Annotated in this window: 81 protein-coding genes and 1 riboswitch; of the genes, 32 read left to right on the forward strand and 49 right to left on the reverse strand. The window is 69.4% G+C overall.

Annotated features, from left to right (window positions below; translation table 11 throughout):
* Window positions 1-860: 860 nt before the first annotated feature.
* From PUT80_RS16845 to hppD, 6 genes are all read right to left on the reverse strand, one after another.
* Window positions 861-1,739, reverse strand: a complete 879-nt coding sequence (locus PUT80_RS16845; protein WP_275292767.1) for an immunity 49 family protein — start codon at window positions 1,737-1,739, stop codon at window positions 861-863.
* Window positions 1,736-2,293, reverse strand: a complete 558-nt coding sequence (locus tag PUT80_RS16850; protein ID WP_037816728.1) for a hypothetical protein — start codon at window positions 2,291-2,293, stop codon at window positions 1,736-1,738. Before PUT80_RS16850 ends, PUT80_RS16845 begins: the two co-directional genes overlap by 4 nt.
* Entirely contained in the window at window positions 2,293-6,312 is a 4,020-nt protein-coding gene (locus tag PUT80_RS16855; protein ID WP_275292769.1) for a hypothetical protein, read from the reverse strand. Before PUT80_RS16855 ends, PUT80_RS16850 begins: the two co-directional genes overlap by 1 nt.
* Entirely contained in the window at window positions 6,312-6,617 is a 306-nt protein-coding gene (locus PUT80_RS16860) for a type VII secretion target (RefSeq protein WP_037816726.1), read from the reverse strand. Before PUT80_RS16860 ends, PUT80_RS16855 begins: the two co-directional genes overlap by 1 nt.
* A 30-nt stretch (window positions 6,618-6,647) precedes the next feature.
* Window positions 6,648-7,211, reverse strand: coding sequence for a YbaB/EbfC family nucleoid-associated protein (locus PUT80_RS16865; protein WP_134667077.1), 564 nt, complete (start codon window positions 7,209-7,211; stop codon window positions 6,648-6,650).
* A gap of 199 nt (window positions 7,212-7,410) precedes the next feature.
* Window positions 7,411-8,610 (reverse strand): 4-hydroxyphenylpyruvate dioxygenase, encoded by a 1,200-nt coding sequence (hppD, locus tag PUT80_RS16870; protein ID WP_037816724.1) that lies wholly within the window; start codon window positions 8,608-8,610, stop codon window positions 7,411-7,413.
* Between the two features lie 121 nt (window positions 8,611-8,731).
* Between hppD and PUT80_RS16875 the strand changes: the two genes are divergently transcribed.
* On the forward strand, window positions 8,732-9,202 hold the full coding sequence (locus PUT80_RS16875; RefSeq protein ID WP_009083170.1) for an Lrp/AsnC family transcriptional regulator: 471 nt from the start codon (window positions 8,732-8,734) through the stop codon (window positions 9,200-9,202).
* Here the strand turns inward: PUT80_RS16875 and PUT80_RS16880 are convergent.
* The 3 genes from PUT80_RS16880 to PUT80_RS16890 all read right to left on the reverse strand — a co-directional run bounded on the left by PUT80_RS16880 (window position 9,186) and on the right by PUT80_RS16890 (window position 11,194).
* Window positions 9,186-9,989 (reverse strand): MBL fold metallo-hydrolase, encoded by an 804-nt coding sequence (locus tag PUT80_RS16880; protein ID WP_037816723.1) that lies wholly within the window; start codon window positions 9,987-9,989, stop codon window positions 9,186-9,188. The two genes, PUT80_RS16875 and PUT80_RS16880, sit on opposite strands and share 17 nt — an antisense overlap.
* 97 nt (window positions 9,990-10,086) lie before the next feature.
* On the reverse strand, window positions 10,087-10,587 hold the full coding sequence (gene greA, locus PUT80_RS16885) for a transcription elongation factor GreA (protein ID WP_037816721.1): 501 nt from the start codon (window positions 10,585-10,587) through the stop codon (window positions 10,087-10,089).
* Window positions 10,588-10,774: 187 nt separating this feature from the next.
* Entirely contained in the window at window positions 10,775-11,194 is a 420-nt protein-coding gene (locus tag PUT80_RS16890; RefSeq protein WP_275292774.1) for a DUF4307 domain-containing protein, read from the reverse strand.
* 216 nt (window positions 11,195-11,410) lie between these two features.
* On the opposite strand from PUT80_RS16890, the gene mca reads away from it, so the two are divergent.
* Both mca and PUT80_RS16900 read left to right on the forward strand, forming a co-directional pair.
* A complete protein-coding gene (gene mca / locus PUT80_RS16895; RefSeq protein WP_037816719.1) occupies window positions 11,411-12,325 on the forward strand; it encodes a mycothiol conjugate amidase Mca in 915 nt (304 codons plus the stop codon).
* Window positions 12,322-12,669 carry a hypothetical protein gene (locus PUT80_RS16900; RefSeq protein WP_275292775.1) on the forward strand — a complete coding sequence of 116 codons (348 nt, stop codon included), beginning with the start codon at window positions 12,322-12,324 and terminating at the stop codon, window positions 12,667-12,669. Before mca ends, PUT80_RS16900 begins: the two co-directional genes overlap by 4 nt.
* Before the next feature lie 20 nt (window positions 12,670-12,689).
* Here the strand turns inward: PUT80_RS16900 and PUT80_RS16905 are convergent, their stop codons facing one another.
* The 6 genes from PUT80_RS16905 to PUT80_RS16930 all read right to left on the reverse strand — a co-directional run bounded on the left by PUT80_RS16905 (window position 12,690) and on the right by PUT80_RS16930 (window position 18,390).
* The gene (locus PUT80_RS16905; protein ID WP_275292776.1) at window positions 12,690-13,400 is read right to left on the reverse strand and encodes an ESX secretion-associated protein EspG; all 711 of its coding nucleotides are present in this window, start codon (window positions 13,398-13,400) and stop codon (window positions 12,690-12,692) included.
* Window positions 13,401-13,421: 21 nt separating this feature from the next.
* Window positions 13,422-14,582: a hypothetical protein gene (locus PUT80_RS16910; RefSeq protein ID WP_275292777.1), complete on the reverse strand. Its 1,161-nt coding sequence runs from the start codon at window positions 14,580-14,582 to the stop codon at window positions 13,422-13,424.
* Window positions 14,582-15,307 (reverse strand): DUF3558 domain-containing protein, encoded by a 726-nt coding sequence (locus tag PUT80_RS16915; protein WP_275292778.1) that lies wholly within the window; start codon window positions 15,305-15,307, stop codon window positions 14,582-14,584. Before PUT80_RS16915 ends, PUT80_RS16910 begins: the two co-directional genes overlap by 1 nt.
* On the reverse strand, window positions 15,193-15,594 hold the full coding sequence (locus tag PUT80_RS16920; RefSeq protein WP_275292779.1) for a hypothetical protein: 402 nt from the start codon (window positions 15,592-15,594) through the stop codon (window positions 15,193-15,195). The genes PUT80_RS16915 and PUT80_RS16920 overlap by 115 nt, the downstream gene beginning before the upstream one ends.
* Window positions 15,595-15,834: 240 nt before the next feature.
* The gene (locus PUT80_RS16925; RefSeq protein WP_275292780.1) at window positions 15,835-17,382 is read right to left on the reverse strand and encodes a glycosyl hydrolase family 28-related protein; all 1,548 of its coding nucleotides are present in this window, start codon (window positions 17,380-17,382) and stop codon (window positions 15,835-15,837) included.
* Between the two features lie 87 nt (window positions 17,383-17,469).
* Window positions 17,470-18,390 carry an aminoglycoside phosphotransferase family protein gene (locus PUT80_RS16930; protein WP_275292781.1) on the reverse strand — a complete coding sequence of 307 codons (921 nt, stop codon included), beginning with the start codon at window positions 18,388-18,390 and terminating at the stop codon, window positions 17,470-17,472.
* 96 nt (window positions 18,391-18,486) lie between these two features.
* On the opposite strand from PUT80_RS16930, the gene PUT80_RS16935 reads away from it, so the two are divergent.
* From PUT80_RS16935 to PUT80_RS16945, 3 genes are all read left to right on the forward strand, one after another.
* The gene (locus PUT80_RS16935) at window positions 18,487-20,478 is read left to right on the forward strand and encodes a thioredoxin domain-containing protein (protein WP_275292782.1); all 1,992 of its coding nucleotides are present in this window, start codon (window positions 18,487-18,489) and stop codon (window positions 20,476-20,478) included.
* Window positions 20,479-20,572: 94 nt separating this feature from the next.
* Window positions 20,573-21,127 carry a hypothetical protein gene (locus tag PUT80_RS16940; RefSeq protein WP_134667059.1) on the forward strand — a complete coding sequence of 185 codons (555 nt, stop codon included), beginning with the start codon at window positions 20,573-20,575 and terminating at the stop codon, window positions 21,125-21,127.
* A 58-nt stretch (window positions 21,128-21,185) separates the two neighbouring features.
* A complete protein-coding gene (locus tag PUT80_RS16945; protein ID WP_275292783.1) occupies window positions 21,186-23,081 on the forward strand; it encodes an acyl-CoA dehydrogenase in 1,896 nt (631 codons plus the stop codon).
* Between the two features lie 28 nt (window positions 23,082-23,109).
* Here PUT80_RS16945 and PUT80_RS16950 read toward each other — a convergent pair whose 3' ends face one another.
* Window positions 23,110-23,658 (reverse strand): SHOCT domain-containing protein, encoded by a 549-nt coding sequence (locus PUT80_RS16950; protein WP_275292784.1) that lies wholly within the window; start codon window positions 23,656-23,658, stop codon window positions 23,110-23,112.
* Between the two features lie 129 nt (window positions 23,659-23,787).
* Window positions 23,788-24,456: a hemolysin III family protein gene (locus PUT80_RS16955; protein ID WP_182890248.1), complete on the reverse strand. Its 669-nt coding sequence runs from the start codon at window positions 24,454-24,456 to the stop codon at window positions 23,788-23,790.
* A gap of 111 nt (window positions 24,457-24,567) precedes the next feature.
* Here PUT80_RS16955 and PUT80_RS16960 point away from each other — a divergent pair, with 111 nt between their 5' ends.
* Window positions 24,568-25,326, forward strand: a complete 759-nt coding sequence (locus PUT80_RS16960; protein WP_037816707.1) for an isoprenyl transferase — start codon at window positions 24,568-24,570, stop codon at window positions 25,324-25,326.
* Between the two features lie 105 nt (window positions 25,327-25,431).
* Here the strand turns inward: PUT80_RS16960 and PUT80_RS16965 are convergent, their stop codons facing one another.
* Window positions 25,432-25,680 carry a hypothetical protein gene (locus PUT80_RS16965; RefSeq protein WP_037367894.1) on the reverse strand — a complete coding sequence of 83 codons (249 nt, stop codon included), beginning with the start codon at window positions 25,678-25,680 and terminating at the stop codon, window positions 25,432-25,434.
* 735 nt (window positions 25,681-26,415) lie between these two features.
* Here PUT80_RS16965 and PUT80_RS16970 point away from each other — a divergent pair.
* Entirely contained in the window at window positions 26,416-27,702 is a 1,287-nt protein-coding gene (locus PUT80_RS16970; RefSeq protein WP_107051135.1) for a PhoH family protein, read from the forward strand.
* Between the two features lie 57 nt (window positions 27,703-27,759).
* Here the strand turns inward: PUT80_RS16970 and PUT80_RS16975 are convergent, their stop codons facing one another.
* Window positions 27,760-29,199, reverse strand: coding sequence for a GuaB1 family IMP dehydrogenase-related protein (locus PUT80_RS16975; protein ID WP_037816703.1), 1,440 nt, complete (start codon window positions 29,197-29,199; stop codon window positions 27,760-27,762).
* A 67-nt stretch (window positions 29,200-29,266) separates the two neighbouring features.
* Here PUT80_RS16975 and PUT80_RS16980 point away from each other — a divergent pair, with 67 nt between their 5' ends.
* Window positions 29,267-29,734, forward strand: coding sequence for a DUF309 domain-containing protein (locus PUT80_RS16980; protein WP_037816701.1), 468 nt, complete (start codon window positions 29,267-29,269; stop codon window positions 29,732-29,734).
* A gap of 469 nt (window positions 29,735-30,203) precedes the next feature.
* Here PUT80_RS16980 and PUT80_RS16985 read toward each other — a convergent pair whose 3' ends face one another.
* Window positions 30,204-30,827, reverse strand: a complete 624-nt coding sequence (locus PUT80_RS16985; protein ID WP_275292785.1) for an MBL fold metallo-hydrolase — start codon at window positions 30,825-30,827, stop codon at window positions 30,204-30,206.
* 94 nt (window positions 30,828-30,921) lie between these two features.
* Here PUT80_RS16985 and PUT80_RS16990 point away from each other — a divergent pair, with 94 nt between their 5' ends.
* A complete protein-coding gene (locus PUT80_RS16990) occupies window positions 30,922-32,142 on the forward strand; it encodes an NADH:flavin oxidoreductase/NADH oxidase family protein (protein WP_275292786.1) in 1,221 nt (406 codons plus the stop codon).
* On the opposite strand, the gene PUT80_RS16995 is transcribed toward PUT80_RS16990, so the two are convergent.
* The 5 genes from PUT80_RS16995 to PUT80_RS17015 form a co-directional block, all read right to left on the reverse strand.
* Complete coding sequence (locus PUT80_RS16995; protein WP_134667047.1) at window positions 32,102-32,749, reverse strand: Pr6Pr family membrane protein; 648 nt, start codon at window positions 32,747-32,749, stop codon at window positions 32,102-32,104. The two genes, PUT80_RS16990 and PUT80_RS16995, sit on opposite strands and share 41 nt — an antisense overlap.
* Window positions 32,750-32,865: 116 nt before the next feature.
* Window positions 32,866-34,170 carry a S53 family peptidase gene (locus tag PUT80_RS17000; protein WP_275292787.1) on the reverse strand — a complete coding sequence of 435 codons (1,305 nt, stop codon included), beginning with the start codon at window positions 34,168-34,170 and terminating at the stop codon, window positions 32,866-32,868.
* Window positions 34,171-34,327: 157 nt separating this feature from the next.
* Entirely contained in the window at window positions 34,328-35,899 is a 1,572-nt protein-coding gene (locus PUT80_RS17005) for an ATP-dependent DNA ligase (RefSeq protein ID WP_275292788.1), read from the reverse strand.
* Between the two features lie 69 nt (window positions 35,900-35,968).
* Window positions 35,969-37,648, reverse strand: a complete 1,680-nt coding sequence (locus tag PUT80_RS17010; RefSeq protein ID WP_275292789.1) for a substrate-binding domain-containing protein — start codon at window positions 37,646-37,648, stop codon at window positions 35,969-35,971.
* Window positions 37,649-37,739: 91 nt separating this feature from the next.
* Window positions 37,740-39,101, reverse strand: coding sequence for a PLP-dependent aminotransferase family protein (locus PUT80_RS17015; RefSeq protein ID WP_275292790.1), 1,362 nt, complete (start codon window positions 39,099-39,101; stop codon window positions 37,740-37,742).
* Between the two features lie 88 nt (window positions 39,102-39,189).
* Here PUT80_RS17015 and PUT80_RS17020 point away from each other — a divergent pair, with 88 nt between their 5' ends.
* Complete coding sequence (locus PUT80_RS17020) at window positions 39,190-40,089, forward strand: DMT family transporter (protein ID WP_199817898.1); 900 nt, start codon at window positions 39,190-39,192, stop codon at window positions 40,087-40,089.
* A 3-nt stretch (window positions 40,090-40,092) separates the two neighbouring features.
* On the opposite strand, the gene PUT80_RS17025 is transcribed toward PUT80_RS17020, so the two are convergent.
* Window positions 40,093-41,490 (reverse strand): class II fumarate hydratase, encoded by a 1,398-nt coding sequence (locus PUT80_RS17025; RefSeq protein ID WP_134667039.1) that lies wholly within the window; start codon window positions 41,488-41,490, stop codon window positions 40,093-40,095.
* 165 nt (window positions 41,491-41,655) lie between these two features.
* On the opposite strand from PUT80_RS17025, the gene PUT80_RS17030 reads away from it, so the two are divergent.
* Complete coding sequence (locus PUT80_RS17030; protein ID WP_275292791.1) at window positions 41,656-42,627, forward strand: NAD(P)/FAD-dependent oxidoreductase; 972 nt, start codon at window positions 41,656-41,658, stop codon at window positions 42,625-42,627.
* A 1-nt stretch (window position 42,628) separates the two neighbouring features.
* Here the strand turns inward: PUT80_RS17030 and PUT80_RS17035 are convergent, their stop codons facing one another.
* From PUT80_RS17035 to PUT80_RS17060, 6 genes are all read right to left on the reverse strand, one after another.
* Window positions 42,629-43,381 (reverse strand): serine protease, encoded by a 753-nt coding sequence (locus PUT80_RS17035; RefSeq protein WP_275292792.1) that lies wholly within the window; start codon window positions 43,379-43,381, stop codon window positions 42,629-42,631.
* 19 nt (window positions 43,382-43,400) lie between these two features.
* Window positions 43,401-44,453: a class II fructose-bisphosphatase gene (gene glpX, locus PUT80_RS17040; protein WP_037816866.1), complete on the reverse strand. Its 1,053-nt coding sequence runs from the start codon at window positions 44,451-44,453 to the stop codon at window positions 43,401-43,403.
* Window positions 44,454-44,542: 89 nt separating this feature from the next.
* Complete coding sequence (locus PUT80_RS17045) at window positions 44,543-44,767, reverse strand: exodeoxyribonuclease VII small subunit (RefSeq protein ID WP_037367840.1); 225 nt, start codon at window positions 44,765-44,767, stop codon at window positions 44,543-44,545.
* Window positions 44,764-45,219, reverse strand: coding sequence for a hypothetical protein (locus PUT80_RS17050; protein ID WP_037816682.1), 456 nt, complete (start codon window positions 45,217-45,219; stop codon window positions 44,764-44,766). Before PUT80_RS17050 ends, PUT80_RS17045 begins: the two co-directional genes overlap by 4 nt.
* A complete protein-coding gene (gene xseA, locus PUT80_RS17055) occupies window positions 45,219-46,484 on the reverse strand; it encodes an exodeoxyribonuclease VII large subunit (RefSeq protein ID WP_275292793.1) in 1,266 nt (421 codons plus the stop codon). Before xseA ends, PUT80_RS17050 begins: the two co-directional genes overlap by 1 nt.
* Complete coding sequence (locus tag PUT80_RS17060; protein WP_275292794.1) at window positions 46,481-47,116, reverse strand: lipid droplet-associated protein; 636 nt, start codon at window positions 47,114-47,116, stop codon at window positions 46,481-46,483. Before PUT80_RS17060 ends, xseA begins: the two co-directional genes overlap by 4 nt.
* 150 nt (window positions 47,117-47,266) lie before the next feature.
* On the opposite strand from PUT80_RS17060, the gene PUT80_RS17065 reads away from it, so the two are divergent.
* Window positions 47,267-48,277, forward strand: a complete 1,011-nt coding sequence (locus PUT80_RS17065; protein ID WP_043828136.1) for a 4-hydroxy-3-methylbut-2-enyl diphosphate reductase — start codon at window positions 47,267-47,269, stop codon at window positions 48,275-48,277.
* Between the two features lie 568 nt (window positions 48,278-48,845).
* Here the strand turns inward: PUT80_RS17065 and PUT80_RS17070 are convergent.
* Both PUT80_RS17070 and rmuC read right to left on the reverse strand, forming a co-directional pair.
* The gene (locus PUT80_RS17070; protein WP_275292795.1) at window positions 48,846-49,745 is read right to left on the reverse strand and encodes a DUF6542 domain-containing protein; all 900 of its coding nucleotides are present in this window, start codon (window positions 49,743-49,745) and stop codon (window positions 48,846-48,848) included.
* 1,113 nt (window positions 49,746-50,858) lie between these two features.
* Entirely contained in the window at window positions 50,859-51,773 is a 915-nt protein-coding gene (rmuC, locus tag PUT80_RS17075; RefSeq protein WP_037816668.1) for a DNA recombination protein RmuC, read from the reverse strand.
* 229 nt (window positions 51,774-52,002) lie between these two features.
* On the opposite strand from rmuC, the gene PUT80_RS17080 reads away from it, so the two are divergent.
* Together PUT80_RS17080 and PUT80_RS17085 are read left to right on the forward strand one after the other, a co-directional pair.
* Window positions 52,003-53,157 (forward strand): exonuclease SbcCD subunit D, encoded by a 1,155-nt coding sequence (locus PUT80_RS17080; protein ID WP_275292796.1) that lies wholly within the window; start codon window positions 52,003-52,005, stop codon window positions 53,155-53,157.
* Complete coding sequence (locus tag PUT80_RS17085) at window positions 53,154-56,117, forward strand: SMC family ATPase (RefSeq protein WP_275292797.1); 2,964 nt, start codon at window positions 53,154-53,156, stop codon at window positions 56,115-56,117. Before PUT80_RS17080 ends, PUT80_RS17085 begins: the two co-directional genes overlap by 4 nt.
* 388 nt (window positions 56,118-56,505) lie before the next feature.
* Here the strand turns inward: PUT80_RS17085 and PUT80_RS17090 are convergent, their stop codons facing one another.
* Both PUT80_RS17090 and PUT80_RS17095 read right to left on the reverse strand, forming a co-directional pair.
* The gene (locus PUT80_RS17090; RefSeq protein WP_275292798.1) at window positions 56,506-57,009 is read right to left on the reverse strand and encodes a methylated-DNA--[protein]-cysteine S-methyltransferase; all 504 of its coding nucleotides are present in this window, start codon (window positions 57,007-57,009) and stop codon (window positions 56,506-56,508) included.
* A 13-nt stretch (window positions 57,010-57,022) separates the two neighbouring features.
* Window positions 57,023-58,432 carry an AlkA N-terminal domain-containing protein gene (locus tag PUT80_RS17095; protein WP_275292799.1) on the reverse strand — a complete coding sequence of 470 codons (1,410 nt, stop codon included), beginning with the start codon at window positions 58,430-58,432 and terminating at the stop codon, window positions 57,023-57,025.
* Between the two features lie 102 nt (window positions 58,433-58,534).
* On the opposite strand from PUT80_RS17095, the gene ychF reads away from it, so the two are divergent.
* Together ychF and PUT80_RS17105 are read left to right on the forward strand one after the other, a co-directional pair.
* Window positions 58,535-59,617: a redox-regulated ATPase YchF gene (gene ychF, locus PUT80_RS17100; protein ID WP_275292800.1), complete on the forward strand. Its 1,083-nt coding sequence runs from the start codon at window positions 58,535-58,537 to the stop codon at window positions 59,615-59,617.
* A gap of 59 nt (window positions 59,618-59,676) precedes the next feature.
* The gene (locus tag PUT80_RS17105) at window positions 59,677-60,249 is read left to right on the forward strand and encodes a hypothetical protein (protein WP_275292801.1); all 573 of its coding nucleotides are present in this window, start codon (window positions 59,677-59,679) and stop codon (window positions 60,247-60,249) included.
* Window positions 60,250-60,296: 47 nt separating this feature from the next.
* On the opposite strand, the gene PUT80_RS17110 is transcribed toward PUT80_RS17105, so the two are convergent.
* Window positions 60,297-60,887 carry a cysteine hydrolase family protein gene (locus PUT80_RS17110; protein ID WP_275292802.1) on the reverse strand — a complete coding sequence of 197 codons (591 nt, stop codon included), beginning with the start codon at window positions 60,885-60,887 and terminating at the stop codon, window positions 60,297-60,299.
* Window positions 60,888-60,988: 101 nt separating this feature from the next.
* On the opposite strand from PUT80_RS17110, the gene PUT80_RS17115 reads away from it, so the two are divergent.
* Window positions 60,989-61,975 (forward strand): GlxA family transcriptional regulator, encoded by a 987-nt coding sequence (locus PUT80_RS17115; RefSeq protein WP_275292803.1) that lies wholly within the window; start codon window positions 60,989-60,991, stop codon window positions 61,973-61,975.
* Between the two features lie 542 nt (window positions 61,976-62,517).
* Here PUT80_RS17115 and PUT80_RS17120 read toward each other — a convergent pair.
* Complete coding sequence (locus PUT80_RS17120; RefSeq protein WP_275292804.1) at window positions 62,518-62,808, reverse strand: 4a-hydroxytetrahydrobiopterin dehydratase; 291 nt, start codon at window positions 62,806-62,808, stop codon at window positions 62,518-62,520.
* Window positions 62,809-62,832: 24 nt separating this feature from the next.
* A riboswitch (TPP riboswitch) is annotated at window positions 62,833-62,944 on the forward strand.
* A gap of 31 nt (window positions 62,945-62,975) precedes the next feature.
* Between PUT80_RS17120 and PUT80_RS17125 the strand changes: the two genes are divergently transcribed.
* The 3 genes from PUT80_RS17125 to PUT80_RS17135 are packed head-to-tail and all read left to right on the forward strand — an operon-like array spanning window position 62,976 to window position 66,663.
* On the forward strand, window positions 62,976-64,043 hold the full coding sequence (locus PUT80_RS17125; RefSeq protein WP_238608247.1) for a thiamine ABC transporter substrate-binding protein: 1,068 nt from the start codon (window positions 62,976-62,978) through the stop codon (window positions 64,041-64,043).
* A complete protein-coding gene (locus PUT80_RS17130; RefSeq protein WP_275292805.1) occupies window positions 64,019-65,656 on the forward strand; it encodes an iron ABC transporter permease in 1,638 nt (545 codons plus the stop codon). The genes PUT80_RS17125 and PUT80_RS17130 overlap by 25 nt, the downstream gene beginning before the upstream one ends.
* The gene (locus PUT80_RS17135; protein ID WP_275292806.1) at window positions 65,656-66,663 is read left to right on the forward strand and encodes an ABC transporter ATP-binding protein; all 1,008 of its coding nucleotides are present in this window, start codon (window positions 65,656-65,658) and stop codon (window positions 66,661-66,663) included. Before PUT80_RS17130 ends, PUT80_RS17135 begins: the two co-directional genes overlap by 1 nt.
* A gap of 9 nt (window positions 66,664-66,672) precedes the next feature.
* Here PUT80_RS17135 and PUT80_RS17140 read toward each other — a convergent pair whose 3' ends face one another.
* Genes PUT80_RS17140 through PUT80_RS17150 form a run of 3 tightly spaced genes read right to left on the reverse strand, consistent with a single transcriptional unit; the run spans window position 66,673 to window position 69,637 of the window.
* Window positions 66,673-67,551 carry an ABC transporter permease subunit gene (locus PUT80_RS17140; protein ID WP_275292807.1) on the reverse strand — a complete coding sequence of 293 codons (879 nt, stop codon included), beginning with the start codon at window positions 67,549-67,551 and terminating at the stop codon, window positions 66,673-66,675.
* Window positions 67,548-68,552 (reverse strand): ABC transporter ATP-binding protein, encoded by a 1,005-nt coding sequence (locus PUT80_RS17145; protein WP_134667007.1) that lies wholly within the window; start codon window positions 68,550-68,552, stop codon window positions 67,548-67,550. The genes PUT80_RS17140 and PUT80_RS17145 overlap by 4 nt, the downstream gene beginning before the upstream one ends.
* Window positions 68,549-69,637: an outer membrane lipoprotein carrier protein LolA gene (locus PUT80_RS17150; protein WP_275292808.1), complete on the reverse strand. Its 1,089-nt coding sequence runs from the start codon at window positions 69,635-69,637 to the stop codon at window positions 68,549-68,551. Before PUT80_RS17150 ends, PUT80_RS17145 begins: the two co-directional genes overlap by 4 nt.
* 145 nt (window positions 69,638-69,782) lie before the next feature.
* Between PUT80_RS17150 and PUT80_RS17155 the strand changes: the two genes are divergently transcribed.
* The 3 genes from PUT80_RS17155 to PUT80_RS17165 are packed head-to-tail and all read left to right on the forward strand — an operon-like array spanning window position 69,783 to window position 72,240.
* On the forward strand, window positions 69,783-70,493 hold the full coding sequence (locus PUT80_RS17155; RefSeq protein WP_275292809.1) for a response regulator transcription factor: 711 nt from the start codon (window positions 69,783-69,785) through the stop codon (window positions 70,491-70,493).
* Window positions 70,490-71,815: a HAMP domain-containing sensor histidine kinase gene (locus PUT80_RS17160; RefSeq protein WP_275292810.1), complete on the forward strand. Its 1,326-nt coding sequence runs from the start codon at window positions 70,490-70,492 to the stop codon at window positions 71,813-71,815. The genes PUT80_RS17155 and PUT80_RS17160 overlap by 4 nt, the downstream gene beginning before the upstream one ends.
* A gap of 23 nt (window positions 71,816-71,838) precedes the next feature.
* Window positions 71,839-72,240 carry a (deoxy)nucleoside triphosphate pyrophosphohydrolase gene (locus PUT80_RS17165; RefSeq protein WP_037816638.1) on the forward strand — a complete coding sequence of 134 codons (402 nt, stop codon included), beginning with the start codon at window positions 71,839-71,841 and terminating at the stop codon, window positions 72,238-72,240.
* Between the two features lie 21 nt (window positions 72,241-72,261).
* Here PUT80_RS17165 and trpS read toward each other — a convergent pair whose 3' ends face one another.
* On the reverse strand, window positions 72,262-73,227 hold the full coding sequence (trpS, locus tag PUT80_RS17170; protein ID WP_037816636.1) for a tryptophan--tRNA ligase: 966 nt from the start codon (window positions 73,225-73,227) through the stop codon (window positions 72,262-72,264).
* 177 nt (window positions 73,228-73,404) lie between these two features.
* Here trpS and PUT80_RS17175 point away from each other — a divergent pair, with 177 nt between their 5' ends.
* Window positions 73,405-73,707, forward strand: a complete 303-nt coding sequence (locus tag PUT80_RS17175; RefSeq protein WP_043828161.1) for a YciI family protein — start codon at window positions 73,405-73,407, stop codon at window positions 73,705-73,707.
* A 530-nt stretch (window positions 73,708-74,237) separates the two neighbouring features.
* Here PUT80_RS17175 and PUT80_RS17180 read toward each other — a convergent pair.
* Window positions 74,238-74,432: a hypothetical protein gene (locus PUT80_RS17180; RefSeq protein ID WP_275292811.1), complete on the reverse strand. Its 195-nt coding sequence runs from the start codon at window positions 74,430-74,432 to the stop codon at window positions 74,238-74,240.
* Window positions 74,433-74,618: 186 nt separating this feature from the next.
* On the opposite strand from PUT80_RS17180, the gene typA reads away from it, so the two are divergent.
* Together typA and PUT80_RS17190 are read left to right on the forward strand one after the other, a co-directional pair.
* Window positions 74,619-76,550 (forward strand): translational GTPase TypA, encoded by a 1,932-nt coding sequence (typA, locus tag PUT80_RS17185; RefSeq protein WP_037816632.1) that lies wholly within the window; start codon window positions 74,619-74,621, stop codon window positions 76,548-76,550.
* Window positions 76,551-76,766: 216 nt separating this feature from the next.
* Window positions 76,767-78,497, forward strand: a complete 1,731-nt coding sequence (locus tag PUT80_RS17190) for an ABC transporter family substrate-binding protein (protein WP_275292812.1) — start codon at window positions 76,767-76,769, stop codon at window positions 78,495-78,497.
* A 249-nt stretch (window positions 78,498-78,746) separates the two neighbouring features.
* Here PUT80_RS17190 and PUT80_RS17195 read toward each other — a convergent pair whose 3' ends face one another.
* The 5 genes from PUT80_RS17195 to PUT80_RS17215 form a co-directional block, all read right to left on the reverse strand.
* On the reverse strand, window positions 78,747-79,778 hold the full coding sequence (locus PUT80_RS17195; RefSeq protein ID WP_037816630.1) for an oligopeptide/dipeptide ABC transporter ATP-binding protein: 1,032 nt from the start codon (window positions 79,776-79,778) through the stop codon (window positions 78,747-78,749).
* Window positions 79,775-80,872 carry an ABC transporter ATP-binding protein gene (locus PUT80_RS17200; protein WP_037816629.1) on the reverse strand — a complete coding sequence of 366 codons (1,098 nt, stop codon included), beginning with the start codon at window positions 80,870-80,872 and terminating at the stop codon, window positions 79,775-79,777. Before PUT80_RS17200 ends, PUT80_RS17195 begins: the two co-directional genes overlap by 4 nt.
* On the reverse strand, window positions 80,869-81,828 hold the full coding sequence (locus PUT80_RS17205; protein WP_037816628.1) for an ABC transporter permease: 960 nt from the start codon (window positions 81,826-81,828) through the stop codon (window positions 80,869-80,871). Before PUT80_RS17205 ends, PUT80_RS17200 begins: the two co-directional genes overlap by 4 nt.
* The gene (locus PUT80_RS17210) at window positions 81,821-82,801 is read right to left on the reverse strand and encodes an ABC transporter permease (protein ID WP_037816627.1); all 981 of its coding nucleotides are present in this window, start codon (window positions 82,799-82,801) and stop codon (window positions 81,821-81,823) included. The genes PUT80_RS17205 and PUT80_RS17210 overlap by 8 nt, the downstream gene beginning before the upstream one ends.
* Window positions 82,802-82,987: 186 nt before the next feature.
* Entirely contained in the window at window positions 82,988-84,736 is a 1,749-nt protein-coding gene (locus PUT80_RS17215; RefSeq protein ID WP_134728069.1) for an ABC transporter family substrate-binding protein, read from the reverse strand.
* Window positions 84,737-85,393: 657 nt separating this feature from the next.
* On the opposite strand from PUT80_RS17215, the gene mshB reads away from it, so the two are divergent.
* The 3 genes from mshB to PUT80_RS17230 are packed head-to-tail and all read left to right on the forward strand — an operon-like array spanning window position 85,394 to window position 87,403.
* Window positions 85,394-86,221 (forward strand): N-acetyl-1-D-myo-inositol-2-amino-2-deoxy-alpha-D-glucopyranoside deacetylase, encoded by an 828-nt coding sequence (mshB, locus tag PUT80_RS17220; protein WP_275292813.1) that lies wholly within the window; start codon window positions 85,394-85,396, stop codon window positions 86,219-86,221.
* Window positions 86,218-86,619 carry a hypothetical protein gene (locus PUT80_RS17225; RefSeq protein ID WP_037816862.1) on the forward strand — a complete coding sequence of 134 codons (402 nt, stop codon included), beginning with the start codon at window positions 86,218-86,220 and terminating at the stop codon, window positions 86,617-86,619. The genes mshB and PUT80_RS17225 overlap by 4 nt, the downstream gene beginning before the upstream one ends.
* Window positions 86,612-87,403, forward strand: a complete 792-nt coding sequence (locus PUT80_RS17230) for a hypothetical protein (RefSeq protein ID WP_275292814.1) — start codon at window positions 86,612-86,614, stop codon at window positions 87,401-87,403. Before PUT80_RS17225 ends, PUT80_RS17230 begins: the two co-directional genes overlap by 8 nt.
* A gap of 4 nt (window positions 87,404-87,407) precedes the next feature.
* Here the strand turns inward: PUT80_RS17230 and PUT80_RS17235 are convergent, their stop codons facing one another.
* Complete coding sequence (locus tag PUT80_RS17235) at window positions 87,408-88,166, reverse strand: site-2 protease family protein (RefSeq protein ID WP_037816623.1); 759 nt, start codon at window positions 88,164-88,166, stop codon at window positions 87,408-87,410.
* 223 nt (window positions 88,167-88,389) lie between these two features.
* Between PUT80_RS17235 and PUT80_RS17240 the strand changes: the two genes are divergently transcribed.
* Complete coding sequence (locus tag PUT80_RS17240) at window positions 88,390-88,713, forward strand: WhiB family transcriptional regulator (protein WP_037355639.1); 324 nt, start codon at window positions 88,390-88,392, stop codon at window positions 88,711-88,713.
* A 463-nt stretch (window positions 88,714-89,176) separates the two neighbouring features.
* Entirely contained in the window at window positions 89,177-92,479 is a 3,303-nt protein-coding gene (locus tag PUT80_RS17245) for a glycosyltransferase family 2 protein (protein WP_275292817.1), read from the forward strand.
* The last annotated feature ends 143 nt before the right edge of the window (window positions 92,480-92,622 follow it).

Genomic DNA, 92,622 nt, shown 5'->3' on the forward strand with positions numbered 1-92,622 from the left:
GAGTGGCAGGCGATGGCGGCGGTGAGCTGGGTTCGTCCACGGGGAGCCCGGGAACCGGTTGTTCAGTGGCTTGCGCCGGAGGAGCGGCGGGCGGGTTTTCGGTGTCCGGCAGCGGCGGAGGTGAGGTGGGTTCGTCCACGGGGAGCCCGGGAACCGGTTGTTCAGTGGCCTGCGCCGGAGGAGCGGCGGGCGGGTTTTCGGTGTCCGGCAGCGGCGGAGGTGAGGTGGGTTCGTCCACGGGGAGCCCGGGAACCGGTTGTTCAGTGGCCTGCGCCGGAGGAGCAGCAGGCGGATTCTCGGCACCCGGCAACGGCGGCGGCACGGCGGGGCCCGCGCCAGGGACGGGCGGCGGAACCGGCTGTCCGGGAGCAGCGGCGGGCGGAGTCGCGCCAGCTCGCTGTCGCAACCACGGCGGCACGAAGCGGTCCTCGCGCGGGAAGAAGCGCAGTTCGTCCTGGAAGCCGATCGGCGGAGGCAGCTGCCGCCAGCGCGGTTCGACGTCCGGCTGGTAGTCCGTGAACGGCGGCTGCTGCGGCGAAAACACCAAGGTCGCGGTCAGCCACGTGCCGCGGCCCGGCTGGTACATCCCGGTGCGCAGCACGCCGAACAGGCGCGGCAGCTCCGGATGCGGCTGGACTGGGTAGGTCCGGTTGTCCGGGGCGAGCGCGGCGACGTCGACTTCGACGTGCCGTCCCGCGGCGCGGCAGACGACCTGCAACTGTTGCCAGCCCGTGGGCAGGGCGGCCGCGGCCGCCTGGCCGATTTGCTGGACGAGCTCCTGCTGCTGGGCAGCAGTGAGCGGCACCGGTGGCCGGGTCATGGGTTCAGCGGCTCCTCACCGGGCGAACGCTTCATTTCGATCAACCGTTCCGCGACGGGCGACGGCCCGCGAGCAGGGTGGCCGGCGTGTAACCGGACTGCACGTCGAAAGTCATCCCGACCGAACGGGCGAGCACCGCGACCGCCAGCGGGGCCAGTGCGAGGAAGCCGTCCGGATCGGTGGCGCGGTCCTCGGCGGTCCAGTACTCGCGATGCCGCTCCAGCGCGGAGACGAACGCCTCGGCGAACTTCTCCGAGTCCCGGCGCAGCACGTAGTAGAACATCCGGATCGGCGGGTACACGAGCTGCAGCATCACCTCGGGAGGCGTGAACCGCGCGGTGTCCGGGGCGGCGCCTTCCATCGCGGGCAAGAACATCTCCGGAGTGACCTCGCGGTGCGCGAGGAACGTCTGCAGCGTCTCGACCCACGGGTACAGGTACGCGTCGTACTCGATGCCCGACGCGCGAAGCACGTCCAGCGGTACTGCCGCCAGCTGCTGGATCAGCACGTCATCGCGCTGAATCACGGCGAGCCACGCCGCGGTGAGCCAAGCTGCTGGGCCGGTGTGCGACGTGGGGGCGGTGGCCGCGAAGCGCCGCGGCCTGCCGATTACTGCCTCGACCTCTTGCCCCTCCGGCGCGCACGCCGCGGTGAACGCGGCGGCTGCAGCCTGAGCGGCGAGCTCGAGATCGCCCCAGGTGTCCGGGTCCTCGGCGTCCGGGTCGACGACGCTGCGGTACTGCCCGAGCATCAGTTCCCGGCGCACGATGTTCGCCAGCACGCCGGTGTCCTGCGCGAGGTAGTCGAAGTAGAAAGCCACCTGCGGCGACAGCTTCTCGACCTGCTTCCACGCGACGTCGACGCCGACGGAATGCCGGGCAACGGCAGTCCCGCCCTGGTCCGCGAGCGGCACGGTCATCCGCCGACGACGATGTCCTGCGCCCACGGCGGCAGGAAATCGGACCCGGTCTCGCGCATGACCTCCAGCCGCTCGCGATACCGCTCGACGTCCGGAGTGATGGCCTTGAACCACGCGCTGACCGAAGTCCAAGCGACGCGTGCGGGTTCGTCCTCGGTGAGCAGCCAGACCCGCGGGTCGTCCTGATCGGCGTCGGCGCCGTCGACCACGTGGTAGGTGTACCCGCCGTGCGCGGCCAGCACCAGTGCGCCGTCCACATCGGACAGTTCGGCGTTCTGCGCGTTCGCGGTGGCGACGGCGTGGTTCTTGGCCTCGCCGCGCACCGCGGCCACGCCGAGCGAACTGCCCGGCAGCCACAGTCCGTGCGTCGTGCCGATGAGGCGCAGCACTTCCCTCGCCGCGGCGGGCACGGCCCGGGCGCGCTGGTCTTGCGCCATCGCGTCGATCTCGGCATCGGATGCTCCGCGCACCGATTCCGCGCGCAAACCGGCTTCGACCGCACCGGCGAAGATCGCGCGAACCAGTTCCGCGCCGTCGCCCGGAGACGCCGTCATCACATCAACCTTTCACCGGCGAGGTTGACGACCTCGACCCGGACATTCGGGAAAAGCTGCTTGTACTGCAGGATAACATCGGTACAGGAGTCGCAGATCTGGTACTCGTTCGGAATCATGTCCCGCTTGGTCGACGGCAGGTCCACGACCATCCGCAGGTCGCCGCTCATGTCTTCGCGCGTCACCGGCGTGTAGGTCTGCCCGTTCTGGTGCGCGCGTTCCGCACCGCGGCGGTTGATTTCCTCGAGTGCGCCGTCCATTCGGTCCCGGGCCCGCGCGGTGTCGCCGCGAAGCCCGTCGCGGTACATGTTCTCGTTGTTGGCTTTGAGGTATGCCGCTTCCTCGCGCCGGGATTTCTCGATTTGCTTCTTGACGATGTCGTCGATTTCGTCGCGGTCGAGTCCGGAACGGGCGGCGAAATTGTGCCGCACCATTTCTTCGAGCAGCTTCGGTTCCGAGTCGTGGGTGCGGCCGAACTTGCCGTCGGGGTCGGGCATGCCGAGTTCGGGCCGGTACGGACCGGCGTCCTTGGTGCCGAACAGCCGCTCGGACTTCGGCCACTCGGGACCGTCCTTCGCCGGTGCCCAGTCGTGGGACTTCCCGCTGAAGCTGTAGAGATCGACCGTGTCGCCGTTCGCGTCGCGGTACCTCGCCGTGGTGAGGGCCCGTTCGTGCGGGCGGCGCACGTCGTCGGTGAGCGGGTTGCGGTTCCCGTTCAGCTCTCGCACGTCGTCGAGACCCTCGGCGCGGCGGTCGCGGTTCTCCTGGCGGAGATCGCGCACGTCCTGGTCCCGCTGTTCCTGGTTGAACGGCGGCTGTCCGCGGTCGACGGCGCTGTCGGCGTCGATGTCGTGCGGGTCGTGGTGCTTGCCGTCCGGGGCGAAACCGTCGTCGCCGACGTGGTGCGACGTGCCGTCCGGACGATGCACCGACCATTCGCCGTCCGGCGGGATCCGCGGCCGCATCCGTCCGTCCGGGCCGATTTCGTAGTTGGACGAGAAGACCCGGCCGTTCGAATCGGTCCACGCAGGCTTGCTCGGGGCCATCACTTCGGTGTCGAGGTCGCGCGACAGCCGGTGCGCGAAGTCGTTCGACCCCGCGTCGCAACCGATCAGCCGGATCGGCCTGCCGTCGTAGTTCCCGTTGCGCCGCAGGATGTCCGCGAACTCTTCCGGCGTGTACAGCCGGTCGCCGATGCGGGCGTGGCCGTCCGCCGTGACGTGCACGTCCACCGTGTAGCGCCCGTCCGGGTCCGGCTGGACGCGGTGCGGCAGGTCGCCGAGTTCCGGGTCGCCGCGGTGGTACGAGCTGCCCGCCGGGGTGTCTTCGGCGTGCCGGTGGTTGACCTCGTCCGGCGACAGCGGCTCGTCGTGGTGCGGCGGGGCGCCGTCGTGGTCGGGGTTGTCGTGGTGGTTCGACCCGTCCGCGTCGTGGTGCTTCGGGTCCTGGTGCTTGGGCTCCGGGTCGGCGTGGTCCGGCTTGCGCTCGGGCGCGTCGCGATCCGGTTTGTGGTCGGACTTGTCGTTGCCCGGCTTGCCTTTCCCGTCGTCGTGCTTCTTGTCCGGGGCGGTGTTCTCGGGTTTGCCGCCGTCCTTCGGCTTTCCTGGCTCGTCGGCATTCGGTTTCCCAGTCCGTTGTGGACTGTTGGCTTCGCCGGGCTTGGCGGGCGGCGCGTCAGTGCGAGCGCTGCCGCGTGCGACGGGTTCGGGGGAGCCGTCGGGACGCCGTGCGCCGCCGCCTGCCTCCGTGCCGCGCTGGGCACCACCGGGACCGGTCGCGACAGCCGCCGCAGCCGGGGGTGCGGAACCGTCGCCGGACCCGCGGTTCGCCGACGAGGGCGATCCGCCGCCGGACGTCGGCGCGGGCTCCGAACGGCCGAGACCCGGATCCGTACCAGGCCGTTTGGGCTGTCCGACGTCGCCGCCGTCGCCGGGACGCTGCGGACCGCTCGACGAATCCGCCGGACGCTGCGGCGAAGATCCGCCACCGCCGGAGGAATCGCCAGAGCGCGGCGTGGCACCGCCGTCTGATGGCCGACTGGATCCGCCGTCGCCGGTGCGTGGCGTGGAGCCGCCGTCCGACGGCCGACTGGGCCCGCCGTCGCCGGTGCGCGGCGTGGAGCCGCCGTCCGACGGCCGACCGGACCCGCCATCGCCGGTTCGCTGCGGTGGGGCCGAGGAACCGCCGTCACTGGGCCGCTGCGGAGCGGGCCCGGAACGATCCGGAGTGCGGCTCGGTCCGCCGTTGTCCGCCGGGCTCGGGCCGCCGCTCGGCCGCCGGCTGGAAGGACCGCTGTCCGGAACCCGGTTCGGAGCCACGTCAGGAGCTCGCGACCCCGGCGTCCCGGTCCAGCCGCTGCCGGTGGGCCGAGGCGACGGACTGCCGCCGCTGGCCGGGGCGCTGGTCGGGCTGCCGCCGCCACCCTGCTGCGGGATTCCGCCGCCCGCCGGGCTCTGGTTCGGTGCCGAACCGCCGCCGTCGTTCGAGCGAATGTGCTGCGGCGGAGCGGCTTGCGGGGAAGGAGCGTCCGCGCGAGGCGGGGCGTAGCCGCTCGCCGACGTCGAATCGTTGCTGCTCGAATGATGCGGGCTCGGCTCGCTGCCGCCGGAATGCGTGCCGCCGCCCGACGACGAGGAACCGCCGGAATGCGGTGCCCCGCTGGAATGGCTGGGCGGAGCGCTGACCGAGGATGGGCCGTCGCTGTGCGAAGAGCTTTGCGGCGAGTAAGAACTGTCCGGGGCACTGTTTCCGACACCGGACGTCGGGCTCGAATCGCCGGCGAACGTCGACGGGCTGGAGTCGGCGTGGCTCCCGACCGGGCTGTCGGAACCGCGCCGGGACGACGACGTCGCAGTGTCTATTGTGGACGGTCCAGTGCCATTCGGCGACGACGAAGGCGAGCTGTCGGCCGACGGGCTGTCACTGCTGGGGCTGTCGGATCCGTTGGGGCTGCCGGAATCCCCCGAGCGATCGCCGGGCGCATCGGAGCCGTCAGCACCATCTGAACTGTTGTGGCCGCTGTTCGGACTGTCGCCGTCCGCACCGTCCGACCCGTTGGAGCGACGCGAACCGGACGGCGAACCGGGATCCGCGTCCCCGTCGCCGGATCCGGTGTGGGGCCCGCCGCCGGAGCCGCCCGTGCCGCCGCCGGAGCCGCCGCGGTGGAAGAAGCCGCCCGCCTTGATGTTCTTCGTGCTGATCACGTCGAGGCCGGTGACCTTGCCGGCCAGCTTGCCCAGCACCTTGATGATCTTCGTGAACACCTCGGCGAGCTTGCCGAGCAGCGGCGAGACCCGGCGCATCGTCTCGCACAGCTTCGTCAGCAGCTCGCTGATCTTCTCGCCCCACTTGGAGATCGCCGTGACGGCCTGCGCGACCACCAGCGGCGTCCCGAACCCGAGCGAGAACACCTCCTCCATGACCCAGGAGATCAGCTTGCCCACCAGGTCCGCGATGAGCTGGCGCACCAGGCCGCGCACGAAGGCCACGACCTGGCCCATGATCATCGTGACGGTGCCGATCGCGCTCGCGACCGTCGCCGCGCCGCCGATCGCCTCGGCCGCTTCCGCCGCGGACTTCCGGTAGGCGTCCGCGCCGTCGCCCTTCCACTCCGCGGTGCCGGTCTTGACCGCGTTCTCGAGGTCTTTCTGCCGTTCCTGCAACGCCTTCGCGACGTTGCCCCAGGTGTCGGCATAGGATTGGATCACCGGCGGGTTGCCCGCGACCGAGTCCAGCATGTCCTTCAGCGGCTGCACGTGCTCCATCAGGAACGACGCCACCGACGACATCAGGTAGCCGAACGGGTCGATCGCCGCGCCCGCGATCTCGCCGGCGAGGCTCGCGACGCCGAGGCCGCCGGAAACCCAGTCGCCGTCCGCGATCCCCTTGAACGCGTCGGTGGCCGATTCGGCGATGTTGATGCCGGTGGCGTAGCCGTAATCGCCGTTGCCCTCGGTGAACGGCCCCGGCCCGTCGCCGTCCTTTTTGGACTCTGCGACCAGCGGATTTCCTTCGGGCATCAGTCGCTCGCCTTCATCGAACCGGCGGCTTCGCTTTCGTAGCTGTCGTACGCCTTCGCCGCGTCGCGCACCTTCTGCGCCTGCGCGTCCATCGCCGTGACGGTGTTCTCCAGCGCGTTGATCCCGTAGTTCTCGACCGGGTCGAGCATCATCCGGAACGGCTGGCAGAGAATGCCGTACGCGTCGGTCGGCATGCTGACCTGGTTCGCGGCGTCGACAGCCTGCTTCAGCCCGTCGGCGATCCCGTCGAGCTGACGGGCGTGCGCCTCGAGATCGCCGCCGATCTCATAACCCCTGGGTGCCATGGTTTTTCTTCCCCCTGGAACGGCTTGAAGTCAGGACAGGATCGATCCGCCGAAGTCGTCGTCATCGTCCGACGAGCTCCGGCGGCGGCGTTGCTGCTGAGGCGGTGGCGGTGGTGTCGGCGGGCCTGCCGGACGCGCCGGCGGCGGTGCGGGGGCACCGGTTTCTTCGGCGTCCTCGGGCAGGAACCGGCGCACCCGGTCGGACGCGGACTCGGCCTGCTCCTCGACCGGCGGCGCGGGGAACGTCCGCTGCGCGTCGGCCACCAGGGTTTCCGCGGTCTCGTCGCCGCCGACGGTCTCGGCCGCGGCCTGCTGCAGCAGCTCGGGAATCCGGGCCTGCGCGCGCTGCACGAGCCGCATCACCTCGGCGGAGACGTCGGCCATCTTCTTGCCCGCCGCGGAGTCCGCGAGCACCAGGTTCTTCAGCAGCCCCTTGGCATCCACGGTGACCTCGACCGCACCGTCCTTCGACCGCTCGGTGACGGTTTGGCCCTGCATGCGCTCGGCCATCGCCTGGTAGCGGGCAGCAGTCTGCTGGAGTTGCTTGGTCCAGCCCTCGATCATCTGCTCGCTGGCGTCGACGCTGTCCGGCATCGGGCCCCTTTCTCCGCGGTGACTTCTCCAGAATGACGGTCGCGCGGCCCCGTCGGTTCCGCGCGGTTCCGAATTGTCCGCACGGCGCGGTTTGGTATGTGATGTCGACTACTGTACGCGAACTTCCGGTTGCGCGCTGTGAAATAAAACGGCCCGCCCGCGAGGTTCGCGGACGGGCCGGGGAAAGGGAGGGAGCGGATCAGAGGTTGCCGCGGCGCTCCTGCTCCCGCTCGATGGCCTCGAACAGGGCCTTGAAGTTGCCCTTGCCGAAGCCGAGCGAACCGTGCCGCTCGATGAGCTCGTAGAACACGGTGGGCCGGTCGCCGATCGGCTTGGTGAAGACCTGCAGCAGGTAGCCGTCCTCGTCGCGGTCGACCAGGATCCGGTGCTCCTTCAGCGTTTCGATCGGCACGCGCACCTTGCCGATCCGGGCGCGCAGCTCGGGGTCGTCGTAGTACGAGTCCGGGGTGTCGAGGAATTCGACGCCCGCCTCGCGCATCGCGGTGATGGTGGCGATGATGTCGTTGGTGGCCAACGCGATGTGCTGGCAGCCCGCGCCCTCGTAGAACTCGAGGTACTCGTCGATCTGCGACTTCTTCTTCGCGATCGCGGGCTCGTTGAGCGGGAACTTGACCCGGTGGTTGCCGTTCGACACCACCTTGCTCATCAGCGCCGAGTAGTCGGTGGCGATGTCGTCGCCGACGAACTCCGCCATGTTCACGAAGCCCATGACGCGGTGGTACCAGTCGACCCAGTAGTCCATCTTGCCGAGTTCGACGTTGCCGACGCAGTGGTCGACCGCCTGGAACAGCCGCTTCGGCGCGCCCTCGGGCCGCTTGACGGTGCCCTCGCGCGGCTCGTAGCCGGGCAGGTAGACGCCGTTGTAGCGGGACCGGTCGATGAGCGTGTGCCGGGTCTCGCCGTAGGTCGCGATGGCCGCGCGGCGGATCGTGCCGTGCTCGTCGGAGACGTCGTGCGGCTCCTCGAGGATCGTCGCGCCCTCCTTGCGGGCGTGCTCGATGCACTTGTCGACGTCGGTGGTCTCCAGCGCGAGGTCGATCACGCCGTCGCCGTGGCGGCGGTGGTGGTCGAGCAGCGGGGAGTCCGGCTTCACGCCGCCGGTGATCACGAAGCGGCCGGAACCGGACTTGAGCACGAAGGCCTTGTGGTCGAGCTGTCCCGTTTCGGGGCCGGAGTACGCGACCAGCTGCATGCCGAACGCGACCTGGTAGAACCACGCGGTCTGGGTCGCGTTGCCCGCGATGAACACCACCGCGTCGAGGGCCTTGACCGGGAACGGGTCGGTCGAGGCGTCGTGGTCCACCAGTCCGACGAGCTGGCGGAGCTGGTCATAGCTGACGTCGTCGAGTGCGCCGTGCGGATCCATCGTGGAGGTCATGCACTGAGCATGAGTCGCGCCCGGCAAGCTGCGCAACGGTTTCCGTTTCAGCTGGACAATGTGCTCAGCTTATCCTGGAGCAGCTCGGTCATCTTGGACAACCTGCGCAGGGAGAAAACCGGTGCTTGACTCGCTCGACGCGCGACTGCTGCTGTTGCTCACCGACTCGCCGCGGCTCGGCGTGCTCGAATGCGCGCGCCGGCTCGGCGTCGCGCGCGGCACCGTGCAGGCCCGGCTGGACCGGCTCACCGAACGCGGCATCCTCGGCGGCTTCCCGCCCGAACTCGATCTGGCCGCGATGGGGTACAGCCTCACCGCGTTCGCCGTGCTGGAAATCGCGCAAGGCAAACGCGCCGGTGTCGCGGAGGCACTGGCTGCGATCGACGAAGTGTGCGAAGTGCACGCCACCACCGGACAAGGCGACCTCTTCGTACGCCTTGTCGCGCGCGACAACGACGATCTGCAACGCGTTATCGACGAAGTGGTTGGCGTGCCCGATGTTTTGCGTACGTCGACTTCGATCGCGTTGTCGACACCAGTGCCGCCGCGAGTGCGGCCGTTGCTCGAACGAACGGCTAGGACACGTACGTGAGGTAGCGCTTCGCGGAGCGCTGTACGACGTTATGGCCGTCTGTACGCACGATGGCGTCCCACCAAGCGCCGTAGATGGCGTCGAACGCGTACGGCTCCAACAGTTCCGCGGCGTGCCGTACGACGCTCGGCCGCTCCGGAATGAGGTTCGGGTAGCTGTACATGAAACCGACGTGCGTACGGTCCGGGATGACCTGCACGATGTCGCCGGTCAGCAGCGCGCCGCGGCCTTCCTCGCCGTCCGGCCAGTGCAGCACCGTGCCGCCGGCGAAGTGCACGCCGAGGTTGATCAGCTGGAGATCTGGAGAGACATCGAGCGTCGTGCCGGTCCACAGCTGGATCGACGGGTCCGGACGGCCGATCCACTGCTGGTCGTTCTCGTGCAGGTAGACCGGGACGTCGAAGGCGTGCGCCCATTCGACCATCGTCGTGTAGTAGTGCGGATGGCTGATCGCGATGCCGGTGATGCCGCCGAGTTCGGTGATCTTGCCGATCAGCTCATCGTCGAGGTAGGCGGAGCAATCCCAGAGGAAGTTGCCGCTCGCCGCGCGGACCAGCAGCGCGCGCTGGCCGATCGCGAACTTCGGATCCGAACCCACTCCGATGAGCCCTGGCCCCTGCTCCTCGACCCGCGGCTTGAGGTTGCCGTCTGCGCGGAGCGTGGCCAGGTCGGTCCACTTCTGCCCGCCCGGCGGCACGTATTGGCGCTCGTCCTCGCAGATCGGGCAGTCCGCGCGCGGGGCCGCGTACTGCATCCCGCAGGTCAGGCAGAGCGGTCGGGTGCTCATCGGTGTCCTCCAGTGGTTGTGCTGGAAGACACGCTAGACCGCCGAACGCGCGCCGGGCCACGGAAAACCGGGCGGGCGCGCGTTCGGCGGAAACGAGTCAGGACTCGCTGTAAGGCACCGCCTTGACCAGGGTGACCTTCATGGTCTTGCCGTTGGGCAGCTCGTACTCGCGGGACTCGCCCTCCTTGGCGCCGAGCAGCGCCTTGCCGAGCGGCGACTCGGGGGAGTACACGTCGAGCGCGCCCTCCGCGCCCTCTTCCCGGGTGGCGAGCAGGAACTTCTCCTCCTCGTCGTCCCCGTCGTACTTGACGGTGAGCACCTTGCCGGGGCCCGCCGTGCCGTCGTCGTCCGGAGCCTCGCCGACCTTCGCGTTGCGCAGCAGCTCCTGGAGGTGCCGGATCCGGGCTTCGGCCTGGCCCTGCTCTTCGCGGGCCGCGTGGTAGCCGCCGTTCTCCTTGAGGTCGCCCTCTTCGCGGCTGTCGTTGATGCGGGCGGCGATGACCGGACGATTCTCGATCATTTCGTCGAGCTCGTGCTTGAGCCTGTCGTAGGCATCCTGGGTCAGCCAGGTCACCTTGGTGTCGCTCACGGTCACCATCTCCTCGTAGGGCCTGCCAGGCTTGGGTGTACAAGCCGGCCACCGCGTACGCACGCGGCTGAGATAAAGGAAAAACACGGCCCGTCGGGGGCCGTGCTGGTGTACGAGCGTATCACGGCAGGACAGGTCGACGCCGGTCCATTTCACGCCGCGCGGACGCTCGCCGCGCATTTCACTCCGTTGGCCGCTACGGGGTTGACAGATAGCGTGGTATGGAATACGAGCAGCCGAACACGTCGGCGGTCACCGGGGTCCCGATGCTCTTCACCACTGTGTTCACCCTGCTGTGGCCGGCCCCGGCGGGAACCAGCACCTCCCGGCGGCCGCTTTCGGCGCCGGACTTGTCGCGCACCCGGACGACACACACGCCGGGCTTGCTGTCGTCGTCCCGAGTGACGTTGATGGTGACCTGCATCGCGTCGCCCGGCCGCTCCTCGAAGCCGATGCGCTCCGCTTCGATCGGGGTCGTGCCGAGGTTGAGGTAGTAGACGAAGCCGATCGCGCCGCTCACGACCAGCGCGATGGCCACGTAAAGCCACCTCCGCCAGCGTTTCGAGGGCTTGCCCTTGCCCGCGGTGCCGTACCGGTCCGCGGGCCGCGCCGGCACGGCGCCACCCTCGGCGGTCACGGTCTCCCCGCTCTGCAAATCCGGGCCTCCGGTCAAACTTGTCGTACCCCTGGGGACAATAGGCAGTGCGGCCGGTCCGGGGCACCACCCTGGTCGAGTATCCGCGACCCGTTCCGGCGGCGCGGAGCCGGGGCGGTTTACCGCGGCGCAACCGGGTGTCACGGAATAACAGGACAGGAAAGGGCCGTTCGGACCATGGTGGGAGCCGACGAGCTGACAACAGAAGACCGCAAGCAGCGACTGCGCCTGATGGCGGTGCACGCCCATCCCGACGACGAGTCGAGCAAGGGCGCCGCCACGATGGCCAAATACGTCGCCGACGGGCATGAGGTCATGGTCGTGACCTGCACCGGAGGCGAGGCGGGCAGCATTCTCAACCCGGCCATGGACCGGCCGGACGTGCTCGCGAACATGACCGAGATCCGCCGCGAAGAGATGGCGCGCGCGGCGAAGATTCTCGGCGTGAGCCACCGCTGGCTGGGATTCATCGACTCCGGGCTGCCCGAGGGCGACCCGCTTCCGCCCGTGCCGGAGGGCTCGTTCGCGGTGATCCCGCTGGAGGAGTCCACCGAGGCCTTGGTTCGCGTGATCCGCGAGTTCCGTCCGCACGTCATCACGACCTACGACGAGAACGGCGGGTACCCGCACCCGGACCACATCCGCACGCACGAGGTGTCGATGGCGGCCTTCGACGCGGCGGGCGACCCGGAGCGGTTCCCGGAGGCGGGCGAGCCGTGGCAGCCGCTCAAGCTGTACTACATGCACGGGTTCTCCAAGGCCAGGATGGTGGCGTTCGACACCGCGCTCAAGGAGGCCGGGCTGGAGTCGCCGTACGAGGAGTGGCTCAAGTCCTGGGACCCGAACCGCGCCGACATCATGGAGCGGGTGACGACCCGGATCGAGTGCGGGGAATACTTCGAGGTGCGCGACGAGGCGCTGAAGGCGCACGCCACGCAGATCGACCCGACCAGCCGCTGGTTCGCCGTTCCGCTGGAGATCCAGCGCGAGGTGTGGCCCACTGAGGAGTACGAGCTGAATCGCTCCCTGGTGGACAGCACGCTGCCGGAGGACGATCTGTTCGCAGGCATCAAGGAGAAGGTGAGCCCATGAGTTTCGGTGTGCCGGCCGTCGCGGTCGTCCCGCTCACCGCGTCGGCGCTGGTGCTGGCCCAGCAGCCGGACAGCGGGGACAACGGCGGCCAGGGCGAGGACTTCGGCAAGTCCTCGCCGGTCGGCCTGCTGGTGCTGATCCTGTTCCTGGTCGCGGTCGTCTTCCTGGTCCGCTCGATGAGCAAGCACCTGAAGAAGGTGCCGCAGAGCTTCGACAAGGAAGAGACCGCTTCCGAGGGTGGTTCGGCTGAGGCCGAGCCCGCCGCCGAGGCAGCGGCAGATGAGGCACCGGCCGCGGCCGCGGAGAAGAAGCCGGACGCGGCGGCGGCCAAGAAGAGCGACTGACCTCCCGCGACGGGGCTGAACTAGCTGGTCAGCCCGTCGCGGAGGGCCGCGATCTTGTCCGTGAGCAGGCTGTCCTCGCCGGGCAGCACCGTGATGTACCGGTTTCCCTCGGGCCCGGAAACCTCGAACGCGACGCGCCCGTCGGTGAGGTCGAGGTAGCTCAGCGGCCCGGCTTCCGCGCGCCCTGGTTCGCGCACGACCACGGTTATCTCGCCGACGCCGAACCAGGTCTGCTGGAACAGGGCGTCGACTGCGCGGGCGGCCGGGCTGCGATCGTCGGTGAGGTCCGCCTGGAAGTCCTCCTGGGGCAGGGAGAACGCGCTCAGCCGGGCTGGCCGGTACCGCGGCAGGCTCGCGACCAGCGCACCGGCCGGAGTGCGGGTTCCGTCCAGCACCTTCAGCCGCACCCGATCGCCGGAACAGAGCACCTTCACGCCGGTCCGTCCCCGCACGGCGACCAGCACGCCGTAGCGGATGTCCTGATTCTCGACGTGGGCGACGTACTCGGTGTCGGCGCGGCCCAGCGCGTACAGGATGTCCTCGAACTCGTCGACGAACCGTCCGTGCTCGAGCAGGCCCAGCCAAGCCAGCTCCTCGCGGGCCGCTTCGTCGAGCCGCTGGCCGCCGGGCGTGAACCGAAGCCGTGCCGAGAACACCGGATGCGGTTCGTCGAACCCGGCTTCCCGGAGCGCGCCGAGGAGGGCGTCCAGGGACAGCTCGGTCGCGCGCACCGCTGATTCCTCCCCGGCGGCCTAGCGGGCCGGCCGGTCCCCGATCACCGGAGGCGTCGGTGTGCCGTCGCTCCCGCCGAACACGTCCGGATCGGTCTCCCGGAGATAGGACGGCGCGGTTCTCTCCTTGTTCTTTTCCTTGCTTTTGCCTGGCATTCCGCCACCGAGCACGCCGCCGGGTTTCCCTTGCGCGCCAGGCGTTCCTGAAGTACCGCTGCGTGGCGGCATCGATCCGCCGGGCGCGCGGGTGCCGACCCGGTTTCCTGCGCCGAGACCTCCGTTTGTGCTGCCGCCAGGACCGCGGGGGACGTAGCCGTTTTCCGGATCGAATCCGCTGGTGCCGAGAGGATTGACCGGCTGACCGGACGGACCGAACCGATATCCCGGCGGCAATGCGGGCGTGCTGGGACTGGAGGAACTGGTACGCGTCGACTCGGGTTGCTCAGCTGGTTCGGCCGACGTCGCCGAAGGCCTGCTTCCCGTCGCATCAGGCCCGCGACTGCCGGGGTGATTCGCTGGATGCTCGCTGCCGGTCACCGGCTTACGCGGGTTCGGAACCGGACCGGTCGGTCCCGCTGCTCCAAGAGGAGGTTCGACCGCGCCAGGATGGTGACGGTCGGGAGGTCCGCCGCCGACCGGTTTGCCTGGAGCCTTGGCGAGTTCAACGGACGCGCCGGTGTCGCTCAGTTCCGCGTAACGCGCCGGGATGCGGTCGGAGTTGGCACCGGTCGCAGAGTGGTATCCGGTGTAGGCGTCGATGTTGTGCTGGGCGTCGGCCTGCCATTGGTTCAGTTTGGCGAAGTAGGCGAGCTTTCCTTGAAGCAGGTCGTATACGTGTTGCGCGCCGATTTCCGGGCGGTCGCCGATCGGTTTCACCGTGTTTTTGACAGCCTGAAAGGCCGAAATCTGCCCGTCCGCCGCGGTCTGCGCGAACACGAGATTTGTACCGATCGACGCGGAAGCGGCCATCAGCGGAGCAGCCGAGTCAGCGGCTTCCTCGGCGGCGGCTCCGTGCCATCCGGCACGCACTTTCTCCGCGAGGACCGCGATCTCGTCGATCCGCCGCGTCAAGTCCCGGCTGAGATCCGCCGCGGACTTCGCGGTCTCGCCCAGCGATTCGGGCCCCTGCCCGCCGGTGATGCGCTGGTAGATTTCCGCCGGGGTCAATGATCGATCGACCATCAGCGTCCTCCTCGCAGATTGCCGAGTACTTTCTCCGCGACCTCGCGCGCTGATTCGCATGGATCCTTCTCGCCTTTGTGCGCCGGCGATTGAGTGATCGACACATCAATGGTTTCACGATCGCTCGTTCCCAGCGCGACATTGCACTCGCCGAGCCGGGCCCGCACGTCCTCTGTCCCGTAGGCGACGACCGGATACCCGTCCACTGGGGCGAGGGGCACAAAGAACGGATAGGCGTTGCCTTTGGCACGATAGACCGAGGTCAGGCCCAGTTTGTCGACGTTCGGGAACAGCACCACGATCTGCGCCTGGGAGAACCATCCGCAGCCAGGTCCGCCCGCGCCTTTCGGGTCCGGCACGATGCGTGCCCCGTCGCCGAGCAGGCCCGAAGTCTGCTCGGCGGTCAGGGCGGCGCAGGGATTCTGCTTGAATCTGGTGATGTCGATCGGGTTCGGCACTTTCGGCACGCCAGGTCCGGGAACCTCGTCCGCCGGTGTGCTTCTTGACGTCGGTTGACCGGTGCTCTCGGCCGGGACGGCTTGCCCCGGGGTCGTACTCGAGCAGCTGGCGAGGGCGAACAGGGTCAAGGGGGCGAGTGCCAGGGCACGTCTCACAGACTTCCCCCGGCCAGGTGCATTTCGGTCGAATGCGCGTCCTCGACGGCCGCGTATTTTTTGAGTGCCGCGCGATGTTTGGCGGCTTGATCGCGACAGTATCGTTCGCATTGTTCCAGCGAGCCCCGCAGGACTTCGCCGGAACCTCGGAAGACGACCGCATTGTCCGTGCTGGAAAAATCCAGCCCGGGCGGCTGGGTTCGCGCGATGACCTCTGCGCGATCCTTGTCGAGGCGGAACTTGTGGGCGAGGTTTTCGTAAAGGTCCGCGATTTCTTTGAGTGTCGCTCTGTCGTACGAGTACCCGTCGCCCGGCAACGGCGCGGCCGCCGTCGTCTTGGTCGACGCGGCACCGCGTGTCCGGTCCGGAGGCAGGTTGGACTGCCGATTGTCGGTCACGATGTACGCCTCCCCGTGCGTAGATCGTCCCGGGTCCGCTGGGCCCAGGTGCGTTTCATCACCCTGTGGAACCGGGTAGTTACTCTAGCCGCCACGATTAAGCCTGTCTGCAATTGCTAACTGCAAATGGCAGGCGAGTTCGCGTTTTGCGGCCTGAGCAGGACGGCTGACCTGCCGCCAACAGCAGCTTCACCCGGATGACCTAGACCGTCGGCCGCGGGGAGGAACGGGATCGGCTCGTCAGTGCCGTTCGGCCAGTTGCTCGTCGTAAAGACTCTCCGGCAGCAGATGCTTTCCCGGCGACGCGATCTCGCCGCTCCGGTGCCCCGCCGGCGGCTTGTCCTGCGTTCCGGTGCACCCGAGCGCCCAGTTGTGCGCGGTCGGCGGGTTTTCCACGAGATACGAGCCGGTGCCGCAGTTCCACAGCACCGAATTCGCGCCTGCCCAGCCCTGGCCGCTGCCCATCCACCGGCGGTCGGAGAGCTGGAGATGCCCCGACGGCGGGCTCATGGCGACGTCGTCGTAGAGGGTGCCGCTGGCCCAGCGCTGGTGCGGGCCCGCGTCGAGAATGCGGGAGCCGGTGTTGGTCGCGGTGCAGCGGCTGACCACGTTCGGGCCGGGCACCCTGGCCTGCGTGATCCAGGCGTGCACGTTGCTGCCCGTGACGACGCATTGCCGCACCAGGGTTTCCTGCCCGCTGATCGTGTAGGCGGCGGGCTGGGCATGGATGTCCTGGGGCACGGACTCGTCGAGCGACGAGGTGCGCAGCAGGCTGATCCGGAGCGCGTTCTGCCCGATCGTGAAGGCGGAACCGAAATGATCCGCGACCACGTCGTCGACCCAGCTGTCCTGCGCGGCGTCCACGGACACCAGCTGGGATTTGAAGTAACCGTTGTCATGCCAGGCGGGGTCTTGCTCGAACTCGGCGCCGTCCGCGGACAGGTGGGCGAGGCCGGAACCGCTGATGCGGCCGGGATACGCATAGCGGGTGACGGTGGCGTGGGTGTACTGGCTTTCCAGCGCATTGGTCAGCGGCACGTCGAACTGGACGGTTTTGCCGGTGACGGCGGTGATCGTCCGGTCGAATTGCAGACCCGAGTTCGGCGTCCACTGCTTGCTCGGCGTGCCGTCCGGCCGCGGCGGGATCTTGTCCATGCCGATCGCGTGAATCCACGACTGTTCCTGCGGACGCTGCACGATGACGTGGTCGCCGACGTGCAAGGACGACGCGTCGCTGACGTCGAGCCGTTCCGCGCCGACGGGGACGTAGCTGCTGGCAACCGGGATCGCTGAACCGGCCGAGGTGCGCGAACCGGTGCCGGCGATCGTGACCAGTGTGTGCAGCTTGCCCGCGGCGACCAGCTTGGTTCCGTTCGAGCCGCTGCCCGCGCCGCGCAATTCGACGTTGCTGGCGCTGATCCGCAGCGTGCCTTCGAGCCGGTACGCACCGGCCGTCAGCTGTACCGCGCCAGGTTTGCCGCTGTTCGCGACCTGGTCGATGGCCTGCTGAATGCGCGCGGTGTCGTCGCCCGACGGCTGCGGCGCGACGGTCGCCGCGACCGGCAGATCAGGCAGCGGAGCGTCGCCATTGCGGTAGCCGACGCGGGAGAAATCGGGGATCCGGTTGCCTTGCGCGTCAGTGCCGTAGGCGAGACGGCCGTTCGCGAAGCTGATCCAGTTCGGAGCCGCGGATGCCGCAGAAGTGCCGCAACCGGACAAGCCAAGACATCCGATGAAAACGATCGCGACAACGGGCTTCCGGTAGCCAGCGCCAAGGGATCGCCTCATGAAGGCGGACTGTAGCGATCTTCTGGTCAGGAAACCAAGGCCAAAGGTCGGATTTCTCAGCGTTCGCTCAGCGGATCGACCGCGGGATCACCCGTTCCGCGCAAGCCAGTCCCGGAGCTGCTGTGCGTATTCCGGCGCGAATTGCGGGGTCCAGCGCCGGAAATAGACGTGCATGTTCAGTGCGTGCAGCGCGTGCGCGAGTTCTGCCCGTCGCGCCCAGTCGGCCGGCAGCGGGAACGTGGCGGCGTAGGACTGGAGGAAGACGGCCCGGCCTTCCGGGAATCCGGCGAAGATGTGCTCGTCCAGCTTGCCGAAGTCGCGGAACCGGTCCGCGTACGCAGCGTGTTCGAGATCGAGGACGCAGGTGATCCGCCCGTCGCGCACCAGGATGTTCGGGAGCCAGAGGTCGCCGTGCGTGAGCGCGGGGACGCTCGCGGACTCGTCGAGCTCTGCCACGGCGCGGGCGAACGCGGACCGGAGGGCGTCGGCTGGACCAGTCTGTCCGGCATCCGCTCCGGGCAGCAGGGCTTCGACCTCGGCCTCGATCGATTCCCGCAGCGACGCCGTCTGGTTTCCGCCCAGCACGTCGCCGAAATGCGGTCCGGCGATGGAGTGCAGCCGACCGGTAACCTCGCCGAGGTCTGCGAGCAGGACGCTGCGCTCCCTCTCGGACAGGGACTCCCACACGTCGCTGGCCGCGTCGCCCTCTTGGTACTCCTGGATGAGCACGGGGCCGCCCAGTGCGGGCTCGTGCGGCACCAGATTCCGGTAGCGCACCACGGGAATCCCGCCCTCGGCCGCCGTCCGCGCGCTGGCGACCAGCCGCCGCAGATGCGCGGGATTCCGATCGCGTTGCGGCGCCTTCACCAGCAGCCGGCCGTCTTCGGTGTCGGCTACCCATTGCTTGCTCGTGTAGCCCTTGTCGAGGAAGCGAACCGACCTGACGTGGCTCTTCGGGTACTCCCTCTCCAGGATCTGCTTGATCGCAGTCGTCTCTTCCGTCGGCATGAAGATCAACTTAGGTGTCGCGGCGACGTTTCTTCCACTCAATTCAAGTCCGCCCGCCGCGAGTGCTCCCGACCGGAATGAGGCACACTCGGCACCATGTCGAACCGCCTCGCCGAAGCGACTTCCCCGTACCTCCTGCAGCACGCCGACAACCCGGTCGATTGGTGGGAGTGGGGTCCGGAAGCGCTGGCCGAGGCGCGCCGTCGCGGGGTGCCGATTCTGTTGTCCGTCGGGTACGCCGCCTGCCATTGGTGTCACGTCATGGCGCACGAGTCCTTCGAGCACGAGGGCACCGCGACCCTGATGAACGCGCATTTCGTGAACATCAAGGTCGACCGCGAGGAGCGGCCGGACATCGACGCCGTCTACATGGCCGCCACGCAGGCCATGACCGGGCAGGGCGGCTGGCCGATGACCTGTTTCCTCACGCCCGAGGGCGAGCCATTCCATTGCGGCACTTACTATCCGCCCGCGCCGCGCCCCGGGATTCCGTCGTTCACGCAGCTGCTGGTGGCGGTCGCGGAGGCGTGGGAGGAGCGGCCGGACGACCTGCGCGAGGGTGCGAAACAGATCGTCGGGCACCTTGCCGAGCAGAGCGGTCCACTGAAGGAGGCCGCCGTCGACGCCGGCGCTTTGGCGGAAGCGGTGACGAAACTCGCGCAGGAGGCAGACCCCGTGCACGGCGGTTTCGGTGGTGCGCCGAAGTTTCCGCCGTCCATGGTGCTGGAGTTCCTGGTGCGTCACCACGAACGTACGGGTTCGACGCAGGCGCACGCGCTCGCCGAGTCCGCGGCGGACGCGATGGCTCGCGGCGGCATTCACGACCAGCTGGGCGGCGGGTTCGCGCGCTACTCCGTGGACGCGGAGTGGATCGTTCCCCACTTCGAGAAAATGTTGTATGACAACGCGTTGCTGCTCCGAGTGTACGCGCATCTCGCGCGTCGCGGGTCGGCGTCGGCGCGGCGGGTGACGGAAGGGATCGTCCGGTTCCTCGAGCACGATCTGCTTACGCCGCAAGGAGGTTTCGCGGCTTCGCTCGACGCGGACACTGAAGGCGTCGAGGGATTGACGTACGTGTGGACGCCCGCGCAGCTCAACGACGTCCTCGGCGAGGACGGCCCATGGGCGGCCGAACTGTTCAGCGTCACCGAAGAGGGCACCTTTGAAGAAGGCGCGTCGACCCTTCAGCTGCGGACAGATCCGGACGATTTCGACCGTTTCGAGCGCGTCCGGCAGGCATTGCTCGAAGCGCGCGCGGAGCGTCCGCAACCGGGGCGGGACGACAAGGTAGTCGCGGCCTGGAACGGCCTCGCGATTTCCGCGCTGGCCGAAGCGGGCGTCGCACTGGAGCGTCCACAGTGGATCGAACTCGCTCGTGGCGCGGCGTCTCTGCTGCTGGACCTGCACGTCGTGGACGGACGACTCCGCCGCAGCTCGCGGGACGGCGCGGTCGGGACGCCGGTCGGCGTGCTGGAGGACTACGCCTGCCTCGCTGACGGTCTTCTCGCCCTCCACCAGGCCACTGGCGAACCGCGCTGGCTCACCGAAGCTACCCGGCTGCTGGACGTCGCACTGGCGCACTTCGCGTCGGATTCCGCGCCCGGCGCGTATCACGACACCGCCGACGACGCCGAAATTCTGGTGCAGCGTCCGTCCGATCCGACGGACAACGCGAGTCCGTCCGGCGCTTCGGCGCTGGCCGGTGCACTGCTCACCGCGTCCGCGCTGGCCGGGGCCGACCAGGCGGCGCGCTACCGCGACGCTGCTGAACTCGCGTTGCGCCGCGTCGGTCTGCTCGCCGCGCGGGTGCCGCGGTTCGCTGGGCACTGGCTGTCCGTGGCGGAGGCGGCGCAGTCCGGGCCGGTGCAGGTCGCGGTCGTCGGCGCGGACCGCGCGGAGCTGGTGACGGCCGCCGCGCAGCACATCCACGGCGGCGGCATCGTGCTCGGCGGCGAGCCGGACGCGTCCGGTGTCCCGCTGCTGGCCGACCGGCCGCTGGTCGACGGCGAGGCGGCGGCGTACGTCTGCCGCGGCTACGTCTGCGAACGCCCGGTGACTGCGGCGGACCAGCTCATCGCCCAGCTCTGACGAATTCCGCCCCTGGTGAACGTGCTACCTGCCACGGTGGAATCAGCGTAGCTTCAGTAGTGGCGTAATCATGTAATCAAGGATGGTGGACGTCATGGGGCGAGGTTGGAAAGGCCGGGGCTGGCAGCAGGCCGAGGCTCCGTCGGCGGACGACGCGGCGGCGTGGTTCGGCGGACGGCTCCCGGACGGCTGGTTCACCGGCGACCCGGAAATCACCGTGGACCGGGAAGAGATCCTGATCGTCGGCGAACTGCCCGCGCTGACCGGCGAATACGCCGACGACGCGGCCCGCGCGGCCGCCGAGGACGGGCGGATCAGCCGGTTTCGCGAGGAAACCCGCGACGAGCGGATCGAGATCGCGCGGCAGGCTGAGCACCGCTACCAGCGCAAAGTGGCGTGGGGCGCGAAGCTGGGCGGCACGACGGCGCACTTCACGACGCTGTCGGTGCCGGTGATGACCCGGCTGCGGCAGCCCGAACGGCTGGTCCTCGACACGCTCGTGGACGCCGGCGTCGCGCGGTCGCGGTCCGAGGCGCTGGCCTGGGCGGTGCGGCTGGTCGGCGAGCACGCGGACACGTGGCTGACCGAACTGCGCGAGGCGATGACCAAGGTCGACGACCTGCGGTCGAAGGGGCCCGATTTGGGCTGAGCTGCGGAAGATCCTCCGCTGCGGCAGGCTGGTGGCACCCTGCTGCATCGGAGGAACCGTGGACGTCCCTGCTGTGCCCGAGAAAGTGGACCCGGACGCGCTGACCGCAGTCCTCGACGGACGCTGGGCCGGGTTGAAGCGCGACGTGCGCGCGCAGATGAGCACGGAGAAGTTCCGGGACACGATCGGTCTCGACGTCGAGGCGCACCGCGTCCAGGTGCTGGACCAGCTGCGGAAACTCGCCGAAACCGACCGTCCCGCGCTCGGCTTCGACTCCGCGTACGGCGGGCTGAGCGACGTCGGCGGGTCGGTGATGTCGTTCGAGATGCTCGGCTACGGCGACCTGTCGCTGATGGTCAAGGCCGGGGTCCAATGGGGCCTGTTCGGCGGTGCGGTGCAGTTGCTCGGCACCGCGAGGCACCACGAGAAGTACTTGCGCCGCATCATGAACCTGGACCTGCTCGGCTGCTTCGCGATGACCGAGCATGGGCACGGTTCGGACGTTCAGCACCTGCACACCACCGCGACCTACGATCCTTCGACGCACGAATTCGTCGTGCACAGCCCAGATCCCGGTGCCACCAAGGAATACATCGGCAACGCCGCCCGCGACGGACAACTCGCGGTGGTCTTCGCGCAACTGATCACCGGCGGCGAATCCCGTGGCGTACATGCCTTCCTGGTTCCGATCCGCGATGATTCCGGTGCTCCGTCTTCTGGCGTCACCATCGCGGACTGCGGCATAAAAGCCGGTCTGAACGGCGTCGACAACGGACGGTTGACCTTCGACCAGGTCCGCGTGCCGCGGGAAGCGCTGCTGAACCGCTTCGGCGACGTAGCCGAGGACGGCACCTACACGAGCCCGATCGAAAGCGACGGGCGCCGGTTCTTCACGATGCTGGGCACGCTCATCCGCGGCCGCGTAAGCGTCGGCGGCAGTGCCGGATGCGCCACCCAGCGAGCCCTGACGCTGGCAGTGCGCTACGGCGACCAGCGGCGGCAGTTCCAGCGTCCGGAAGGTGACGAGGTGGTCATCCTCGATTACCTGGGGCACCAACGAAAACTGCTGCCAGCCTTGGCGAAGACCTACGCCTTGCACTTCGCGCAGGAGGAACTGGTCGCCGCCCTGCACGACATCGCCTCCGACGCGCCGGAAGAAGAACAACGCGAACTGGAATCCCGCGCCGCCGGTCTGAAGGCTCTCAATACCTGGCATGCAACCGCAGCGATCCAAACCGCCCGCGAAGCCTGCGGCGGCAGCGGATACCTGTCCGAGAACCTGCTGGCCGGCCTGAAAGCCGACACGGACGTCTTCACCACCTTCGAAGGCGACAACACCGTGTTGTTGCAGCTGGTCGCGAAGGGCTTGCTGACGCAGTACAAGGAACACTTCGAAGACCTCAGCCCGCTCGCGACTGCTCGCTTTGTCGCTGAACAGCTGGTGGATACCGTGAAGGAACGCTCGGCGGCGTGGAAGTTCCTGGAACGCCTGACCGAGTCAGACGACGCTTCGGTGCTCTTCGACCGCGAGTGGCAACAGCGTCTCTTCGAGGACCGTGAAGAGCATGTGCTGAGCGGTGTGGCCAACCGTCTCCGCGGAGCTGCTTCGGATCCCTTCGGCGTCTTCAACTCTGTACAGGACCATGTGCTGCTCGCTGGCCGCGTACACGTGGACCGGTTGGTTCTCGACGCCTTCGCGCGCGCAGTGGCGAGCTGTAGCGACCCGGACGCTGCTGCGCTGCTGGACCGAGTGTGCGACCTGTACGCCCTGTCGACGATCGAAGCGGACCGCGCTTGGTTCCTTGAGCACGGACGGATCTCCGCAACCCGGTCCAAGGCGGTGACCGCGGCGGTTAACGCATTGTGCGGGGCTTTGCGGCCACATGCGCGGACGTTGGTGGACGGGTTCGCGGTTCCGGAGCAGTTCCTCGCGGCCCCGATGCTGAAGGGCTGAGCCCCTCGTCGATTCGAACGCGGAGGGCCTACATGCCGAGTAGGCGGGACTTCTGCGCCGCGAATTCCTCGTCGGTAAGGATTCCGCGCTCGCGGAGCTCAGCGAGTTTTTCAAGATCAGCAGCGAGGCTGCTGGTGGCAGACGCAGGTGCGGGAGGAGGTTCCGGTGCCGGGCTCGCGAGAGCTGGTTCGCTTGCCGCTGACGCCTGCTGACTGGGATGGCTGCCGAGGACCAATTCGGTGAGAAGGTCCTTGATCGGCCTGGCCTCGTTGTGGCCGACGCGGAAATCGATCGTGTTCCCGCTGGTGACTACTTGGACGGCAGTGAAACGCAAGCCATCGCGTTTCGTCGTGACACTGGAGATGTTCTTGATCGGGATCATCTCGGTGCCGGCCCGGCCAGAGCGGACACCGGTCGCGAGCAGGGACACGCCTGAGGTGAGAAGGCCGGCGGTGAGCTTGCCGCCGCTGACGCCGCGGGGACGCTCCCATTCGACGCGGTCGGAGAAGATCTGCACCGTGGCGTTCTTGCCTGCGATGTGGCTCTTGAACTGCAACAAGGGGATGTCGCTGGTCATCGGCTCTCAGTCCTCCCGGAAGTGGTGAACTGAGTTCCACTGTCGCTGCCGTTGCCCGATCTGTCCACCATGCGGCGAGAAGCTTGTCGCGGCTGGGAAGGGCAATCGCCGGACTCGCCCGAAGCCGAGCTAGGAGTACATCGCCAACCAGATCGCAATATAGTGCGACACCGCAGCCAACACCGTGCACGCGTGGAAGAACTCGTGGTACCCGAACGTCTCCGGCCAATGATTCGGCCACTTCACCGCGTAAAAAACCGCCCCAACGGTATAAAACAGCCCACCCACGCAAAGCAGCACCAAAGCCGCGACCCCGGCATGGCTCAGCAGCTCCGGCAGAACGAACACCGCGACCCACCCGAGCGCGATGTAGATCGGCACCCCCAGCCAGCGTGGTGCGTGCGGCCACAGCATCTTCATCGCCACACCGAGGATCGCGCCGCCCCAGACGATGCCCAGGACGATGTATCCCGTTGGCTTCGACATGGCCAGCAGGGTGAATGGCGTGTACGTGCCGGCGATGAACAGGAAGATCATCGAGTGGTCGGCGCGCTTCATCCACTTGTACGCGCGCGGGCTCCACAGCCTGCGGTGATACAGCGCGCTCACGCCGAACACGCCCAGCACGGTGAGGCCGTACACGGACGTCGCCAGTGCGGCGACCGGCGAGACCGTCGACGCGGCGAGGCTGATCAGCGTGGCGGCCGCGGCGACGGCGCCGAAGAACGACCAGAAGTGGATGTGGCCGCGCAGCCGAGGCCGAGTGTCCTCGGGCACGGGCGGGGGCTCGATCGTCACGCTCACCTCGCCAAGGCTACGGGACCGTAGGTTTTTCGCCAGCCCCCGTGGCGCGTCACACCCTTGTTCCAGGGGTGCGTACGCTCGGGCGACGTGAGCCTCCGGTCCTTCATGTCCGACGTTGTCTACAGCATCTACAGCCGCCGTCTGATCCAGCAGTCGGCAGGCCGTCATCCGCGGCATATCGCGATCATGCTCGACGGCAATCGCCGCTGGGCTCGGGAGGCCGGGTTCACCGACGTGGCCGACGGGCACCGCGCCGGGGCCAAGAAGATCGCCGACTTCCTCAGCTGGTGCCAGGAGGCCGAGGTCGAGGTCGTGACGATGTGGCTGCTCTCCACCGACAACCTCAACCGCGATCCGGACGAGCTCACCCCGCTGCTGAAAATCATCACCGACGTCACCGACGAGCTCGCCGGGGCCGAGGCGCCGTGGCGGCTGCGCATCGTCGGCGCGCTCGATCTGCTGCCGCTCGAGGTGGCGCAGAAGCTCACCGCCGCCGTGGCGCGGACCGAGAACCACTCGGGCATGGAGGTGAACATCGCGGTCGGCTACGGGGGGCGGCAGGAGATCGCCGACGCGGTCCGCAAGCTTCTCCTGCAGCACGCCGACGAGGGTACTTCGATTCGCGAACTCGCGAAAATCCTCGACGTCGACCACATCTCGGAACATCTGTACACGTCAGGCCAACCGGATCCGGATCTGATTATCCGAACATCCGGTGAACAGCGGCTTTCCGGATTTCTGCTCTGGCAGTCCGCGCATTCGGAATTCTGGTTCACCGAGGCTTACTGGCCGGCATTCCGGCGGGTCGACTTTCTCCGCGCGATGCGCGACTACGCCTGGCGGCACCGCCGGTTCGGGGCCTGACGCGGCGAACCGGCCCGGCGGACCCACCCAGCCGGGCCGGTCGACCCGGCCGCTAACGCCGCGAAGGCCCCGGAGCCGGGCTCCGGGGCCTTCGCGCAAGACGGCTCAGCCGTGGTGGTGCTCCATCGAGTGGGCCACCAGCGCCGGGGTCAGCGCGATGCCGGTGTAGGCACCCGCGACCAGCGAAGCGGCACCGTAGCCCAGCGCGCCGCCGCCCTCGATGAAGGTGGCGTAGGCGTCGCCGAACGTCGGGTCCGGAGCGCCCTGGGTGGCGGCCGGGGAGGCGAACGCCGTCCCGCCGATCATCATCAGGCCCGCGGCCGCACCGGCGACAATTCCAGCCTTCTTCAGCACTTCGCACACTCCTAGGTAGAGATACTGGGATTCGGGGCACCGGAGTGTTCCGGTGGTGTGTCCCGCAGTAAGGAAATTACCCCCGAATGGCCTCTAGCGAATGGTGCGTACGCCCATTGTGTGAGCGCTGGAAGGCCCAGTTCACTCGGTACGGTTCAGTGTCCAGGACGCGAAATGCATTCCGGTCTTCCCCGTGGTACAAGGCCCTTTACCTGGGAATTGCCTGCACTCGGTGATTAATTTTCCATGATCATCCATTTGTGCGACCCCCTGATCGCCGGACCCCGTGACGCTGAGTGAGCACTGTGGACACTCTGTTTCGGGCGACCGACGGTGGGATGACGAATCGGCGAATCACCTGTGTGGCTGCCTGCACGACGGGGCGGACGTAGGTACCTTCCGGAATAGAGAGTTCGCGTTCCGTGCGGATTCTCGCGGGAGGCCCTGGTCGTGGCGTTGATCGAGGGGGCGGCTCAGCCGCCCACGAGATGCACGAGGGGGCCGGCACCCGGCCCTCGTGGCCGTGCCGCCTGACGCAGCCAGCGTCAGGGAGTGCGGACCCAGCCAGGGAGGTGCCCGGCCCAGCGAGTGCGGGCGTGGGGTGCACACGCCCTCGAGGGAGATGCCGTCGTGACTGCGCAGCGTTCACCCCGCAAGGCCTCAGGCCGTTCTTCGACCGGTGCTCAAGCGCCGGAGAAAGCCTCGATCTCGCCCGAATCCCCACGCATCACTTATGTGCTCGACACGTCGGTGCTGCTCTCCGACCCGTGGGCGGTCACCCGGTTCGCCGAACACGCGGTGGTGCTCCCGCTGGTCGTCATCAGCGAACTGGAGGCCAAGCGCCACCACTCCGAACTCGGCTGGTTCGCCAGGGAATCCCTCCGGCTGCTGGACGACCTCCGGCTCAAGCACGGCAGGCTCGACGCCCCGATCCCGATCGGCGACCAGGGCGGCACCCTGCAGGTGGAGCTGAACCACACCGATCCGTCCGTCCTCCCGGTGGGCTTCCGCACCGACTCGAACGACCACCGCATCCTCGCGTGCGCGCTCAACCTCGCGACGGAGCAGCCGGCGGTCGTCCTGGTGACGAAGGACATCCCGCTGCGGGTCAAAGCGGGTGCGGTCGGGCTCACCGCGGACGAGTACCGGGCGCAGGAGGTCACGCCGTCGGGCTGGACGGGCATGGCGGACGTGGACGCGCCACAGGAGCTGATCGACGCGCTCTTCTCGGGCGGTTCGGCGGATCCGGCGGAGTTCGGTCTCGGCGAGGTGGGCGAACTGCCGTGCCACACCGGGTTGCGGCTGCTCGCGGGCAGTTCGAGCGCGCTCGGCCGGGTCACGGCGGACAAGCGGGTGCGGCTGGTGCGCGGCGACCGCGAGGCGTTCGGCCTGCACGGCCGCTCGGCTGAGCAGCGCGTGGCGCTCGACCTGCTGCTGGACTCCGACGTCGGCATCGTCTCGCTCGGCGGGCGCGCGGGCACCGGCAAGTCGGCGCTGGCGCTGTGCGCGGGCCTGGAAGCGGTGATGGAACGCCAGCAGCACCGCAAGGTCGTGGTGTTCCGCCCGGTCTACGCGGTCGGCGGCCAGGATCTCGGCTATCTGCCCGGGTCCGAGAGCGAGAAAATGCAGCCGTGGGCGCAGGCGGTGTTCGACACGCTCGGCGCGCTGGTCAGCCAGGACGTGCTGGACGAGGTCTTCGACCGCGGCATGCTCGAGGTGCTGCCGCTGACGCACATCCGGGGCCGCTCGCTGCACGACACGTTCGTGATCGTGGACGAGGCGCAGTCGCTGGAGCGCAACGTGCTGCTGACCGTGCTGTCCCGGCTCGGTTCGGCGTCGCGGGTGGTGCTCACGCACGACGTCGCCCAGCGGGACAACCTGCGTGTCGGCAGGCACGACGGCGTCTCGGCGGTGATCGAGAAGCTGAAGGGGCACCCGCTGTTCGCACACGTGACCCTGACCCGCTCGGAGCGCTCGCCGATCGCGGCGCTGGTGACCGAGATGCTGGAGGACCACGGCTGACCTAGGACCGGAAAAGGCCCCTCGAGGAACTTCCTCGAGGGGCCTTTCCAGGACTGCTTACCAGCCGGAAGGCAGCGGGCGACCCTCGGCGAAACCGGCTGCCGACTGCACGCCCAGCACCGCGCGCTCGTGGAACTCTTCGATCGTGCGCGCGCCCGCGTACGTGCAGGACGAGCGGACGCCCGAGCAGATCGAGTCGATCAGGTCTTCGACGCCGGGCCGGTTCGGGTCCAGCGCCATCCGCGACGTGGAGATGCCCTCCTCGAACAGCGCCTTGCGCGCGCGGTCGAAGACGTTGTCCGTGCGCGTCCGGGCTCCGACGGCGCGCTTCGACGCCATCCCGAACGACTCCTTGTACGGACGGCCCTGCTCGTCGTAGCGCAGGTCGCCGGGGGATTCGTGGGTGCCGGCGAACCACGAGCCGACCATCGCCGCCGACGCGCCCGCGGCCAGTGCCAGCGCGACGTCGCGTGGGTGCCGCACGCCGCCGTCGGCCCAGACGTGTTTGCCCAGCTCACGGGCGGCGGCGGCGCATTCCGCGACCGCCGAGAACTGCGGGCGGCCGACGCCGGTCATCATCCGCGTGGTGCACATCGCGCCGGGGCCGACGCCGACCTTGATGACGTCCGCGCCCGCGTGGATGAGGTCGCGGGTGCCTTCGGCGGTCACGACGTTGCCCGCCACGACCGGCACCTTCGGCGACACCGAACGAACCGCCTTGAGCGCGGCGATCATCTTTTCCTGATGCCCGTGCGCCGTGTCGACGACCAGCGTGTCGACGCCCGCCGCCAGCACTGCTTCGGCCTTCGCCGCGACGTCGCCGTTCACACCGACCGCGGCGGCGACGCGCAGCTTCCCGTCGGCGTCGGCGGCCGGGGTGTAGATCTCCGAACGCAGCGCGCCCACCGCGGTCAGGACACCGGCGAGGCGACCCTCGGCGTCGAGACCGAGAGCGAGCCGTCCGCCGTGGCTGTGCAGGAGTTCGAAAACCTCGCGCGGCGGCGTGTCCAGCGGCACGGCAACGACGGCGGGCTCGGCGACGTCGGCCAGCCGCGCGAAGCGGTCGACACCGGCGCAGGCGGCCTCGTCCACGACTCCGACCGGCTTGCCGTCGCCGTCGACGATGACGACCGCGCCGTGTGCTCGTTTGTGCACGAGGTTGAGGGCATCGGCCACCGCGTCGCCGCCGGTGAGGACCAGCGGCGTGTCCCAGACGGCGTGTCGGGACTTCACCCAGGAGACGATTTCGGCCACCGCGGCCGTGTCGACGTCCTGCGGAAGCACGACGAGCCCGCCGCGGCGAGCGACGGTCTCGGCCATCCGCCGCCCGGCGACGGCCGTCATGTTGGCCACCACCAAGGGGATCGTCGCGCCAGTGCCGTCCACAGTGGACAAGTCGACGCCGAAGCGGGATTCCACGTCCGAACGGTTCGGCAGCAGGAACACGTCGTCGTAGGTCAGGTCGTGAGCGGGCACGTGCCCATCCAGAAAGCGCACGAGTCACCAGGCTACGTGGCTTGCGCGCGGGACGCTAACCCGGCGTGGCCCGTGGGACAATGGCGAGGTGGACAGCCGTGATCGCGACGACCAGGGGCGCGCCCGCAACGCCCGCCCTCGGGATGGCCTTGGCCGCCCGTTGCCGTACGGCTCCGACGGCGTGCCGCGCCAGCCGGAAGGCGTGCAGCGAACCCCGGAGGAGACCCTGGCGGAGGCACAGGACCTGCTGGACGCCGGCCGCCCGTTCCACGCCCACGAGGTCTTCGAGGACGCGTGGAAGACGACGGACGGCCCGGAACGCGAACTGTGGCGCGGCCTGGCCCAGCTGGCGGTGGGGCTGACACACGCGTTGCGGGGGAACGGGAACGGGGCGGTAGCGTTGCTGGAGCGGGGTGCGGAGAGCATCGCGCCGTTCGCCGAGGTACCGCCGCACGGGATCGATGTGGCCGGGCTGCGGCGGTGGGCGCAAGCGCTTGCGGCGGAGGCTCGGGAGCGGGCTCGGGTGGAGCCGGAGGTTCCTCGGCTGGCTCCGTAGGCGGGTTGCTTCGGGGGCTGATCGGGCTGGTTTGCCTGCGCTGAGGGTTTCGCTGCGGTATCTGGGCGCTCGGATTGTGCGGCGGGCTTTGGTGCGGTTCCGCGCGACGGCAGGCCGGGCGGTCGCGCGGGCTTTGTCCGACTCAGCGCGGCTGCGGTCGAGGTCGAGCGAGTATGTCGTGCAGCGCGAGCGGTAACGCGCGCTTTGGTGCGGCGGTGTGGTTCGGCGCGGCTGCCGGCCGAGGTCGGGCGGCTACGTGGCGCGGCTCAAGCGGCGACGCGGGCTGATCCGGTAGCAGGCAGCGGCCGGTCGTGAGCTGGACGGTTCGGCGGGCGCGGTTCTGTGAGGCGGCACCGCGCGCAGATCCAGGGTAGACAGGCTGGCTGGGCGCAAACGCTTCCGCCAGCCGATCTCGTAACTCGCCGGGCAGGGCGACAGCCATGCCGCCCCGCCCGGCGAGACAGGGTGGTCAGGCGGCGGGCCAGTCGGCCGATCCCGCTTTTTCCTTGCCGATGGTCGTCGCTTCGCCGTGGCCGGTGCGGACGATCGTCGCGTCGGGGAGGGGGAAGAGGCGGTCTCGGATGGACTTCACGATGGTCGGGTAGTCGGAGTACGAGCGGCCGGTCGCGCCGGGGCCGCCGTTGAACAGGGTGTCTCCGGTGAAGAGGACTTCCAGGTCGGGGCTGTGCAGGCAGATCGCGCCGGGGGCGTGGCCGGGCGTGTGCAGCACGGTGAGGTCGGTGCCCGCGACGGTGATGACCTGTCCGTCGGCCAGGTCGCCGTCCGGGGCGCGGTCCGGGTGGGTCAGGTCCCAGACGACGCGGTCGGCCGGGTGCAGCAGGATCGGGGCGCCGGTGCGGTCGGCCAGCGCGGGGGCGGCGTTGACGTGGTCGTTGTGCGCGTGGGTGCAGACAATCGCGCGGACTGTGCGTTCTCCGACTACGTCCGCGATGGCGTCCGCGTCGTGCGCGGCGTCGATCACGATCACCTCGGAGCCGTCGCCGACTATCCAGACGTTGTTGTCCACGTCCCAGCTGCCGCCGTCGAGCTCGAACACGCCCGACGTGACCAGGTTCTGCACTATGGCCGTCATGCCGCAGACCCTAGTGGCCCGCGAGGCATACCGCCGGTACCTACTTTCGAGTATCCTTACTCGCGGTAAGTTAGCCGCGACGACGGGACTGCTCATGACCGACCCCCGGGATCTGCTCGCCGAACCGCTCAAACTGCACTGCGGGGCCGTGCTGCCGCATCGGATCGCGAAGTCCGCGCTCAGCGAGCAGCTCGGCGACCGTCGCAACGCGCCTTCGGCCGAGCTCGCGCAGCTGTACCGGACCTGGGCGCGCGGGGGCGCGGGTCTGCTGGTGACCGGCAATGTGATGGTCGATCCCACCGCGCTCGGCGAACCGCGCAACGTCGCGGTGCCCGCCGAACCCGACCCGGCGGCGTACCGGTCGTGGGCGCGGGCCGTCGACGGCACGGACGCGCAATTGTGGGTGCAGCTCAACCATCCCGGACGGCAGAGCCCGCGGTATTTGTCTCGCCAGCCGGTCGCGCCGTCGGCGGTGCCGTTCGGTGGCCGAGGCGTGCGGACGGCGTTCGCCGCGCCGCGGGCGTTGACCGGGGACGAGATCGAAGCGGTGGTGGCGAGGTTCGCGGTGTCGGCGCGGACGTTCGTCGACGCCGGGTTCGCCGGGATCCAGATTCACGGCGCGCACGGGTACCTGATTTCGCAGTTCCTGTCGCCGTTGGTGAACCGTCGCGACGACGAATGGGGGCGCGACCGCAGCCGGTTCCTGCTTGACGTGGTGCGTGCGGTCCGGGACGCGGTGGGGGATCGCGTGCCGGTTTCGGTGAAGCTCAACAGCGCCGACTTCCAGCGCGGCGGCTTCGACGAGGACGAGTCGTTGCAGGTGGTCCGGGCGCTGGGCGAGGCCGGGATCGATCTGTTGGAGATTTCCGGCGGCACCTACGAGCGGGCCGTGATGATGGGGTCCGGCCGGGCGAGCACGCAGCGGCGGGAAGCATATTTCCTGGACTACGCGGCGAAAGCCCGCCAGATCAGCGACGTCGCGCTGATGGTCACCGGCGGGTTCACCACGGCGGCGGGCATGGCGGAGGCGCTGGAATCCGGTGCGCTGGACGTGATCGGGATCGGCCGTCCGTTCACTGTGGACCCCGGCTTGCCGGGCCGGTTGCTCGCGGGCGAGGACGTGCGGGCCGAACGCCGTTGCCCGCGCACGGGAATCCGGCTCGCCGACAGCCTGCTCGAGATCCAGTGGCACACCCAGCAGATGCACCGCGTCGCCGCGGGCAAGCCGGTGGACCTGAAGCGCGGCGCGTTGCGAGCGTTCGCCCAGGCCGGGCTCAGCGATCCGCTGAACGCGTTTCGGCGGGTCCGCGCCTGAGCCGCGGGTCGGCGGCCCGGGCACCGCTGGCGAGTGCGATGAAGAAGACGCCGATGAGCAGGCAGTTCAGCGCGACCTGCCCGTAGCCGAGGTTGTCGGCGTTGACGAACGGGTACGGGTAGTAGCCGTCGATCGCACCGCGGACGAGCGTGAAAGCCAGCCACACCAAGGGATAGGCGAGCGACCACCAGACGGTGCGCCACGCCAGCACCCGCGGAGCGAAGAGCAGCCAGCCAAGGACGCACAGCACCGGGCTGACGCGGTGCAGCAGGATGTCCGCGGCGAGGCCGAGCCCGTGCAGCTGGTACAGCCCGGCGAGCGCGACCTGGTAGACGACCCCGGTCACCACGATCCCGACCAGCGCGTCGAGCCACAGCACGCGCATCAGCGGCGAGGTGCCGCGTCCGCGGGCGAAAGCCGCGCTGGTGACGAGGACGAGGACGTTCGAGATGATCGTGAAATAGGTGAACAGGTTCGCGACTCGTCCGCCGAAGCTGACGTACCGTCCCTGCGGCGGCACCAGCGCGACGATCTGGATCACGAGCGCGGCCACCACGACGACCGCGGTCACCCCGAACCACAGCCGGGCCAACGCTTTCGACGACATACTGCTGACAGTACGGCTCCGGAGCGGGCCCGCCCGGCCCGACCCGACCATGTTCGGTCGAGCCGGGGCCGGGCGAACCTGCCCGGATGCCCGCCCGCGGCGCGGGGACTACCGCATCACCGCACCGCCTTCACCAAAGCGGGCACGAAGACCGACGCGTCGATCGTGCCCCAGCCGCTCGCGATGTCGTAGCCAGGACCGGCCTTGAAGCCTTCGACGTCCCACTGGCTGTTGTCGCCCTTGGTGACGTCGACGATCCCGGCCGCGGTGCCCTTCGGACCCAGCTTCGAGTACAGCGCCGGGTTGATCTGGCCCAGTCGCCCGTGGTTGGCCTGCACCGCCAACGCCAGCACGCCGGCGAACAACGGCGCCGACTGCGACGTGCCCTGGACGCCTTCCATGCTGATGTCCGGGTACGACCGCATCGTGCTGCCGGTGATCTTCTTGATGCGGTTTTGCCAGGACGGCCGCGCGTACGCCTTCGACAGGCCCGCGCCCTCGCTGAACCCGTTGTCCGCGGCGTTGACCAGGTCGTCGGGCTGGGTGCGGACGCCGTTCGCGTCCAGGTGCAGCTGGGTGCCGCCGAGCGCGGTGACGTTCGGGTCGCTGGCGGGCCAGCTCGCCACGCGGTACGGATACCGGCCGGGGCCTTGCAGGTACGCCCCGGTCGGGCCGTCGTCGCCCGACGAGGCCACCAGCGTGACGCCCGCCTTGCTCGCCCGCTCGAGCGCCGGGTCGAGGGTTTTGATCGACTCGAACGACGGGAAGTTCTCCTCGGTGGTGCCGAAGCTCATCGAAACCACGTCGGCGATGCGGTGCTCGGTCATGTAGTCGACCGCGTGCATCATCTCCGGCAGGCCGGCGAAGCCCTGCGTCTCGGCGACCGGGGTGGCGGCGACGACGATCTTCGCGCCCGGAGCCATCGCGTGCATCATCGTGACGTCGAGATCGGTTTCCCCGCCCCACGACTGGCAGGTGGCGGTGTCCACCCCGGGATCGGTGCACGCGGGCACCGCACCGGACGGCTGCAGCACCTCGACGTTCGCCGGCGGCAGACCGTGCTGCCGGGAGTACTCGTCCAGCACCTGCTTGACCTTGTCGTCGCCGAACGACACGAGCGTGGCCACGGTGGACCCGGCGCCGGTGATGCCCTGGTTCCACAGCTTCGTGGCGTTGTACGCGCCGCTTTCCTTCGGCAGCTTGGCCATCGCCGCGTTGAGCCGTGCGACCCGCTCGCGCACCGTGGTCGCGCCGACGAACGACTGTGCGGCAGCCGAGAAGTGGTGTCGCGGCGGCTGCTGCGGCGGCGCCGGCGCGGCACTGGCCGGTGCCGCCACCACGGTGGCGGCGAGCGCCACGCCCGCCAGCAGGGTCATCGGCCGCCCGAGTCCCCGGACGGCTGATTTCACCCGGAACGTCATGCTTTTCTCCTATCGACGCAGGCCAGTGCTCCCACTCTCGGGTACGCGGCCACGGGTGCGACATCGACTTTCGTCGGGCGTTTTCCTGAGCACAGCGGGGAAAACTGCCCGATGTCTGTAATGTGCCCACTCATCCGGAGGGCGGGCGCGGCGATCATCATCCGGATGCCTCCTCGGAGCCGGACTGCTCCGCCTTGCTGGCGTCCGTCGCCGGCCGGCTGCCGCGCAGCAGCCCGCGGACGGTGTCGATGGTGTCGGCCTCGCCGGGATCCTTGTCCGGCCGGTACCGCACCACCCGCGCGAACCGCAGCGCCAGCCCGCCCGGATACCGTGTGCTGACCTGCGCCCCGTCCAGCTCGATCTCGACCACCGTCTCCGGCCGCACGTGGACGGTCCACCGGTCCCGGTGCGTCTCGATCTCCTGGAACCGCTCGGTCTGCCAGGCCAGCAGCTCGTCGGTGAGGCCCTTGAACGTCTTGCCCACCATGATCGGTGGCCCGCCGTCCGGATCGCGCGCGCCGAGGTGCAGGTTCGACAGTTTGCCGGTGCGCCGCCCGTGGCCCCATTCCGCCGCCAGCACCACCAGGTCGATGGTGTGCGCCGGTTTCACCTTCAGCCACGCGCGCCCGCGCCGTCCGGCCGCGTAGATCGAATCGAGGTCCTTCACCATCACGCCCTCGTGCCCGGCGTCCATCGCCGCGTCGAGCACCGCCGCCGGCGAATCCGGCCGGACCGAGCCGGGGATCACGTGCTCACCCGCCACCCGGCGCAGTGCCTCGTTCCGTTCGGACAACGGCGCGTCGAGCAGATCGACCCCGTCCAGATGCAAGCAGTCGAAGAAGTACGGCCGCAGCAGCAACGCCCGCACCTGTTCGTCCCGCGTGCTGCCGAACCGGCTCATCGTTTCCTGGAACGGCCGCGGCCGCCCGTCGTCGGTGAGCGCGAGGGTCTCGCCGTCCAGCACCACCGATTCGCACGGGAGCGCCCGCACCAGTTCGACCAATTCGGCGACGCTGCCGGTGATTTCCCGCAGCGTGCGCGTGTACACGTGCACCTCCGCGCCGCGCCGGTGCACCTGGATCCGCGCACCGTCCATTTTGTACTCGACGATCGCGTTCCCGTGCTCCGTCACGGCTTCCTCCAGCGACTCCGCCGGCGACGCGAGCATCGGCCGCACCGGACGGCCCAGCTCCAGCCCGAATTCCGCGAGCGCCGCCGCGCCCCCGGTGAGCGCCGCCTGTCCGGTGACCGGCAGCCGCCCGGACAGCATGAACGCGCGCCGCACCTGGTCGACTTCGACCTCGGCCGCCGCCGCGACCGCGTCGACCATCACGCCTTCCAGCGCGCCCTGCCGCAGCTCCCCGGTGACGAGCCGGAACACGAACTCCTGCTCGGCCCTGGTCAGCCGGGAGAACAGCGCGGCGAGCACCTCCGCCCGGCGCTTCACCGAACCCGCGCCCGCCGCGGCCGCGACCTCGGTGAGCGCGACGTCGACCTCCGCCACCGAGATCGCGGGCGCGGCCGCGGGTTCTACGGCGAGGTCGGCGAGCGTGCGCCAGCCGGCGCCGAGCCGGTCCTGCGCGGTCTGCCCGGTGAGATACGCGATCACCGCGGGTAGTTCGCCGGGTTCGGCCGCGCGCAGCACGGCGGCCAGCACGGCGATTTTCGTTTTCCGTGACCGCGTGGCCGCCAGTTCGGCGGAGGCGGTGACGAGGTCGGTGAACAACACCCGGCCATCATCGCCCCCGCCACCGACAAAAACTCCCGCTCCAGCCTCGACCGGGTGAAAAAGAGCTGGTCAGGCATCCGGACGAGTGCAGTACTGGTCCAGCAGGCCCTGTTTTGTCACACATGGCGTGTACCCTGCGTCCTGCAGTTCCGCCCGCGCCGTGCTGCTGCGCAGGTAGTCGAGGAATTGCTTCAGCAGCGAATCGTTCTCCGGCACGCCCTTGGTGTAGAGGTACTCCACCGTCCAGAAGCGATAGCCGGCGTCGATGCTGGTCACGTCGGGGTAGCGGTCGTCGAGTTTCGCCATCGCGACGCGCCCGCCCGCCGCGGCGATCTTGGCCGCGGGCACGTCCGCGTAGCCGATGGCGCCGGGGGTGTCGCCGACCGCGCGCAGCAGTTCGTCGGTCTTGCCGCGTTCGCAGCGCACCACGGTGGCGTGCGGGTCGCGGGTCGGCGTCCGGCAGTCGTCCGAGGACAGTCCCGGCTCTGCGGTACCCAGCACTTTCTGCTCGAAAGTCTTGCGCGTACCCGATTCCTGGCCGCGCCCGACAACCCGGATCGGGACCGACGGACCCTCGCGCAGTTGCGCCCAGTTGGTGTACTTCCCGTTGAAGATGCCGCGCACCTGCTCATTGCTCAGCCGGTCGACGCCGACGGCGCTGTTCACCACCAGGCTGTACACGAGCACTGCGACCGGTTGCGTGACCAGATCCGGCCCGGCGTCGGAAGCCTTGCCGTCGGAAAGCACTGCCATGCTGTCCTTTTGTTCCGCGGGCAACGGTCCCAGTTCGCGCACCGCGGACACACTTCCGTCCGCTTGCGTCGTGATCGTCGCGCCAGGACACAGCTTCTGGTACTCGGTCGCGACGCTGTTCATGATGGGCGCGAACGCGCTGGATCCGTGCACCGCGAGGGATCCGTTGCCGCAGCCGGGTTCGGACCCGCGCGACACGGCGACGAGGAGCATGCTCAGCAGCGCCCCGGTCAGCAGCACCCCGATCGCTCCCGTGACCACCGGCCACGACAGCCAGCGTTGTTTGCGTTCGTCTTTGATCCGCCCGCCGCTGAGCCTTCCGGTGACGTCCAGGTCCTTGGACAACGGCCCGCTGCGCCAGTCGTCCGGCTCGCGCAGCACGACGACGAGTTTGAACTTTTCCCGCCGCTTCAAGGAAAGCTGTTCAAGGCGGACACCATGCCATTGCGGTGCCGCCGCTGCCGGTGCGTCGGCTTGTCGCAGCAGCGCGGTCAGACGCTGCGGCAGCAACGCTCGCACGCCGGATAGTCGCGCGGTTCCGTTCTCCGGCGTAGGCTGATCATGAGTGAAGAATTCAAGCCCGTGCCGTACCACCTCACGCAACCCGTCTTTGGCATCGGATACGCGCGCGTCCCACACCACCCGCCTGCCGAAGGTGAACTGCAGCGGGTGTTCCCAGTCGTCCGGACCGATGTCGAAGCTGCCGGTGTTGCGGATGCGGATCACGACCACGCTGAGCGGTTCCAGCAGCTGTACGGTGCGCACGAGTTCCGGATCCGCTTGCACCGCACCGTTGTCCGAGTCGCTGAGCGTCACCGGGTTGAGGCCGATCTTGGAGTTGTAGAGCTCCCGGTAGATCACGCGCCTGCGGCGGATCACGTAGCGGTCGATGACCGGGGCGAGGATGGTCGCGCCCGCGACGACGGCGATGGGCACGATGCCGCGGCTGGACGTGAGCACGTCGGCGAGTGTTCGCACGATTTCCCCGAAGCTCACGGTCGCCTCCCCCTTGCCTGCTCCCGAGAAGGTCAACCCTAAGCGTCAGCAACGGGACCCCTCCCCGGTGCACCAGGTGTTCACCAGCGGTTCAACCGGCAGACGCGATCCGCTCGACGGCGGCGCGGAGCCGGTCCGGCGGGAGCGCGGCGTACCCGAGCACGAGGCCCGGATATCCGGCTGAGGTATGGGAATAAGTCGACAAAGCCGGGGCGTGCACGCCTGCCGCGGCGAGTTTTTCCTGCAGCCGCACGTCATCGGTACCGTCGGGCAGTCGGACGACGAGGTGCAGTCCAGCGGCGATTCCGACCGGCTGCCACTGCGGAAGACGCTCGGTCAGGGCTTCGATCAGCGCGTCGCGACGAGCGCGATACAGCCGTCGAGTACGGCGCAGATGCCGGTCGTAACCGCCGGTGGCGATCAGATGCGCGAGCGCGGCTTGCGGGAGCGGCGGGCAGCCGAGGTCGTGCATTTCCTTGACCCGGGCCACGGCGTCGCGCAGCCGCCGCGGCGGAATGAGCCAGCCGATCCGCAACGCTGGCGCAAGAACTTTGCTGACGCTGCCGATGTACGCGACGTGATCCGGTGCGAGCGCGCGCATCGCGCCCAGCGCGGGACGGTCGTAGCGATGTTCGGCGTCGTAGTCGTCTTCGAGGATGAGCCCGCCGGTTTCCGCCGCCCAGGCAAGCAGTTGCCGACGGCGTTCCGGATGCAACGCGACGCCGAGCGGGAACTGGTGTGCGGCGGTGACCAACACGACGGAGCAGTCTGAAATGGACAGTGCGTCGACGTTGATGCCCCTGTCGTCGACCGGGATTCCGACCGGGGCCAGCCCGTGGTCGCGCAGGAGGTTCGCTTGGCCGTGGTGGCTCGGGTCTTCGACGGCGATGCGCTGGTCTGGCAAGGCGTCGGCCAGCAACGACAACGCTTCCGCGGCTCCGCTGGTGATCACGATGTCGTCCGGGTTCGTCGGCAGCGCCCGGACGCGGCCGAGGTAGGCGGCCAGTTCCGCGCGCAACGCCGGGTGTCCGGTCGGATCGGGGTAGCCGAGACCGAGATCTGGCGTCGCGTTCAGGGCTTCTCGTTCGGCGGCAAGCCATTCGGCCCGCGGGAACGCCGACAAGGCGGGCAGGCCCGGACGCAGGTCGAACTCCCAGGTCGGCGTTTTCGCTGCGCTGACCCGAGGATTCGGCGCGGGACCGTCGATCGGCGCGACGCGAGTGCCTGACCCGTGCTTGCTCAGCAGGTAACCCTCGGCGGTGAGCTGCTCGTACAACGCGGTGACAGTGCCGCGCGCGACCCCGAGCTGGCGCGCGAGATCGCGGCTCGACGGCAGCCGGGTGCCGACCGCCAGCCGCCCAGTGCGGATCGCGTCGCGCAGCGCGGCCTCGACGGCGCGGCCCCGGCGTCCTCCGGTGGCGGCGGGCAGGAGCAACTCCCGGATGGTCTCCACGGCCACGACAGTACGTCCAAGTGGTCCAGTTAGGCCAGTGTTGAGTGGTCCTTCTGAATAGACCACTCTCCGCTGAAGACTGAGCGGCGTGAAACGGTCGATGGTGCTTTCAGGGGTGGCCGGCGCGGTGCTGGTCGGCGGATCGGTGCCGGTCACCGGCATGCTGGACGGGTATCCGGTGATCACCGGGCAGGCGTTGCGGTACGCGCTGGGCGGGCTTCTGCTGCTGGGCTGGGCGAAGGTCACGCGCAGTCCGCTGCCGCGGCCGAAACTGGGCGATCTGCCGACTCTGCTCGGTCTCGCCGCGACCGGGATGATCGGGTTCCAGGCCTGTCTGCTGCTGGCGCAACGCTACGCGGAACCCAGTGCGGTGGCGGCGTTTCTCGGGGCCAGCCCGCTCGTGCTCGCGTTGATCGCGCCGATGCTGGACGGTCGCCGTCCGTCCGCCGCGCCGGTCGTCGGGTCGGTACTGGCCGGGCTCGGCATCGTGGTGCTGTCCGGCGGCGGATCCGCTTCCGCGCCAGGGCTGTTGCTGGCTGCGCTGGCGATGTTGTGCGAAGCGTCGTTCACCCTGCTCGCGGTGGGATTGCTGCGTCGGCTCGGGCCGTTGGCGACCTCGACGTGGGGCTGTTTCACCGCTGCGGCAAGCGGTTCCGTGGTGGGGACGGTGGTCGATCCGGCTGGAGCCTGGCGGTGGCCGAACGCGCGTGAACTCGTCGCGTTGCTGTTGCTGGCCGTCGTGGTGACGGCGGTGGCTTTCGTGCTCTGGTACAGCTGCGTCGTCGAGTTGGGGGCGGACCGGGCGGGCGTGCTGATCGGGCTGATGCCGGTGTCCGGGCTGGCCGTGGCGGTGTTGATCGGGGCGCAACAGTTCGAACTCAAGGACCTGGCCGGGGTCATCCTGGTCGCTGCGGGAGTCGCATGTGGACTGTGGAAACGCGAAGCGGCTCGCCCGGAATTGTCCGAGCGAGCCGCTACGATCGGCTAACCTCTACTTGCCGCCACGCGCCATCCGCAGCACATCGAGTGCCTCGTCCAGCTGTGCCTCGGTGAGCTTGCCGTCGCGGACGTACCCGCGCTCCAGCACGACCTCGCGGATCGTCTTGAGTTCCTTGAGCGCCTGCTTCGCCACCGCGGCCGCTTCCTCGTAGCCGATGTACTTGTTGAGCGGCGTGACGATCGACGGCGACCCCTCGGCGTACTGCCGCGCGCGCTCGACGTTCGCGGTGACCCCGGCGAACACCTTGTCCGCCAGCAGCCGCGAGACGGCCGCGAGCAGCCGCGCCGATTCGAGCACGTTGCGCGCGATGACCGGCAGGTTCACGTTGAGCTGGAAGTTGCCCGCCGCGCCAGCGAACGCGACCGCCGCGTCGTTGCCGACGACCTGCGCGACGACCTGCAGCGTCGCTTCCGGGATGACCGGGTTGACCTTGCCCGGCATGATCGACGAACCCGGCTGCAGGTCCGGCAACGCCAGCTCGGCCAAGCCGGTGCGCGGGCCGGAACCCAGCCAGCGCAGGTCGTTCGCGATCTTGTTCAGCGACACCGCGACCGTGCGCAGGTGCCCGGAAGTCTCGACCACGCTGTCCTGCGTCGCCTGCGCCTCGAAGTGGTTGCGTGCCTCGGTGAGCGGCAACCCGGTGATCTGCGCCAGCTCGGCCGAAACCGCCGCGCCGAAGCCGTCGGGCGCGTTCAAGCCGGAGCCGACCGCGGTACCGCCGATCGGCAGTTCGCCCAGCCTCGGCAGACCGGACTGCAGCCGTTCGATGCCGAACCGGATCTGCGCGGCCCACGCGCCCGCCTCCTGGCCGAGCGTGATCGGCACGGCGTCCATCAGGTGCGTGCGCCCGGACTTGACGACGTCCTGCCACTCCTCGGCGCGCGCCTCGATCGCGCCGGCGAGGTGCTCCAGCGCCGGGACGACGTCGGTGAGGACGGCCTCGGTGGCGGCGACGTGGATCGTCGTCGGGAAGGTGTCGTTGGACGACTGCGAGGCGTTGACGTGGTCGTTCGGGTGCACGTCGCGGCCGAGCGCGCGACTGGCCAGCGTCGCGATGACCTCGTTCGCGTTCATGTTGGACGACGTGCCCGAGCCGGTCTGGAAGACGTCGATCGGGAAGTGCTCGTCGTGGCGGCCCTCGGCGACCTCGTCGGCGGCCTTCGCGATCGCGTCGGCGACGTCGGCGTCCAGGACGCCGAGCCGCGCGTTCACGCGGGCGGCGGCGGCCTTCAACAGGCCCAGCGCGCGGATCTGGGCGCGCTCGAGACCGCGGCCGGAGATGGGGAAGTTCTCGACGGCACGCTGCGTCTGCGCGCGGTAAAGCGCGTCGACCGGGACGCGGACCTCACCCATCGTGTCGTGTTCGATCCGGTATTCCTGTTCAGCCATACCTCCGATTCTGGCCCCGTTTCGCGCAACCGGCCGGGTGTTGTCGCCCACCTCGGTAACCCGCACCCGCCCCACCTCCGCCCTCAACGGAGTGGCATTGCCACACTGGCTACTCTCGATGTGTTCTCGATCACCGCCACCCACCACTGGCATGGAGCGAGCCTCATGGATTACGACCTCGTCGTCATCGGAGCCGGTCCCACCGGCCTCTTCGCCGCCTACTACGCGGGATTCCGCGGCCTGTCGATGGCCGTCGTCGATTCGCTGCCCGAACCGGGCGGGCAGGTCACCGCGATGTATCCGGAGAAGATGATCTACGACGTCGGCGGGTTCCCCGCGATCCGCGGCCGTGATCTCGTGCAGGGCCTGGTGGACCAGGCCGCGCCGTGGCAGCCGGATTACCTGCTCGGCCGCAAGGCGGAGAAGCTGGAGAGCGTCGACGGCGGTCTCGAACTGACCCTCGACGGCGGCGACGTGCTGCGCGCGGGCGCGGTCCTGATCACCGCGGGCATCGGCGAGTTCACGCCCCGTCCGCTGCCCGCCGGAGACGGCTGGCTCGGCCGCGGGATGGTCCATTTCGTCCCATCGCTGGCGGCTCACGCGGGCCAGCACGTCGTCGTGGTCGGCGGCGGGGATTCGGCGTTCGACTGGTGCCTGGCGCTGCATCCGGTCGCGGCGAGCGTGACCCTCGTGCACCGCCGCGCGAAGTTCCGGGCCGCGGAGTCGATCGTGCGGCAGGTGCAGGAGCTGGGCGTGCGGCTGGTCACGGACGCCGAGGTGGCCCGGTTTGTCGAAGCTCCGGACGGTTCGCTGACGGCGGTCGACGTGACGGTGAAGGGCGGCGCGGACGAGCAGCTGCGCGCGGACGCGGTGGTTGCGGCGTTGGGCTTTACCGCGGATTTGGGGCCGATCGAAAGCTGGGGCTTGGAAATCGATCACCGCGCGATTTCGGTGGATTCGACGATGGCGACGGCCCGGCCACGCGTTTACGCCGCTGGGGATGTGGCGGCGTATCCGGGGAAGGTGAAGCTGATCGCGACCGGGTTCGGCGAGGCGGCGACGGCGGTCAACAACATCGCGGTGGCGTTGAATCCCGAGGCGCATTTGTTCCCGGGGCATTCGAGCAACGTCGAGTGACTCAGCCGGTTTTCTCCGCGATCCACGGCTGATACGCCACCGCCGAGGTCGCGATCGACGGCGCCGATCCGCACGTCGACGAACGGTTTCCCGGGCGGCTGACCATCCCGGCCAGCGTCCACCGGTCGCCGTCGCGGATCAGTTCCGGGCCGCCGGAATCGCCGTAGCACGAGCCGGATCCGCCGGGGCTTTCCGTGCACAGTTCGGAGGTTCCGTCGAACCCCGCCGTGCATTTCGCGCCCTCCACCAGGTGCGTGTCCAGCTGGCGCAGCGTCTTCGACACCGGGCCGCAATTCGGCGTCGCGCACGTCTGGCCCCAGCCGATCACCCGGACCGCCGTGCCGGGCGAAGCCGAACCGCCGATCGCGATCGGCGCGGCCTTCACCGGGGCGGTCAGCCGGATCAGGCCGACGTCGCCGGTTTGCGTTTCGGCGTTGAAATGCGGGTGCAGCACGAATTCCGCCGCTTTCGGAGTTTCCCCGCCCTCGTCCGCGTCGTTGCTGCCGACTCGCAACCCCATCGTCGCCGGGTCTTTCGCGGACAGGCAGTGCGCCGCGGTGACCACCCAGGTCGGCGTGATCAGCGCGCCGCCGCAGAACAGCGCGCCGCCCGAGGTGTGCAGGGACACCGCGAACGGGTAGGGCTGGTCCGCATCGGTCCCGCCGACGATCGAGGGCCCGGCGAACGCGCTGCCCGCGCTGAGCACGACTCCGGTGAGGACAGTCAGCACCAGCGCGAACAGCCGTTTCGACACCGGGAAACTCCTTGGCAGATCAGGGAAGCGGAGGCACCGCGCCCTCGTCGAGTTCGAGGTTGCCGTCGAAGTTGACGGACGAGTACGCCCGCAGCTTCTCGAGCCGGTGGTAGCCGTCGATCATTCTGACCGTCCCGGACTTGGACCGCATGACGATCGACTGCGTCGTCGCGCCGCCCGCCCGGTAGTGGACGCCGCGCAGCAGGTCGCCGTCGGTAACGCCGGTCGCGCAGAAGAACACGTTGTCGCCGGTGACCAGGTCGTCGTTGAGCAGGATCCGGTCAAGGTCGTGGCCCGCGGCGAGCGCCTTCTCGCGTTCCGCGTCGTCCTTCGGCCACAGCCGGCCCTGCAGTTCGCCGCCGAGGCACTTCATCGCACACGCGGCGATGATGCCCTCGGGAGTGCCGCCGATGCCGAGCAGCATGTCGACGCCGGTGGTCGGCCGGGCCGCGGCGATCGCGCCCGCGACGTCGCCGTCCGAGATGAACCGGATCCGGGCTCCCGCCTCGCGGACCTCTTTGACCAGCTGTTCGTGCCGCGGCCGGTCGAGGATGCAGACCGTCACGTCGCTGACGCTGGAGTTCTTCGCCTTCGCCACGCGCCGGATGTTCTCCGCGACCGGGGCGGAAATGTCCACCTTGCCCGCCGCGTCCGGGCCGACGGCCAGCTTCTCCATGTAGAACACCGCGGACGGGTCGAACATCGCGCCGCGCTCGGCGACGGCGAGCACGGCCAGCGCGTTCGGCATGCCCTTCGCCATGAGCGTGGTGCCGTCGACCGGGTCGACCGCGACGTCGCAGTCCGGGCCGTCGCCGTTGCCGACCTCTTCGCCGTTGAACAGCATCGGCGCTTCGTCCTTCTCGCCCTCGCCGATGACGACGACGCCGCGCATCGAGACGGTGGAGACGAGCTGGCGCATCGCGTCGACGGCAGCACCGTCGCCGCCGATCTTGTCGCCTCGGCCGACCCAGCGGCCGGCGGCCATCGCGGCTGCCTCGGTCACCCGCACCAGTTCCATGGCGAGGTTGCGATCAGGCGCTTCGCGTCGGCTGCGGTCACTGGCGGTGGTCATGGTGGCCTCCCGGAACACGGTTCGTCAGCGGGTGCCCAGTCTGTCAGATCCCTAGACCACCTGACCGATTCAGCAACGCATGGTGCACGTCACTCTGTGTCGTCGTCGGTCTCCACCGAGGCCAGCGCGGCCTCGATCCGCTCGCGGGCGCCTTCCAGATGCCGTTCGCACACCTTGGCGAGCCGCTCGCCCTTCTCCCAGAGCTCGAGCGACTGCTCCAGCGAAAGCCCGCCTGCCTCGAGTTCCTTCACCACTTCGACGAGCTGATCGCGGGCCTGCTCGTAACCGAGTCCGGCGGTGTCTGCTTCGCTCACGTTCTCCGACCTTGTGGTGCACGGGGCTGTCGGCGCAGACTACCGCGCTCGGCCGACATTCCCGGGGAACCGGGTCCGGCCCGATGCGGGCCCGCGACCACCGCGCTGGCCATCGCGTGGTCGTATCCGACGAAGGCCAGCGCGAACTCCTGCCCGTCACCGTCCGCGATGGCGTCCTCGAGGTTCTCCTGCGCACTCGCCACGCGTCGCCGATGGCCGGTCCCTTCGGCGAACCACCACCGGACGCCGACGTGCTCGGACGTCGCCTCGGACAGCCGCCTGAGCTGCGGTGCCAGCCCGCGCCGGGCCGCGGTGCCGCAGCCGGCGAGCAGGGCGGTCCAGCATTCGTCGGCGGCCCGGTCGGTGACCAGGGCCTGCCGCAGCAGGAGACCGGCGTCGAGCCGGGCGGCGGCGTCCACCGTGAGCGGGAGGAACGCCGGGGCCCGGTGCATCACGGCCGGTCTCCTTCCGGTGCGGGTGTCGTCGGCTCGACGGACTCGGCCACCGCGTGGACCGCCCCGTCGGCGACTCGTACGCGCAGCTGCGCTCCGTCCTCGATCTGGGAGACGGAGCGGAGCACGTGGAGGTTGCCTGCGGAATCTGTGAACTGGACGACGGCGTACCCGCGTTCCATCGTGGCCGCCGGCCCGAGCGCGGCCAGCTTGCCCCGTGCGTTCGCGACCTCCGCCTGGTCCTTGGCGAGCAGGCTGAGCATCGCGCGCCTGCCGCGTTCGCGGTGCATCTCGAGGTCGCTGAGGCGGCGTTCGATCGGACCCAGCGGATCGGCCAGCGACGGACGGCTGCGCAACTGGGTCAGCAGTCGCGTCTCCCGGTCGACCCAGCCATGTAGCGCGCGCCTGCCGCGGTCGCGCATCTGCCGGACCCGCGCGGTTTCCTCGCGGACGTCCGGCACGATGCGCTTGCTCGCGTCGGTCGGAGTGGAACAGCGCAGGTCGGCGACATGGTCGAGCAGGGGAGTGTCCGGCTCGTGCCCGATCGCGCTGACGATCGGCGTGCCCGCGGCCGCGACCGCCCGGCACAGCGCCTCGTCGGAGAACGGCAGCAGATCCTCGACGCTGCCGCCGCCGCGGGCGATGACGATCACGTCGACGTCCGGGTCTTTGTCCAATATGGACAGTGCGCGGAGGATCTGCGGCACCGCCTGCGAACCCTGCACGGCGGTGTTCAGCACCTTGAACAACACGTGCGGCCAGCGTGCCTGCGCGTTCGCCAGCACGTCCCGTTCAGCCGCCGACGCGCGTCCGGTGATCAGCCCGATTCCCTTGGGCAGGAAGGGAATCGGCCGCTTCCGTTCGCGGGCGAACATGCCCTCGGCGGCCAGCAGCTTGCGCAGCCGTTCGATGCGCGCGAGCAGTTCGCCGATGCCGACCGCGCGGATCTGGTCCGCGCGCAGGCTCAGCGTGCCGCGGCCGAAAAAGAACGACGGCTTGGCGTGGATGACCACGCGGTCGCCTTCGCGCAGCGGCGTCGGCAGTTCGCGCACCAGCCACATCGGACAGGTGACGGACATCGAGACGTCCGCGGACGGGTCGCGCAGGGTCAGGAACGCGGTCTGCGTGCCGGGCCGCGCGTTCATCTGCGTGACCTGGCCTTCGACCCAGACGTCGCCGAGCCGGTGGACCCAGTCGCCGATCTTGCGCGCGACAGTGCGGACCGGCCACGGATTCTCCGCGCTGGTGGCGGGGTCGTTGCTCACTGGCCTTCCGCGGGGTCGCCCGGCTGTTCCTCGGCCTTGCGTGCGTTGCCGATCCGCCGCGCGAGCATGCCGACGAACGACGCCCGGTCAGCGTGGGACTTCTCGTACTCCAGCAGCTCTTCCAGCTGGGGCACGGTCAATCGGCGCAGCCGAGCACGCAGCTGCGGCAGGGTCAGCTCGTCGTAATTGCCCAGCCCGGCCGGGCCGGAGGAGCTGTCGTTCTCGCCCTCGGAGTGCTCCTCGGCGAGCGCGCGGGTCTCCTCGACCCACGGATCGTCGATGGCTTCCGGGGCGAGATCCGGCGGCTGCGTGCGATGGCCGTTGGTACGCGGCTCAGGCAGGTCGTCGACCGGCACGAGCGTGGGCCGGGACGGGGCGAACTCGGGCTCGGCGTCCTCGTCGAACGTGGCCCAGCTGGGCGTGTCCTCGACCGGACGCAGCATCGACAGCGCGTCGTCGCCCTTGATGGCCAGCTCGGTGACCTGCTGCTGGACGCGCATGGACAGCTGCAGCACCTGGCTCACGACGGTGACCGGCAGGCCGGTGAGCTGCTTCGGGAGCTCACGAACCCGCTCGGCGGTGGTGACGGCGAGGCCCGCGGCGACCCGGAGGGGGAGCGGGAGTGGCTTCATGGGTCCAGCGTGCCGCATCAGGGCTGTTCTGCCCAACCGAACGGGTGGCCAGAGGCGCCGGACGTGACGCCCGGCACAGCCTGAATGGCCGCCGCCATCATCCGAACGAGGACTTCAACCCCGGATCGGCACTGCCCGTACCCTGGAGGCATGACTTCTGCGAGTCCCGGAACCGAACCCGCCGGTACCCCGACGATCTCCCGGTCCGGCGCCGCCAAACGCGTGCTGCTCGCGAAGCCGCGCGGGTACTGCGCCGGCGTTGACCGTGCGGTCGTCGCCGTCGAGAAGGCGCTCGAGCTGTACGGGCCGCCGGTGTACGTGCGCAAGGAAATCGTGCACAACCGGCATGTTGTCGAAACTCTGCGCGAACGCGGCGTGATTTTCGTCGACGAGACGTCCGAGGTGCCCGAGGGCGCGCTCGTGGTGTTCTCCGCACACGGCGTCTCGCCCGCGGTGCACGCCGAGGCCGAGGAACGGAACCTGCGCACCATCGACGCGACCTGCCCGCTGGTCACCAAGGTGCACAAAGAGGTCAACCGCTTCGCCAAGGACGACTACGACATTCTTCTTATCGGCCACGAGGGCCACGAGGAGGTCGAAGGCACGGCTGGCGAGGCACCGGACAAGGTGCAGCTGGTCGACAAGCCCGAGGACGTCGACAAGGTCGACGTGCGCGACCCGTCGAAGGTGATCTGGCTGTCGCAGACCACCCTGTCGGTTGACGAGACGATGGAACGCGTCGACCAGCTCCGCGACCGCTTCCCGACCTTGGCGGACCCGCCCAGCGACGACATCTGTTACGCCACCACCAACCGCCAGGTCGCGGTCAAGGCGATGGCCCCGGAATGCGACCTGGTGCTGGTCGTGGGCTCGAAGAACTCCTCCAACTCGAAGCGGCTGGTCGAGGTCGCTTTGAAGGCTGGCGCTTCGGCCTCGCATTTGATCGACTTCGCTTCGGAGGTCGACGAGGCTTGGCTCGAGGGCGTCTCGACGGTCGGGGTCACGTCCGGGGCCTCGGTGCCGGACGTGCTGGTGATGGACCTGCTGAAGTGGCTGGCCGAGCGCGGGTACGGGCAGGTTGATGAGGTGACCACGGCGAACGAGAAGATCGCTTTTGCGTTGCCTAAGGAGCTTCGGAAGGCTGTTAAGTCGGAGTCCTGAGGTTTTCGTTCGGTGCTGCGGCAGTCGGAGCGTTTGGCGCGCCGCTGAAGCTTTCGCCGCGAAGTCGTGCGAGCCGCTCCGGTCGATTTGGCCGCTGAGCCGTGCAGTAGTTCGTGCTGAGTCACGACCCGGACGAGAGAATTCCTTTAGCCGCAACGAAAAGGCCGCCGATCCCGGTGTGGGGATCGGCGGCCTTTCTCGTTTGCCTTGTGCTGCCAGCTTGCGCCGTGAGTTGTGTGCCCAGCCTTTGGCGGATGGTCCGGTTCCGGCGTGGCTTGCGCGCCCGGTCGGCTCTCGTCGGTTGGTCCAGCTTCGGCCTGACTTGCGTGCTCGGTCAGGTTTGTCGAGTGGTCTGGTTTCGACCTGCCCTGCGCGCCCAGTCAGTCCTCGCTGGGTGGCCCAGCTCCGGCGTGACTTGCGTGCCCGCTCGGCCCTCGTCGGGTGGCCCAGCTCCGGCGTGACTTTAGTGCTCAGCCAGCTTTCGTAGGGTCGCCCGGTTCCGGCGTGACTTGCGTGCTCGGTCAGTCTTCGTAGGGTCGCCCGGTTCCGGCGTGGCCTGCGCGCGGGGTCAGCCCTCGTCTTCCCAAGGACGTTGACGGCGCGGCGGTTCCCGGCGAGGCGGACGCGGACGCCCGGGCGGCGGCTCGTCCCCACGCGGCCGACGACGCGGCGGCGGTGCGTCACCCCGCGGATCACGACGGCGCGGATCGCCCTCCGGGGGCCGGGGCCGACGCCCTTCCGGCGGAGGCTTGCGACTACCGCGCGGAGCGTTCGGGTCCATCGGCTCACGACGCGGTCGGGCACCCGGCTCGCCAGGCGGACGCGGCCGTCGCGGCGGGGGAGCGTCGAGATCCCGCGGCGGACGGCGACGGTTGCCCGGAGGCGGCGTCTGACCGGACTGCCCCGCGCGACCGGCAGGCGGCCGCGAGCGCGGACGGTTGGCGGCTTTGTCGTCGTCCTCGTCCCGACCGCGCGGGACTTTGCCGTCCTTGATCTTCACCGGTGCGTCCGGGTCGCGTTCGCGGTAGATGCGGAAGAAGCCGAACAGCAGCGTGACACCGGTGGTGACCGCCATCGTCGGGAAGCCCTTGATCAGCGGCGTCCCGATGTTGAGCAGCTTCGACAGGGTGTCGCTGGCTTCCGGACCCCCGCCGGTCAGCAGCACCACACCCGGCACGGTGACGGCGAGCACCAGCGGCGGCTGCACCATCGGACCGAACAGTCCGCGTCTTTGCACCGCGCCGACCGCGATCACGGCCCCGAGGAAGTAGCCCGCCTTGAAAACAAAACCGAGGCTGCCGGTGGACTTCTCGTCGATGATGGCGCCGAGCACTGCCAAGCCGAAGCCCACGAGCACAGCCGCCCACCAGGGCAGGCCGCGCCTCGTGCCGACGACGAGACGCTCGTCCCACGGCACGGGGGCGTCATCGGCATCGGGATCGCTCTGGCGATCGCGTATCGCGGTCACGAGGCACACCGTAGCCCGTACTTGTCACGATCTTGTTGGCACTGCCGAGGACAGCACGAAGCAGCCACTCGACCGCATGACATTTCGTACGGTCGAGCAGTACCCGCGGTACGGCCTTCCCGCACCGCTCCGCCGAACGAGGAACCAGTGGACCAGACCTCTGACCAGCGGTGATACCGACGGTATGGTCCGGCTGCCCGTTTCCCGGCCCTGCGCTGACCCCAGGCTATGCCACCAGCCGACGACCGCGACGGCGGCGCCACCGGTCCTGTTCCGGAACATTCGCCGTTCTGGAACTTGACCGGGAATTGACGTTCCCGTGAGCCGCCTGAGCGTCCGGATCCTGCCCGCGCGACGTCGGAACCATGCCCTTTCGCTCGCCCCGGCGGCAGTGTCCAACCTGGACTTCGCCGTTCGTTCCGGGCAATCCGGACCTTGGTACCCGCTCGCCGCACTCAGCCGCAAGCCGCCGACCGTCGGCGCTGCGGACGATGACCGCTTGGGCCGCGTCACCGTGTTGGCCTCCGACGCGTGACCTCCGGCCTACCGCTCACCGGGACGTCGCTCGGCACGCCTTGGACGCCTGCCGCGTCACCGCCCGAGCGAGACCACGCTCCCCGTGCGAGCGCCAGGGGCCCGAGCCGTACCACGCCAGGCCGCGCAGTTGCTCCCTCGACCGGGCTCGCTCCCTCCGGACGACGTGGAGGCAAATCGCGCCGCCGAGGCCCGCTCTGCCGGATCGCGCCACCCGACCCACGCCCGCCAAAGCGCACTGCCGTGGCTTGCTCGGCCAGATCGCGCCGCCGACGGCCATGCCGCCAGATCGCGCTGCAGGGCTCGACTCGTCGGAACGTGCCACCGGATTCGTGTCCCGGAGGCATGCAGCCGAACCGTGTCGCCACGATCGCGCCCGCCAAGTCCGCGCAGACCGTCGCGCCAGACCAGGCAACCGCAACCTCGCCCTGCCCAACGTCAACCACGCTCCACGTGCGTGAGCATCAGCCCACGGCCGTCATCTGACGTCAGGAAGCCCCTTGCGGAGCCCGCCCCGTAGGAGCACACCCTCGATCATCCGATCGCGACTGTCGAGCCCGCGGCCATCGCGCCGTGACCTCAACCAGCTGCCACCTCGTCTCCCTTCCGAAGCTGCGGCACCGGCGCCGGACTGCCCGACGCGTCGGTGAGCGGCGCGACGGTCGCGCGGAACGACTCCAGTGCCTCGAGTTCCCGGCGGCGGGCCGAGACGAAGCGCTGCAGGTGCGTAGAGGACAGATTCAGCGCCTCCACCGCATTGCCCGCGGCTCGGTGTGCGGCGGCGGCGCCCGCGCGCACTTGCTCGACGTCCTCGACGAGAGCCCGGTCGCTGGCAGCGAACAGCGCTGCCGACGCGAGCACCCCGAATCCCGTGGGGCCGCACAGGAAGACGCGGCGGTCGATCAGCCAGCGCAGCAGTTCGGGATCGGTGTCGAGCGCGGCGACGACGGCCGCGTCGGACGGGACGAACATGATGGTGCCGTAGATCGCGTCCGCCCAGCGCTGGTAGCCCTTGCCCGCCAGCTCCGCCGCGCGGGAGCGCAGCTGCCGGACGTGGACGCGCAGCGCGTCGAGCCGTTCTTCCGGGTCGTCGGTCTCGACTGCCTCCGCCCAGATGGCCATGCTCGCTTTCGCGTCGACCGGTACCGCCCGGCCGCCGCCGACATTCAGCACCAGGTCGGGCTTCGCGCTTCCGCCGCCGCCCAAATCGGTCTGCAGGGTGAAGTGCAGTCCCTCCCGCAGTCCGAGTGCGCGCGCGGTTTCCACGAGCACCTGTTCGCCGAGTTCGCCGCGGCCGTGGATCGACGCGAACGCCACCTCGTACCGGCGCAGTGCGAGCTGCTGCTGGTCGCCTTTCGCACGCTCCGCCGCCACGAGCCGCGCGGCCGCGTCAGCGCGGCGCATTCCGTCGTTGTACAGCCGCCACAGCGCGACTACCGCGACGCACAGGAGCAGCGCGAGCACGACGGCCGCGGTGGTGATCACCGTCTCCACCCGGTCCTCCTCTCCGTCGGGTCCGGCGGGTGTCCGGACGCGAGACATCATGGCGGACCCCACCGACAAAAACCGGCACCCGCGGTCGCGCTGCGTAGCTGACCTGCGACTTTCCAGATTCGAGGCTGGGCGTGTCCGCGGCGGACCTGATCGGCTTCGTACACACGTTCGAGTGGGGTACCGGCGTGCCTCCCCGATTTCGTCGGGGTCTGCTCCTAACGTGGTCGCCGTGAGAGTCCTCCATACCTCTGATTGGCACGTCGGCCGCACGTTCCACGGCGCCGATCTGCTTACCGAACAGGAGGCCGCCCTCACGCACATCGCCGAACTCGTCGACCGCGAGTCGGTCGACGTCGTGGTGGTGGCCGGTGACATCTACGACCGAGCGGTGCCGTCCGCCGAAGCTGTCCGCGTCGCCACGGCCGCGATGACCCGTATTCGCCGGGCCGGCGCGGAACTCGTGGTCACGCCTGGCAACCACGATTCGGCCGCGCGGCTGGGCGCGTTCGCCGAATTCGCGGCGGCGGGCGGGCTGCACGTCCGCGCGACCGTCGAAGGCATCGCGGAACCCGTTGTGCTGCACGACGAACACGGCGCGGTCGCGTTCTACGGCATCCCGTATCTCGAACCCGAGCCGTCGCGGCACGCCTTGGGCGTGCCGGAGGCGCGCGGCCACACCGGCGTGCTCGGCGAGGCGATGCGGCGTGTGCGGGACGACCTGGCCAGTCGTCCGGAGACTCGGTCCGTAGTGCTGGCACACGCTTTCGTCACCGGCGGCGAGGCCAGCGAATCGGAACGCACCATCGCGGTGGGCGGAGTCGAGCAAGTCCCCGGCTCGGTGTTCGACGGCGTGGACTACGTCGCGCTAGGGCACCTGCACGGACCGCAGACGCTCGCGGAACACCTGCGGTACTCCGGAAGTCCGCTGGCGTACTCGTTTTCCGAAGCGCGGCAACGGAAATCGGTGTGGTTCGTGGATCTCGACGCGACCGGCCTGGCCGAGGTCCGCAGGCACGAGCTGCCGGTGCCGCGCCCGCTCGCGACGCTCTCCGACGAGCTCGCCGCCTTGCTCGAGGACCCGGAACACGAGCAATGGCGCGAGCATTTCCTCTCGATCACGGTCACCGACCGAGTGCGCCCGATCGATGCGATGCGGTTGCTGCAGGACCGTTTTCCCTATGCGGTGCACATGGATTGGCGGCCCGACGGCGGGGTCGCCGGCACCGAACTGAAGTACGCCGAGGCGGTGCGCGGGCGCAGCGACATCGAGATCGCGCGCAGCTTCCTCGACGATTGCCGGGGTGCTCCGCCGACCGAACGCGAGGAGCGGCTCGTGCACCTGGCGCTCGAAGCAGCGAACCGGGCGGCGGTGGAGAAGCTGTGAGACTGCATCTGCTGGAGGTGGAAGCTTTCGGCCCCTACTCGGGTCGGGAGGTGGTGGACTTCGACGCCCTTGGCGCCGACGGTCTCTTCCTTCTCCACGGCGACACCGGAGCGGGCAAAACCACGCTGCTCGACGCGATCGCGTTCGCGTTGTTCGGCGTGGTGCCGGGCGCGCGCGGCGACGTCAAGCGGTTGCGATGCGATCTCGCCGAACCGGATCGGCAGACCGAGGTCGTGCTGGAGCTGACCGTGCAGGGTCAGCGGTTGCGGATCGTGCGCAGCCCGGAGTACCAGCGGCCGAAGAAGCGCGGCGACGGATTCACCACGCAGCAGGCCCGGGTTTCGCTGACCTGGGTCGGCGAACCGCCCGCCGGGCTGCCGCCGGACGGCAGCATCCGCATTGACGAGGTGGCGCGCACCGTCGAGCGGCTGCTGGGCATGACCGCAGCGCAGTTCTTCCAGGTTGTGCTGCTGCCGCAAGGAGAATTCGCGAAGTTCCTCCGCAGTGACACCACGGAGCGCGAGAAGCTGCTGGAGCGGCTTTTCGGCACCGAGCGGTTCTCCGACGTCGAACGCTGGTTCGCGGACCTTCGCGCGGAACGCGGCCGTGCGCTGGAAAAGCGGCAGCAGGAGGTCCGTGAGCTGCTCGCCCGCTACGCCCAGGAAGCGCAGCAGGAACCGCCGGAGGAAAAGCAGCCGGAGTGGGTCGAGGCGGTGCTGACCGAGATCGCTGCCCGGGCCGAGGCGGCGGAAACCGAGGCAGCACAAGCACGTTCGGCAGCGAAGTCCGCTGAGGTCGCGCTGCGCGAGGCCGAAGAGGACGCGGAAAAGATCCGCCGGGTGCGCACCGCACACACCCGGCTGACTCAGATCGCCGAGCAGGCGCCCGAACGTGCTGAGTGGACGGAAGAAATCGCAGCGGCCCGGCGCGCTGCCGCGGTGGTTCCCGAGGCCGAGCTGATGGACCGGCGCACGGCCGAGCTCGGCGACGCACAGGTACTGGTGGCCGATCGGATCCGAGATCTCGCCGACCTCGGGTTCGATGCGGTCGGGCTCGCCGTCGCGGACTTGCGTGAGCGCGCGGGCTCCGTTCGCGAGGAGGCGGGCGCTCTCGCCGAATTGGCTGCGGAAGCCAACCAGCAGAAGAGCGACGAGCAACGTCGTGCGGAGCGACAGAAAGCCGCGGAGAAAGCCGCCGAGCAAGTTGCTGGGCTTGCGGAGCGGTTGGCCGAGATGCCCGGTCGGATTGCCGCTGCGCGCACTGAAGCGACGGTAGCCGGGGAAGCGGCGGCGAAGCTGGACGGCGCGAAATCCCGCGTCGAAGAGCTGACGGTACTCACTCGCGCGGCAGAGGAGTTACCGCCAGCTGAAGCCAGAGTCGAGCGCGGCGAAGCGAAACTGCGCGAAGTGGTCGACGAGCATCAGGCGGCTCGGCAACGTCGGCTGGATCTCCGCGAACGGCGTCTCGACGGCATGGCGGCAGAGCTGGCTGCCGGCTTGGCTGAGGGAACGGCGTGCCCGGTGTGCGGGTCGGTCGACCATCCGGCACCGGCGAACTACGACGCGCCATTGGTGGACGCGGCCGAAGAACGTGCCGCGGAAGAAGCCGAGCAGAAGGCGTCGGCGTTGCGCCAGCGAGTGGTGTCCGCGTTGGAAGAGGCCAAGGCACGAGTCGTCTTCCTGCGCGAACGGCTGGACGGACGCACTGCGGAGGAGATCGCGACCGCGCTGACCGAAGCCAGGACGGTCGTCGCGGAACTCTCCGGAAAGGCGCAGCGCAAGGATCGGTTGAACGCGAAGGTCGCTGAACTCGAGCGCGGTGCCGAGCAGTTGGCCGAACAGCGGCGCCTCGCCGAGCAGACGGTCACCGAGGCGAACGGCGAGATCCGGGCGTTGGACGAGCGGATGGCCGAACGCGAGCAGCGGCTGGTCGCGGGCCGGGGAGAGTTCCCGGATGTTCCCGCCCGGCGGCAGCACCTGCTCACGTTCGCCGGTGCGCTCGACTTGGCGGCGGAGGCGCACACCGCGGTGTCGGGGGCGGAGGCTCGGCTCGCGGAGCAACGGGATCTGGTGGAGATCTCGTTGCATGCCAAGGGGTTCTCGACCCTGGAGGAAATGCGCGCCGCCGTCCGGACCGACGAGCAGATCACGAAGCTCGAACAGGGTCTCGCCGAGGCGGAAGCGACTGCTGCCGGTGCGCGGGAGATGCTCGCGCAGCCGGAACTGTTCGGGATCTCGCCGGACGACGCGGTAGAAGTTGCGCCGCTGGCGGAGCGGGCGAAGGAGACGCGGGTTCGTGCGGATACCGCTTTTGCCGCGCAGCAAGCGGTTTCGGCGCAGCATCGCGAACTGGTGAAGCTGGCCGGACGGTTGAGCAAGGCGCTGTCGGAGCTGGAGCCGTTGGAAGAGGAATACGCCGAACTCCGCGCACTGTCCGAAGTGGTCAACGGACGAGGGCAGAACGCGCGGAAGATGTCGCTGCGCTCGTATGTCCTGGCTGCTCGGCTGGAAGAGGTCGCGCTCGCGGCGACCGCGCGGTTGCGGACCATGAGCCAGGGCCGCTACTCGTTCGTGCACTCCGACGCGGCCGGCGCGCGCGGCACGAGGGGCGGCCTCGGCCTCGACGTGCTGGACGACTACTCCGGCGCGGTGCGCCCGGCGAAAACCCTGTCGGGCGGCGAGTCGTTCCTCGCGTCGTTGTCGCTCGCGCTGGGGCTGGCCGATGTGGTGGCAGGCGAATCCGGCGGTGCGCTGCTCGACACTCTCTTCGTGGACGAGGGTTTCGGCACCTTGGACGCCGAAACCCTGGACGTGGTGATGAACATCCTCGACGAACTCCGCGCCGGCGGCCGCGTGGTGGGCCTGGTGTCGCACGTCGAGGAACTCCGCCAGCGCATCCCCACGCGGCTGCGGGTGCGGAAGTCCCGCGCCGGGTCGAGAGTGGAGTTGCAGATGGCTTGACGAGAGCAGGCTCGGTGCCTTGACCACGCTCGCCGCCTCAGCCAACCTGGCCCGGCGAACCCGGCGCAGCTGATCGGCGAACTCGGTCCGACCGAGCCACTCCAGCCCAGCCGACGAGCGAGGGCGGCCCGGTCGACCGGCGAACGCGGCCGGGCGAACCTGGCCCGGCCGACCAGCGGGCCTGGCCCGGCGCACACCCGCGCAGTTGACCGGCGAGCTCGATCCAACCGCGCCAATCCAGTCCGGCTGAGCAGCGAACCCAGCCGAGCGGCCGACCCAGCCAACCCGGCTCAGCTGGCCACCGAACTCGGCCCGGCGAACTGGGCTCAGCCGACCAGCGAACGCGGCTCAGCGAACTCGACCCGACCGAGCCAACCCGCGCGGGCCGTCAGGCGGCCTCTTCGTGGTGCAACAGCCACCGCTTAGCCGGCACGCCCCAGCGGAAGTTGCCGATCGCTCCGCCGGTCCGCACGACGCGGTGGCAAGGCACGAACAGGGCCGCCGCGTTGCGGGCGCACGCGGTTGCTGCGGCGCGGACCGCGGAGGGGTTGCCGGATAGGGCGGCGTACTCCGCGTAGCTCACTGGGCTGCCTGCTGGGACCTTGCGCAGCATCTCCCACGCGTGCTCGCGGAACGGGCCGGAGCGTTGGCGGACTTCGATGTCGGCGACGGCGTCGAGGTCGCCGCCGTGGTAGCGGCGGATTGCGGTCGTCACCGGGCCCAGGTCGCGGCGTTCGGTCAGGGTCGTCGGGGCCAGGGACGGCGAGATGAGGGGCGTCAGCTCGGCGACGTCGGCGGTCCAGCCGGAGGCCAGTACGGCGCCGTCGCCGGTCACTATTGCGGTGAACGGGCCGATGCGGGTGTCCAAAGTGGACCAGAAGGCGGTGGGCACGAGGAAAGTCTCCTTAAACGGTCACGGAACTGAGATACCGGCTGGCGTACGAGCTCCACGGCTGCCAGTCGCGTGCGGACGTCGCCAGGTCGATGCCCAGCTCGGCCGCGCCGCGGCGGACGGCTGGGTCGGCGGTCAACAGGACGTCGGGGGCGCCGAGCAGGCGCATCACGACGTAGTCGGCGGTGGCGGGATCGACGCCGGTCGCGAGCATTTCGGCGCGGAGTTCGTCGGCGTCCCGGCCTACGTGCAGGTCCAGTTCACCGGCGGCGATTGCCGCGGCGACCTTCTTGACCAGCGGTTTCACGTCGGCTTCGGCGATGGCGGACGGGGTCGGGAAAAGGATCGTCAGGGTGTCCATGGGCGGGTCTGCGGGCGGGACGGGCTCGCCGAGGGCGACAACGTCGGCCACGTCTTCGCCGAGCAGGGTGCGGAGCAGGACTTCCGGGCCGTCGACGGCGCCTGGCACGCGGATGCCTGGCGTGGCGGCGACCAGCGGGGCCAGCGCCTCGTCGGCGGAGAGCACGCGCGAGACGGCTTCCGGGTCGGCGTCCAGGTCCAGCAGGCGTCGTACGCGGCTGACGGCGCTGCTCAGGTCGCGCAGGTCCGAGAGTGCTAGGTCGCACTGCACATAGCCAGCGCGCGGGCTGACCCACGCTGACGCCGGGCCGTGCGGGAGGCGCAAGGTGCGGCCGTAACCGTCCTCGGAGACGGCTTCGATGCCTGGCAGCGCCCGCGAGGCGTGGTAGCCCAGCACGCCCGCGGCGTCGAACGGGGCCCGGAACGGCAGGCGAAGGCTGAGCCGCGTCGCACCGCTGGGTTCGTTGCGGTTTCCGCGGCGGAGCGAAGCCGCGCGCAGCTGCGACGGCGTCGTCGCGAACACCTCGCGGATCGTTTCGTTGAACTGCCGGATGCTGGAGAACCCGGCCGCGAACGCGACGTCGGTGAGCGGCAGCTGCGACATCTCGATCAGCAAGCGCGCCGAGTGGGCTCGATGGGCGCGGGCGAGGCGGATCGGGCCCGCGCCCAGTTCGGCGGTCAGCACCCGTCCGAGCTGGCGTTCCGAGTAGCCGAGTTGACGGGCCAAGCCGGGCACGCCTTCGCGCTCGACCAGGCCGTCCGAGATCAGCCGCATCGCGCGGGCGGCCAGGTCGGCGCGGACGTTCCAGTCCGGCGAACCGGGGACCGCGTCCGGCAGGCAGCGGCGGCAAGCGCGGAAACCACCGGCTTGTGCGGCGGCCGAAGTCGGGTAAAAGCGGACGTTCTGCGCCTTCGGCGTGAGCGCCGGGCAGGACGGGCGGCAGTAGATGCCCGTGGTGCGCACCGCCATGATGAACTGGCCATCGAACCGCTGGTCGCGGGCGGTCACCGCGCGGTAGCAGCGCTCGGTGTCGCGCCAGATCGGAATGGTCGAGGTAGCCATGCGGTCGATGATGCCAGCAGGTGAGAGCCCTGACTGGCGGAAAACCGACACGACGTTACCGGGTCGGCGACGGTCCGCGCGCAGCACGTAGACTTACCGGCCGTGAGTCTCACCCTCGGTATCGTCGGCCTGCCCAACGTCGGCAAGTCCACCCTGTTCAACGCGCTGACGCGCAACGACGTGCTCGCCGCGAACTACCCGTTCGCCACGATCGAGCCCAACGTCGGCGTCGTGCCGCTGCCGGACCCGCGGCTGGACGAGCTGGCCGGGATCTTCTCGTCGGAGAAGATCGTGCCCGCTGTGGTGTCCTTTGTGGACATCGCGGGCATCGTGAAGGGCGCGTCCGAGGGCGCGGGGCTCGGCAACAAGTTCCTCGCGAACATCCGCGAGGCCAACGCGATCTGCCAGGTCATCCGCGTGTTCGACGACCCGGACGTGGTGCACGTCGACGGCCGGATCGACCCGATGTCCGACATCGAGACGATCAACACCGAGCTGATCCTCGCCGACCTGCAGACGCTCGAGAAGGCGCTGCCGCGGCTGGAGAAGGAAGCGCGCACCAAGAAGGAAGCGCGGCCGGCGCTCGAAAACGCCCAGAAGGCCAAGGAAATCCTCGACTCCGGGCGCACGCTGTTCCAGGCGCAGAAGGACATCGACGGCGAGGCGCTGCGCGAGCTGAGCCTGCTCACCACGAAGCCGTTCCTGTACGTCTTCAACGCCGACGAAGCCGTGCTCACCGACGAGGCGCGCCGCGAGGAGTTGGCGAAGCTCGTCGCCCCGGCGGACGCGGTGTTCCTGGACGCGAAGGTCGAGGCCGAGCTGCTGGAGCTGGACGACGAGGAGTCCGTGCGCGAGCTGCTGGAGTCCGTCGGCCAGCTGGAGCCGGGCCTGAACGCGCTCGCTCGCGCGGGCTTCCACACGCTCGGCCTGCAGACGTACCTCACGGCCGGTCCGAAGGAATCCCGCGCCTGGACGATCCCGCAGGGCGCGACCGCCCCGCAGGCGGCCGGCGTCATCCACACGGATTTCGAGCGCGGCTTCATCAAGGCGGAGGTCGTGTCGTTCGAGGACCTCGTCGAAGCGGGCTCGATGGCGGCCGCGCGTTCGGCGGGCAAGGTCCGCATGGAGGGCAAGGACTACGTGATGGCGGACGGCGACGTCGTGGAGTTCCGCTTCAACGTCTGACCGGTTTCGCGGCTGAGCACGGGCGCGAAATTGTCGGTCCTGGTTCGTAGGATCGGCCTATGCCCGTGCTCTTCACCCCGTCCTTGCCGGATCGCGCGGACGGAGGCCGTCTTGGTGGTGCGCCGCCCGTTGCGATCGAGGCGCATCCGCTCCTCGCGACCCACCGCTATTTGCTGACCGTCCCGGCAGCTCCCTGGGCGCAGGGCTACGAGGTTTCCGTGGTGCTGCGCAACGGATTCGACATCGGCGACAGCGACGTCCAGTACCCGGACATGGCGATGCGTGCGCTGGTGCACCCGCCCTCGCCGCGCGGGGAGCGGGCTGATCTGGGGTGGGCTGGGCTTCGGTCGGCGGCGCTCTCCGAGATGCCTGACGAGGAAGACTCGATCGCGCTCGTCCAGTTCGGGGACGAGCCGGTGCTGATTCAAGACGAGCCGAGCTACGCCGACGCCGTACGTGCCGACGGGCATCAGTTTCTCTTTCAGGTCAACGAAGAAGGCTGGCCGACCGAGGGCGAGCTCGAGGATGTGATCGAGGAGTACCTCTGGGGCTACGGGTCGGTCTACTTCTACGGCACTCCGGGATCCGACGGAGTGGTGCGGGAGGTGGTCGCGGGGTTCATCGACTTCTGACGGACCGGTCTCGGCAGGAGAAGGCCCGCCGAGACCGAGGCCGAGGTTCAGTTCAGCTCGGCAACACTCGGCACGACAACGCCGTAAAGATCCCCGATGGTTGCCAAAGCGCTGTTGTGCAGTTGATCCGCGCTGACTTCCCCAGCAGGAGTCGGCAACGGACGAGTCGCGCAGGCGTCGGCGACGACGGTCGGGTGGTTGCCGCGCAGGAACGCGCCTTCGGTGGTGAACGTGACGCACATGTTGGTCATGAACCCGGCGATCACCACGTTCTTGTGCCCGGCTTCGTCAACCAGGGAGCCCAGGTCGGTGTTCACGAAGGAGTTCGGCGCGCCCTTCACGACGACCGGTTCGCCTTCGACCGGGGCGACGTTCGGGTGGATGCTGCCGATCTCGGCTCGGACGTCGTACGGCGTGCCCTCGCCGCTGTCGTGGACGACGTGGATCACCTTCGCACCGGCGGCGCGGGCCTTGGCGAGCAACTGCCGAGCCGCGGTCAGCGCCGGGCGCCAGCCTTCCAGCTCCATCACGCCGCGGGTGTAGGTGTTCTGGTAGTCGACCAGGATCAGTGTTGCGTCGGCCAGCGTTGCCGGGGCCTGGTCGAGACCGTTCAGCTCCCGCAGCGTTTTCCTTGCCATGGTGGGGTTTCCTCTCGTTTCCGTTCCGCACGACCGACGCTAGACTCGGCTTCGGATGTCGGCAATGACATGCAAAGCGCAGAAACCGACATGGGGAGCGAATGAAGAGACTGGTGGTCGTCGTTCTGTTCGACCGGATCGACCTGCTCGACGTGACCGGTCCCGCTGAGGTGTTTTCCTTGCTGCAGCGGGAAATGGACCGTCCGACGGGCTACGAGGTGGTGCTCGCCGCCGAGACGCTGGACCCGGTGACCACCTCGGCGGGAGTGCGCGTCTTGCCCGACGTGACGTTCGCTGAGCTGGGGAGAAAGGCGATCGACACGTTGATCGTGCCCGGCGCCGTGACGACGGGCGGCAAAGGCGAGGTCGTCGCTCAATGCGACCCGGCCGTGGTCGAGCAGGTGCGCAGGCTGGCTGGGCGGACGCGCCGGGTGGCGTCCGTCTGCGTCGGCGCGCACATCCTGGCGGCGGCGGGGTTGCTCGACGGCAAACGCGCCACTACGCACTGGTCGACGGCCCGGCAGCTGGCCGCGGAGCATCCCGAGGTGACCGTCGACGCGGACCCGATCTTCATCCGCGACGGGTCCGTGTGGACGGGCGCCGGGCTGAGCGCCTGCCTCGATCTCGCGCTGGCACTGGTAGCCGACGATTTCGGGCCGGAATCAGCCTCGCGGGTGGCCCGTCAGCTGGTGATGTTCCTGCGCCGGCCCGGTGGGCAGAGCCAGTTCAGCGTGTCGCTGGAGCCCGCGTCCGCGACCCGGCGGGTCGACGAGCTGCGGCAGTACATCGCGGCCCACCTCGCGGATCCGCTGACCGTCTCCGACCTCGCCGCGCACGCGCATGTGACGGACCGCCAGATCACGCGTGTGTTCAAGGCGGAGCTGGGAATGACCCCTGCCGCCTACGTCGAGCACGCCAGGGTCGAGGCCGCGCGGCATCGCCTGGAGACGACCGACGACACGTTGTCGCGGATCGCCGGGACGTGCGGGTTCGGCACGGTGTCGACCTTGAACCGCTCTTTCCGGCGGACGCTGAACACGACGCCCAGCGAGTACCGGGAGCGGTTCCGGATCGTCTCGAACGCCTGACCCGCGCCGGGGCAATTTCGGCGAAACGTCCTGCTCGCCCCGGTCACCCGGCAAAGATTCCCCGGTGCGGATCGTTCTCTACGCCGTCTGGGGCGCTTAGGTCGTGCTCGGGCTCATCGGAATCGCCAGGTTCTGGTTCATCCGGATGTTCCCGCTGCCGTGAACCGGACGGGGCTCAGCCGAGCAGGCCGAGCACCACCATCGATAGGAGGACGACAGCGGTCGAGAACGCCGCGACCCACGTGCGCTGTGCGGCGGTGAGCTGGGCGGATGTGCTGTTCATGGCGAGTCCTAGCGGGGCGAGTGCCGATGATTCCGCTGGGATAGCGCCTTGATCTAGCTCACTGTTACCGCTTGTGATCAAGGTCACGTCGATTGCGCGCGGTGTGCCACAGCACGCCTCCCGCGGCGGCCACCATCAGGCCGAACGAACCCATTCCCACTACGAGTGCCTGGACCATGAGGCCTCCTTCCGTCGCGTCTGTCCGGAAGACGCGCGAAGGGGCCGTTCATGTTGCCAGGGTTGCCGACATCACACCTGGTCAGCGGGCCGCCAGTACCCCGTCGATCTGGCGGGCCAGCGCGAAATCGCGTTCGGTCAGGCCGCCGAGGTAGTGGGTGCTGAGGCGGAAGGTCAGGGTGCGCCAGCGGATGTCGATGTCCGGATGGTGGTCGGCTTCCTCGGCTAGTTCGGCCACCCGGTCCACCACCTCGATCGCCGCCGGGAAGGACGGGAGTTCGACCGTCCGCACGATGACGGCGTCCTCGCGTTGCCACTCCGGGACGGTGCCGAGGGCCTCTTCCACCGCTGAGTCGTTCAATAGCTGCGTCATCACTCCATGGTGTCGGCTACGCTGCGGCATTGCCACGGGAGTCCGGTACGCCGGGCTGAGAGGCGGGCCGTCAACCCGCGACCGTTCGCACCTGGATCCGGATCATGCCGGCGTAGGGAGGCCGTATCGCTCTCCCTCATCCGGCGCAGTGCAGGAGGGGAAGAATGATGTCGCGGACCGTCCGCACGGTGGCAGGCCTCGCCGGGGTCTCGATGCTCGCCAGCGCCTGCTCGCTGTCCAGCGGCGACTCGGGCGGGTCGTCCGCGAGCCAGGACCAGCAGACGCCGACCGTCACGCTGGTCACGCACGATTCGTTCGCCGCCCCGCAGGACGTGCTCGACGCCTTCCAGCGCCAGTCCGGGATCAAGCTCAAGATCCTCAAGTCCGGCGACGCCGGCGCGCTCACCAACAAGCTCGTGCTCACGAAGGGCAACCCGATCGGCGACGTCGCGTACGGCGTCGACAACACCTTCGCGTCCCGTGCGCTCAGCGAGGGCGTCTTCCAGCCCTACACCAGCCCGGAGGCCGACCGCGGCCCGCAGCGCTACTCCGTCGACCCGCAGCACCGGCTGGCGGCGGTCGACCTCGGCGACGTCTGCGTGAACATCGACCCGGCCTACTTCGCGAGCAAGGGTCTCCCGGAGCCGAAGAGCTACGACGACCTCGCCGACCCCAAGTACAAGGACCTGACCGTCGCGGAGAGCCCGGCCACCGCGTCGCCGGGGCTGGCCTTCCTGCTCGGCACGGTCGCGAAGTACGGCGAGAACGGCTGGCAGAGCTACTGGCAGAAACTGAAGGACAACGGCCTCAAGACCGTCAGCGGCTGGGAGGAGGCCTACACCAAGGACTTCTCCGGCTCGTCGGGCAAGGGCCCGCGGCCGATCGTGGTGTCCTACGCCTCGTCGCCCGCCGCCGAACTCGGCGAGGACGGCAAACCGCGCACCAAGGCGCTGCTCGACACGTGCTTCCGCCAGGTCGAGTACGCGGGCGTGCTCACCAACGGCAAGCAGATCCCGCAGGCGCAGAAGGTCGTCGACTTCCTCTTGTCGCAGCAGTTCCAGACGACGGTCGCGGCGAACATGTACGTCTACCCGGCGCGCCAGGGCGTCGAACTGCCGGCGGGCTGGGCCACCGCGGCTCCGCTGCCGCAGGCGCCGGCCACGATGCCCGCGGACAAGGTGCAGGCCGGCCGGGAGAAGTGGATCGGGGAATGGCGCTCGCTCATGGGCGCGTGATCCCCGCGCGCACTGTCGGGCTCACGCTGCTCGGTCTGCTGCCGGTCGCGTTCCTGGTGGTGTTCTTCGCCTGGCCGGTCGTGGCGATCGTCGGCCGGGGGTTCTCCGCGGGCGGCGTCGACACCGTGCTCGGCGACCCGCAGACGTGGCGGCTCGCCGGGTTCACGCTGGCCAGCGCGGCCGCGTCGACCGTGGTCGCGGTACTCGCAGGGCTGCCGGTGGCGTACCTCCTGGCGCGGGTGCGGCTGCCCGGGGTCGGGCTCGCGCGCACGATCGTGCTGGTCCCGTTCGTGCTGCCGACGGTCGTCGTCGGCTTGGCTTTCCGGGCGATCTGGCCGGACGGCGGCGTGCTGCCGCTCGTCCTGGCCAACGCCTTCTTCAACGTCGCCGTCGTCGCGCGCACGGTCGCCGGGCTGTGGGCGCACCTCGATCCGCGAGCGACTGAGGCCGCGCGGGCGCTCGGAGCTTCGCCGTGGCGAGCGTTCCGGTCGGTGACGCTGCCCGCGCTCGGCCCGGCCGTCGCGTCCGCTGCTGCGGTGGTTTTTCTGTTCTGCGCCACCAGTTTCGGCGTGGTGCTGATCCTCGGCGGCGGGAGCTACCGGACGCTGGAGACCGAGATCTACCTCCGGACGGTCGACCTGCTCGACCTCTCCGGCGCGGCCGCGTTGTCGCTGATCCAGTTCGCCGCCGTGGTCGCCGCGCTGGTGCTCGGGGCGATGGCGCGCCGGAAGCGGGAGAACGCGGTGAAGCTGCGGTCCGCGCAGGTCACCGCACGTCGGCCGCGCGGCGGGGAGTGGTGGACGGTCGGTGCCGCTGTGGTGGTGCTCGGCCTGCTGCTGACGCCGATCGTCTCGCTGCTCGTCGAGTCAGTGTCCGGCTCGGATGGATGGAGCCTCGCCGGTTACCGGGCGCTCAACACCGTCGGGCAGAACGACGCCTTGCAGGTCTCCGGCTGGATCGCGGCGCAGAATTCGCTTGCTGCGGCCACCGACGCGACGCTGCTGGCGATGGCCGTCGGACTGGTCGCCAGCGTCGTGCTGGTGGCGCTTCGGCGTTCGCCCGGCGGGCTCGCGCGCGGGATGGGCGAGACCATGGACGTCGCGTTGATGCTCCCGTTGGGCGTGTCCGCGGTGACCGTCGGCTTCGGCTATCTCGTGACGCTCGACGCGCTGCCCGGCGACCTCCGCACGTCGCCGCTGCTCGTGCCGTTCGCGCAAGCGCTGGTGATCATGCCGCTGGTGGTGCGGATGATCCTGCCGGTGCTGCGCGCGGTCGACGTCCGGTTGCGCCAGGCCGCCGCGACGCTCGGCGCGAGTCCGTTACGGGTGTGGCGGGAGATCGACTTTCCGCTGGTCGCGCGGTCGGTGGTGGCCGCGGCGGGCTTCGGGTACGTCGTCGCGCTCGGCGAGTTCGGCGCGACCAGCTTCCTCGCCCGGCCGGACGCGCCGACGCTCCCGGTGGCCGTCGCGACGCTGATCAGCAGGCCGGGGGAGCTGAACAACCAGATGGCGTACGCCTCGTGCGCCCTGCTCATGGTGGTGACTGTGGTGGCGGTGGCGTTGATCGACCGGTTCGGCTCGGTCCGCGGCCGCAGCACGGTCGGGGAGTTCTGATGGCGTTAACGGTACGGGATCTGACTGTCCACTATGGATCGTTCGCCGCGGTCCGCGACGCACGGTTGGACATCGCCGACGGCGAGGTGCTCGCGTTGCTCGGACCGTCCGGTTCGGGCAAGTCGACGCTGCTGCGCGCGATCACCGGGTTGGAGCCGGTGTCGTCCGGTTCGGTGTCGTGGGACGGTACCGATCTCGCCGTGGTGCCGGTGCACAAGCGCGAATTCGGTCTGGTGTTCCAGGACGGACAGCTGTTTCCGCACCGCGACGTCGCCGCGAACATCGCGTTCGGCCTGCGGATGCACGGCGTGCCTCGCGAACGGCACGCGGCACGTGTCGAGGAACTGCTCAAGCTTGTCGGCCTGGAAGGTTACGAACGGCGACGGGTGACCGAGTTGTCCGGCGGGCAGGCGCAGCGGGTCGCGTTGGCTCGTGCGCTGGCTCCGGAACCTCGCTTGCTGCTGCTGGACGAGCCGCTGTCCGGGTTGGACGCCGGACTCCGCGAGCAGCTGGCGATCGACCTGGCAGATCTGTTGCGGCGCAGCAAAATCACCGCGCTGCTGGTGACGCACGATCAGGAGGAAGCGTTCACGCTCGCCGATCGCGTGGCGGTGCTCGACGCCGGGGAAATCCGGCAGGAGGGCGCGGTCCGGTCGGTGTGGAACAAGCCGGTGGACGACGATGTGGCGCGCTTCCTCGGCGTCACGACGTTTCTGGACGGCGAAGCGGCTGACGGCGTGGTGCGGACCGAACTGGGCTCCGTCGAACTCTCCGGGGTGGACGACGGTCCGGTGAGGCTCGGACTGCGCCCGCACGGCTTGAAAGTGTCCGCCGAAGGGGTGCCCGGCGAAGTGACCGCCGCGGTGCACCGACGCGAGCATTTGCGGTTGGTCGTCCGGTGCGGGGAGTCCACTGTGGACGCGATCGCGCCGGCCGGGGCGGACTTCCGGGCGGGCGATCCCGTCCGGCTCGAACCGGATCCGGACGGGATCGCCGTGGTGGGCTGAACCCCCAGGTCAGCCGTCTCGGGTGGCGAGGCGTCCGTAGGCCAGCGACAGGCCGACCACGATGTAGCAGGCCGCGCGGACCGCGCCTTCGCTGAACGTCGTCAGCGTCATCGGATCCTGAAGCACGGCGGCCGGGGCCAGCGTCCAGTCCTTGGTGAGCAAGAACGGGTGCAGCCACTTCAGCGAGTCCAAGAACCCGAGGATGGTGAAAACGATGTTCCCGGCCAGTACCGAGGCGACCACGAGCATCGGGTGCTCGGTCCAGCTCGACACCGCCAGCGCGACCGCGCCGACCGCCCACAGCTGCAGCACGATCCAGCCGCCGACCAGCAGGATCCGCAGCAGCGCCTCGCCGAGCGACAACGTGGTTCCCGACAGCGTGAACAGCGAATCCGTGCCGTTGATGATCAACCCGGTGACCACGCCGGTCACGCACATCGAGAGCACCGCGACCACGGACACCGTCGCCACGCCGAACGCCTTGACCGCCAGCAGCCGTCCCCGGCTCACCGGCGCGATGAGCCAGCCGCGCAGCGTGCCGTGCGCGGCCTCGCCCGCGATCGCGTCCGCACCGGCCATCGCGGAGGCGAGCGGCAGCAGCAGCGTGAGCGTCATGACCATGGCGGCGATCGGCAGCACGAACGCGTTGTTCACCGCGGACGCCAGCAGCGCGCCGCCGCTGTCGTCCGGCGCGTTGCTTCCGGAGTTCTGGCTGACGAAGGTGAGGCCGATCCCGATCACGATCGGCACCAGCGCCAGCAGCCCCAGCACGCCGAGCGTGCGCGGCCTGCGGAAAATCCAGCGCAGTTCGGCAGCGCACAGCCGGAGCAACGGCACTGTGTCGTGCCCGGTCCGGCTCACCGGAACGGCGACCGCAGCGGTAGTCATGCGTCCCCCTCGGATTCGTCGCCAGCCGCCGATTCCCCTTCGGTCAGCCGCGCGAACAGGTCTTCCAGCCCGGTCCGCGCCCGGGTCGCCTCGTGCACCTCGACCCCCGCTTGCACGAGCACCTGCAGCACTCGCGGCGCGGGCGTCGCGGTGAGGTCGACGCGGACGCCGTCCGGGGTCAGCCGGGCCCCGATCCGGTTCTCCCGCAACGTTTCCACCGCGTGCTCGGCGTCCGGGGTGCGCACCAGCAGCGCGGCATTCCCGGATTCGAGCAGATCGGCCAGTTCGCCCTGGGCGACCACCGTGCCGGACTGCAGCACCGCCACGTGCGTACAGGTCGCTTCGACCTCGGCCAGCAGGTGCGAGGACACCACCACGGTCACGCCGTCAGCGTGCAGATCGGCGATGATACGGCGGATCTCCCTGGTACCCGCCGGATCCAGCCCGTTGGTGGGTTCGTCGAGCACGACCATCCGGCGCGGCACCAGCAACGCGCTGGCCAATCCGAGCCGCTGCTTCATGCCGAGCGAATAGCCCTTGTACCGGCGGCGCGCGGCGGCGGACAGCCCGACCCGGTCCAGCGCGGCGTCGACCGCGCCGGGGATCGCGGACGACGCCAGCCGCGGTTCGGCCGCGGCGAACCGCAGCAGGTTGTCGCGTCCGGACAGGAACGGGTGGAAGCCCGGCCCCTCGACCAGCGCGCCGACGTCCGGCAGCGCGTGCGCGGATTCCTCCGGCATCTTCCGGCCGAGCAGTTCGACCTCGCCCGCGGTCGGGCGGACGAGCCCGAGCAGCATCCGGATCGTGGTCGTTTTGCCCGAACCGTTGGGACCGAGCATGCCGAGCACGGCGCCCTCGGGAACGTCCAGGTCCACGTGGTCCACCGCGACTGTGCCGCGGTAGACCTTGCGCACCCCTCGGGTGCGCGCGGCCAGCGGGACCGCCGGGGCGGGCGCCTCCTCGGAGACGCCCGCCCCGGTTTCGACCGCGGTGCTGGTCACTTGGCGCCCAGCGCTTCGTAGAGGACCTGCTCCGGGACCGCGCCGGCGGCGAACCGGCCGTCGTCGGTCAGGACCGCGCCGCCCACCTTCGTGGTGAAGAGGTAGCCGCTGCCCCACGGGCCGTTGACCCGCTTGGCGAACCGGCTCAGCATCTTCTGCACGTCAGGGCCCTTTTCCTGGCCCTGCGCCTGCTGCTTCGCCTTCATCAGGTCCGCGGGCACCTTGCCGGTGACGACGGTGTCCCAGCCGTCGCCGACGAGCTTGGTGTCCTGCTTGGCCTCGTTCGCCAGCGCCTTGTCGCGCTCGTCGATCTTGGCCTGCTTCTCGGTCACCTTCGCGCCCTTGGGCGGGGTGAAGGCGAACAGGTCGGCCGACTGGCCGGCGAACTCGATCTTGCTGAACGCCAGCTCCAGCGCCGGGGCGGTGGTTCCGTTGCTCAGCACCGAAAGCCGCAGCGGCATCCGGGTCTGCGAGTCGACCGCGACGCGGATCTCGCGCAGCAGCGTGCGTTCGGTCGGCTTCGGCGTGAGGACCAGCTCGTACGCCGGCCGGTCGGCGATCGTGGCCGTGCCGTCGACCGCGACATTGCTGCTCTCGCGCACCTTGGCCAGCAGCTGCTTGGCCGCGGTAGCCGGGTCGGGGGACTGGCCCTCGACCGGCTGGTGCTTGGTCGCGACGTCCGCCGGGATGGTGGTCTTGGTCGCGCTGTTGGTCTTGGAGTTGTAGTCCCACACGGTGTTGCCGTTGTGGACGATCGTCTCCTGCGTCTGCCCCTTGGTCAGCGACACCTTCGTCTTGCCCGCGCCGTCGCTGAACACCTGCGCCGAGTCGATGCCGAGCGCGCTCGCCCCCGGGACCGCGCCGGTCGCCATTTTCGGCAGGCCGAGGTCGTTGCTCACCGTCACCGTGCCGTCGAACGGCGCGGGCTTCGCGGCGACCACCGACTGGACCAGTTCCTCCGCGCTGACCTGAGGCAGCTTCGGCGCGTCCCCCGCCGAGGCAGGCATCGCCACCACGACCAGTCCGCCCACGCCGAGCGCGGTGCCGACGACGGCCGCGGTGATGGCCTTCTTCTTCGGATCCATCTCGTCTCTCCCTGCGTTCCCGGGCTTTGGCGGGCCCGGCTCCCGGTGCAGACGTTCCACTGCCGAGGCTGAGATACCCCTGAATGTTCGGCCCGTTCAGCTGAGATGGCACTGAGAGTACGCGCGTCAACTGCGCAAACCGGCCATGATGAGGATCGTGAAACCTCGGGTGCTGGTGGTCGACGACGAACCTGGCGTGCGCAAGGCGCTGCAGCGCGGCCTGCGCGCGGAGGACATGGACGTGGTCACCGCCGCGGACGGGCCGACCGGGCTGCAGCTCGCGCGCACCGGTTCGTTCGACGTCGTGCTGCTGGACATCATGCTGCCCGGCTTGTCCGGCTACCGTGTGCTGGAACGGCTGCGCGCGGAGAACGTGAACACGCCGGTGCTGCTCGTCTCTGCGAAAGACGGCGAGATCGACCAGGCCGACGGCCTCGACCTCGGCGCGGACGGCTACCTCGTGAAGCCGTTCTCGTTCGTCGTGCTGGTCGCGCAGCTGCGGGCGGTGCTGCGGCGCGCCGGGCCGGACGCGTCGCGCGGCGCGCTGAAACTCGGTGCGCTGGAGGTCGACCGGGCGTTGCGGCAGGTGCACTGGAACGGTCAGGACGTGCCGTTGAGCCCGCGCGAATTCGGCTTGCTAGAGGTGCTCGTCGGGCGCGCGGGGACGGTCGTGACGAAGGACGAGCTGCTGCGCGCGGTGTGGGGCGAGGAGCAGGCCGTCACGCGGAATCTCGTTGAGGTGTATGTGGGTTACGTGCGGCGCAAGCTCGACGCGGTCGGCGCGGGTTCGATCCTGCGGACGGTGCGCGGGCACGGCTATCTCGCCTCCGACGACCAGCTTGACGAGGTCAGGTGACCGGCTCGCCGTCGTCGTGGTGGGGCCGCCGGTCGCTGCAGGTCCGGATCACCGTGCTGGCCGCGGCGATCACCCTCGGCTGCCTGCTGGGCCTCGCCGCGCTGGCGGCGAACAAGCTCGACCCGCTGCTCACGGATTCGGTCGACGAGGAGCTGTCGGCCGCGCTCGTCCCGGCGACCGGCGCGGTTTCCGCCGGGACGCCGCTCGCCGCGGCGGACCCGGTGACGGTGCGGGTGCTGGACATCGCCGGGAATCCGGTGGACGGCCAGGCCCGGCCGAAGCTGACCGGCCAGGAGGTCTCGCAGCTCAAGGCGGGGTTGCCGGTGCAGTCGGACGGATCGCGTTGGCGCGGCCAGGTGGTCAGCGCGCCGAACGGCAGCCAGCGGCTCGTCGTCGCCGGGGCCGGGCTGGTCGGGTTCGCCGCCGCGGTGCATTACGGCGGGCTGTGGCTGGTCGTGGTCGCGCTGGTCGGTGCGCTGGTGGCAGCACTGGCGACCTGGCTGGTCGTGCGGCTCGCGCTGCGGCCGGTGGCGCGGATGCGCGGTCTGGTGCGCGCGCTGCCGCCGGGTTCGCGGCTGCCGCTGCCGACGTCGCACGACGAAATGCGCGCGCTGGCCGAGGAATTCAACGCGCTGCTCGAACGCCAGGAGGAGGTCAGCCAGCGGCTGCGCCGGTTCACCGGCGACGCGGCGCACGAGCTGCGGTCACCGGTCGCGTCGATCCGGGTGCAGGCCGAGGTGGCGGTGACGAATCCTGATCCGGAACTGTCGCAGGAGACGCTCTCGGACATCCTCGAGGAGTCGGAACGGCTGTCCGGCCTGCTCGACGGCCTGCTCGCACTGGCTCGTTCCGACGCTGGCGAGGTGCCGCCCGCAGAACCGGTCGAGGTGGTGTCCGAGGTCCGCGCGGCGGTGCGCCGCTTGCCGTCCGGGGCACCGGACACGCGGGTGAGCAGCGCGGTGGCGCAGGCCTGGGCGTCGGCGGCGCACCAGGAGGTCGAGCTGGTGCTGGACAACCTGTTGCGCAACGCCTGCCGGTACGCGTCCGGGCAGATCGTGGTGTCCGTGCTGGCCTCGCGCTCGAAGGTGCGGGTCGTGGTGGACGACGACGGTCCCGGCATCGCGCCCGAGCACCGGAGCAAGGTGTTCGACCGGTTCTACCGGGTGTCGGACGACCGGGCGCGTTCGTCCGGCGGAACCGGCTTGGGCCTGGCGATGGTCGCCGAAACCGTGCGCCGCCGCGGCGGCAACGTACGGGTCGGCGAATCGCCGGACGGCGGCGCGCGGTTCGAGGTCACCTGGCGGGCGGGCGCGGACCGGTGAATCCGGTGGGGGAGACTGAGCGCATGGACGCGGTCATCGTCGGGGCGGCACTGGTGCGCGACGGCAAGCTTCTTGCCCAGCAACGGGCTTGGCCGCCGCATCACGCAGGCCAGTGGGAACTGCCGGGCGGACGCGTCGAGGAGGGCGAGACCGAGGCCTTCGCGCTGGCCAGGGAATGCCACGAGGAACTGGACGTGGTGGTCACCGTCGGCGACCGGGTCGGCCCGGAAATCCCGCTGCCAGGCGGAAAAGTGCTGCGCGTGTACTCCGCCGCGCTGCTGTCCCCTGGCGACGAGCCGCGCGCGGTCGAACACACCGCACTGCGCTGGGTCGGACACGACGAACTGAACGAACTGGACTGGCTCCCCGCGGACCGGGACCTGCTGCCCGCGCTGAGCGCTCTCGTGAGTGCTGGCTCTCAGTAGAACCAGCACTCACGAGGCCCTTCAAGCAGCCCCGACCATCCGCAGCGCCGCCGACACCCGGTGCGAACTGCGATCGATCGCCCGTTCTGCCCCCGCCTTGCGGACCCGCTCCAGCTCGGCGACGTCGTCCAGCAACGCGCGCGTGCCTTCCCGCACCGGACGCAACTCCTCGATCACCGCGTCCGCGACAGCGTCCTTGAGCACGCCGTACGACGGATACTTCTCGGCCAGCTCGGCCGGATCACCGCCCCCGCACGCAGCCAGGATCTCGAGCAGGTTCGAGATCCCCGGCCGATTCTCCGGGTCGTAAACCGGCACCGAATCACCGTCGGTGCGCGCTTTGCGAATCTTGCGCCGCACCTGATCCGGCTCGTCCAGCACGAACACGACCCCGGCGGAATCCTGCGCGGACTTGGACATCTTCCGCGTCGGCTCAGCGAGGTCCTTCACCCGAGCCCCGGCAGGCGGCAACGTCGCCTCCGGAATGACGAACACCTCGCCGTAGGTGGAGTTGAACCGCCGGGCAAGCGTGCGAGCCAACTCGACATGCTGCCGCTGATCCTCGCCGACCGGCACTTCGTCCGCCCCCTGCAACAGGATGTCGGCCGCCATCAGCACCGGATAAGTCAGCAAACTGAGCCGCACCCCGGCCTGCCCCTTGGATTTCTCCTTGAACTGGATCATCCGCGCCGCCTCGCCGTACGAGCAGGTGCACTCCAGCACCCACGTCAGCGCCCCGAGCTCCCGGGCAAGATCGGACTGCACGAACACCCGCTCCGGCGCGATTCCCGCAGCCACCAGCACGGCAAGCTGCTCCGTCGCCAACGACCGCAACTTCGCCGGATTGTGCGCGGTAGTCATCGCATGCAGGTCAGACACGAAATACAGATCGTCCGGCCCGCCTTCCGCAGCCCACCGCCGCAGCGCGCCGAGGTGGTTGCCGAGCTGAACGTGACCGGACGGAGTGATGCCGGACAACTGGACCATTGGATTTTCCCTCTCCCTTGGATGTTCGCCCCCGGGAGCAGGCACAAAAAAAGCCGCCCACCGGGGCGGCCTTCGCTGGTTTTTCAGCGCAGAGCTTCAGGGCCGCCAACGGGCGGCCACCACTGAGTGCTCTGGAAACGCATGCGACGAGCCTAGCACCGGACTACGGTTCGAACCATGTTCGTCGTCGTGCTCACGTACATCGTTCCGCTAGAGGAAATCGACCGCGCCCTGCCAGCGCACAACGAGTGGCTCACGAAGCAGTACGAAGACGGCCACTTCCTGGCCTCCGGAGGCCAACGCCCCCGCACCGGCGGCGTGCTGATCACCCGCCCCATGGAACGCGCCCAGCTGGACGCGATCCTGGCCACCGACCCCTTCGCGATCGGCCAGCTGGCCACCTACGAAATCATCCACTTCCAGCCCACCAGAACGGCCCCCGAACTGAACCTGGTGAACGAACTCTTGGACAAGAACTAGCGAATTCCGTGAGGGCCACCCTCACAGCCGCTGATTCCCCCACGGCCGGTCCGTGAGGGGCTCCTTCACGGACCTTGATTCCCCGAAGGAGCCCTTCACGGCTTTTTCGCGCGAGTGAGGGCCACCCTGAGGGAATCTGATTCCGTGAGGGTTCCCCTCACGACCCGCTCGCCTGCCCCGCGCCCGTCCGCTGCCTGCCCCGTGCCTGCTCGGGAAGCGCCCCAATGCCACATTGGGTGCGTCCCACGCACCGAACGCCACATTGGGTGCGTCAGATGCACCCAATGCCACATTGGGGCGCTAGCCCCACACCGCGAGAAGCCGCCGCCGGTGCAGTCAACTGTCGGTGCACCCACACCACCCCCGCACCCCGATACGAAGCTCTCCTGCGGTCTGGGGTGGCTTGTCAAGGCATCTTTCCCGCCTTGACAAGCCACCCCAGACCGTCAGCACAATCAAGCTTCGGGGTGCCCACCGCACTCCCCAAAAGCAATGTCGCCGCCAGGCGACGAGCCGAAGACCAACGGCGATCAAGCAGCCTTAGCCACCTGCTTCTTAGCCTTCTTCAACGCCAAAACCGGACACTTCTTACACCGATCCTTAGACCGGCAGCACTTCTTCTTGACCTTCCCGGCCTTCATCAACTTCCGCACCACAGCCCGAGGATCGTCCGCGCCTTTTTTCCCCACCGCGCACTCCTCAAACCGGCCGTCAAGAACACTCATAAGGTTAGGTGAGCCTAACCGATCATAGGGCGTGGCGCTCCTCACACCAACCCAACAGGTATCCTGGTTGAAGTCCGCGTGTGGCCAAAGCCGGTCAGCGAGAGCCGGTCGCTGTGTCCGGTGCCCGTCATCCCGTCGCCGCGCGGTGCCACCCGCCTTTATTCTTCGAAGTTCAGGAGTCTTCGCGTGCCCGCAGCCAGCGCCACCGCGGTCGAAACCGGCCGCGCGTCCGGCAAGACCCGGCCCGACCTGCGCAACGTCGCGATCGTCGCCCACGTCGACCACGGCAAGACGACCCTGGTCGACGCCATGCTCCGCCAGTCCGGCGCCTTCGCCGAACGCGCCGAGCTGGTCGACCGCGTGATGGACTCCGGTGAGCTCGAGCGGGAAAAGGGCATCACCATTCTCGCGAAGAACACCTCGATCCACCGCCAGACCCCCGAGGGCACGGTCACCATCAACGTGATCGACACCCCGGGCCACGCCGACTTCGGCGGCGAGGTCGAGCGCGGCCTCTCCATGGTCGACGGCGTCGTGCTGCTGGTCGACGCGAGCGAGGGCCCGCTGCCTCAGACCCGCTTCGTGCTGCGCAAGACGCTCGAGGCGAAGCTGCCGGTGATCCTGCTGGTCAACAAGGTCGACCGGCCGGACGCGCGGATCTCCGAGGTCGTCGAGGAGACCCACGACCTGCTGCTCGACCTGGCCGGCGACATCGAGGACGCCGACCTCGACGCGATCCTCGACCTCCCGGTCGTCTACGCCTCCGCGCGCGCCGGCAAGGCGTCGCTCGAGCAGCCCGAGGACGGCGGCCTCCCCGACAGCGAAAACCTCGACCCGCTGTTCGAGACCCTGCTCCAGCACGTCCCGGCCCCGGCCGCGGACCTGGACGCCCCGCTGCAGGCGCTGGTCACCAACCTCGACGCGTCGAACTTCCTCGGCCGCATCGCGCTGATCCGCATCCACGCCGGCAAGCTCCGCAAGGGCCAGACCGTGGCCTGGATGCGCGAGGACGGCACCGTGCAGAACGTCCGGATCTCCGAGCTGCTCGTCACCGAGGCGCTCACCCGCGTCCCGGCGTCCGAGGCCAGCGCCGGCGAACTGGTCGCGATCGCGGGCATCCCGGACATCACCATCGGCGACACCCTCGCCGACGCGGAGAACCCGGTCGCGCTGCCCCGGATCACCGTCGACGAGCCCGCCATCTCGATGACCATCGGCGTCAACACCTCGCCGCTCGCCGGGCGCAACGGCGGCGACAAGGTCACCGCACGGCTGGTCAAGGCCCGCCTCGACCAGGAACTGATCGGCAACGTCTCGATCCGCGTCCTGCCGACCGAGCGCCCGGACACCTGGGAGGTGCAGGGCCGCGGCGAGCTGGCGCTGGCCATCCTGGTCGAGCAGATGCGCCGCGAGGGCTTCGAGCTCACCGTCGGCAAGCCGCAGGTGGTCCTGCGCACGATCGACGGCAAGCTGCACGAGCCGTTCGAGCGCCTGTACATCGACTCGCCCGAGGAGCACCTCGGCGCGATCACGCAGCTGCTCGCGTCCCGCAAGGGCCGCATGGAGGACATGAGCGGCAACGGCACCGGCCGGATCAAGCTGGTCTACGTGCTCCCGTCGCGCGGCCTCATCGGCTTCCGCACCGACTTCCTCACCGAAACCCGCGGCACCGGCATCGCGAACCACGTGTTCGAGGGCTACTTCCCGTGGGCGGGCGAGATCCGCACCCGGCACAGCGGCTCCTTGGTCGCCGACCGGTCCGGCCCGATCACCGCGTACGCGATGATCCAGCTCGCCGACCGCGGCACGTTCTTCGTCGAGCCCGGCGCGGAGGTGTACGAGGGCATGGTCGTGGGCGAGAACCCGCGGTTCGAGGACCTCGACATCAACATCACCAAGGAAAAGAAGCTCACCAACATGCGGCAGTCCTCGGCCGACGTGATGGAGACGCTGGCCCGCCCGCGCAAGCTCAGCCTCGAAGAGGCGCTGGAGTTCTGCGCGAGCGACGAATGCGTCGAGGTCGCGCCGGAGGTCGTGCGGGTCCGCAAGGTCACGCTCGACATCAACACCCGCGCCAAGGAGCGCTCGCGGGCCAAGAGCCGCGACAACAACAGCTGAACCTCTCGCAGGTGAAAAAGGGCGCCTCCCGTTCCCGGGAGGCGCCCTTTCGCGTGAACCCCGGCAGCGGTTCGTGCGTCCACTCTTATGGCGGTATCCACTCCGGTGTCACGGAGAGGCGGCCGATGTGGGAATCTCGATGCCGGCCCCCGCCCTGGCGTGGCAGCATGTCCGCTCGGACCACGGAGCGCGGCGGGAACTTTCAGGAGGACGAGCGTGCGATTCGGACGCCGGCTTGCGCCGGTCCTGGCGCTGGCGGGAGTACTGCTCGCCGCGTGTTCGAACACCCCGCCGCCCCCGGTGGTCACGTCGGCCCCGCCGTCGAGCACGACCAGCGCGGCGTCGTTGTCGCAGATCGTGGTCGGCGTGGACGACGTGGTCGGCGGCTACAACCCGCACAGCATCGCGGACTCGTCGACGATCACCACCGCGCTGTCGCAGCTGCTGCTGCCCTCGGTGTTCCGCCAGTCCGACGACGGCACGCGCACGCTCGACAAGACGCTGATGGTCTCCGCCGAGGTCGTCTCGCAGGTGCCGTTCACGGTCAAGTACGTGATCCGCCCGGACGCCTCGTGGTCCGACGGCGCCCCGATCGCCACCGAGGACTTCATCTATCTCGCCAACGCGATGAAGACGAACCCCGGCGTGATCGACCCGGCCGGGTACCGGCTGATCTCGGACATCGAATCCCGCGACGGCGGCAAGGGCGTTGAGGTCACCTTCAGCAAGCCGTATCCGGCCTGGCAGACGCTGTTCGACAACCTGCTGCCGCAGCACCTGCTCAAGGACTCTCCCGGCGGCTGGACGAACGCCCTCGCGACGAGCTTCCCCGCGGTAGCCGGACCGTTCGCGATCAAAACGATCGACACCGCTCGCGGCGAAGCGACCCTCCAGCGCAACGACCGGTACTGGGAAAAGCCGGCCGCGGTCGACACGCTGATCCTGCGCCGCTCCGACGCGTCCGGCATCGCGACCGCACTGCGCAGCGGCAACGACCAGTTCTCCTTGACCCGCACCGATTCCACCGGCCTGCAGCTGCTGAACGACCTGGGCTCGGCGGTCAAACTGCACACGGTGCCGCGTCCGCTGACCGCGTCGGTGCTGCTGCGCCCGGTGAGCGCGACGCTGTCCGACCCCCAAGTCCGCGCGGGCATCGCCGCGCTGCTGGACCGCGGAAAGCTGATCACGACCGGCGCGAAGGGCGGCCCGTCCGCGACGCTCAAAGCGGACGCCCAGGTCCTCCCGCCTTCGGCGAAGGGATACGCCCCCACCATTCCGGCCGGCCCGCCCGCCGCGCCGGACGCGACCAAGGCCGAGCAGTACTTCACCGCCGCCGGGTACAAGAAGGAAGCCGGCGTGTGGCGCAAGGGAAACAAGACGCTGTCGATCGTGCTCGCGTCGCCCGGCGAACAGGAACCGTACGCGTCGATCGCGAAGGAACTGGCGTCGGAACTGGTCGCGGGCGGCATTGAGGTCAACCAGATCAAACCGCAGCCGCGTGATCTGTACTCGTCGCTGCTGGCAATGCCGGTGGTGAACGGGAAACAGCAGGCGAGCCCGGACTCGAACAGCACCGTCGGCGTCGACATCGCCGTCGTGGGCCAACCCGTCGGTGGCGACCCGGCGACGGTACTGGCCTCCAGCTACGGCTGCGCCCCGGAACCCGCGCCGGTGGACAAGACGAAGCCCGTGATCCCGGCGAATCCCGCGGGAATGTGCGACCAGAGCTTGCAGGCGACGATCGACTCCGCCCTGACTGGTTCGGCGACGATCGCCGACTCGCTCAAGACGCTGGAACCGCAGCTGTGGTCCCAAAACGTCGTGATCCCGCTGTTCCAGGAAGCCGAGACTTTGGCGGTGGGCAAGGGGATTTCCGGCCTGACGCCCGGTCCGCCGATGCAGGGGCCCTTCGGCTCGGCGGTGAACTGGACCCGCGGCGCGACCTGATCCGGTACGCGCTGCTTCTCCGCTCCTCCTGACGTCCGTGAAGGGCTCCTTGAGGGAATCAGATTCCCTCAAGGAGCCCTTCACGGACCTCGCCATCGCACGCCAGCCCTCAACGGCGGGCGGGGAAGCCATGCCGCGCGGCCGACGCTGCGCATCGCCCTAACGAGATCGCGCGCCACACCCCGCTCGGCCGGTCATGCAAAAGGGGCCCCGCACCGTTAAGCGCGAGGCCCCTTTTCGCATACTGCGTCAGATCAACTGCAGACTCTCCGCGAAGTGGCAAGCCACCGGGTGCGCGTGCCCCCGGTCCACCAAAGCGGGCTCCTCCGTCTTGCACTTCTCGCGTCCGGCGTCGTCCAGCTGGTTCGCGAACTTCGGGCACCGGGTGCGGAACCGGCAGCCCGACGGCGGGTTGGCCGGGCTGGGCACGTCGCCGGTGATCACGATCCGCTGCCGGGTCCGCTCCTTGCGCGGGTCCGGCACCGGGATCGCCGAGATCAGCGCCTGCGTGTACGGGTGCGCCGGGGTCTGGAACAGCTCCTCCGACGGCGCGGTCTCGACGATCTTGCCGAGGTACATCACCGCGATCCGGTCGGCCACGTGCCGCACCACCGAGAGGTCGTGGGACACGAACAGGTACGACAAGCCGAGTTCCGCCTGCAGGTCCTTCAGCAGGTTCAGCACGCCGGCCTGGATCGAGACGTCCAGTGCGGACACCGGCTCGTCCAGCACCAGCACCTTCGGCTTCAACGCGAGCGCGCGGGCGATGCCGATGCGCTGCCGCTGGCCGCCGGAGAACTCGTGCGGGAACCGGTTGCCGTGCTCCGGGCGCAGGCCGACGGTCTTCATCAGGTCACGGACCTGCTGCTTGCCGCCCTTTTCGTACAGCCCGTGGATGCGCAGCGGTTCGGCGATGATCTCGTTCACCGGCAGACGCGGGTCGACCGAGGCGTACGGGTCCTGGAACACGATCTGCATGCTGCGCCGCAGCCGCTGCAGTTCGCGCTTGCCCATCGTCGCGAGGTCTTTGCCCTCGTAGGTCACCTTGCCGCTGGTGAGCGGCTGCAGTGCCAGCGCGACCCGGGCGGTGGTCGACTTGCCGCAGCCGGATTCGCCGACCAGCGCGAGCGTCTCGTGCGGGTAGATGTCGAACGACACGTCCGACACCGCCTGCACGGCCCCCGAGACGCGGCGGATCAGGCCGCCGCCGCGGATGGGGAAGTGCTTGACCAGGTTCTGCGCGGAGAGGACGGGCGCCTGCCCCGTCGTGGCCTCGCTCATCGGTTCGTCTCCGTGTCGGTCGCGGCGGCCTCCACGGCGACCGGGACGGCTGCCGCGTCGGCCGAGGTGGCGCTGAACAGCTCGGCCGGGTCCTTCCCGACGACCTGCTCGGTGAAGTGACAGGCCGCGTGCTGGCCGTTGGGTCCCGCCACGAGCGCGGGCTCCTCCTCGTCGCAAATCGGCTGCGACAGCGGGCAGCGCGGGCTGAACGGGCAGCCCGGCGGCATGTTCTGCGTGGCGGGCGGCGAACCGGTGATCGGCGTGAGCCGGTCGGTCTTCACGTCCAGCCGCGGCAGGCTGCCGAGCAGGCCCAGCGTGTACGGCATCCGCGGGTTGTAGAAGATGTCGTCGACCGTGCCGGACTCGACGACCTTGCCCGCGTACATCACGTGCACCCGGTCCGCCTGTCCCGCGATCACGCCGAGGTCGTGCGTGATCAGCACCATCGCCGCGCCGGTTTCCTTCTGCGCGGCCTGCAGCGCCTCGAGGATCTGCGCCTGCACCGTCACGTCGAGCGCGGTGGTCGGCTCGTCCGCGATGATCACGTCCGGGTTGTTGGCCATCGCGATCGCGATCACCACGCGCTGGCGCATGCCGCCGGACAACTGGTGCGGGTACTCGTCCGCACGCTGCGCCGGGTTCGGGATGCGGACCAGGTCGAGCAGTTCGATCGCCTGCTTCTTCGCGACGTCCTTGCGCACGTCGTGGTGCGCGGTGATCGCCTCGGCGATCTGGTCGCCCACGGTGTACACCGGGTTCAGCGAGGTCATCGGGTCCTGGAAGACCATCGCGATGCCCTTGCCGCGGACCCGGTTCAGTTCCTTCTCGTTCGACTTCAGCAGGTCCTGCCCGCCGAACCGGATCGAGCCGGACACCTTCGCGGTCTTCGGCAGCAGGCCCATCACCGCGAGCGAGGTCACCGACTTGCCGGAACCCGATTCGCCGACGATGCCGAGCACCTCGCCGCGGCGAAGCTGGTAGTTCACGCCGCGCACGGCGCTGACCACGCCCTCGCTGGTCGGGAACTGCACGGTCAGGTCCTCAACGACGAGGACGGGATCGCCGCCGCGTCCTTGCGAGCCGTTCTCGGTCATGCGCGCACCTTCGTCTGCTGGGGGTCGAACGCGTCCCGCAGGCCGTCCCCGATGAAGTTGATCGTCAGCGCGATCAGGATGATGAAAATGCCCGGGAAGTAGAACAGCCACGGCCGCGTGTCGATCGCGGTCTGCGCGCTGCTCACGAGGAGCCCGAGCGAGGTGTCCGGCGGCTGCACGCCGAAGCCGAGGAACGACAGCGCCGTCTCGAGCAGGATGGCGATCGACACGAGGATCGTCAGGTTGACGATGATCGCGCCGAGCGCGTTGGGCACCAGGTGCCGGAAGATGATCCGGCTGTCGCTCGCGCCGAGCGCCTTCGAGGCCTCGACGAACTCCTTCTCTCGCAAGGAAAGCACGACACCGCGCGCCACCCGGGACACATAAGCCCAGTAGAGCCCGCCGATGACGACCGCGATCAGCCACCACGTGCCGCCGGACTGGTGGCCGAGCACCGCGGCCACCGCGAGCAGGGGCAGCGTGAGCACGAGGTCGGCGATGCGCATCAGGACCGTGTCGAGCCAGCCGCGGTAATAACCGGCGACCGCGCCCCACACCGTGCCCACGACGGTCGCGAAGATCGCGACGAGGATCGAGATCTGCAGCGAGATCTGCGTCCCGCGCATGACCTGCGCGAGGGTGTCGTGGCCGACCGCGTCGGTGCCGAACGGGTGGTCGCCCGAGGGCGGGGCCGAGTTCTGGTCGGTGATGTCGGCCGCGTTGTACTTCCAGATCGCGGCTCCGACATAGGCGAACAGGATGATCAGCACGAACACGACGAGGCTGATCATCGCGAGCCGGTGCTGCAGGAACCGCCGGAAAACCAGCTGAGCCTGGCTGCGCTCCTTGACCGTGAACTCGCGTTCCGGCGCGCCCTGCGGGGTCTGCGGGTCGTCCGGAGCGAACCGAGCGCCGCCCAGGGTGGTGGGCGGGGTGTCGAATACGTCGTTAGGCATAGCGGATCCTCGGGTCGAGCAGGCCGTAGAGCAGATCGGCGACCAAGTTGAGCAGGATGATGAACGTGGCCGCGATGAGAAGCCAGGCTTCCACCGCGTACACGTCGCTTCGCTTGATCGCGTCCAGCAGGAAAGCGCCCGCGCCTTGCCATTGGAACACGGTCTCGGTCACCACGGCACCGCCGAGGATCGAGCCGATGTCGAGAGCGGTCACCGTGGTCAGCGGGATCAGCGCGTTGCGCAGCGCGTGCTTGCGCGTCACCGTCCAGCGCGGCAGGCCCTTGGCCCGGGCGAGACGGACGTAATCGCTGTTGAGCACCTCGAGCATGGACGCGCGCTGGTAGCGGCTCCAGGCCGCGTAACTGGTCAGCGCGAGCGAGATCGTCGGCAGGATCAGGTGGCCGAGCACGTCGCCGAACTGGGACCAGAACCCGCCCGCGGCGACCACCGACGAGGAACCGATGGTGTAGAAGACCTGGTCGCCGACCGTCGTGTTGATCGAGATGCCGATCTGCTTCAGCACGAGGGCGAACCAGAACGACGGCATCGACAGGAAGAGGAAGCCGAAGAAGGTCGCGGTGTAGTCGAACTTGGAGTACTGCCGCGACGCGCTGATCACGCCGATCAGCACGGCGAGGATCAGCGCCACCACCATGGCGAGCACGATCAGCCGCAGCGTCACGCCGAACCGGCCGAACACCTCGCTGCCGATGTTCATGGTGGACTGGACCGAGGGCCCGAAATCACCGTGCAGCACGCCGGTGATCCAGTGCCAGTATCGCTCGAGAATCGGCTGGTCGAGATGCAGCCGGATGCGTTCGAGCTCGATGGTGCGAGGGGGCGGCGGCGGGTTTCTCGCGATCAGCGGGGTCAACGGGTTGGCCGAAAGCGACACCATCACGAAGACGACGAACGTCGACACGATGAGGATCGGCACCGAGACGAAAAGCCGGCGCAGTGCGAAGGCAAGCATGGAGGTCTTCCTGCTCTGGACGGTGTTCTGCCGGCGCCCGCCGCTCGTGGTGGCAGGCCTTGGCGACGTAACGGGGCAATCGTGGTGTTCGGGAACTAAAAGGGCAATTGTTCGCGGATACGGTGAAGGGCCGGCTTTGCGGCCGGCCCTTCACCGGTTGTCCTGCGGGAATCTACCGGTCGTTGATCACTTCCGGATGCCCCACTCCGCCATGTTGTACACCGGCCCGTCGAGGGTCGAGTTGTTGCGGATGTTCGCGATCTTGTCCGACGAGGCGATGAAGGTCGGCTTCTGGTACAGCGGAAGCACGTAAGCGTCCTCGGACATGATCTGGTCGGCCTGGTTGAGCAGGTCCGCCGCCTTGGTCTGGTCGGTCTCGGCGTTGGCCTGCGCCATCAGGCTGTCGACCTGCGGGCTGCTGTACTTGCCGTAGTTGTTGCCCTGCCCGGTGCCCCAGTTCTGGATCGCGCCGCCGAACGGGAACGGCGAAGCGACCCACGCGAACACGATGACGTCGTAGTCGCCGCTGGTGGTGGTCTGGCCGAGGTCGTCGGTGGACTGGACCTTCACCTTGACGCCCAGCTGAGCCGCGGTCTGCGCGAACAGCTCGCACTCGTTCTGCCGGATCTGGTTGCCGACGGTGTAGCGGATGCGCAGCTCGGGGATCGGCTTGCCGCTCGGGTCGGACAGCTGGTTGTTGGCCAGCTTGTAGCCCGCGTCGGTCAGGATCTTCTTGGCCTTCTCGATGTCACCGGAGCCCTGGCCGGTCGCGCTCACCGTGTCCTTGTAGCCGGTCTGCTGCGGCACGAAGTTGTGGTTGTTGAGCGGCTCGACCTTGTTGGTGAACTGGCCGACGGTCTTGGCGATCATGTCCTTGCGGTTGACCGCGGTGAACAGCGCCTGGCGCAGCGGCTTCTGGGCCAGCGCCGGGTTCTTCAGGTTGAAGTCGAAGTGCTCCCAGGTCAGGCCGAGGCCGATGAACGAGGAGATGTTCGGCATGTTCTTGACCTGGTTGATCAGGTCGACCTGCGGCTGCGGGTAGATGACCTGCACCTCGTTGTTCTGCAGTGCGGTCGGCTCCTGCGTCGCGTCGGTGATGACGCGGAAGATGACGCTGTTCAGCTTCGGCTTCGCGCCCCAGTACTTGTCGTTCGGGACCTCGGTGACCGACTGGTTGTTGACGAACTTCGAGATCTTCCACGGGCCGCCCGACCAGGTCGGGACAGTCGTGCCGAACCACTTGAAGGACGACGCGAGGCCGGCCGGGGTGTTGGTGTCGCCGTGCTGCTTGGCCAGGTGCGCCGGGTACATCGCGCCGCCGGAGCTCCAGAGCAGCTTCCAGTCGGTGAACGGCTTGTCGAACACGACCGTCACGGTCTTGCCGTTGTCAGAGCCGGTGACGGACTTGACCTGGTCGTAGCCCGCGGTGCTGGCCGCGGCGCAGTCGGGGCAGTCCTTGCCGTTCTGGACCTTGTAGTTGTAGATGAAGTCGTCGGCGGAGAACGGCGTGCCGTCCGACCAGACGGCCTTCGGGTTCAGCTTGTAGACGACCGTCTGCGGGCTGGTGCTGGTGACCTCGGCCGACTCGACGAAGTCCTTGTTCAGGACCGGCTTGAGGTCGGGGGTCGCGTAGAAGGTGTAGGGCAGCAGGCCCTTGGTCACCTCGCCGGTTTCGAAGACGTTGCCCTCGGCCGAGATGACGTTCCAGTTCGGGACGTTCTTCTCGATCGCGTAGGTGACGTCGCCGCCCTGCTGGAGCTGATCGGCCTGTGCCGCGTTGCAGGTGTTCGGGTTCTTGTCGCAGTCGGCGAATGCCTGCCCGGTCTGCACCGCGCTGTTGCCGCCTCCGCCACCACCGCATGCGGAGAGCAGAAGGGCCGCGCCCGCGACGAACGCGCCGAGTTTCGCGGCGCGCGACCTAGTCGTCACTAACATTCATTCTCCTTGCTCGACGCCGTCGCGGGTTTGCGAGGCGGCTCTTCCTGACGCGCAAGCACCGATCGGTATCGCGTTGCTCACCGTAGCCGTGAAACTTAGGCATTGGACAGACGGCAAACCTATCGATCCGGACACTCTCAGTGAGATCGTTGCGGAACAGATATCTCGTGCCCCCTGGTTGCACCGTGGTTTCCGCACTTGATCGACTACGGTCAGTAGTTGATCACGGAAATTCGGAACCGGTTCGAGTGGCAGTTCAGTCCAGCGGACCGATAGGCCCGGCGGACAATAACCGCCCCGTTCCGTACGCGGTACCCCAGCTAATGGAGTAGTCACGCGGCCGCGACGAACCCGAAGTGACAAGAAATTGGTCCGATCTCGTGAAGCGAAAGAACGCGCCCGTCGCCGAACGCGGACACGGCGGCCCGGACGGCGAGAGGTGCTCGGTGGGTGTTCCGAGCATCTTGCGTCCTTGCCCGCGTATTCCGAACCGCGGAACGTTCCGCGGAAGGGAACGCCCACGGTCCGGGACGCTGGTCCGACGTGGTGGGATGCGGATGCATTTTCCCGTGCACGCCGCCGATTTCCGGTCCCGAGCGCCGCGCCGGGGGTCGGCCTCCCGGGCGCGGACGCGACGGTCATTAACCTGAGGGCGTGAAGCGGAAGCTGCTGCTGGTCCACGCGCACCCGGACGACGAAAGCATCGCCACCGGCGGCGTCATCGCCCGCTACGGCGCGGAAGGCGCCGAGGTGTGCGTCGTGACCTGCACGCTCGGCGAAGAGGGCGAAATCGTCCCGCCGCGGCTGGCGCGGCTCGTCGCGGCGGAGGCCGACCAGCTCGGCGGGTACCGGTCCGGGGAAATGGCCGCCGCGGCCGCCGCGCTCGGCCTCGCCCGGCACGAGTACCTCGGCGGCATCGGCCGGTGGCGCGATTCGGGCATGGCGGGCACGCCCGCCGCCGAGCACCCGCGGGCGTTCACCGGCGGGCCGGCGGTGGAGCAGACCGCTCAGCTGCGGGAGCTCATCGACGATTTCGCCCCGCAGGTAGTCGTCACCTACGACTCCTTCGGCGGCTACGGCCATCCCGACCACATCCGCGCGCACGAGATCACCATGGCGGCGGCCCCGGACGCCCCGTCGGTCCAGCGGGTCTTCCACGTGGTCCAGTCCGAGGCCGCGCTCGCCGCCGGGCTCGCCGAACTGCGCGCCGACGGAACATCACCGTTCCGGGTGGCTGACGACGGCGAGCTTCCGTCCACTCCGGACGGCAAGATCACCACCGTGGTCGACATCTCCGCGCACCGGCAGACCAAGCTGGCGGCACTGCGCGCGCACGAAACCCAGCTGACCGTGGTCGACGGCGCGGTCAGCCACTTCGCGCTGACCAACAGCATCGCGCAGCCGATCCCGTCCGCCGAATACTTCGTGCTCGCCTACGGCGACGCGGCCGGCGCCGAGACCGATCTGTTCGGCGGGTGGTGACGGTGTCCGCCCCGCTCACTCGCGACCAGCGGCTGATGCTGGCGCTGCTCGCGTTCGACGCGGTCGTGCTGGCGCTGCTCGAACTGTTCTTCCTCCCGCTGCGGGTCGGCCCGCTCGGCGAGGTGCCGTTGCCGGTCACCGCGGTGGTCGGCGCGGTCACCACGCCGTGGCTCGTGCTGACCGCGGCGAAGCTCGTCCGCCCGGGGCTGTCGTTCGTGCCGCTGCTGGTGTGGGTACTCGTCGTGTTCGGGGTCGGCCTGTTCGGTCCGGGCGGCGACGTCGTGCTCGTCCAGGACTGGCGCGCGCTGCTGCTGCTCGGCGCGAGCGCCCTGCCCGCCGCGTTGGTCCTCGGCGGCGGGCTCGGCCGGGCCGCGGCGAAGGGAGGCGTCCGTGTCTGAGGCCATTTCGGACCGTCAGGTCGTGGCGATCCTGCGTCCGTTCGTCCGGGCCTGCGCTCCGATGATCGACGCGCTGCGCGAGGCCGACCCGTTCGGCATGCAGGCGCGCACCCGGCGCGGCGAGGGCGAATTCGTCGACGCCGGGTTGAAGAAGAAAATGCTCCGCGCCCTGACCTCGGTGAAGGTGCCGGGCACCGCGGGATGGGCGGCGATGGACATCGACCAGCGCGCGAGCTGGTGGGTCAACCGCGTCGGCAGGCTCACCTCGTTGCTGACCTCGATCCCCGGGCTCGGCGGCGCGCTCGCCGACCGGCTGCCGGTGCAGGACACCCTCGGCGCGGCGTCGCAGGGACTGGTGCTGTGCGCGATCGCGGGGGAGTACGGCGTGACCGACGTCGGCAGCCGCGTCCGGCTGATCGCCTCGGTGCTGTTCGAACGCGACATCGACGCCGACCTCGCGTCGGGTGCCAAGCACGACAAGTCCGCGAAGTCCGCTGAGGACAGTGAGACCGCGCGGCTCACCGAGGAACTCGACGAATCCCACCGCAAACACGGCAAGGTGACCGCGAAAGCCGTCGCCAGCACGCTCTGGCACCTGGGCAAGTCGCTGTGGGGGATCACCGGCGAACTCGAGAAGCGCCCGCGCGGCCGATGGTTCCACCGGGCGCTCGGGATGCTGCCGGTGGTCGGCGCGGCGGGCGACTACCTCGGCGAGCGCTCCGGACTGAAAAAGGTCTGGAAGCGTGCGCACGCGTGGCTCATGGCCCACCGGGAGTGGGCCTGAGCGGTCAGTGCCAGAAGAGGAACGCCCTCTGCCCGATGTAGGCCGCGGCCGCGTTCCCGCCGAGCGGTTCGTAGATGTGCCCGGCGATCGTCCAGAGCAGATCCGACACCGGCCGGAAAAGGAAGAACAGCGCGAAGAGCACCAGCGGCGCCCACGGCCGCACCCGCGCGCCGAACGCCCGCGCCTGCGGCGAGAGGTACGGCTCCAGCGCGCCCCAGCCGTCCAGCCCCGGCACCGGCAGGATGTTGATCAGGAAGGTCATCATCTGCAGCAGCGCGAGGTACGACATCGCGTAGAAGAGGCCGGTCGCCATCGGGATCAGCATCGTCGCCAGGCACAGCGCGGCGCCGACGGCGAGGTTGCTGAGCGGACCGGCCAGCGAGGTCCACGAGGCCGTCGCGCGATTGCGCAGCGCGCCGCGGTTGATCCACACCGCGCCGCCGGGCAGCGGGATGCCGCCGATCAGCAAGAAGATGAGCGGCAGCACGAAGGACAGGACGGGGTCGGCGTAACGCCGGACGTCCAGCGAGAGGTACCCCTTGTGAGCGATCTCGTGATCACCGCCGCGGAAGGCGACGAAGGCGTGCCCGAACTCGTGGAGCGTCAGCGACGCCATCCAGCCGCCCAAGACGAGCAGCACGACGCCCGCGATGAACATCGGGTCGCGGGAACCGAGAAGAGTCGTGGAATCACCGTATGCAGCCAGGAAACCACCGGCGACGGCGACGGCGAGGATGCCGAGGAAGATCGGGCTCGGACGCACTGCTGATCTCTGCACCCCACCAGTCTTCCGTATGCCCGGTGTGAAGTCTTCGGCGTGTCCCCTTGCGCACCCGGGCACAGAGATCCCCCGAACTCGCTACTCGGCTTGACCTGGCCGCACTACACAGGTGTAATCACAGTGATGTCATTCGCTGTCGGAGGGGGCAGCGGGTGTCGTTTCACCACCGCCAGCCTGGGGAGTGCGTAGGAGCGAGGAGGCGGACGTGCGGTTGGAAGCGGACAACAGGGAATGGGGGCACGTCGTGGGTTGGGGAGAGAACCCGGAGCAGCAGCTCGGGGATCTGACCGACCTTTTCGACGTCCCCGAGGAGCAGGACTGGCAGGAGCGCGCCCTGTGCGCGCAGACCGACCCGGAGGCGTTCTTCCCCGAGAAGGGCGGCTCGACCCGCGAGGCCAAGCGGATTTGCCTTGGCTGCGAGGTCAAGGACGACTGTCTCGAGTATGCGCTGGCGCACGACGAGCGCTTCGGCATCTGGGGCGGACTGTCCGAACGGGAACGTCGCAAGCTGAAGAAACGGGCTGTCTAAACGGGTTTCGGTTCCCCCGGTCCACGCGGACCGGGGGTGCGCCCCGCCGCGAGCGCGGCGGTGAGCGAGTGCTGCGGCCGGTGCGGCACGGCGGGATGGGAGTCCTCGCCGAGGTGGCGCCGGGCACATTCGCCGGATTCGTGCGGCCGCCTCCAGTGGCGGGCCTGAGGGCAGAAGTACCGTCACGGCGGCCGGAAAATCGGTGCTGTGCCGTGGTTCTCTTTGTGATCTTCGTCTTCCGCCGCTGAAACCCCGGTGTGCCGCGGATCTCGCGGCTGGATCGGGTGCCGGTTCCTCACGTGAGCGCGCCGGTTCGGCGTCCGCGGACTTTTTCTCGTGCTCGGTTCGTCCACGCGGTGGGAGCGGTGGGATCCGCCGGACGCGCGGCGTGGGCCGGTGCCCGCGGGTTCGCGCAGGCCGTAGGGTGACCGCACCCATCGTCCCGTCCGAGCAGGAGCCGTTCTTGCCTCGCACCGTCGTTCCGCCCGCTGTGCGGACGTTGCCCGTTCTGGCCATTGTGGTCTGTCACGACGGCGAAGAATGGCTGCCGCTGGCGCTTTCCGCGTTGCGGCGCAGCACAGTCCGTCCGCGGCACGTGCTCGCCGTGGACACCGGATCCACCGACCGTACCCCGAAACTGCTCGCCGACGCAGCGCAACCGGGCGCGGCCGCCGAGGAGCCGGTGCTGTCCGGAGTTGTCACTCTGACGAGTGAAACCGGGTTCGCGGAGGCGGTCGCCGCGGGCGTCGCGCACGCGGTGGAACGCTGGGGCGACCCGGGAACGTGGCTGTGGGTGCTGCACGACGACTGCGCCCCCGAACCCGACTGCCTCGACCAGCTCGTGCGCGCCGCGGAGGAAAACCCGTCCGCGAAAGTGCTCGGGCCGCTCGGCACCGACTGGACCGATCCGCGGCTGATCGTCGAGGCGGGGCTGTCCACCGACGCCTCCGGGCACCGCCAGCAGATGGCCGCGCCGGACGGCGAACCCAGCGAGGTCCTCGCCGTCCCGAGCGCCGGATCGTTGGTGCAGCGGGAACTCTGGGACGCGCTCGGCGGCTACGACGAGGACTTCCCGTTGCTGCGCGAGGATCTCGACTTCGGCTGGCGCGCCAACGCGGCGGGCTCGCTCGTGCTGTCGGTGCCCTCCGCGCGCGTCCGGCACGCTCGCGCCGTGTCCACCGGGCAGCGCACCCCGGACGCCGCCGGTCGTCCGCTGGCCGCGCTGAACCGTTCGCACGGCGTACGCGTCTTTCTCGTGAACTGCTCGACCCCGTCGTTCTGGTTCGGGCTCGTCCGGCTGCCGGTCCTGTTGGTGCTGCGCGCGTTCGTGTTCTTCGTGCTGCGGCGCACCACCGAAGCGGGCGCGGAACTGGCCGCGCTCGGATACTTGTGCGGGGGCAAGGGAAATCTCCGCGCAGCCCGGGCGCGGCGGCGGGAGCAGCCGCGGCCCGGCACTGTCCGCGGGCTCTTCACGAGCCGGATCGCGAGGCTGCGCAACGCGATCAGCGCCGGCGTGGTTGGACTCGTCCGGCGCGGGGTACAGAGCGATGTAGCACTCGGGACGGTGCCGGAAAGCGTCGAGCAGGAGTCGGCGTGGATTCCGCCGGAGGCGCTCGCCGCGTCCGGCGCGCGTCCGGTCGGTCCGGACGCCTTGCCCGCCGGTGCGCTGCGCGGGCTGAGCACGCGCGGCCGGGGACTGCGCCGGCCGGGCACGGTCGTCGCGGTCACGCTGCCGGAAGCGCCGGTGTCCGAAGAGGACACTGAACCGGCCGAGGAGACCGCGGCTCAGCCGTCGCCTTCGCCCCGTCCGGAACCCGCCGCGCCCGAACCGGATCTGGTGTTCGTGGAGGTCAACCGGCGACGCGTGCTCGCCGCGACCGTCTTCGCTCCGCCGGTGGTGTTGGTCGTTCTGCTCACCGCGCTGGCTTTGGTGCTCAACCGCGGCCGGCTCGGTCTCGACTTGTGGGGCGGCCAACTGCTGCCGGTCGGCGGGCTCGGCGAGATCTGGTCGACGTACCTGTCGCCGTGGCATTCGGTCGCCGGCGGCACCGGTGCGCCCGCTCCCGCGACGCTGCCGGTGCTCGGCACGATCGGCGCGATCTTCGCCCCGATCGGCGGTCCGGCCGCGCTCGTGGCGATCCTGCTCATCGGCGACATCCCGCTCGCCGCGCTGAGTGCGTACGTCGCCACTCGCAAGCTCGCCGTGCGCCGCTGGGTGCGCGCTGCCGTTGCCGCGACGTACGCGTTGCTGCCTGCCGCGACCGCGTCGGTCGCGCAGGGGCGGCTCGATGTGGTGGTGGTGCATCTCGTGCTGCCGCTTGTGGTCGCGGGGATCGTTCGGTTGCTGACTCGGCCGGGCACGCGGTGGTTGCACGTCTCGGCGCTGTCGGCCTTCGGGGTCGCGTTGCTGGGCGCGTTCTCGCCGCTCGCGCACGGGCTGGCGCTGGTGGGTCTGCTGGTCGGGTTCGTGGTGCTGCCCGCGCCGTCCGGGTTGGCTCGGCGGGTGGCGTCGGTCGGGATCGTGGTGCTGTTGCCGCTGGTTCTGCTGCTGCCTTGGCCGACTGTGCTGCTGCGGCATCCGGAACTGCTGCTGCAAGGTCTTGGCGGTCCGGCCGCGCCCGCGTCCGCTACGGATTTTGCCGGGCTTACGCCGGGTGGGCCGGGGGCGTGGCCGATCGGGGTGGTGGTGCTCGCGGCGACGCTGGTCGCGCTTGTGGTGCGGCCGCGGAAGCAGGTCGTTGGCGGGTTGGCGCTCGCGGTGCTGGGGCTGATCGGCGTCGTGCTGGTGCGGCAGGTGCAGCTGACGCCGATGCAGGGCGGGGCACCGGCGTCTGGGTACGCCGGGGTGCCGTTGCTGGTGGTCGGCGCTGGGTTGTTGTGGGCGGTGCTGGCTACTTGGCAGCGGGGTGGTGCGGCGGTGCCTGCGGTTTGGTTGCCGAAGGTGCTCGCGGTCGCCGGGGTTGTGGTGGTGGCTGCGCTGGGTGTGGGGGCGGTCGCGACCGGGTCCGAGGGGCCGTTGACGTCGGCGGCGCGTCCGCAGCTTGCGCCTGAGGTGGCGGCGGATGTCGCGGCTACGGGGCGTTCGGTGCTGGATGTCAGCGCGGGGCAGGTGCGGCAGACCGGTGGTCGGCTGGCGCTCCTCGGGGACGATGAGCTCGCGCCGGTCAAGGGGACGCCGGAGCGGCTGGCCGACTGGCGGCGGGGGCTGGGGCAGGGGGATGTCGCGGCGCTGAAGCGGGTGTTCGCGGCTGCTGCGGCTTCTGGGGTGCAGTACGTGGTGTTGCCGGTGGGAACGGATGCTCGGGCGTTCGCCGCGGCGGCCAGTGATCTTGCTGCGGTGGCTGCGCCTATGTCGGACGGGCGGCCTACGTTGCGGTTGCTGCCTAAGTCCGGGGAGGTGGCGCTGATCTCGCCGGAGTTGGCCAAGCAGGCCGTGACCGGTGGGGGTGCGCCGGGGACTAATCCGGGGATTTCGCCGGTGGCTGCTCGGTTGCCGGACGTGCGGGTTCGGGCTTCTGAAGGGCCTACTGGGCGGTTGCTCGTGCTGGCGGCTGAGCAGGAGGCTGGGTGGCAGGCGAGTGTCGACGGGAAGGCGGTGCCGATCGTGCCTGCTTGGGGGCATCAGGTTGCCGTGTCGGTGCCTGCGAAGTCTTCGGAGGTGTCGGTGACGTTCCCTGGGACTGAGCGGGGGTTGTTGCTGCTGGTGCAACTGGCGGCGGTGTTGTTTACGGCGTTGACGGCTATTCCTTCTCGGGGGCGGGACTGAGCGGCTCGTCGCCTGGCGGCGACATCGGCCGCCTTGGTTGCGTGGTGCACCCCGAAGCTTGATTGTGCTGACGGTTCGGGGGTGCTTGTCAAGGCGGGAAAGATGCCTTGACAAGCACCCCCGAACCGCAGGGAGGCTTCGTA

This window comes from Amycolatopsis sp. La24, from assembly GCF_029087445.1.
In the GTDB taxonomy this organism is placed as follows: Bacteria; Actinomycetota; Actinomycetes; order Mycobacteriales; family Pseudonocardiaceae; genus Amycolatopsis; species Amycolatopsis nivea.

Bases quoted from the DNA above. Each gene is read 5' to 3' on its own strand.
- PUT80_RS16845 (WP_275292767.1), bottom strand. From the start codon at position 1,739: ATGACCGTGCCGCTCGCGGACCAGGGCGGGACTGCCGTTGCCCGGCAT.
- PUT80_RS16850 (WP_037816728.1), bottom strand. From the start codon at position 2,293: ATGACGGCGTCTCCGGGCGACGGCGCGGAACTGGTTCGCGCGATCTTC.
- PUT80_RS16855 (WP_275292769.1), bottom strand. From the start codon at position 6,312: ATGCCCGAAGGAAATCCGCTGGTCGCAGAGTCCAAAAAGGACGGCGAC.
- PUT80_RS16860 (WP_037816726.1), bottom strand. From the start codon at position 6,617: ATGGCACCCAGGGGTTATGAGATCGGCGGCGATCTCGAGGCGCACGCC.
- PUT80_RS16865 (WP_134667077.1), bottom strand. From the start codon at position 7,211: ATGCCGGACAGCGTCGACGCCAGCGAGCAGATGATCGAGGGCTGGACC.
- hppD (WP_037816724.1), bottom strand. From the start codon at position 8,610: ATGACCTCCACGATGGATCCGCACGGCGCACTCGACGACGTCAGCTAT.
- PUT80_RS16880 (WP_037816723.1), bottom strand. From the start codon at position 9,989: ATGAGCACCCGACCGCTCTGCCTGACCTGCGGGATGCAGTACGCGGCC.
- greA (WP_037816721.1), bottom strand. From the start codon at position 10,587: ATGGTGACCGTGAGCGACACCAAGGTGACCTGGCTGACCCAGGATGCC.
- mca (WP_037816719.1), top strand. From the start codon at position 11,411: ATGGTGGGAGCCGACGAGCTGACAACAGAAGACCGCAAGCAGCGACTG.
- PUT80_RS16900 (WP_275292775.1), top strand. From the start codon at position 12,322: ATGAGTTTCGGTGTGCCGGCCGTCGCGGTCGTCCCGCTCACCGCGTCG.
- PUT80_RS16910 (WP_275292777.1), bottom strand. From the start codon at position 14,582: ATGGTCGATCGATCATTGACCCCGGCGGAAATCTACCAGCGCATCACC.
- PUT80_RS16915 (WP_275292778.1), bottom strand. From the start codon at position 15,307: ATGCGAACGATACTGTCGCGATCAAGCCGCCAAACATCGCGCGGCACT.
- PUT80_RS16925 (WP_275292780.1), bottom strand. From the start codon at position 17,382: ATGAGGCGATCCCTTGGCGCTGGCTACCGGAAGCCCGTTGTCGCGATC.
- PUT80_RS16930 (WP_275292781.1), bottom strand. From the start codon at position 18,390: ATGCCGACGGAAGAGACGACTGCGATCAAGCAGATCCTGGAGAGGGAG.
- PUT80_RS16935 (WP_275292782.1), top strand. From the start codon at position 18,487: ATGTCGAACCGCCTCGCCGAAGCGACTTCCCCGTACCTCCTGCAGCAC.
- PUT80_RS16940 (WP_134667059.1), top strand. From the start codon at position 20,573: ATGGGGCGAGGTTGGAAAGGCCGGGGCTGGCAGCAGGCCGAGGCTCCG.
- PUT80_RS16950 (WP_275292784.1), bottom strand. From the start codon at position 23,658: ATGACCAGCGACATCCCCTTGTTGCAGTTCAAGAGCCACATCGCAGGC.
- PUT80_RS16960 (WP_037816707.1), top strand. From the start codon at position 24,568: ATGTCCGACGTTGTCTACAGCATCTACAGCCGCCGTCTGATCCAGCAG.
- PUT80_RS16985 (WP_275292785.1), bottom strand. From the start codon at position 30,827: ATGACGGCCATAGTGCAGAACCTGGTCACGTCGGGCGTGTTCGAGCTC.
- PUT80_RS16990 (WP_275292786.1), top strand. From the start codon at position 30,922: ATGACCGACCCCCGGGATCTGCTCGCCGAACCGCTCAAACTGCACTGC.
- PUT80_RS16995 (WP_134667047.1), bottom strand. From the start codon at position 32,749: ATGTCGTCGAAAGCGTTGGCCCGGCTGTGGTTCGGGGTGACCGCGGTC.
- PUT80_RS17000 (WP_275292787.1), bottom strand. From the start codon at position 34,170: ATGACGTTCCGGGTGAAATCAGCCGTCCGGGGACTCGGGCGGCCGATG.
- PUT80_RS17025 (WP_134667039.1), bottom strand. From the start codon at position 41,490: ATGGCTGAACAGGAATACCGGATCGAACACGACACGATGGGTGAGGTC.
- PUT80_RS17030 (WP_275292791.1), top strand. From the start codon at position 41,656: ATGGATTACGACCTCGTCGTCATCGGAGCCGGTCCCACCGGCCTCTTC.
- glpX (WP_037816866.1), bottom strand. From the start codon at position 44,453: ATGACCACCGCCAGTGACCGCAGCCGACGCGAAGCGCCTGATCGCAAC.
- PUT80_RS17050 (WP_037816682.1), bottom strand. From the start codon at position 45,219: ATGCACCGGGCCCCGGCGTTCCTCCCGCTCACGGTGGACGCCGCCGCC.
- PUT80_RS17060 (WP_275292794.1), bottom strand. From the start codon at position 47,116: ATGAAGCCACTCCCGCTCCCCCTCCGGGTCGCCGCGGGCCTCGCCGTC.
- PUT80_RS17065 (WP_043828136.1), top strand. From the start codon at position 47,267: ATGACTTCTGCGAGTCCCGGAACCGAACCCGCCGGTACCCCGACGATC.
- PUT80_RS17095 (WP_275292799.1), bottom strand. From the start codon at position 58,432: ATGGCTACCTCGACCATTCCGATCTGGCGCGACACCGAGCGCTGCTAC.
- PUT80_RS17105 (WP_275292801.1), top strand. From the start codon at position 59,677: ATGCCCGTGCTCTTCACCCCGTCCTTGCCGGATCGCGCGGACGGAGGC.
- PUT80_RS17110 (WP_275292802.1), bottom strand. From the start codon at position 60,887: ATGGCAAGGAAAACGCTGCGGGAGCTGAACGGTCTCGACCAGGCCCCG.
- PUT80_RS17115 (WP_275292803.1), top strand. From the start codon at position 60,989: ATGAAGAGACTGGTGGTCGTCGTTCTGTTCGACCGGATCGACCTGCTC.
- PUT80_RS17120 (WP_275292804.1), bottom strand. From the start codon at position 62,808: ATGACGCAGCTATTGAACGACTCAGCGGTGGAAGAGGCCCTCGGCACC.
- PUT80_RS17125 (WP_238608247.1), top strand. From the start codon at position 62,976: ATGTCGCGGACCGTCCGCACGGTGGCAGGCCTCGCCGGGGTCTCGATG.
- PUT80_RS17130 (WP_275292805.1), top strand. From the start codon at position 64,019: ATGGCGCTCGCTCATGGGCGCGTGATCCCCGCGCGCACTGTCGGGCTC.
- PUT80_RS17135 (WP_275292806.1), top strand. From the start codon at position 65,656: ATGGCGTTAACGGTACGGGATCTGACTGTCCACTATGGATCGTTCGCC.
- PUT80_RS17140 (WP_275292807.1), bottom strand. From the start codon at position 67,551: ATGACTACCGCTGCGGTCGCCGTTCCGGTGAGCCGGACCGGGCACGAC.
- PUT80_RS17150 (WP_275292808.1), bottom strand. From the start codon at position 69,637: ATGGATCCGAAGAAGAAGGCCATCACCGCGGCCGTCGTCGGCACCGCG.
- PUT80_RS17155 (WP_275292809.1), top strand. From the start codon at position 69,783: ATGATGAGGATCGTGAAACCTCGGGTGCTGGTGGTCGACGACGAACCT.
- PUT80_RS17165 (WP_037816638.1), top strand. From the start codon at position 71,839: ATGGACGCGGTCATCGTCGGGGCGGCACTGGTGCGCGACGGCAAGCTT.
- trpS (WP_037816636.1), bottom strand. From the start codon at position 73,227: ATGGTCCAGTTGTCCGGCATCACTCCGTCCGGTCACGTTCAGCTCGGC.
- PUT80_RS17175 (WP_043828161.1), top strand. From the start codon at position 73,405: ATGTTCGTCGTCGTGCTCACGTACATCGTTCCGCTAGAGGAAATCGAC.
- PUT80_RS17180 (WP_275292811.1), bottom strand. From the start codon at position 74,432: ATGAGTGTTCTTGACGGCCGGTTTGAGGAGTGCGCGGTGGGGAAAAAA.
- PUT80_RS17195 (WP_037816630.1), bottom strand. From the start codon at position 79,778: ATGAGCGAGGCCACGACGGGGCAGGCGCCCGTCCTCTCCGCGCAGAAC.
- PUT80_RS17200 (WP_037816629.1), bottom strand. From the start codon at position 80,872: ATGACCGAGAACGGCTCGCAAGGACGCGGCGGCGATCCCGTCCTCGTC.
- PUT80_RS17205 (WP_037816628.1), bottom strand. From the start codon at position 81,828: ATGCCTAACGACGTATTCGACACCCCGCCCACCACCCTGGGCGGCGCT.
- PUT80_RS17210 (WP_037816627.1), bottom strand. From the start codon at position 82,801: ATGCTTGCCTTCGCACTGCGCCGGCTTTTCGTCTCGGTGCCGATCCTC.
- PUT80_RS17215 (WP_134728069.1), bottom strand. From the start codon at position 84,736: ATGTTAGTGACGACTAGGTCGCGCGCCGCGAAACTCGGCGCGTTCGTC.